This is a genomic window from Streptomyces sp. NPDC042336, from assembly GCF_055581985.1.
This window is the reverse complement of sequence record NZ_JBVJEA010000012.1, coordinates 1-113034: the sequence shown is the minus strand read 5'-3', so window position 1 is coordinate 113034 and position 113034 is coordinate 1. Positions and strand designations below refer to the sequence as shown.

The window sequence follows — 113034 nt, the reverse complement described above, 5'->3', positions numbered from 1 at the left end:
CGGGGCACGCGCTGCTCGCGCACTGGGACGGCCGCTCCTGGAAGCAGGTGGCCGCGCCCGCCGACGCCGGTCGCGTGAACGACCTGGCCCTCGCACCCGACGGAGTGGCGGTCACCGGGGAACAGCCGGACGGCACACCATACGTGATGCGGCTGCGCGATGGCCGCTGGTCGCAGCCCTCCGTGCCACCGGGCGGTACGGACGGCAGCCGGTACCTGACCGCGGTGGCCTGGACCCCACGGGGCGTCACCGCCGTCGGCTACGACCAGGGGGCGGGCCTTCCCCGCCCGTTGCTGCTGACCGGCGGGCGCTGACTCCCGGCCGCGCCGGACAGGCCGCGCCCTCCGGCACGGCACGTGCGCGTGCTGGAGGGCGCGGGGCGCCGAGGTCAGGCGAGCTTGGCCGACAGGGTGATCGTCGTGCCGGTCAGGGCCTGGCTGACCGGGCAGTTCTTCTTGGCGTCCTCGGCGGCGGCGACGAAGGCGTCGTTGTCCAGGCCGGGGACGGTGCCCTCCACGGTGAGGTGGATGCCCTTGATGCCCTCGCCGGGCTGGAAGGTGACGTCGGCGGAGGTGGTGAGCTTGGTGGGCGGGGTGCCGGCGCCGGCCAGGCCGTGCGACAGCGCCATGGAGAAGCAGCTGGAGTGGGCGGCGGCGATCAGCTCTTCCGGGCTGGTCTTGCCGTTCGCCTGCTCGGCGCGCGACGGCCACGACACCGGCTGCTCGCCGATGCCGGACGAGTCGAAGGTGACGACACCGTTGCCCTCGAGCAGGTTGCCTTCCCAGACGGTGTGTGCGGAGCGCGTGGTTGCCACGGCGGGTCCTCTCGAATTCGCTTGCTGTACCGGGGTGGTGGGAGCCCGTGTCCGGGTCCCCAACCCCATCCGATCACACTACGGCGCAGCTCACTCGGAAGACCGGCCCTCGGGCGGTGAACGGCAGCTGCGCGCCCCGCGGAATCAGGTAGGCGTGCTCGCGCGCCGCCCGCGGGCCGCCATCACCGCGTACACGAGCACGCCCGCGAAGAGGAACAGCACGCCCTGGTAGACCGCCGCGTAGCCGGCGCCGGCGACCAGCCACAGGGAGAAGGCCGCCGCGACCGCCGCGATCACACCGTCCCGCACCAGTCGCGCCCGGTCGACCTTCTCGCCCTGTCCGGAGACCAGGTGGAAGATCTGGGCGGCGGTGGCCAGCAGGTATGGCACGGTGGCGGTGAAGGTGGTGACCAGGACCAGGACCTCGAAGACCTTCGCCGAGCCGGACGTGTAGTTGTAGACGGTGAGCAGGGAGGCGAGGACGACGGTGACGCCGACGCCGGTCGTCGGGACACCGCGCCGCTTGCGCGCGAACGCGGCCGGGAAGAGGCCGTCCCGGGCGGCCGCGTACGGGGTCTGGGCGCTGAGCAGGGTCCAGCCGTTGAGGCAGCCGGTCATCGAGACCAGGGCGGCCAGGGCGACGGCCCAGCCTCCCCAGGCGGCGCCGAACATGGCGTTCACGGCGTCGGAGAAGGGAGCGTCCGAGGTGACCAGGCGGTCGTGGGCGACGGTGCCGAAGACCGAGAGGGTGCCCAGCAGATAGACGAGGGCGGCGCCCGCGGTGCCGATGACCGTGGCCCGGCCGACCGTGCGGCGGGGGTCCTCGACCTCGCCGGCGCTGACGGCGGCGGACTCCACGCCGAGGTAGGAGAAGAGCAGGATCGCGGCGGCGGCGGAGACCGCGCCGATGCCGCTGGAGCCGGTCGCGTTGAACGGGCCGAGGTTGTCCGGGTCGAAGAAGAACAGCCCGCCGACCGCGACGAGCAGCAGCGGCGCGAACTTCAGCACGGTGGACACCAGCTGGACGGCACCCACCCAGCGGGTGCCGGCGAAGTTGGCGAGCGCGGGCAGCCACTGGATGACCAGTGCGGCCAGGCACGCCGTCCAGCGGTGGTCGTTCACCGGGATCAGGACGTCGAGGTAGCCGACGGCGGCGACGGCGAGGGCCGCGTTGGACACCCAGGTGGTGATCCAGTACGCCCAGGCGGCGAGGAATCCGGCGAAGTCCCCGAAGGCCTCGCGGGCGTAGACGTAGGGGCCGCCGGTACGCGGGTGGCGGGCGGCGAGGCGGCCGAAGACCAGGGCCAGCGCGATGGCGCCGACGGTCAGGACGCCGAAGGCGAGCAGGCTGATGGTGCCGAAGGGGGCGACGGAGGCCGGGAGCAGGAAGATGCCGCCGCCGATGATGTTGCCCATGACCAGGGCGGTGGCGACGGGCAGCCCGAAGCGGCGGGCGTGCCGGCCGTTGCCGGGTGCGGGGCCGGCGGGAGCGGGGTGGTCGGGGGCCGCGGGGATCGCCTGCGGTTCCGGAGCCGGTGGGGGGACGGTCCCGGTGACGTGCATGGGGTGGTGCGCCTCTCATGGAACGGGTGCCCGGGATCGCCGGACGCGCCCATGGTCGGGCAGGGTCCCGCGTCGTTCCAAATCAGGCGCTTTTGTCCTGTACGAACCCCTCCGTGACGGGAAAAGGTGCACTGTCCGCGACGTTCGGCCGCGAATCGTCCACGGGCACCTGGGGGCCGTTGGACTCGCGCAGCCAGCGGCGCAGCACCCGGTGGACCTGCTCGGCGCCGACGATCTCCGCCCCCTCGTCGACCGGCGCGGACAGGACGACGGGCGACAGCAGGAAGGCGCGCGACTGGGCGCCGCCGAGTCCGCCGTGCGAGCCGATCTGCTCCTCGAAGGCGAGGACCTCGCCGTCGGCCGGGTCGTGGAAGGAGTTGACCATGATGTCGGCGGTGTGCGGGAAGGAGTGCGTGCGGCGTACGGCGTCGGCGGCGCCGGGACCGAAGGGCGCGAGCGGTCCGGGGTCCTCGTCGAGCCGGTCCAGGGGCACCTCGGTGCCGCGCGCGCCGAGCACGACACCGCCGTGTTCCTCGCTGCGCACCAGCAGGAAGCCGATGCCGGGGTGGTTGGCGAGGGTCGGCAGCAGGGCGGGGTGGCGGGCGTCGATCTCCTCGCGGGTCATCCGGTGCGGCACGTCCGGGAAGGAGACCAGGCCCAGGTTGCCGGAGGCCAGCACGATCGGCTCGGAGCGGCGCCCGGTGGGGGTGTCGGCGGGCCGCTGCTGCTCGGCGCCCTCCTCCACGGGCCGGTGCAGGGCGGCCCGTACGGTGTTGCGCGCCTCGGCGCCGCTGCGGGTGCGCCGGGCGCTGCGCGGCACGGGCAGCCCGCAGCCGGCCCGCACCAGGTCGGCGAGGGTCAGGCCGTAGCGGGCGCGGAAGGTCTCGCCGGGGCTCTGGCCGTGGTCGGAGAGGACCACGATCCGGTACGAGCGGGGGGCGTGCTCGGCGACCTTCTCGATCAGGGCGAGGGCCCGGTCGAGCCGCCCGAGGACCTTGGCCGCGTCCCGGCCGCCCGGACCGGAGTGGTGCGCGACCTCGTCGTAGGCCACCAGGTCGGCGTAGACGGCGGTACGGCCGGCGAGCATGTCGCCCATCACCGCGGCGACGACCACGTCGCGTTCGACGACGGTCGCGAAGGCGCGCACGAAGGGGTAGAGACCGCCGCGGGACACGCGCGGGCGGACCTTGTGGACGCGGGCGCGGGTGGACTCGGCGATCTCCCGGCACACCTCGGCGACGAAGGACATCGCGGTGCGCACGGCGTTGGCGGGGTCGGAGAAGTAGGCGAAGTAGCCGGATCTGGACCGGGTCTCGCGGCTGCGGCGGCGGGTGGCTATGGACAGCACCAGGGCCTGTTCGTCGGCGCCGCCGCCGAACAGGTTGCCGCGGCTGGCGCCGTCGAGGCTGAGCAGTCCGCCGTCGCCGGTACGCCGCACGGCTCGGTACTGGAGTTCGGCGGCGCTGGTGGGGCGGTTGCAGACCATGACCTCGCCGCTGTCCTTCTCGTACCAGCGGAAGGCGGGGACGTCGTGGTTGCTGCCGTGCAGGATGCCGAGCTGGCTGGCGCCGGTCTGGCTGGACCAGTCGGTGCGCCAGGGGGCGAGCCGGTGGGTCGCGGAGCCGCCGTCGCGGCCGAGCCAGCGGGCGACGGTGGGCATGGCACCGCGGTCGACGGCGTCCCGCAGGATGTCGTGGCCGACGCCGTCCAGTTGCAGGAAGACGGTGCCGGGACCGGCCGGGCAGGGCGGGCCGGATCTGCGGCGGCGGTCGGCCAGGCGGTAGAGACGGCGCCGGTAGGCGTCGTCGTCGCGCACGGCCAGGGCACCGCCGGTGGCGGAGGCGACGGCGGACATCACGGCGGCCACCACGACCGCCGTCTCGGGGGCGACACCGCCGCGTCCGGCCGGATTGACGTCGATCGCGAGCAGCAGCAGCCCGCCGTTGAGGAAGAAGACCAGCAGGCCGAGGACGAGGGCCGGCACCAGCAGCAGCAGACGGACCATGAGCGGCCAGACCAGGGCCGAGAGCAGGCCGAAGGCTCCGGCGCCGACCGCGGCGGTCATGGCGATGTCGGTCGCGCTGTCCCCGTCGGGCGACTGGAGCCGGAAGTCCGGCAGGATCCCGGCGAGCACGAGCATGGTGACGGTGGAGACGGCCCACACCGTGACACTCCGGCCGATCTGACTGGCGACCCGGCGCCAACGCCCTCCACCCACGCTCCGCACACCTCACGTCCCGGCCCGTCGTCCGTGCGGGCCTTCCCCACCCTGCCACAACGCTCCGGAGCACCCGTTTGTCCCCCCGGGTCCGGTTCACACCCCGCAGCGGCGTCAGCGGCCGTCGTACCCGGCGGTCGGCATCGACAGCCTGCGGTGGACGCACGCCTTCATCCGGGCGTCGTAGGACGGCTCCGCGCGGCCGACGGTCTCGACGCGGACGCCGCGCCGGGCGCACTCCGCGGTGAAGTCGTCGACGCAGGACAGCGCGCTCTCCAGCACCCGGCGGCTGGGCGCCACGAACAGGTCCTGCCCGGGGCGCACTCCGTCCCACAGGGCGTCGTGGTCGTGCCGCAGTCCGCGCACCAGCAGCTGTCTGGCGACGACGTAGCCCTGCTCCGCGGCCCACCGGGCGCACATCGCGTGCTGGCTGCGGGAGTCGACCAGGAAGGGGTCGTCGTCCAGCTGTTCCAATGGCGTCAGACTCGCGATCGCCGTCACCCGCACCGGCCCCATGGTGTCCCCCCTCACCTCCCGTCACCTCCCGTTTTCGCCGCCGACCCTACTCCTGGACGTAGGCTTCGGGGAGTCGCGCGAAGGAGGCAAAGGAGTGCCGGTGGAGCTCACGTGGTGGGGTCACGCCACCTGCACGGTCGAGGATTCGGGCATTCGCGTGCTCACCGATCCCTTGTTCGTCCGCCGGCTCGCCCATCTGCGCCGCAGGCGGGGCGCGGTGCCGCCGCCCCAGGCGTGGCGCGCGGACGTGGCGCTGGTCTCCCATCTGCACGCCGACCACCTGCACGTGCCGTCGCTCGCACGGCTCGCGCCCGGCACGCGCCTGCTCGTGCCCCGGGGCGCACGACGGGCGGTGCCGGGGCTGCGCCGGCTCGGACACCTGGAGCTGACCGAGGTGGTGCCGGGCGACGAGACGACGGTCGGTGACCTGCGTGTACGGGCGGTCTCCGCGCGGCACGACGGGCGGCGGCTGCCGGTCGGACGGCACCGCGCCCCCGCGCTCGGCTATGTCGTCGAGGGCGAGGCGCGGACGTACTTCGCCGGGGACACGGGCCTGTTCGACGGCATGGAGAAGGAGGTCGGTCCGGTCGACGTGGCGCTGCTGCCGGTGGGCGGCTGGGGCCCCTACCTGGGTGCGGAGCACCTGGACGCCGGGCGGGCGGCCGAGGCGCTGGCCCGGCTGGCGCCGCGCACGGCGGTGCCGGTGCACTACGGCACGTACTGGCCGATCGGGATGGACGCCGTGCGCCCCCACGAGTTCCACACGCCGGGCGAGGAGTTCGTGCGCCTGTCGGCGCTGCGCGCGCCGGGCGTGGCGGTGCACCGGCTGGGGCACGGCGAGAGTGTGCGGGTGGAGGTCGCGCGGTGAGCTGGCTGGCGGCCGCGACGCTGGACATACCGACGGAGCCGACGCAGCAGGCGCTCGGCTACCCGTCGCTGTTCCTGCTGGTGCTGATCGGGGCGCTGGTGCCGGTGCTGCCCACGGGCGCGCTGGTGAGTTCGGCGGCGGTGGTGGCGATGCACCAGACGCTGCCGTTCGCCATGCTGATGGTGTTCGCGACGGCGTCGCTGGCCGCGTTCTGCGGGGACATGGCGCTGTACTGGCTGGGCCGGCGCGGGGTGGGCTCGAAGAACGGCTCGCGCTGGCTGGAGGCGATCCGGTCCCGGGCGCCGGAGGACCGGCTGGAGCAGGCGCAGGAGAAACTCGCCGAGCACGATGTCGCGGTGCTGGTGCTCTCCCGGCTGGTGCCGGCCGGGCGGATACCGGTGATGCTGGCCTGCCTGCTGGCGAAGTGGCCGCTGCGCCGCTTCGCCCGGGGCAACCTGCCGGCCTGCCTGGCCTGGGCCCTGACGTACCAGCTGATCGGGGTCCTCAGCGGCGCCCTGTTCAGCAAGCCGTGGGAGGGCGTGGCCGCGGCGATCGCCCTCACCGTACTGGTCAGCACCGCCCCGGGCGTGTGGCGCCGCTTCCGGGGGCCGGCGAAGGCGTAGGCCTCGGCGGTCAGGCGGGTGAGCGCGCCCCCGGGCCACGACGCACCGGCACGAGGGCGCCTGGGCGGTCGGGAGCGTGCCCGGGCGGGGCGGTGTCACTCCAGTACGCGGGAGGCGCCGACCGGCAGGTCCCACAGCCGGTCGCGGGGCAGGCCCGCCTGTTGCCAGGCGGCGCGTACGCGGGTGAGGGGCTCCAGGACCGGTTCGGCGGACAGGACGAACGTGCCCCAGTGCATCGGCGCCATGTGGCGCGCGCCGACGTCCTGCGCGGCCCGTACCGCCTCCTCGGGGTCGCAGTGCACGTCGCTGAGCCACCAGCGGGGATCGTAGGCGCCGATGGGGAGCAGGGCGAGGTCGATGCCGGGGTAGCGGCGGCCGATACGGGCGAACCAGTGGCCGTACCCCGTGTCGCCGGCGAAGTAGACGCGCCGCCCGTCGGGGTCGGTGAGGACCCAGCCGCCCCACAGGGTGCGGCAGGTGTCGGTGAGGCTGCGCTTGGACCAGTGGTGGGCCGGGACGAAGTCGAACCGGACCCCGCCCAGCTCGGTCGCCTCCCACCAGTCCAGCTCGGTGACCCGGGTGAAGCGGCGGCGGTGGAACCAGCGGCCGAGCCCGGCGGGCACGAGGACGGGGGTGTCGCGCGGGAGCCTGCGCAGGGTGGGCGCGTCCAGGTGGTCGTAGTGGTTGTGGCTGATGACGACGGCGTCGACGCGGGGCAGGGCGCTCCAGGCGACGCCCACGGGGGTGACCCGGGGCGGGGTGCCGAGGATCCGGCGGGACCAGACCGGGTCGGTGAGCACGGTCAGGCCGCCGATCCGCACCACCCAGCTGGCGTGTCCGGCCCAGGTGACGGCGACGGTGCGCGCGTCCACGCGCGGCAGCGGGCCGGGGGCGTAGGGCAGCCGCGGGATGTCGGCGAGTCCGGCGGGGCCGGGTCTGACCGCGCCTTCGCGGGCGAATCTGGCGAAGGCCTTGAGACCGGGCAGCGGCGCGGTCAGCCGGTCGTGGAAGGTCCGCGGCCACACCCGGTGCTCGGCCGGTGGCCGGGGCTCGGCGAGCGGCGGGCGAGCGTCGGCCGCGTCGGTGTCCTCGGCGGACGCGGGGGTGCTCGTGGTCGACCGATGCTGCTGCGTCATCGAGGGGGCTCCCATCGCTGAGCGTCGCGGAGACCGTCGAAGACCGACTTCAGACCGGTCAACGCGCGTTGCACGTGTGGCAGTTCCAACGGGTCCGGGGAGGTGAGGAAGTCCGCCCGCCGTTCATCGGTGCCCGCGTCGAGCAGGGGCCCGGTGGCGAGCCGGACGCGCAGGGCGGACAACTCGTCGCCGAAGCGGTGGCCGCCGGGGGCCGGCATGCCGAGCCGGGCGCTCAGGAAGTCCTCCAGTTCCTGGGCGTCGCCGACGCCTTCGGCGCCGAGCGCGTCGCGCAGCGGGCCGAGGTCGGCGTACAGGTGGCGGCCCGCCTGCGGGGGCCGGGCGGTGGCGCCCGCGGCGACGACGGCCGCGTGCGCGGCGGCGGCCACGCGCGCGTGCAGGCGTACGGCGGCGGCCCGGCGGGCGGTGACCGGCTCGGGCTCGTCGAGGGCGTACCCGGCCGCGGCGGCGACGGGGGCCGCGACGCGAGCGCCGAGCGCGGTGAGCACGTCGAGCACGCGTGCGTGCAGGCCGTTGCCGGCGGCGGAGGCGGGGAAGCGTGCGACGGCGGCCGGCCAGGCCGGCGGGAGCAGCGCGCCCGCCAGGTCGGTGACGACGGTGACCCGTTCGGGCAGCATCTCGGCGGGGCTGAGGATCACGGTGGCGTGCGGGTCGTGCAGGGTGTCGCGCCAGGTCTCGTCGCTGACCAGGTGCAGCCCCTCGCCCGCGGCGGCCTCGACGGTCTCGTGCAGCAGCTCGGGCGGGGCGACGGTGCCGGTCGGGTCGTCGGCGACGGACAGCACGAGCAGGCGGGGATCGCCGCCCTCGGCGCGGACCCGGCGGACGGTCTCCAGCAGGGCGTACGGGTCGGGTACGCCGCCGGACTCGGCCGGTGTCGGGACGTGGAAGACGGGCCTGCCCAGCAGTCGTGCGTACGGTGCCCACCAGGCGGCGCAGGGACGGGGCACCAGCACGTCGCCGCCCAGCGCGGCGGTCAGCGCGAGCAGGAGGGCGCCCGCGCCGGGGGCCGCGGCCAGGTGAGCGGGTTCGGTGGTCAGGCCGCGCCGGTCCCAGTAACCGCTCGCCGCGTCCAGGAGGGCGGGGGCGCCGCCGGCCGGTTCCCCGCGTGAGCGGCCCGCGGCGGCGGCGAGTACGGCGGACAGTTCGGGCAGCACCGGCAGCCCGTCTTCGGGGAAGTGCGGGCCGTAGCGGACGGGACCGTGGCCCACGGCGTCCGGGCCCGCAGCGCCAGGGCCGACGGGATCGTGACCTGCGGGTCCCGTGGCCAGGCCCCCGGGGTCCGTGCGCCGCATGCGTACCTCCGCGCGGTCCGTGCCGCCTGTCCGTACCGTGCCGTGCCCTGTCCGTGCCCTGTCCGTGCCCTGTCCGTGCCCTGCCCTGTCCCCGTCGAGCCGGGGCCTGGCCGCGCGGAGGGCCCTGGCCTCCTCAGGGCCTTGGTCCCGCCGGGACCCCGATCCCGCCCGGACCCTGGTCCCGCCGAGGACCCTCGCCCGCCGGGGACTGTGATCCCCGCCCGGGACACTGGCCCCCTCAGGGCCGTCGCCCGGTGCCAGCAGGGCTCCTGTCCCGCCGGACCTGGTCCCTGTCGGGTGGTCCTGGCCCCGTCGGGGCCGGTCCCGTGCTCGCTCGCCGTTCGTTGATCGGCTCGTTCGCCGTTCGTTGGTCCCAGTACCCACCGTGCCGCCCCGCCATGGCTCCCGCTCCGGTTGCGCGCGTCACAGCCGGACCGGGGCCCGCGCGGGGTCAGCGCTCGCCGTCCTCCCCGCGCAGGCGCAGCCGGAGCCGGTGCGCGGCCGCACCGCACGCGCCCGCGATCAGCACACCACCGGCGACCAGGGCGGGCACCGAGTCGCCGAAGGTCCCGCCGGTGCCCGCCTGCACCCCGTGCTCCGCCGTCGCACCGCCGCAGGACGTGCCCTGGGGGGCGGGCTCACCGCGAGGGGCGGTGGGCGGTTCGGGGCACGCGGGCTCGGTGGGGGCGCAGGGCGTGCCGTGCGTGGAGTTCCCGGCGCGCGGGGCGGCGGTTTCCCGGCATCCCGGCTGGGCGGCACCGGCACCGGCACCGCTCTCCTCCGGCACGCTCATGGTCGCGCTCCAGGGGTCGCCTCCCTCCCCGCCCGAGGCATCCGGGCAGGCGCCGTCGACCGTCCAGTCCTCCGTGCTCCCGGCGGCACCCTCGGTCTCCGCCCAGTCCTCGGTCGCCGCCGGGCCTTCGGTGTCCGTCGTGTCCCCCGCGCTCCCCGCACTCCCCGCGCTCGGCTCGGCCGCGAAGTCCTCGGCGGTGGCTATGCGCGCGGTCCCCCGGTAGGCCGGCCCGGACGCCGTCCCCGCGTCGTCGGCCACCTTGCGCAGCTCGACGGTGCCTTCCTCGAAGGCCGCCGAGGTGGCGTCGAGGCTCGGCGGGGCGGAGCCGCCGGTCGGGCCGCACGAGACCGAGACGGTCACGGTCTCGCCGGGGGCGGCGTCCGCCGGGCTGACCTGGGCGGCTGCCTGCCCCGCGGACGGCGGGAGGGCCTCCTCGGCGGACGGCGGGGGTACGGCCGCCGGGTCGTCGGCGGACGGCGGGGCGACGGGCTCCCCCGCGCCCGCGGGGGGCGGCGGAACTCCCGGGTCGGCCGCGCCGAGCCCCGCGGAGAGACCGAGGGCGGCACTGGCCAGCACGGCGACGGACAGGGCGCGGGCGGTGCGGCGCATGGGACGGGCTCCTTCGAGCGACGGCTTGCGGGGCACTGCACTCGCGCCCCTCGGCCATCACAGCCCGCCCGGCACGCGGCCGCCCGTCACCGTGCTCCGTTCGCGCGAACGGGACGTCCGGGCGGGTGAGCCTGGGGTTTCACGCACCCGGTCCCGGTTCCCGCAGCACCTGCTCCCGCACCCGGTCGCAGCAGCGGGTGATCAGGCGGGAGACGTGCATCTGGGAGATGCCGAGCTGTTCGGCGATACGGCTCTGGGTCATGTCGTCGAAGAAGCGCATGTAGAGGATGGCGCGCTCGCGCGGTGGCAGGGCGGCCAGCCGGTCCTTGACGGCCTCGCGGTCGACGACCGTGTCGAGGGCCGGGTCGGGGGCGCCGAGCGCGTCGCCCAGCGAGTAGCCGTCCTCGCTGCCCGGGACCTCGGCGTCCAGGGACAGCGCCGTGAAGCTCTCCAGGGCCTCCAGACCGGTCCGGACGTCCTCCTCGCTCAGGTCGGCGCGCTCGGCGATCTCGGCGACGGTGGGCCTGCGGCCCGGGATGGTCTGGGACAGGTCCTGGCCGGCGAAGCGCACGCGGTTGCGCAGTTCCTGGACCCGGCGCGGCACGTGCAGGGTCCACATGTGGTCGCGGAAGTGGCGCTTGATCTCGCCGGTGATGGTGGGCACGGCGTAGCTCTCGAAGGCGTTGCCGCGCTCGGGGTCGTAGCGGTCGACGGCCTTGACGAGACCGAGGGCCGCGACCTGGCGCAGGTCCTCGAAGCTCTCGCCGCGGCTGCGGAACCGTCCCGCCAGCCGTTCGGCCATGGGCAGCCATGCCTCGACGATCCGGTCCCGGAGCGCGTCGCGCTCGGGGCCGGCGGGAAGGGTGGCGAGCCGACGGAAGGCGTCGGCGGTGTCGGGGGCGTCGTCGTGCGGGTGCTTCACACTGGCGTGGATCGGCATGGTGCGTCGCAACTCCCTCGGAGCGCGGGGGTCCCGTCGTCGCACCGGACGGCGGTCCGGTCGGCGCGGCCCGCCCTGGGCGGCCGGGGTCGGGGCGACCTCGGGCTCGTTGGGCGGACGGAGCCGGTACGACGACACGGCCCTTGGTCGGGCGGTCACCGCGGGAGGGCGTCCTGGCCTCGCGGACGCATCCGTGGCGGCGTCACGCCGCTCCCACGGACGTGCCTCCTGTCCGAAGCACTGACCTTGCGCCTGCCCCCTGTCCCCGGGGGCAAACACCCGGATTCTCAGCCCTTGCGCGGCTGCTTGAGGCGCACCATGTTGCCGGCCGGGTCGCGGAAGGCGCAGTCGCGGACTCCGTAGTGCTGGTCGACCGGTTCCTGGAGCACCTCGGCGCCCGCGGCGCGGACGTGCTCGAAGGCGGCGTCGACATCGTCGGTGGCGAGCACGATGCCGCGCAGGTGCCCCTTGGCCAGGAGTTCGGCCATCGCCTCCCGGTCGGCGGCCGACGCGTTGGGGTCGGCGAGGGGAGGTTCGAGGACGACGTCCACGTCGGGCTGCGCCGGGGAGCCGACGGTCACCCAGCGCATTCCTTCGAAACCGACGTCGTTGCGGACCTCCATGCCGAGCACGTCCCGGTAGAAGGCGAGCGCCCTGTCGTGGTCGTCGACGGCTATGAAGCACTGCGAGAGGTTGATGTCCATGCGCGTCACGCTACGGGCGGTGGCGCGGGCGCCGCTTCTCCGTTCCTGACCGGCTCTCCGTTCCCGGCCGCGTCACCCTTCCCGGCCGCGTCACCGTTCCGGACCGGCCGGGTGTGGACCTTGGCGACGCAGGCCGGGACGGCGGCGCCGTCGGTGTGGTCGCGGTCCCGGTAGGCGCTCGGGCTCTCGCCGACCAGTTCGGTGAACCGCGAGCTGAACGAACCCAGCGAGGTACAGCCGACCGCGAAGCAGACCTCGGTGACGCTCAGGTCGCCGCGCCGCAGCAGCGCCATGGCGCGCTCGATGCGGCGGGTCATCAGGTAGCTGTACGGCGTCTCCCCGTAGGCGGCGCGGAAGCTGCGGGAGAAGTGGCCCGCCGACATGAGGGCGACGCGGGCCAGCGCCGGCACGTCGAGCGGCTCGGCGTACTCGCGGTCCATCAGGTCGCGGGCCCGGCGCAGCCTGGCCAGGTCCTCCAGCGTCGTCACCCGACCACGATCCCACAGCGCCGGAGACCACCGGTAGCGGTTCCGGCGCCTTGGGCCGTCCCCACCGTCAGGAGCCGACGTAGGCGGCGAGGTGCTGGCCGGTGAGGGTGGAGCGGTCGGCGACGAGGTCGGCGGGGGTCCCTTCGAAGACGATCCGGCCGCCGTCGTGCCCGGCGCCGGGGCCGAGGTCGATGATCCAGTCGGCGTGCGCCATGACCGCCTGGTGGTGCTCGATGACGATGACCGACTTGCCGGCGTCGACGAGGCGGTCGAGCAGGCCGAGCAGCTGCTCGACGTCGGCGAGGTGCAGTCCGGTGGTGGGCTCGTCGAGGACGTACACGCCGCCCTTCTCTCCCATGTGGGTGGCCAGCTTGAGCCGCTGCCGCTCGCCGCCGGAGAGGGTGGTGAGCGGCTGGCCGAGGGTGAGGTAGCCGAGGCCGACGTCGGAGAGCCGCTGGAGGATCTTGTGCGCGGCCGGGGTGCGCGCCTCCCCGGCGCCGAAGAACTCCTCGGCCCGGTCCACCGACATGGCGAGCACCTCGCTGATGTCCCGGCCGCCGAAGCGGTACTCCAGCACCTCGCCCATGAACCGCTTGCCCTCGCAGTCCTCGCAGGGGGTGGCGACGCCGGCCATCATCGCCAGGTCGGTGTAGATGACACCGGCGCCGTTGCAGGTGGGGCAGGCGCCCTCGGAGTTGGCGCTGAACAGGGCGGGCTTCACGCCGTTGGCCTTGGCGAAGGCCTTGCGGATCGGGTCGAGCAGACCGGTGTACGTCGCCGGGTTGCTGCGCCGCGAGCCCTTGATGGGGCTCTGGTCGACCGATACGACGTCGGCGCCGGCCGGGACCGAGCCGTGGATCAGGGAACTCTTGCCGGAACCGGCCACGCCGGTGACCACGCAGAGCACGCCGAGCGGGACGTCCACGTCGACGCCCTGGAGGTTGTGCGTCCGCGCGTCGCGGATCTCCAGGGCTCCGGTGGGCTTGCGGACCGACTCCTTGAGGGAGGCCCGGTCGTCGAGATGGCGGCCGGTGACGGTGTCGGCGCCGCGCAGTTGCGCCACGGTGCCCTCGAAGCAGACGGTGCCGCCCTCCGTGCCGGCGCCGGGGCCGAGGTCGACCACGTGGTCGGCGATCGCGATCGTCTCGGGCTTGTGCTCGACGACGAGGACCGTGTTGCCCTTGTCCCGCAGCCGCAGCAGCAGGTCGTTCATGCGCTGGATGTCGTGGGGGTGCAGTCCGACGGTGGGCTCGTCGAAGACGTACGTGGTGTCGGTGAGCGAGGAGCCGAGGTGGCGGATCATCTTGACGCGCTGCGCCTCGCCGCCGGACAGGGTGCCGGCCGGCCGGTCGAGGGAGAGGTAGCCGAGGCCGATCTCGACGAAGGAGTCGAGGGTGTCCCGCAGGGCGGTGAGCAGCGGTGCCACCGACGGTTCGGCCAGCTCGCGGACCCACTCGGCCAGGTCCCGGATCTCCATCGCGCAGGCGTCGGCGATGCTGATCTTGCCGATCCGCGACGAGCGGGCGCCCTCACTGAGCCGGGTGCCCTCGCACTCGGGACAGGTGGTGAAGGTGACCGCCCGCTCCACGAAGGCCCTGATGTGCGGCTGCATCGCCTCCTTGTCCTTGGACAGGAAGGACTTCTGGATCTTCGGAATGAGGCCTTCGTAGGTGAGGTTGACGCCGTTGACCTTCACCTTGACCGGCTCGCCGTAGAGGAAGTCCCGCAGTTCCTTGTCGGTGTAGTCGCGGATCGGCTTGTCCGGGTCGACGAAGCCGGACTGGGCGTACACCTGCACCGTCCACTGGCTGTCCGACTTCCAGCCGGGGATGGTGAAGGCGTTCTCGGCGAGCGACTTGGAGTCGTCGTAGAGCTGGCTGAGGTCGATGTCGGAGACGGTGCCGCGGCCCTCGCAGTTCGTGCACATGCCGCCGGTGCGCTGGAAGGTCGCCTTCACCGCCTTCTTGTTGCCCCGCTCGACGGTGATCGCGCCGCTGGCCCGCACGGAGGCCGTGTTGAAGGAGTACGCGCTGGGCGGGCCGATGTGCGGATCGCCGAGGCGGCTGAAGAGGATGCGCAGCATCGCGTTGACGTCGGTGGCGGTGCCGACGGTGGAGCGGGGGTCGGCGCCCATCCGCTGCTGGTCCACGATGATCGCCGTCGTGAGGCCGTCCAGGACGTCCACCTCGGGCCGGGCGAGCGTCGGCATGAAGCCCTGGACGAAGGCGCTGTAGGTCTCGTTGATCAGCCGCTGCGACTCGGCGGCGATCGTGTTGAACACCAGCGAGCTCTTGCCCGAGCCGGAGACGCCGGTGAACACGGTCAGCCGGCGCTTGGGAATGTCGATGCTGACGTCCTTGAGGTTGTTCTCGCGGGCGCCGTGCACACGGATCAGGTCGTGGCTGTCGGCGACGTGCGACCCGGGCCCCTGCGTGCCCGGCCTCTTGGCGCTGCTCATCGTGTCTCCATCTGTCGGGGGCCCGGTGAAGGTGACGCCCTCACTGCCTCGGTGGTCACACGCTAGATCGGGCGCGGCTGCCCGCGCTTCTCGATTACTGATCCGCTCCCGGACCGCGGAAATCGGAACGGACCCGTCCGGAGGAATCCGTGTCGGCCCGCGGTGTCCGGGTACGCGGTCGGCACCCCTTAAGGATCTGGAGGGAGACATGCAGCGAGGCAGCGACCGGATGAGCGTCCACCGCGACGACGAGATGAAGCACGAACTGCAGGGTCTGCTCAGGTCCGGGCACCCCACCCGCAGCGAGGAGTGGAACGACCCGGAACCGGCCGCCGAGGACGATCCGGACGTCATGTACGGACCGGTGACACCGGGCCGCGGACCCACGTACCTGGAGGCCCTGCGGCTGGAGCTGGCCCGGAACCTGACCCGGGGCAGCTTCCCCGCGGGACCGCGGGAACTGACCCGCGCACTGCGCCGCGGCAACGCGCCGGACGCCCTCGTCGAGGGGCTGGACCGACTGCCGCACAAGGCGCGCTACGACAACGTCCAGGAGCTGGCGGTGGCCCTCACCGAGAGCGGCCGGTCCGGTTCGCAGGGCGCGTAGGCGCCGGAAGGGAAGACGAACTTCATGCGCATCGCATTTCTGACCGCGCCCGAGGGCGTGGAACAGGTGGAACTGACCGAGCCGTGGCGGGCGGCCAAGGACGCGGGGCACGAGCCCGTCCTCGTCTCCACGCAGTCCGGCGAGGTCCAGGGCTTCGACCACCTCGACAAGGCGGACACGTTCCCCGTCGACGAAGTGGTGGGCGACACCTCCGCCGACGCGTTCGGCGGCCTCGTGCTGCCCGGCGGGGTGGCCAACCCGGACTTCCTGCGGACCGACGAGAAGGCCGTGGCCTTCGTCAAGGACTTCTTCACGCAGGGCCGGCCGGTGGCCGCCATCTGCCACGCACCGTGGACGCTCGTCGAGGCGGACGTCGTACGCGGCCGCACCCTGACCTCGTGGCCCAGTCTGCGGACCGACCTGCGCAACGCGGGCGCCACCTGGGTCGACGAACAGGTGAAGGTCTGCGACGCGGGCGACAACGTCCTGATCACCAGCCGCAAGCCGGACGACCTGAAGGCGTTCTGCGAGACCTACCTCGCGGAGTTCGCCAAGGCGGCGGGCTGAGGCGGACAACCGGGCGACGGACGGACGGGCCACCGGCGAGGGATCGCGGGTGGCCCGTCGTCACGCTCAGCCACCGGGGGCGGCGGCCTGGCCGCAGCCGCGTTCCCGGGCGCCCTCGCGGGTGCGGCCCGGGGCCACCGGGCGCCGGGGATTGCGGCGCAGCCACTCCCCCTCCAGCCGGGCCATGCGGTCGTTGTGGGCCCGCAGCGCGTCGTTCGACCCGTACAGCAGGGTGTCGTGGCGCGTGCGGTGGATGGTCTCCAGTTCTTTCATCAGCTGCTGGTCGTCCAGGCGGCCCGGGTCCACTCCGGTCACGGTGTCGTCCCGCGTGTCGTGTTCGTTCATGCGTCCCGGGTACCCGCCCCGGAGCACTACCACCCCCGAGCGGCACCCGGGAGGGCAACCACATGGATCTCGCGTTTCTGCACCCCCTCTACGAACACCAGGGACCCTGGGCCTCCGTCTACGTCGACCTGTCCCGGAACGCGGAGGACACCGCCCACGAGCGTGAGCTGACGGCCGCCGCGGTGGCCCGGGAGCTGGCGGAGCAGGGCGCGGACGACGCCACCTGCCGCGCGGTGCGGGAGGCGGTGGACGAGTTGCGGCACGCCACCGACCCGCACGGGCGGGCGCTGTTCGCGTGCGCCGGACAGGTGGTCCTCGATCCGCCGCTGGCCCGGCCCCCGTACGGCGGGACCACCGCCGACTGGGCCCCGCTGCCGCACGTCACTCCGCTGCTCGACCTGGCCGGCGAGGACCCTGTGGGCGTGGTGGCGTACATCGACCGCAAGGGAGCCGACTTCGAGCTGCGCTCCGCGCTGGGCAGTTCCGACGCGGGCGGCGTGACCGGCAGGCAGTGGCCGGTGCACCGCACGAGCAGCGTGGACTGGTCGGAGCGCCACTTCCAGCTCCGGGTGGAGAACACCTGGGAGCACAACGCGGCGGAGATCGCGGACGCGCTCGCCGTGTGCCAGGAGGAGACGGGCGCCGACCTGCTGATCCTGGTCGGCGACGACCGGGAGCGCCGCTCGGTGCACGAGCGGCTGCCCTCGCGGCTCCAGGACCGGGTCGCCGAAGCCTCGCGCGGCGCCGGCAGCAGGCTGCTGGACGACGAGGTGGAAGGGCTGCGCGAGGACCACGTCCGTGCGCGCGCCCGGGAGGAGCTGGACCGGTTCCTGGCCGCCCGCTCGCCCGACGACGAGGGCCGGGCAGGCGCGGCGGAGGGCGTGCCCGCGCTGGTCGAGGCCGCCCGGGAGCACCGCATCGACGAGTTGCTGGTCATCCCGGACGCCCCCGACACGCACCGCGAGGTGTGGATCGGCGAGGACGCCGACCAGGTGGCGGTGCGCCGTACGGAGCTGAAGACGCTCGGCGAGCAGAACTCCTGGTCGGCCCGGGCGGACGACGCCCTGCTGCGCTCGGCGGTGATGACCGGCGCCCCCGCGATCTCGGTGACGCCGGTGCTGCCGCCGGAGACCTCCCAGAAGGCGCCGGTGGGCGGCCTGGGGGCGCTGCTGCGCTGGAAGTGATCCCCCCGTTCGTCAGCGGGCCCGCTCCACCCGCCGTTCGTCCCAGACCGGCTCCGTCGTCTCGCGCACCCGCCCGTCGCTGCCGAAGACCAGGTACCGGTCGAAGGAGCGGGCGAACCAGCGGTCGTGGGTGACCGCGAGGACCGTGCCCTCGAAGCCCTCCAGGCCCTCCTGGAGGGCTTCGGCCGATTCCAGGTCGAGGTTGTCGGTCGGCTCGTCGAGGAGCAGGGCCGTGACGCCCTGGAGTTCCAGCAGCAGGATCTGGAAGCGGGCCTGCTGGCCGCCGGAGAGCCGGTCGAAGGCCTGCTCGGCCTGCTGGGTCAGCTCGTAGCGGCGCAGCCGGGACATGGCGGCGCCCCGGTCCTGGGAGTGCTCGGTCCACAGGATGTCCAGGAGGGTGCGGCCCAGCAGCTCGGGGTGGGCGTGGGTCTGGGCGAAGTGTCCTGGCACCACGCGCGCCCCGAGCTTCCAGTTCCCGGTGTGCGTCACGTCGTCGCCGGCCATTAGCCGCAGGAAGTGCGACTTGCCGGAGCCGTTGGAGCCGAGTACGGCGACCCGTTCGCCGTAGAAGACCTCCAGGTCGAAGGGTTTCATCAGGCCGGTGAGCTCCAGCTGCTCGCAGGTGACGGCGCGGACGCCGGTGCGGCCGCCCTTCAGGCGCATCCTGATGTCCTGCTCGCGCGGCGGCTCGGGCGGCGGTCCGGCCTCCTCGAACTTGCGCAGCCGGGTCTGCGCGGCGCGGTAGCGGGACGCCATGTCGTGGCTGTTCTCCGCGGCCTGACGCAGCGACAGCACCAGCTTCTTCAGCTGCGCGTGCTTCTCGTCCCAGCGGCGGCGCAGTTCCTCGAAGCGGGCGAAGCGTTCCCGGCGGGCCTCGTGGAAGGTGGCGAAGCCGCCGCCGTGCACCCAGGCGTCGGCGCCCGCGGGTCCGGGCTCGACGGAGACGATCTTCTGGGCGGCGCGGGCGAGCAGCTCCCGGTCGTGGGAGACGAACAGCACGGTCTTGCGGGTCTCGGCGAGCCGCTCCTCCAGCCAGCGCTTGCCGGGCACGTCGAGGTAGTTGTCCGGCTCGTCGAGCAGCAGCACCTCGTCGGTGCCGCGCAGCAGCGCCTCGAGGACGAGGCGCTTCTGCTCGCCCCCGGAGAGGGTGCGCACCTGCCGCCACTGAGCCTTGTCGTACGGCATCCCGAGCGCGGCGGTGGTGCAGATGTCCCACAGGGTCTCGGCCTCGTACCCGCGCGCCTCGGCCCAGTCGGAGAGCGCCTGCGCGTAGACCAGCTGGGCGGCCTCGTCGTCCACCGTCATGAGCGCGTGCTCGGCGGCGTCGACCGCGCGGGCGGCCTCGCGGATCCTGGGCTGCGCCACGGACACCAGCAGGTCGCGCACGGTCGTCTCGTCCCGTACGGAGCCGACGAACTGGCGCATCACGCCGAGGCCGCCGGTGACGGTGACGGAGCCGCCGTGCGGCTTCAGCTCGCCGGCCAGGAGGCGCAGCAGCGTGGTCTTGCCCGCGCCGTTGGGCCCGACCAGGGCCACGACGGCCCCCTCCCCCACGCGGAAGGAGACGTCGCCGAGGAGCGGCCTCCCGTCGGGGAGGGAGTACTCCAGGTGCGCTGCTTCGAGGTGACCCATGGGGCCGGATTCTCCGGCTCCGGGCGCGCTGCGGGCAAACCGTTTTCGACCGCGCGACGGGGAACCGCGGCACGTGGGGCGCGCCACGGCAGGAAACGCCGTCCGCAGGGTAGGCGGGACCCATGAGCCCCGACGTAGACCTCACCGCCGCCACGCCCGGCCCGCACCCCTTCCGCAACGGTTTCCTGCGGCTGGACCAGCGGGCGTTCGAGGCCGTCGCCGCCCGTACCTGGCCCGGCGCCGACCCCCTGCTGCCCCGGTTGAGCCGGAGCGCCAACCACGGCGTGCTGTGGTTCGCCGCGGCGGCCGCCCTGGCCGCGTCGCGCACCCCGAGGGCGCGCCGCGCGGCCGCCCGGGGGATCGCCTCGCTCGGGCTGGCCTCGCTGGCGATCAACACCCTCGGCAAGCGCTCGGTGCGCCGGCCCCGCCCGGTACTGGACCCGGTGCCGCTGGTCCGGCAGCTGAAGCGGCAGCCGATCACGACGTCCTTCCCGTCGGGACACGCCGCCTCGGCCGCCGCGTTCGCGACCGGGGTGGCGCTGGAGTCCCCGGCGTGGGGTGCGGCGGTGGCCCCCGTGGCCGCCGCGGTCGTCCTGTCCCGGGTCTACACCGGCGTCCACTTCCCGAGCGACGTGCTGGCCGGTGCCGCGCTGGGGGCGGGGGCCGCGTTCGCCGTACGGGGCATGGTGCCGACCCGCGCCCAGCACACTCCGCCGGCCCGGCCGCGTGCCGAGGTGCCCGCGCTGTCCGGCGGCGAGGGGCTGGTCATGGTCGCCAACGTCGGCTCGGGCACCTCGGACCGGGTGCGGGCGCTGTGCGACGCGCTGCCCGACGCGGAGGTGGTGGAGTGCGAGCCGGGGGACGTCCGGGCGGAGCTGGAGAAGGCGGCCGGCCACGCCCGGGTGCTCGGTGTGTGCGGCGGCGACGGCACCGTGAACGCCGCGGCCGAGATCGCGCTCCGCCACGGGCTGCCGCTCGCGGTACTGCCGGGCGGCACGCTCAACCACTTCGCCTACGACCTGGGCGTGGAGGACGTACGGGATCTGTGCGGGGCGCTGGAGCGGGGTGAGGGGGTGCGGGTGGACGTGGGGCGGTTCGCCTCGGGCGGGCGGCGCGGCGTCTTCCTGAACACCTTCAGCCTCGGCGTGTACCCGGAGCTGGTCAACGAGCGGGAGCGCTGGTCCCCCCGGATCGGGGGCTGGCCGGCCGGGGTGCTCGCGGCCGTACGGGTACTGCGCGCCGACCGGCACCCGCTGGAGGCCGAGGTGCGCGGCCGCAGGCGCCCGCTGTGGATGCTCTTCGCGGGCAACGGCACGTACCACCGCCGGGGCATCGCCTCGGGGCGCCGGCTCGATCTGGCGGACGGGCAGCTGGACGTACGGGTGGTGCACGGGGGGCGCAGGCCGGCCCTGCGGCTGCTGTCCGCGGCCCTCGCCGGACCGCTGACCCGCTCGCCCGCGCACGCGGCGGTGCAGGTGCCCCGGCTGCGGCTGTCGGGCGTCGCGCCGGGCACGCTGATGGCGTTCGACGGTGAGCTGACCGAGACGGAGGGCGACCTGACGCTGGAGAAGCTGCCCGAGGCGCTCACGGTGTACCGGCCGCTGCCCGGCGGCGGACTCCTCTCCTGATCCGCCCCTCCCGGTCCGTCCCTCTCCCGGTACCGGTAAGTACCTCCCTCTCCCGGCTCGACTGACGTTCCGTCAGTCCATATGGCGAAACGCGTATCTCACCATGCGACTGGCGGGCGTACCGTGATCCCACTGCCGGGAGAGGGGATCCACCATGCCGAAGCCGCATGAGACCGCCGTCTACACGCACGGGCACCACGAGTCCGTGCTGCGCTCGCACACCTGGCGCACCGCCGAGAACTCCGCCGCCTATCTGCTCGACTCCCTGCGGCCCCACATGCGGGTCCTGGACATCGGCTGCGGGCCGGGCACCATCACCGCCGACCTGGCGGAACTGGTCCCGGACGGCCACGTCACCGGCGTGGACCGGTCGCCGGAGATCGTGGAGCGGGCCAGGGCCACGGCCGCCGAGCGCGGGCTGGGCAACACCGACTTCGCGGTCGCGGACGTGCACGCGCTGGACTATCCGGACGACACCTTCTGCGTGGTCCACGCCCACCAGGTGCTCCAGCACGTGGGCGACCCCGTGCGGGCCCTGCGCGAGATGAAACGGGTCGCCAAACCGAACGGGATCATCGCCGTCCGCGATTCCGACTACGGCGCCATGACCTGGTACCCCGCGTCCCCGGGCATGGACGACTGGCTGGACCTGTACCGCCGGGTGGCCCGCGCCAACGGGGGCGAGCCGGACGCCGGGCGCCGGCTGAAGGCCTGGGCGCTCGAGGCCGGGTTCACCGACATCACCTCGACCTCGGCCACGTGGACCTTCAGCACGCCCGGGGAGCGGGAGTGGTGGAGCGGCCTGTGGGCGGACCGCACCCTGGAGTCGGCGTACGCGGACCGCGCCACCGAGGGGGGCCATGCGACGCCGGAACGACTGCGCGCCGTCTCGGCGGCCTGGCGGGACTGGGGAAAGCACCCGGAAAGCTGGTTCAGCGTCCTGCACGGAGAAATTCTGTGCCGAAAAGAAGCGTGATTGATGCCTGTCCGGTGAAAATCGGGAAACCAGTACGGCAGGAGGTTCAACATCATGGTTCCGCTTTTGCTCGTACTGCTTCTCGCGATCGTCCTTTTCGGTGTCGGATTCGCGGTGAAGATTCTCTGGTGGATCGCTCTGGCGGTTCTGGTCCTGTGGCTGATCGGTTTCCTGGCCCGCGGGACGACGGCCGGCGGCGGCAGGGGCCGCTGGTACCGGTGGTGAACGACGGGTGACGAACGACAGGTGACGAGGCTGCTGCCCCGGGAGTGCTCACTCCCGTGGCAGCAGCGGTCCCAGCGGCCCGAGGTCCAGGTTCAGGTCCTCGGGCCGCAGTCCGTAGCGGTCCCGCAGTTCGGTCATGCGGTCGTCCAGGAGCATCAGGGTGAGCCCGATCCGCTCTTCCTGGTCCTCGCTCAGGTCGCCCTCGTCGACGCGGCGCAGCGCCTGGCGTTCCATGAGCTGACGCAGCAGTTCGACGACCGTCAGCACCAGCTTGACCAGGTCGCGCTCGACGGTGTCGGGTTCCAGGTCGAGGCGGCGCTTGGCGGGTTCGGGTCCGGCATGTTCGCTCACGTCAGTCCCCGAACGGTGAGGGGACGTTGCGGTTGACCGAGCTGATCAGCGCGTTGAGGTCGATGCGGACCAGGTCGACGTCCGCGATGCGCAGGGTGACGTCGCCGGTGATGACGACCCCGCCGGCCAGCAGCCGGTCGAGCAGGTCCACCAGGGCGATCTCACGGCGCTCCACGACGGTCATGATTCCTCCCCCTCTTTCCCCTCCGGCCCCTCTGCCCCCTCCGTGTCTCCGGCGAAGGAATAGGCGGCCCAGGGGCCGGTGAGTTCCACGCGAATTCCGGGGGCGTCGTCTTTCGTACGGTCCACCGTTTCGACGAATTCCTCGGATGCGTCGCGGGCCACCAGATAGGCGGCATTGAGAACGTTCCGTCCGGCGGCACCGGAAAGGCGGGGATTCTGCGGTGCGTGCAGCCGGGCGTCGTCGGCCCGGTCGGACAGCCTCGCGTGCAGCCCGGTGGCGAATTCCTCCGCCCTGCTCCACAGGTCCTCGTTCGCCCGGCTCTGCCGGCGCCGCTGCCGCAGGTAGTCCCGGCCCGAGGCGGGCCTGGGCGCGGGCTGGGCCGGCCGCTCGGCCTTCGCCCGATCCGCCGGCTCCGCCTCGACGTACACCTTCACGCCCCACTCCACCCGGCCGTCCAGCCGGTCGAGCGTGCGCCGGAAGGCGGCCTCGCGCTCCTCCAGCATCACCCGTACGCCGCTGTCGTCCCGGAAGACGGTGGCCAGCCGGAGCGGCAGCGGGGTGGTGACGACGGTGAGCGCGTCGACCACCTGCTGGTGGGCGCGGGCGGTGGCGGTCAGCCAGTCCAGGTCCTCCAGGTGCGCGCGCAGCGCCTCCTCGCTGAAGTCGGCCTCGGGCACATGGCTGACGACGGCGACCAGGCCGCCGTGCGGCAGCAGCCGGGGCGGGTCGCCCGCCACCCCTGTGAGCTGGGCCTGGAGGGCGGCGTCGAAGGGGCGGCAGACGGCGTAGACGTAGCGCAGACCGGTCACGGGGCCTCCCTCGGTACGCGGCCCGGGTCCAGCTCACGCAGGCGTTCGCGGAGCGCCGCGTTCTCCCGGGTGAGTTCGTCCTGCCGGGCTCGCGAGGACAGTGCGGGGTCGCTCTCCCACCAGTCGATGCCCATTTCCTTGGCCTTGTCGACGGAGGCGACGACGAGCCGCAGCTTGATGGTCAGCAGCTCGATGTCGAGCAGGTTGATCTTGATGTCGCCCGCGATCACGACTCCCTTGTCGAGCACCCGCTCCAGGATGTCGGCGAGGTTGGCGCTCTGTCCCTGGCCGTAGGGATCGGGCAGCCGGCTGGGGGTGGTCATCGACGGCTCCCGCCCTCGGCGTCCTCGTACTCGTCACGGGACGCGTACTCGTCCTCCCCCGCCTCCTTGTCCCCCTCGGGCTCCTCGTACTCGCCCTCCGCTTCCTCCTCGTACTCCTCTTCGGGCTCGCCCTCCGGTTCCTCCTCGTACTCGCCCTCGGGCTCTTCTTCGTACTCGCCTTCCGGCTCTTCCTCGTACTCGCCCTCGGGCTGCTGCTCCTGCTCCTGCTCCTGCTCCCCGTCCTGCTCCTCCTGCCGCTCCTCTTCCTCCTCCGCGACCGCGTCCTCGTGGCTGCGGACGACCTCGCCGTCGCGGATCTCGCCGCGCCAGCCGTCGTCCGCCTCGCCCTTGAAGGTGATGTGGCGGACGTAGTTCTTGAGGTCGAGCCGGGCCCGGCGGCCCTGGGCGCGCCAGATGTTGCCGGTCTTCTCGAACAGGCCCTTCGGGTAGTACTCGATGACGAGCACCACGCGGGTCAGGCTGGGGGCGAGCTCGTGGAAGCTGACCACACCCTTGGTGGAGCCCTTGGCGCCCTCCGACGTCCAGGAGATCCGGTCGTCGGGCACCTGCTCGGTGGTCTTGGCCTTCCAGCTGCGGTTGGACCAGAAGACCTTCAGCTGCCAGTCCGAGGAGGTGTCGTCGGCGCGGTTCGCGCTCTTGACGCCCTTGGCGAAGGTGCTGAAGTCCTGGTACTGGGTCCACTGGTCGTAGGCGGTGCGCAGCGGCACGCCGACGTCGACGTACTCGATGATGACCGTCGGCTTCTGCCCGCCGCCGCCCTTCTTGCGGCCCTTGCCGCCGGTGAGGTTCTTGAAGGCGCCGACCACGTTGTCCTTCACCTTGCCCGCGCCGACCTCGAAGGCGGCCCGCATCGGGCCCTTGCCCTCGGCGAGCTTGCGTCCGCCGTCGAGGGCGAGCTTGGCGAATCCCGGGCTGTTGCCCTCGGCGATGTCGTTGAGCTTGCCGGTGGTCTCGCCCAGCTTGGTGCCGACACCGGTCAGCAGCCGGGTGGCCTGGGCGGCGAGGTAGTCCTGCACCTCGGCCTTGAGCCGGTCGGCCGCCTCGCTCTGCGCCACGTCGGCCAGCGGGTTCTTCTTGGCGGCCTTGCCGGCCGAGGAGGCCGCGGACCCCAGGGTGTCGCTCATCGCTCACCACCGTCCTTCGACTGCCGGGCACCGGCACCGCGGGCGGTGCTCCTGGCCCCGGCCGTCTTCTTTCCGGCCGCCTTCTTGGCGGGCTGGGCACGCTTCGCCGCCGCCTTCTTCGCGGGGGCCTTCGCGGCGGCCTTCTTCGCGGGCGCCTTCCTGGCCGTCTTCCGCGCCTCGGACGGTGCCTTCTTCGCGGGCCGCTCGCCGCGCCGGGGCGCGCGCCGCTCCGCCGACTCCTCGGCCTCCCCGCGGTCCTCGGACTCCTCGGCCTCCCCGCGGTCCTCGGCTTCCTCGCGCTCCTCGGCCTCCCCGCGGTCCTCGGGCTCCTCGTACTCCGAGTCCTCCGAGCCCTCGGAGTCGCGGGTGTCGTCGCCGACGCCGGGTGCCCGGGACGCCACACCGGAGAGCTGGTCGCGGACCTCGGCGGTGCGCCCGTGCAGCCGGTCGGCGAGCGCGTCGATCTGCCGCTCGACCATGGCGCCCGAGGCCGCCTTGCCCACGCCCCTGAGGTCGGTACGCAGCTGGTCACCGATCTCCTTGAACTGCGGGTTGTTCTGCAGTTGCCCGGAGACCAGCTCGGCGATGCCCTTCGGGGTCAGGTTCATCTTCTTGCCGGCCACCATGGTGCCCACGGCGACCGCCAGTTTCAGCTTCTTGGTACGTCCCAACAGGTATCCGGCCCCTATCGCGAGGCCCAGTCCCACTCGATTCATGGCGCCGTCCCGTTGCCCAATCCCGCGCTCGTGCGCGTAGCGATCTCCAGCCGGTCCAGAAGCTCGTCCTCCTGTCGGTCGAACTCCTCCTCGGTGATCTCACCGGCCTCCAACTGCTCTTCCAGACGGGCAAGTTCGGCTCTCACCGTGGCGGGGTCGTAGTAGATCCGCTCGGCCTCGTCCAGCACCTGTCTGATGGCCCAGGCGCCGCCGCGCACCGGTGCGAACGGCAGCAGCAGGACCTCCGAGATCAGTCCCATGCCGTCACCCCGCTCCGGCGTCCGCACCGCCGGCCGCCGTGCCCGCGGGCTCGGCCGGGCCGGGCTCGACGAAGCTGTACGGCGGCAGCGGGCCGTTCACGCGGACCTCCAGGTGCGGCATCCGGCCGCGGGCCCGCTCGACGGCGGCCAGGAACTCGTCGGCCGCCTCCCGCTTCACCAGGAACGAGACGTTCGCCAGCCAGCCGGTGGACTCGGGGCCCACGCTCACGGCGTCGGCGGCGGCCTCCAGGGCACGCTCCAGCGCGGTGGCGTTCTCGGCCTCCTTGTCCTTGACCGCGGCCGCGACCATCTCGCCGAGCTGGATCTTCGTCTCGTAGGTCCCGCCGCCCGCCTGCCGGTTGGACTCGGCGAGGGCGCGGATCTCGGGGTTCGAGGCCATCACGTGGTGCAGCACGGCCTCTTCGACGTGGTTGGCCTTGATGTTGTACTCGACCCGGCCGTCCAGTGCCTTCAGGCGTTCCGCGTAGTGTTCGGCGCGCTCGGCGAGCACCCCGGTGACGGCCTCGTCGTCGGGGGCGACGCTGCCGAAGCGCATGGGCAGCACACAGCCGTCCGCGCCGATCTCGCTCAGCACGTTCTGGTGGGCGAGCAGTTCCCTGCGCTTGGGGCGCAGTCCCTCGGGGGCGTCACTGACGACCGCCGCCAGCTCGCCCTCCTTGAGGATCCGCACCTCGCGCGGCGGGTCACCGACTCCGCCCGTGCCCTCGGGGAGCGAGGGATGCGTGGCGGCGGTGATGCCGTAGACGTACGTACTCACTCCTGCTCCTCCTTCCGGCGCGAGGGCGCGGCCTTGCGGGCGCGCGGACGCGATGACGTCTCGCGCTCGGAGCCGCCCTCGTCACGGGCCTGCTTGAACGCGTCGGAGATGGTCTCGGCGGCGCCGGACAGCGCCCCCTTGGACTTGCCGCGGGCGCCGGACTCGGTCATCTCGCCGACCAGGTCGGGCAGCCCCGGATCCTTGCGGGGTCCGGCCTCCAGGTCGAGGCGGTTGCACGCCTCGGCGAAGCGCAGATAGGTGTCCACGCTGGCGACCACGACACGGACGTCGATCTTCAGGATCTCGATGCCGACCAGGGAGACGCGCACGAATGCGTCGATGACGAGCCCCCTGTCCAGAACAAGCTCAAGCACGTCGTAGAGGCCGCTGCTGCCGCCTCCGCCGCCGGTCTGTTGTGCCGGTACGACAGTCATGCCTGCTGTTCCTCCATCTTGTCGGTGGTGTGGGTGGTGTTCGCGGGTCCCGGTGGGCGCGGGTCCGGTTGGGCGCCCCGCACCGGCCTAGCGGCTGCCGCGGGAGTCGGCCCGACCGCGCTCGTAGCGCCGTACGCGCCGGTAGCCCGTGAGCTGCCCCTCGGGGTCCAGTTCCACCTGGTAGCTCGCCATCAGGCTCATGGTGTCGGGCACCCGCTCCAGCTCCAGGACCTCGACCTCCAGGGCCCATCCCTCGTCCGTCTGCTCGAAGGACGACACGGACTCGGCGGTCATACCCGTGAGCTCGGCGAGCTGGGCGCGCGCCTCGCGCAGAACCTCCATCGGTTTGGGACGGCGCGACTCTTGTGAGGATTGTGATTTCTGAGACGTATGTGGCTTTCGTGAACTTTGTTGCGAGTCTTGCGAGTCGGATGTGTTTTTCGTGTTCGACATGGCCACCTCCCCCTCCGTGTGGCCGCATGTGTGTTCGCCAAACCTCGCCGGGTTGCGCAGTTGGCTCAGCCGTGCAAGGCGTCCAGGCGTCGCCGGGCGGGGCCCAGGGCCCGGGCGCGGTCCGTGAGCCCGGCCCAGGGACGGGTGCGGGCCTGCTCCACGGCGTCGGCGACGGTCCAGCGGCGGGCGTGCAGCCCGGGGTCGTCCAGTTGGTCCCAGGAGATGGGCGTGGCGACGGGGGCGCCGGGGAGGGCGCGGACGGTGAAGGGGGCGACGGCGGTCTGCGCGTAGGCGTTGCGCTGGATGTCGAGGTAGAGCCGGTCGCCGCGGTCCTTCTTGCGGGCCGCGGTGGTGAGCCGGTCGGGGTGGGCCGCGGCCAGGGCCTCGGCGACGGCCCGCGCGAACTCCCGTACGCCGTCGAAGTCCTGGCGGCCGTCCAGGGGGACGATGATGTGCAGCCCGCGGGACCCGGTGGTCATCGGTGCCGAGGGCAGCTTCAGCTCGTCGAGCAGCTCGCCCAGCTGCCGGGCCGCCGTCCGCACCGCCTCGAAGTCGTCTCCGGCCGGGTCCAGGTCGAAGACCAGGCGGTCCGGCCGGTCCAGCCGCCCGGTCCGGGACAGCCAGCGGTGCAGGGTGAGCGCGGCCTGGTCGGCGAGGTACACGAGGGTGGCGGCGTCCTCGCAGACGGTGTGGCAGACGGTGCCGCCCTCCTTGCCGACCTCCACGCGGTCGATCCACTCCGGGTAGTGCTCCGGGGTGTTCTTCTGCATGAACCGCGGTCCGTCGATCCCGTCCGGGTGCCGTTCCAGCATCAGCGGGCGGCCGCGCAGGTGCGGCAGCATGAAGGGGGCGACGGCGCGGTGGTAGTCGACGAGATCGCCCTTGGTGTACTCCTCGGCGCCACCGTCACCGGCCGGGAACAGCACCTTGCCCGGCCGGTGGACCTCCACCGTGTGCCGTCCGGCCCGCACGGTCCGGGCGCCGTCGCCCCCGCTGCCGCTCCCGCTCCCGCTCCTGCTTCCGCTTCGGCTTCGGCTTCGGCTTCGGCTCACGGAACGATCGCCTGCTCCACGAGCATCCGTGCGGTCGCCTCGATCGACTCGGCGTCGATCCCCGCCGCGTGCAGTTCCTCCGCAGGGGACGCGGAGCCCGGCATCGTCGTGACCGCGAGCCGCACCAGCCGGGGCACGGGCCGTCCGTCCGTGAACGCGTCCAGCACGGCGTCGCCGATCCCGCCCTCCCGGCGGTGGTCCTCCACGGTCACCAGGCAGCCGGTCTCCTCGGCGGCCGCGCGCAGGGTGGCCCGGTCGACGGGCTTGACCGAATACAGGTCGATCACCCGGACCGGGATGCCGTCCGCCGCGAGGGCGTCGGCCGCGGCCAGGGCCTCGTGCAGGGTGACGCCGGCCGCGACGACGGTGAGCCGGTCGGCGTCGGAGGAGCGCAGCACCTTGCTGCCGCCGACGGGGAACTCCTCGTCGGGGCCGTAGATCACCTTGCTCTCGCCGCGCGAGGTGCGCAGGTAGCGGATGCCCTCCAGGCCGGCCATCTCGGCGACCAGGCGCGCGGCCTGGTTGGCGTCGCACGGGTACAGCACGGTCGAGCCGTGGATGGCCCGCATCATCGCGAGGTCCTCCAGGCCCATCTGGCTGGGCCCGTCCTGGCCGATGGCGACGCCCGCGTGGGAGCCGACGAGGTTGATGCCGGAGCCGCTGATCGAGGCCATGCGCACGAAGTCGTAGGCGCGGGTCAGGAAGGCGGCGAACGTGGTGGCGAACGGCACCCAGCCGCGGGCCGCCATCCCCACCGCGGCGGCGACCATCTGCTGCTCGGCGATGTAGCACTCGAAGTAGCGCTCGGGGTGTTCCTTGGCGAAGAACTCGGCCCGGGTGGAGTCGCCGACCTCGCCGTCGAGGGCGACGACGTCGCCGCGCGCGGTGCCGACCGCGGCGAGGGCCTCCCCGAAGGCGTTGCGGGTGGCGATCTCGTCGCCCTGGTCGTAGCGGGGCAGCTCGGTCTGTCCGGTGCCCGTCGAGTGCAGTGCCCGGGCGGCCTCGGGGGCGTGCACCCGCACCCCGATGTCACGGGGACCGCCGAGTTCGGCGACGGCCTCCTCGGCCTCCGGCAGCGGCTTGCCGTGCTGTCCCTCGCGGTCCTCGACCGCCCGCACGCCCTTGCCCTTGAGGGTGCGGGCGATGATCGCGGTGGGCTGGCCCTTGGTGGACAGGGCCTCGCCGTAGGCGCGGTCGATGGCGTCGACGTCATGGCCGTCGATCTCGATGGTGTGCCACTCGAAGGCCCGGAAACGGCGCGCGTACGCGTCGAGGTCGTGGCCGTGCCGGGTGGGTCCGCGCTGGCCGAGCCGGTTGACGTCGACGATCACGGTGAGGTTGTCGAGGTGCTCGTGCCCGGCGTGCTCGGCGGCCTCCCACACCGACCCCTCGGCCATCTCGCTGTCGCCGCACAGCACCCACACCCGGTAGTCGGTGCGGTCGAGCCGCTTGCCCGACAGCGCGATGCCGACGCCCACGGGCAGCCCCTGCCCGAGCGAGCCGGTGGCCGTCTCGACCCACGGCAGCCGCTGCGGAGTGGGGTGCCCCTCAAGGCGGCTGCCCAGCTTGCGGAAGGTGAGCAGTTCCTCGTCGTCGATGGCGCCGGCCGCCTTGTAGGCGGAGTAGAGCAGCGGCGAGGCGTGCCCCTTGGAGAGCACGAAGCTGTCGTTGCCGGGGTGGGCGGGGCGCTCGAAGTCGTAGCGGAGGTGGTTGGCCAGGAGTACGGCCATCAGGTCCGCGGCGGACATCGACGAGGTCGGGTGCCCGGAGCCCGCGGCGGCGGACGCCCGTACGCTGTCGACGCGCAACTGCTGTCCGAGGTCGACGAGTTCACCGGTGTTCATGAGTCTCCTTCCGCGGCGCGGCCGTCGGTGCGCTTGACGGGGCCGGGGGCGATGTCGGGTCCGGGGTGCGGCTGGTTCGCCGGGGGTTCGGGGCCGGGGTCGGTGGGCGGGTCCGCGGACCGGCTCGGTCCGGACGGGGCGGTGGGCCGCTTCCCTGCGGAGCCCGTTCCGGGGGCGCGGGATGCCTTGCCCGGGGCTCCCCGGGCGGTGCGCGGTCCGGCGGCCTCGACGGCGCGGCGCGGCTTGCCGGACGCACGGGGCGAGCCGGACTGGCTCCGCTTCGCCCGCGCACCGCGCGGCGGGTTCCCGGCGGCCTCGGTACCGGGCCTGTGCTCGGCCGGTTCACCGCCCGGCTGATTCCTGGCGGGCTCGCCACCCGGTTGCCCTTTCGCGGGCTCACCGCCCGGCTGGTTCCTCGCGGGCTCACCGCCCGGTTGCCCTTTCGCGGGCTCACCGCCCGACTGGTTCCTCGCGGGCTCACCGCCCGGCTGCCGCTTGGCGGGCTCGCCCTCCGGGTGTTTCTTCGCGGGCTCGCCACCCGGTTGCCCTTTCGCGGGCTCACCGCCCGGCTGGTTCCTCGCCTCGTCGCCGTCGGCATGGTTCCCGGCGGGGCCGGTGTCCCTGCCGGTCCGGTCGGGGCCGCCCGGTACCCGCGCGATCTCGGGCGAGGCCGACTCCAGCGGCACGGACCAGGACCGTACGAGACCGAGCTGTACGGCCTGACGGGGCAGCACCGCGTCGAGCAGCCAGTCAGCGGCGACCCGCACGCGATTGCCCGGCATCGCCGCGAGGTGGTAGCCGCGGGTGACCGCGCCCGCCGCCGGGCCGGACATCGGCAGGCCGAGCGGGTTGGCGGCGGCCTTGACCCCACCGAGGTCCACGACGAACCCCAGGTCACGGTGGCGGTAGGCCCGCCGCTGCCCGATGCCGAGCGACGCGGCGACGTTCTGGGCGCAGACCTTGCCGTGCCGCCAGGCGTGCTGTGCGGTCATCGGCGTGTACTGGCCCGGCTGGTTCAGGTCGGGCACCGCGGCCACGTCGCCGCAGGCGAACAGCTCGGGCCGTCCCGGCACCTGGAGGTGGGGGTCGACGAGCAGCCGGCCGCGTTCCATGGGCAGCCCCAGGGACTCCACCAGCGGGTCGGGCCTCACGCCCACGCACCACACCAGCGTGCGGGTGTCGACGCTCGTGCCGTCGGTCAGCAGGACCCCGTCGTGCGTGGCCTCCTGCACGGAGGTCCCCATCCGTACGTCGACGCCCCGCTGCCGCAGCACCCGCTCGGCGGTGCGGGAGAGCCGTTCGTCCATCTCGGGCATCACCCGGGGCGCCACGTCGAGCAGCATCCAGCGGGGCCGCATGCCGGTGCGCATCGGGTGCCTGCGGACCTGCGCGTCGGTGTACATCGCGCCGTGCGCGGCGACCTCGGTACCGGTGTATCCCGCGCCAACCACAACGAAAGTGCACCGCGCGGCACACTCCGCCCGGTCGTCGGCCGCCGCGGCCAGCTCCACCTGCCGGGTCACGTGGTCGCGCAGGTAGAGCGCCTCCGGCAGCCCGCGGAAGCCGTGGGCGTGCTCGGCGACACCGGGGACGGGCAGCAGTTTGTTGACGCTGCCCGCGGCGAGCACCAGCCGGTCGAAGGGCAGGGTGCCCTCCTCCCCCTCCGGGCCGGTGTAGTGCACCGTGTGCCCGTCGAGGTCGATGCCGTCGGCCTCCCCGAGCACCAGCCGTACGTGCGGCAGCGTGCCCGACAGGGACACACTGACCCGGCGCGGTTCCAGGATCCCGGCGGCGACCTGGGGCAGCAGGGGCAGGTAGAGGAAGTAGTCGGTCGGGTTCAGCAGGGTGATGTCGGCCTGGTGCCGGGTGAGCCGGGACAGGGTGCGGGCCGTCCGGTACCCGGCGAAGCCGGCACCGACGATCACGATGCGGGGTCGGCTCACGGTTCGCCTCCGGGCTGTCGCGTACCTCGTGAGCCTTCCGCGTCCCCTGGGCCGGGGCGCCCAAACGTCCGCACGGAGGCAGCCGCACGTCCGCGCCGGAAGCCGCCGCGCCGCCGGTTTCCGGCCCCGCGTCCGGGTACCCGGCCCCGGAACCACCCGCTCCCTGTCCGGAGGCAACCCCCCATGCCCGAATACGGCTATTTCCTCTCGTGCGAGCAGTACGGTCCCGCGGAGCTGATCGAGCAGGCGCGGATGGCCGAGCAGGCCGGCTTCCAGGCGCTGTGGATCTCGGACCACTACCACCCCTGGAACGGCGAACAGGGCCAGAGCCCCTTCGTGTGGTCGGTGATCGGCGCGCTGTCCGAGGCGGTGTCCCTGCCCATCGAGACGGCGGTGACCTGCCCGACGGTGCGCATCCACCCCGCGGTGGTGGCGCAGGCCGCGGCGACCAGCGCGGTGATGACGGACGGCCGTTTCCGGCTGGGCGTCGGCACCGGCGAGGCGCTGAACGAGCACATCTTCGGCGACGCCTGGCCGGCCGCGCACGTACGCCTGGAGATGCTGGAGGAGGCCATCCTGATCATCCGGCGGCTGCTCGGCGGCGAGGAGGTCAACCACCACGGCACCCACTACACCGTGGAGAACGCCCGCCTGTACACGGTGCCCGACGAGCCGGTCCCGATCGACATCTCGGGCTTCGGCCCGGCGGCGACGAAGCTGGCGGCCCGGGTCGGCGACGGCTACATCACGATGATGCCGGACGCCTCGATGGTGGAGCAGTACCGCAAGGGCGGGGGCGGCGGGAAGCTGGTCAGCGGCGGCACCAAGGTCTGCTACGACACCGACAAGGACGCGGCCGTACGCACCGTGCACCGGCTGTGGGCCAATGAGCAGCTGCCCGGCGAGCTGAGCCAGGTGCTGCCCTCGCCGAAACACTTCGAGCAGGCGCAGACCCTGGTCACCGAGGACATGGTCCGCGACAACCGGGTGTGCGGCGACGACGTGGACGAGCACGTGGCGGAGCTGAAGCAGTTCGCCGACGCCGGTTTCGACCGGGTCTACGTCAACCAGATCGGCCCGGACCTGCGCGGCTTCTTCGACCTCTACCGCACCAAGGTGCTGCCGCAGCTCCAGCAGAGCGCGTGACGCACGGCGCGCACAGGGGTACGCCCGCACGGATGCCGTCCGTGCGGGCGTACCCCTGTCTGTGCGCGGCCGGTCAGCCGCGCCCGTGCTTGTTCTCGGGGTCGACGTCGCCCTGGCGCGGTGCGGCGGGCCTGGTGCCGCCCGGTGCGGGTGTGCCCGCGCCCGGGGCGCCGGTCGCGTCGCCCGCACCGCCGGGCGCCACGGGTGGCATCGGCGGGTAGGGCACGCCGAGTCCGCCCGGAGGCGCCGCGGGCGCGCCGCCAGCCGGGACGTGGTCGTGCCCGGTGCCGGATGCCCCACCCGGCCGCGACGGGTGCGGCCGGGCCGCGCCCCGCAGCAGATAGGCCGCGACGCCCAGGAGGGCGGCCGTGATCAGCGCGGCGGCCCAGCCCGGGAGCGCGAGGGCGAGCGCCAGTCCCACGGCGAGCGCGACGGCGGCGCCCGCGTACAGGGCGGCGGTGCCGGACGCGGCGTACAGCGCGGCCTTGCGGCGCTGCCTGCGGGTCTGTTCACGCAGTTCGTCGCGCACGGTCTCGCGTGCCACCTGCGCCAGTTCGTCAACCAGTTGCCTGTCCAGGTGTTCCAAGTGATCCATGCGGTCCATGTGTTGCGGGTACCCGCCGGCCCGGCTTCCATGGCCGGACGGGAAGTGGACGGCCGGTCGTTCCAACTAGGCTCGTCCGTATGGACATTCTGGGAGCCACACTGCGCATCTACGTCGACGACCTGGACAAGGCGATTCCCTTCTACGAGGGCCTGGCCGGCGGCGAGGCCCTCCGTTTCGAACGCGGCGGCGTCCAGGTCGCCGCCATCGGCTGCTTCCTGCTGATGAGCGGGCCGGAGTCCCAGCTCGAGGTGTTGCGCAAGGTGGCCGCGACCATCGCCGTGTCGGACGTCGAGGAGACCCACCGCCTCCTCGGTTCACTGGGCGCGGACATCATCGCGGGCCCGGTCGCGACGCCCGGGGGCCGCAATCTGATCGCCCGGCATCCGGACGGCGCGATCTACGAGTACGTGGACCGGCAGCAGTAGGGCACCGCCAAGTCATCCGAGGGGCCGGGCGGGGCTCAGTCCGCGTCCGGCCACATCCGGAAGTCGTAGCGGGCCGGGAGCGGTGCGTCGTCCAGCCTCGCCCACAGCAGACCGATGGTGTCGGCGCCCTCCCTCAGGTCGGCGACCTCGAAGCCCTCCTCGAACACGGCCCGCGCGTCCTCGTACCGCCCCTCCGCGGCCAGCAACTCGCCCTCGGTCAGCCGGAACCGGCCGCGGGCCCGCGTCGCGGGGTCCAGTCGGTCCCACACGGTCCGGGCGTCCGCGGTGCGCCCGACCGCGAGCAGCGCCCCGATCGCCTCCCGGCCCAGCGCCGCGGTGACAGCCACCCACCTCCCGTCCCCCTTCTCCGCCGCGTCGGTCCGGCGTGCGCACAGGTCGTCGAAGGCCTCCGCGTACCGCTCGGCGGCGCGCTCGCGGTGGCCGTCCTGCTGGTCGGCGACGGCGAGGCAGCGCAGCAACGGCCAGCGGTCCACGGCCGACCCGAGTCCCCGCTCCCAACTGCGCACCGCCTGCGCCCGGTCGTCGCCGTGCCACTGGGCGACCCCGAGGTGGTACTCGGCCGACGGGGTGGCGGCCGTGGTCTCCAGCATGTCCCGCCAGGGCGGGGCGACCAACGTCCCGCCGGGCGGCTCGTGGTGTTCCGGTTCGGGCAGTGAACCGGTGCGCAGCAGGTGCAGCCAGGGCCGCTGTTCCTCGCCGAGGGTGTCCTCGTCGAAGGGGGTGCCGGGCAGCTTCCAGCCGGCCCGCAGCACTTCCAGCGCGCCCCAGCCCGACCCGGTGGCGAGGCGCTCGCCGGGTTCGGTGTCGGCGTGCGCCCGCCAGGCGTCGTACGCGGAGTCGACGTCGGCCCGGGGCAGGGCGGCCTCCAGCCGGTCCTCGGCCCGGTGGAGCACGGTGTGCCAGTCGCCCTCCGGCGAGGCGTCGAGCGGCCCGTAGGCCTCCAGCCAGGACACCTCGCTCTCCGCTTCCAGCCTGACGTGTTCGAGCTGGGTGCGGACGAGTCCCGCCTGGATCTCGCAGTAGCCGCCGGTGCCGGGCTCGGTGAGCCATTCCTGCCAGCGGCGTCCGCCGGGGCCGGTGCCCCACACGAACAGCTTGCGGCCGCGCAGCAGGTCGGTGGAGGTCTGCACCAGACCCTGGCCCTGCTGGTCCAGCGCGGCGATCCAGCGGCGCCGGCCGTCCGGCACCTCGTAGAAGTAGTCGGCGGCGTAGGTGCTGTTCAGCGGGTACGTCCGGTCGACGCCGTCGTACTCCGGGACGGGCACCCTGCGCAGCCGTCGTTCATAACCGAAGTGCCAGGCCTCGTCGGCGGGGGCGAGGACGCGGCGGTCCTCGGGGACGGCGATGTTGGACCACCAGTAGGTGGGCACCGGGCGCTCGTGCGGGTTGCGGATGCGGGCGCCGACGTAGAGGAAGTCCGAGCCGTCCGGCAGCCACAGGTCGACCTGGAAGGGCAGGTCGCGCAGCCGTTCCCACTCCCACAGCCGCAGCATCTGGCCGCCGTCGGGGGCGGGGACGCGGGCGGCGTGCACCGGCGAGCAGGACAGGGTGGTGTGGCCGGTGGCGCCGATGTTCCACTCGATGCCGCCGGAGAACCAGGCGCCGTTGAGGGCGAAGTTGGCGGGCTGGAGCACGGGGTTGACGTAGAGGAGCTCGCGGTCGGTGGGCTTGTGGTGGAGGGAGGCGACGCGTCCGCCAAGGCCCGGCAGGACGGTGGCCCGCAGCCGGTCGTTCTCCATGACGAGCGCGTCCAGCGCGCGCGGTGCGCGCTCCCGGTCGTAGCCGTCCCGGACCTGGACGGGCAGCAGGCTGCGCAGCGGCTCGTAGTCGACCTGGCGGGCCATGTCGGGCGGCAGGCCCGCCCGGTCGCGGTCGTCGATGCGGTGGGCCTCGTCCAGGGGGCGCAGCGGCGGCAGGGGGTTGTCCGGCCCCAGCGGCGCGGCGGGCAGGGTCAGTACCTCGCGTCGGATCGTCGTCACGGTTCCCCATGGAAGCCGCTCCCCGGCTCGGTGAACAGGGGCTCCGTCGGCGGGGCCGGGGCGACGTGAGTCACGTTTAATCCGCTGGGGCGCGGTACGGGCGCGGGCATAGGGTCGGGCCGTCGGCGCGGGGAGAAGACGAAGGAGAGCGGCACGTGAGTGAGCAGCACACCTACCGGGTGATCGTCCGGGGCACCTGGGAGGGGCTGTCCGAACAGGCGCGGGCCCGGTTGCTCGCCGAGGCGGACGAGCACGGGATGGCGAGCATGCGGTTCACCGAGGAGGGCTCGCTGTCGTACGAGCCCGCTCCGCTGAAGCACTTCTCGATGCGCTACGTGGTGGTGTCGGACGCGGCGGACGGCGAGGAGATGGCGGGCGCGATCGCGCAGGACCGGGCCGAGGGCGCACTGCGCGGGCTCGGCTACGGGTTCCGCGACCTCAGGTGCACGGTGACGGACCTGGACACGGTGAAGGTCAACCGGAAGTCACGGTCTCGGCGGTGATCGCCCAGCGCTGGTGGTCGCGCCAGGCGCCGTCGATGTAGAGCATCCTCGGCGAGAAGCCCTCCAGGTGGAAGCCGCAGGCGCGGGCCAGGGCGATCGAGGCGGCGTTGCCCGGCTGGACGTTGATCTCCAGCCGGTGCAGGCCCATCGGTCCGAACGCGTGGCGCACCACGAGGTCGAGCCCTTCGCGCATCAGTCCGCGGCCCGCCGCGTGCGCGAAGGCGCCGTAGCCGAGCGCGCCGCTGCGGAAGCCGCCCTCGACGATGTTGTTGATGTTCACGAACCCCGCGATGGAGCCGCCCTCCGACGCCGGGCCCCGCGCCCCGTCCGCTCCCTCCGGGCTCTTCTCGCACACCAGGAACCCGGCCTTGGTGCGGTCCTCGATCAGCCGGCCCGCGTAGGCCGCGTACGCCTGGGCGCTGTCCGGCGGGAACAGCCAGGGGTGGTGCAGGTCCTTGCTCTGACGGGCCCGGGCGGTGAACTCGGCGCCGTCCGCGTAGGTGAAGTGCCGGATGCCCACGCGCGGGCCCTCGGCGAGGTGGCGGGACGGGGGGTGCGGCATGGGGCCAGCCTACGACGGCCGGCTCAGCGCGGGCGCCTCCAGGGTCAAGGTGCCCGCGTCAGCGTCGAGTTCCGCCGGTATGCCGAACGGGATGGTGAGCGCCCCCTCGCAGTGCCCGAACCCGAAGTCCTCGACGACCGGCACGCCGAGCCCGCCGAGCCGGTCGGCCAGCAGGGGGCGCAGCCGTTCGTAGGGCTCGCACTCCACCCATGAGCCGAGCAGCACGCCGCCGACCCCGTCGAGCCAGCCGGCGCGGAGCAGCTGCGTGAGGTAGCGGTCGACGCGGTGCGTCTCCTCCCCCACGTCCTCCAGGCACAGCAGCCCCCCGCGCGCGGAGGGCCGGGCGTGCGGGGTGCCCAGGTCGGCGGCGAGCAGGGCGAGACAGCCGCCCAGGGTGACGCCCCGGGCCCGGCCGGGCACCAGCGGTGTGCCGCCGGATGCGATCACACGGACCGTCTCCGGGTCGAACAGGGTGGCCCGCAGGTGCTCCTGGGCCCGGGTGTTCTTGATGAAGTCGATCCCGGCCGCCATCGGCCCGTGCAGGGTGACCAGGCCGAGGCGGGTGGCGAACGCCTCGTGCAGTGCGGTGATGTCGCTGAAGCCGACGAACACCTTGGGACCGGCCGCGCGCATCGCCTCCCAGTCGAGCAGGTCGGCCATGCGCTGGACGCCGTACCCGCCGCGGGCGCACAGCACCGCGTCCACGGCCGGGTCGCACCAGGCGGCCTGGAGGTCGGCCGCCCGGTCGGCGTCGGTGCCCGCGAGGTAGTCGAAGGTGCCGTGCCGGTCCAGGACGTGCGGCGCCACGACCGGGTCGAGGTCCCAGCCTCGCAGCACGTCCAGGCCCGCCTGGAGCCGCTCCTCGGGCACCGGCCCGCTGGGCGCGACGACGGCCACCCGGGCGCCGGGGGTGAGCCGGGCCGGGCGGACCAGCTCCCGCACCCGGCTCACCGGGTCAGCTCCAGGACCGGGACGCCGGGCGGGGTCAGCCCGAAGACCTGGGCGTAGAGGGAGAGCTCGGCCTCCAGGGCACGCACCATGGTCTCCGCGCGGCGGAATCCGTGTCCCTCGCCCTCGAAGGCCAGGTAGGCGTGCGGTACGCCGCGGCCCGCCATGCGGTCGAGGAACCGCTCGCACTGCACGGGCGGGCAGATCACGTCGTCCAGTCCCTGGAGCAGCAGGAACGGGGCGGTGACGCGCTCGGCGTGCTCCGCGGGCGACCGCTCGGCGTAGCGGTCCGGGACCTCGGCGTACGGGCCGATGAGGGTCTCCAGGTACTGCGACTCGAAGTCGTGGGTCTCCCCGGTCCCCCAGCCGGTCAGGTCGAGGATCGGGTAGATGATCGTGCCGCAGGCGTAGACGTCGGTGGTGGCCAGGGAGGCCGCGGACGTCCAGCCGCCCGCGCTGCCGCCGCGCACGGCGAGCCGCTCCGGGTCGGCGGTGCCCTCCTCGGCGAGGGCGAGGGCGACGGCCGCGCAGTCCTCGACGTCGACGACGCCCCACTGTTCGCGCAGCCGGTTGCGGTACTCCCGGCCGTGCCCGCTGGAACCGCCGTAGTTGACCTCGGCGACGCCGATGCCGCGGGAGGTGAAGTAGGCGATCTCCAGGTCGAGGACGAGCGGGGAACGGCTGGTGGGGCCGCCGTGCGCCCAGATGACGTACGGCGGCAGCTCGCCGTCCGGGGCACGGCAGCCGGGGTGGTGCGGCGGGTAGAGGTGGGCGTGGATCTCGCGTCCGCCCGGGCCCGTGAAGGTGCGGATCAGCGGCCGCGGGTAGTACGCCGGGTCCGTGGCGTCCTCGTGCGGATTGCCGATCACCCGGGCGCGGCCGGTGCGGGCGTCCAGCTCGACGACCTCGTAGCCGCTGTGCGGGCTCGCGCCGATGCCGACGACCCTCTCCCCGTGTGCGGCGAGGGCGGGCGCGAACTCGGTCCAGGGGCCCGCCGCGTCGACGACCTCGCCGGTCTCGGGGTCGAGTATGCCGAGGACGGCGGCGCCCCGGCCGTGCAGGACCGCGATCAGGCCGCTGTCCAGGGGCGCGAACCAGCGCTGTCCGAGCTTCCACAGCGGCCCGCCGAACTCCTCCTCGCGGGCGCACAGCGGCTGCCCGTCGCGGTAGAGGTTCCACCAGCCGGTGCGGTCGGAGGCGTACAGGAGGGTGCCGTCCGGGGCCCAGTCCGCCTGGGCGATCGACTCCTCGGGGCCTCCGGCGACGGTCCGGGTGTCCTGGAGGGTGCCCTCGGGGCCGACGTCGGCGACGATCAGCTCGGTGCCGTCCCAGGGCATGCGCGGGTGGTCCCAGGCGAGCCAGGCCGCGCGGCGCCCGTCGGGCGAGAGCCGGGGCCCGGTGACGAAGCGGTGCCGCTCCGGGGCGAGTTCGCGGACCGCGCCGCGGTCGTCGGCCGCGGAGCCGTCCAGCGGCACCGCCACCGGCACACGGCGCAGGTCGGTGGGCCCCTCGCCGGTGAACTCCTCCAGGACGCACCACACCTCGCCGCGCTCGGGACGCGGGTCCGGCTCGATCCAGCGCAGCCCGCCGCCCACCCCGGACAGCGGTGTCAGCGGGCGCGGCTCGCCGCCGCCGGGGGTGAAGGCGTACAGCCGCTGGTCGGCGAAGTTCACGAAGACCACCAGCGGGCCGGCGTCGGTCGTGGCCGCGCCCCACGGACGGCCGCCGTACTCGATGACGCGGCTGCGCGCGTTCCACGGCGCCGGCAGCACCGGCTCCTCGGTGCCGTCGGCGTGCCGCCGCACCAGGGTGCGCCGCCCGCCCTCGGTGGGCCGGGGCGCGGTCCACCACACCTCGTCACCGACGAAGCCGACGTCGTCGGGCCGTCCGTCGTGCGCGGCGGCGAGGGCCGCGTCGACGGGCGAGGGCCACGATCCGTACGACAGAGTCCGCACTGACTCCCCCACTTCTCCTCCAGCTGACTTGCTCGTCCGGGCGGTGCCCGGGTCTTTACGCCGTGCGCAGGAAGCGGTCCAGGACACGGACGCCGAAGTGCAGCGCCTCGACCGGGACCCGTTCGTCCACGCCGTGGAAGAGGGCCTGGTAGTCGAAGCCCTCGGGCAGCTTCAGCGGCGCGAAGCCGTATCCGGTGATGCCGAGCCGCGAGAACTGCTTGGCGTCGGTGCCCCCGGACATGCAGTACGGCACGACGTGCCCCTCGGGTGCGAACTCCTCCACCGCCGCGCGCATCCGGGCGTACGTCGGCGAGTCCACCGGCGCCTGGAGCGCCACCTCCCGGTGGGCGAACTCCCAGTCCACGTCCGGCCCGGTGAGCCGGTCGAGGGTGCTGCGGAACTCGTCCTCGGCGCCGTGCAGGAACCGCCCGTCGACGTGGGCGACGGCCTCTCCCGGGATGACGTTGACCTTGTACCCGGCGTTCAGCATGGTCGGGTTGCTGCTGTTGCGGACGGTGGCCTCGACCAGCTTGCCGGCCTCGCCGAGCTTGTCGAGCAGGACGTCGACGTCGCTCAGGTCGGTCTCGATGCCGTAGACGGCGGCGATCTCGGTCAGGGCCGCGCGCACGGTCGGGGTCAGGCGCAGCGGCCACTCGTGGTTGCCGATGCGGGTGATCGCGGCGGCGAGGTGGGTGACCGCGTTCTCCCGGTTCACCTTGGAGCCGTGTCCGGCCCGTCCGCGCGCGGTGAGCTTGAGCCAGCCCGTGCCGCGCTCACCGGCGGCGATGGGGTAGAACTGCCGCCCGGCCCCGTCATGGAAGGTGAACGCCCCGGACTCGCTGACGCCCTCGGTGCAGCCCTCGAACAGGGCGGCGTGCCGGTCGGCGAGGAAGCCGGAGCCGTCCTCGGCGCTGGCCTCCTCGTCCGCGGTGAACGCGATCACCACGTCCCGCCGGGGTCTCACGCCCCGCCGGGCCCAGTCGCGGGCGACCGCGAGGATCATCGCGTCCATGTTCTTCATGTCGACGGCGCCGCGTCCCCAGACGACGCCGTCGCGGATCTCCCCGGAGAACGGGTGCACGCTCCAGTCGGCGGCCTCGGCGGGCACGACGTCCAGGTGACCGTGGACCAGCAGCGCGTCGGCCGACGGGTCGGTGCCCTCGATGCGGGCCACGACGTTGGTACGGCCCGCGGTCCGCTCCAGGAGCGTGGGCTCGATCCCGGCCTCGGCGAGCCGCGCGGCCGCGTACTCGGCGGCGGGCCGCTCCCGGCAGTCGCCGCCGCCGCGGTTGGTGGTGTCGATCCGGATCAGCTCGGAGGTGAACCGGACGACCTCGTCCAGCGCCTGCGCGCCCGTGTCGGTGTCCGTGTGCTCAGCCATACTGCTCCTCCACCGCCGCCGAGACGATCGTCGTGACCGCCTTGAACGTCCGGATCGCCTCGAACATCGTGTCGTGGGTGTACGCCACCTTCCGCTCCCCGACCTGTGCCACCCCGGGCACCACGGTCGCCGCCGCCGCCAGGTGCTCGGCGTCGAACTCCAGGGCGAGGGTGAAAGGACCGCCGCTCACGGGCTCGTGCCGCACCGCGAGCGCGGTGGCCTCCTTGGCGGCGGCCCGGATGTCGCCGGCGGTCCTGGCCGGCGTACGGCACACGGCCGCGTACCGCGACACATGGTCCTTGACCGCGACCTTGCGCGCCTCGGGCGCGTACCCGAGCGCGTCCTCGCAGGCCACGTCGTCCCCGGTGACCAGCACCACGGGCACGCCGTACTCCGCGACCACGTGCGCGTTGAGCAGACCCTCACTGGCCCGTACGTCGTTGAGCCAGACGCCGGTGAGCTGGTTGGCGAGGTAGGTGTGCGCGAGGACGCCCTCCATACCGGCACCCGCGTGGTATCCGATGAACGCGATGCCGTCCACGTCCCCGTGCTGGACGCCCTCCACCATGGACAGCGCCTTGTGCCGCCCGGTGAGCATCTCCGTGCGCTCGTCGAGCCGCTCCAGGAGGAGGTTGCGCATGCTCCAGTGCGCCTCGTTGACCAGCACCTCGTCGGCTCCGCCGTCGAAGAAGCCGAGCACCGCCGCGTTCACGTCCGAGGTGAACATCGACCGGCACCGCTCCCACTGCGGCGTCCCCGGCAGCACGTCGGCCGGCCAGGTGACACCGGTGGCGCCTTCCATGTCGGCACTGATGAGGATCTTCATGGCCCGAACCGTACGCGCTGCCCGGCCACCTCTGCCAGGGCTGTGGATAACCACCGGTGGTCTGGACCACTAAAGGACCCCCGTACGGCCTACCATCAGCGCTTTCCCGGGACGGTCAGCCCCAGGGACCGTGCGGCACCAAGGCGTCGAGGACGGCCGCCGGCCGCGGCGGCTCGACCGGGTCCGCCAGGGGGCCCAGGTCCCGCCAGGCCGTCCACGCGTACGTGTCCAGGGCGGCCCGCTCGTCGGGGAGCAGGCCGGTCCGCACCAGCGGCGGCCGCTCCTCGGCGAACTCGGCGACGGCCCGGTCTCCTCGGCCCGTTCCCGTCGTGCCGCCGCCAGAGGCGGCCCGCCCGGCTCGATGCCGCCACCGGGTGGCTCCCAGAGGTGGGTCCCGTCGACCGGGTCCCGCCAGCGCAGGAGCGGCAGGCGACGGGCGGCGTCCAGACGGATGAACCGGGACGCGGGCCGGTGCGTCGATGCCACAGCCCCGGTGCTAGGCAGGGCCCGCCACCACCCACGTCGACGGCAGCTCGATACGGGTGCCGTCCGCCGTGTACTCCGTGGTGACGAGGGGAAGTTCGCCGCTCGCCAGGACGGTGAGGCCTGCCGCGCGGAGGTACTCGGGCACCGCCTCGTCGGGGACGGCGCCGGGGGTCAGGCCGTGGCGCAGGACGGGGGCGAGTTTGGCGGGCGGCCCGTCGGGGCCCTGGGCCAGGCCCATCAGGACGGTCTTGGCCGCCTGGGAGGGCTCGACCAGGAAGGCGCGGCCCCGGTTGCCGAGGAGCGCGGCGAGGGCGTCGGCCAGGGGCTGCCGGTCGTCGGGTTCGCACTGGTGCAGGACGCCCCGGACGTAGACGTTGGCGTCGCCCAGTTCCGCGTGCAGCGTCTCCGCCTCGGCCTTGTCGGCGGCGTCCAGCTGCCGGTACGCGGCGAGTCCGGCCGGGTCGGCGCGGCGGGCGTGGGCCAGGGCGGCGGAGGACAGGTCGGCGCCGACCACGTGCGGGAAGCGTTCGGCGAAGTAGCGGGTCTGCGTGCCGTTGCCGCAGCCCAGGTCGATCAGCGGCAGGGCGGCGTCGGCCAGGTGCGGCTCGAAGTGGGCCAGGTGGCGACCGGCGGTCAGCGTCGGCTCCGCGTCCCAGAACACCGCCCCCCGGTCCCCGGAGGCCTCGTTCCAGAAGCCCTCCCAGGCGTCCCGGTACCGACTCGTCACGCTCATGCCCGTCTCCCCAGGTGCGACGACGTACGACCCGCCGACGACGACGGGTCCGTACGGTGTATCGCGCCCGGCGCACACCCACAAGCGCCCGGCGCATTCCTTCACGGGTAGTTCGCGCCGGGCCGATTCGGACACCGGGCCGACCCGGCAAGCTTGCGGCAGGTCGGCCCGGTGAGGCGGCCCGCGGCCGCGACAGCGCCCAGTACGCGAACCGAGCGCGCACGGTGACCGCGCCCCGGCGCCCTCGCTAGCGGTACCGGGCGGGCAGCGTCAGTTCGAACCACACCGTCTTGCCCGCGGTGGTGCGGCTGGCGCCCCACGCGCGCGCGAGGGTGCTGACCACGCGCAGTCCGCGCCCGGTCTCGTCGTCGGGACCCGCGCCCTTCAGAGCCGGCAGGTCGTGGTCGTCGTCGTCCACCTCGCACAGCAGCGTGTCGGCCCGCACCAGGCGCAGCTCGACGGGGCGGGCGTGGGAGTGCCGTACGGCGTTGGTGACGAGCTCGCTGACCATCAGCTCCGCGGGGTCCGCCAGCTTCGGCAGCCCCCAGTCGTGGAGTTGCTCGCGGATGGCCGCGCGGGCGCGGCCCACCTCGGCCGGGTCGCGGGCGAGGCTCCATTCGGCGACGGCGTCGGACTCGATGCCGGTGAGCCGGGCCATCAGCAGGGCGACGTCGTCCTTGCGGCCGCCGCGGGTGCCCAGGGCGCGGATGATGGTGTCGCAGGCGTCGTCCATGGACGCGGCCGGATGGGCGGCGGACTCGCAGAGGGTGGCGAGACCGACGCCGATGTCCTCGCCGCGCACCTCCACCAGGCCGTCGGTGCACATCACCAGCCGGTCGCCGGGCGCCACCGGCACGCGCACCGACTCGAAGGGCACCCCGCCGACGCCGATCGGCGCTCCCGTGGGCAGATCGATCAGCTCGCTGGCGCCGTCCGCGGCACGGACCAGGACGGGCGGGATGTGCCCGGCGTTGGCGAGGTGCAGTTCACCGGCGACCGGGTCGTACACGGCGTACAGGCAGGTCGCGAGGTGGGTGTCACCGAGCCGCTGGGCGAGGTCGTCGAGGTTGCGCAGGAGCCGCGCGGGCGGCAGGTCGAGGCCGGCCATGGTCTGGACGGCGGTGCGCAACTGGCCCATCATCGCAGCCGATCCCAGGCCGTGGCCCATGACGTCGCCGACGACGAGGGCGGTGCGGGCGCCCGGCAGCTTGACCGAGTCGAACCAGTCGCCGCCGACCCGGCCGAGCAGCGTGCCCGGCAGATAGCGGGTGGCGATGTCGCAGCCGGCCATGCGCGCGGGGATGCGCGGGAGCATGCTGTCCTGGAGCGTCTCGGCGACGTTCTCCTGGTGGGTGTACATGCGCGCGTTGTCGAGGACGAGCCCCGCGCGGGCGGCGAGTTCGGCGCCGGTGACGCGGTCCATGTCGTTGAAGACGGGGCGCTCCGGGTGCCGGAGCAGGATCATGAAGCCGAGGACGACGTTGCGTGCCTTCAGTGGCACCAGCAGCATCGAGCGGCCCGTGATGAGCGGGCGGATGTCCCGCTTCTCGAACTGGGAGGCGATGGCATGGCCCATCTCCTCGGTGATGCGGGGCACCAGCACCGGCTCACCGCTGGTCATGCACTGGAAGAAGGGGGTGTGCGCCGGGAAGGGCATGGCCTCGCCGACGGGTACGACGTCGTCCCAGCGGCCGGGTTCGTCGGTGTGCTCCAGGGCGACCCGGTGCCACATGGTGGTGGTGTCCGGCACGCCGTCGGGGAAGCCCTCGCCCGCGACGACCTGTTCGCGCAGATAGGTGCCGGCGACGTCGGTGAAGCGGGGGACGACCGCCCGGCTGACCTCGACGATGGTCTGTGCCAGGTCGAGCGAGGTGCCGATCGCGCCGCTGACCTCGTTGAGGAACTCCAGGCGTTCGCGGACCGCCGCGTACTCCAGGTCCTCGGCCTCGTCGCGCAGTTCCTCGGGCACCGGCTCACCGGCCGCCAGTGCCCGCGCGGCCCGCTCGCGACGCGCCCGGCGCTCGGCCCGCCGGGGCACGCCCCAGTCCGGGGTGACGGGCACCCGGTCGCTGTGGCTGAACTCCAGGATCGGATAGCCCAGTTCGAGGACCTGGGCGACGATGCGGGCGCTCTCGCCGACGCTCATGCTGGGCAGGATCTCGGGGAGGCGGCGGGCGAGTTCGTCGGCGCCGGGGAAGTCGGTGTGCAAGGCGAAGCCGGGCGCGATCCGCTCGACGACCTGCGCCCCGGTGTTCCCGTCGGCGTAGTCCCGCCGCAGCCCTTCCGCGTCGGCGGCCAGCACGAGCAGCCGCTCCGGCCCGGGTCCCACCAGGGGGTAGGCCCACCAGAGCACGTCGACGCGGGCGCCGGCCGGCACGGTCAGCCGGGCGCGGCCCGCCGCCGGGTAGGACAGCCGCCCGTCGAGGGGGGACTCCAGGCCCGTTCCGCGACCGTCGTGGTCCGGGTACGGGCCGTAGCCGGGGTCGTCCCCCGTCCCGTCCCCGGGGAGCACGCCCGATACGGGCAGCAGGTCGGGGGCGGGCCGGCCGATCGCCTCTTCCTTGGGCAGACCGAACAGCCGTCGTGCGCCTCGGCTCCAGTGGGAGACCAGCCCGTCGCGGTCCACCACGACGACGGCCAGCGGGACACGGCCCGTGACGGGGTCGGCCGGCACGGTGTCGGGCCCGGCGCGGTGGCCGGGAGGTGCGTCCCGCTCGGTGCCATGGTCCATGGCGTCAGGCCCTCTCTGCCCACGGCTCCGCAAGATCTGTGTCGCCGTCACCACCGTACGGTGGTGGCCGGTGACCATGTGCGGCAACGGGGGAATTGGTGGCGCGCGAACACACCGGCGCGCGCCCGCGCGCCGGTGAGCCGGTCTCAGTCCTCGTGCCCGAGCTGCAGGTCGCGCTCGGTGCGGCCGCCGCCGGCCACCTGGAGCACGGTCGCGACCGGCGGGTATCCGGCCGCGATCACGGTGTACTCGCCGGACGACAGGTCCACGAACCGGAACGTGCCGTCGGGACCGGTGGTCAGCGTGTCCACCACGTTGCCCGCCGCGTCGAGGAGCGTCACGCGCGCGTCCTCCACGACCCGTCCGCCACTGGCCCGCACGGTGCCGCGCAGCACGGCGCCGCCGGCCAGCTCGACGTCCTGCCGGGTCTCCCGGGCGGCCTGGACGCTGACCGGCAGCGCGGCCGGGCGGAAGGCGGGGGCACTGGCGGCGAGGGTGTACTCGCCCGCCACCAGCTCCGTGATGACGTAGCCGCCCTCGCGGCCGCTGCGGGTGCTGGCGACGACCTCGCCGTGGACGTTGGTGAGGGTGACGGTCGCGTCGCGTACGGGGCTGCCGTCGGCGGTCACGACGCTGCCGGCCAGGCGCCCGGCGCCGCCGAGGACCACGTCCAGTTCCACCGGGCGTTCGCCGACCGTCACCGAGACGGCCTGCGGCTGGTGGCCGCCGGCCGCGGCGATCAGGACGTAGGCCCCGGAGCCGGGCGTGGCCAGCGCGTACCGTCCGTCGTCGCCGCTGGCGCCCCGGCCGATCTGCTGTCCGCCGACGTCGATGAGGGTGAGGGCCGCGCGGGGCACGACGGTGCCGTCGGGGTGCTGCACCGTGCCGCAGACCGGGATGCCGCCGGCGTAGGGCGACCGGGCGGGCGGGACCTGGGCGGCCGGCTGTGCGTGCTGGGCCTGCTGCGCGGTCTCCGGGTCGGTGACGGGGGCGTTGTGGGACACCAGGGGTTTCTCCTTGAGGAAGAGGGCGATGAGGAGCCCGAGGACGAGCACCGGCACCAGGTAGAGGAAGATCCGCGGCATGGCGTCGGCGTACGCCCCGATGTAGGCGTCGCGCAGCGCCGGGGGCAGGGAGTGGACGAGCTGGGGCGTGATGGCCTCGGCGTCGGGGAGTCCGGCCCCCGCCTCGGCGGGGATCCGGTCGGCCAGGGCGTCGGTGAGCCGGCCCGCGAAGAGGGTGCCGAAGACGGCCGCTCCGACGCTGCCGCCGATCTGCCGGAAGTAGTTGTTGGCGCTGGTGGCGGTGCCCAGGTCGGTGGGGCGCACCGAGTTCTGGACGGCGAGGACCAGGACCGGCATCACCATGCCGATGCCGGCGCCGAGGACGGCCATCCAGATGCTGTAGTGCAGCCGGGGCGTGTCGGTGTCGAGGCGGGAGAGCAGCCACATGCCGGCGACGGACAGCGCGCTGCCGAGGATCGGGTGGGTCCGGTAGTGACCGGTGCGGCTGATGAGCTGGCCGGAGATGATCGAGGCACCGACGATGCCGCCCATCATCGGCAGCATCAGCAGGCCGGACTCGGTGGCGCTGGCGCCGTCGACCATCTGGAGGAAGGTCGGCAGGTAGCTGGCGGCGCCGAACAGGGCGACGCCGACGACGAGGCCGACCAGGGCGGTGACGTTGAAGATGGAGTCCCGGAACAGGCGCAGCGGGATCAGCGGTTCGGGCGCGAAGTGCTCGGCGACCAGGAAGAGCAGGGTGGCCGCGGCCGCTCCGGCGCCGAGGCCGACGATGACCTTCGAGCCCCACGCGTACTCGGTGCCGCCCCAGCTGGTGAGCAGCACCAGGCAGGTGGAGGCGGCGGCGAGCAGCAGGGCGCCGAGGATGTCCAGGCGGGGCTTGACCCGCGGCCTGGGCAGCTTGAGGACGACGGCGACGACGGCCATGGTGACCAGGCCGAAGGGCACGTTGATGTAGAAGCACCAGCGCCAGGAGAGGTGGTCGGTGAAGTAGCCGCCGAGCAGCGGGCCGGCGACCGAGGCGAGTCCGAAGGCGGCGCCGATCAGGCCCATGTACCGGCCGCGTTCGCGGGGCGGCACGATGTCCGCGATGATCGCCTGCACGCCGATCATCAGGCCGCCCGCGCCGACGCCCTGCACCGCGCGGAAGGCGATCAGCTGGTCCATGGTCTGCGCGCGTCCGGCGAGCGCGGAGCCGACGACGAAGACCAGGATGGCGAACTGGAAGACGCCCTTGCGGCCGAAGAGGTCGCCGAGCTTGCCGTAGATCGGCAGGCCGACGGTGGAGGTGAGCAAGTAGGCGGTGATCGCCCAGGACATCTTGTCCAGACCGTGCAGCTCACCGACGATCTTCGGCAGCGCCGTGGCGACGATCATCTGCTCCAGCGCGGCGAGCAGCAGCGCGAGCATCAGCCCGACGAAGACCAGCCGCACCCGGCGCGGGCTCAGCCCGGCGTCGCGCTCCCCGTCCGGCTCCGCAACGGGAGACCCAGGGGGTGGCTGGACCGCGACGACCGGTTCGTCCTGTGCGGGACCCCTTACCGGGTCCTGCACCAGAGTGATCCCGCCCACGTACCGCTCCCCTCGTCACACCTGCTCACATTTGCCGCCTGAGGCGACAACTGCGAACAAGTGCGACGAGTTACGGACGTACGGCGGGTTCGTGCGGAGATCACTCGAACCGGTGAGGCGGCCAACAGCCGCTCCGTGTCTGCTCTTTGGCTACTTCTCGACCTCGGTGGCGAGCTTGGCGAGCAGCGCGTCGTAGATCCGGGCGAGGCCCTTGGGGGCGAAGGTCTTCTCGAAGAAGCCGCCGACGCCGCCCGCGCCCTGCCAGGTGGTGAGCACGACGACCCGGGACTTGCCCTCGCCCGCCGGGGTGACCCGCCAGGTGGTGACCATGGAGGAGTTGCGGTCCTTCTCGACCAGCTCGCCGTCGCTCGGCTCGGTGACCTCCAGCAGGCAGTCACGGATGCGCTTGCTGGTGGCCTGGAGCTTCCAGTGCACGAGGGTGCCCTCGCCGTCGCCGCCCTCCCGGACCTCGTACTCGCTGAAGTGCTCGGGCAGCAGCTTCTCGCGGGTGCCGCTGTAGTCGGCGAGGGTGTCGAACACCGTCTCCGCGTCCGCTGCGACGATCCGCTCCGTCGTCGCCTCGACCTGCGCCATCGGGTTCCTCCAGGGCCTGGTTCTCGGGTTCGGGGCAAGCCAACCACCCCGCCGCCCGGCCACCAAATCGGGGGGCGCGAAGCGGCCCCGCACGACTGGCCCGCACGATCAAGGGAACAAGTGTTCTATTGTGTCGGCAGTGCTACCGAGGAGGCCTCAATGCGCTGGGAGAACCTCACGGACTCCGACCACGCCCGGGCGGCGGACACCGCGCTGTTCGGTGCGGACGCCGTCGTCACCCGCACCTTCGACACGCCCGAGTTCCGCGGCATCACCTTCCACGAGGTGCGCGCCCGCTCGATCCTGAACCGGGTGCCGGGGGCCTCGCGCATGCCGTTCGAGTGGACGGTGAACCCCTACCGGGGCTGCACGCACGCGTGCGTGTACTGCTTCGCGCGCAAGACGCACAGCTATCTGGACCTCGACACGGGGCTCGGCTTCGACTCCCAGATCGTCGTCAAGGTGAACGCGCCCGAGCTGCTGCGCCGCCAGCTGGCCTCGCGCCGCTGGCAGGGCGAGCACGTCGCGATGGGCACCAACGTCGACTGCTACCAGCGCGCGGAGGGACGCTACCGGCTGATGCCGGGCATCATCGAGGCCCTCACCGAGCGGGCGAACCCCTTCTCGATCCTCACCAAGGGCACGCTGATCCTGCGCGATATGGACCTGCTGACCCGGGCCGCCCGGGTGACGGACGTGGGGATATCGGTCTCGGTCGGCTTCACCGACGCGGACCTGTGGCGCACCGTGGAGCCGGGCACCCCGGCACCGGAGCGCCGGCTGGAGGTCGTCCGGGCCCTCGGCGAGCACGGCATCGGCTGCGGGGTGCTGATGGCCCCGGTCATCCCCTTCCTCGGCGACGAGCCGGCCCAGCTGCGGGCCACCGTGCGCGCCATCGCCGCCGCGGGCGCCACCTCGGTGACGCCCCTGGTGCTGCACCTGCGCCCGGGCGCCCGCGAGTGGTTCATGGACTGGCTGGGCCGGCACCACCCGCACCTGGTCCGCCGCTACGAACGGCTCTACGCGGACGGCGCCTACGCCCCGACGTGGTACCAGCGCCGGATCACCCGCCAGGTGCACGATCTCGCGCGCGAGTACGGCATCGGTCCCGCGCGCGCGGAGATGCCGCGAAGGACCGCCGAGCCGGAGCACTCGCGGTCGGCCGAGCCCCCGGCCACCGAGCCGGTACAGCTCTCCCTCATCTGACGGCCTTCGAGCACACGCTCCCGCCCGGCGCCGCCAGCCCACCGGAGTGTCCGAGCAAGAGCATTGGAGGGCATCTTCCGACCCAATCGGGTCAAGTATCGACAGGCCTCGTTCTTCCCAAGCCGCTCCCCGGGACCATCCGGCGAGGACCGCGACCCGCGCGGACCGCAGCCTCTCCGTCCTGGGAGTCCTGGGAGAACGTCATGAGACAACGCGCAGCCGTGCTGTGCGGCGCCGCCGTCATCGCCGCCGGGACCGTCACCGCCGTACCCGCCGCGCCCGCCGACGCGAGCGCACCGCGGCCCACGCGCCCCGCGCCCGCCACGACCGCCGCCGGCCCGCACTGGAAGAAGTGCGCCACGGAGGACTATCCGACGCTCCAGTGCGCGTCCCTGAAGGTGCCGCTGGACCACGCGCGTCCGCGCGGGAGGCAGATCACGCTGGCGCTGTCGCGCGTCCCGCACACCGCCAAGACCTACCAGGGCCCCCTGCTGGTGAATCCCGGCGGCCCCGGCGGCAGCGGGCTGACGCTCGCCGGGTTCGTGGCGTCGTCGCTGCCCGCGGAGGTGGCCGCCCAGTACGACGTCATCGGCTTCGACCCGCGCGGCGTGGGAAAGAGCGCCCCCGCGCTGGACTGCCTGCCGGGCCACTTCGACCCGGTGCGGCCCGACTCGGTGCCGGCCACGCCGGACGTCGAGCGGGCCAACCTGACGCGGGCCGAGTCCTTCGCCGACGCCTGCGGCGACAAGTACGCGGACGTCCTGCCCCACATCGGCACGGTCGACGCCGCGCGGGACGTGGACGCGATCCGCGCGGCGCTCGGTGCCGAGAAACTCAACTACTTCGGCTACTCCTACGGCACCTACCTGGGCGCCGTCTACGCCAAGCTCTACCCGCAACGGGTGCGGCGGCTGGTCCTGGACTCCGTCGTCGGGCCGGACGACGTCTGGTACGAGGCCAACCTCAACCAGGACCTCGCCTTCAACGACCGCCACCGCGCGTTCCTGGCCTGGATCGCCGAGCACGACCGGGCCTACGGCCTGGGCACCGACCCCGAACGCGTCGAGGCCGCCTGGTACGCGATGCGGGCGGCGCTGGCGAAGCGGCCCGCCGGCGGGAAGGTCGGTGCCTCCGAGTTGGAGGACACCTACATGCCGGGCGGGTACTACAACGGCTACTGGCCCTACCTGGCCGAGGCGTTCGCCGCGTACGTGAACGACGGGGACACCGGCCCGCTGGTCGAGGCCTACGAGAACTTCGGGGCCCCGGACGCCTCCGGGGACAACGGCTACAGCGTCTACACCGCGGTGCAGTGCCGCGACGCCGGCTGGCCGCGGGACTGGGAGGAGTGGCGCGACGACAGCTGGGGCCTGTACGAGAAGGCGCCCTTCCTGGTGTGGAACAACGCCTGGTACAACGCGCCGTGCGCGTTCTGGCCCACACCGTCCCGGGAGCCGGTGGACGTCGCCAACGGCGAACTGCCCCCGGTCCTGCTGTTCCAGGCGACCGGCGACGCGGCCACCCCGTACGAGGGCGGCGTCACCGCGCACCGGCTGCTGCGCGACTCCGCCCTCGTCGTCGAGGAGGGCGGCGGGAACCACGGCATCACGCTGAGCGGGAACGACTGCCTGGACGGGCACCTGGCCGCCTATCTCACCGACGGCACCGTGCCGCACGGCGACGGTGGCGAGGCCGACGCGGTGTGCCCGGCGCTGCCGGACCCGAAGCCGCTGGAGTCCAAGGCTGCTTCCACCTCCTCGCGGGGTTCCACCCTGCACGGGCTGCTCGGCTTCCGCGGCTAGCCGTCCCGTCCGCCACACCCCGTCGGGGACGTTGTCAGTGCCGTGGTCCACGATGGACGCATGAGTGAGCTGACCAGGATCCCGGCCCCCGAGGGCGTCGCGCCCGCCGCGCAGTACACCCATGTCGTCCTCGGCACCGGGCGGTTCGTGGCCGTCTCGGGGCAGCTCGCGCTGGACGAGGACGGCAGGGTGGTCGGCGAGGGCGACCCCGCGGCCCAGGCCCGCCAGGTCTTCGAGAACCTGCGCCGGTGCCTCGCCGCGGCCGGTGCGACCTTCGACGACGTGGTGAAGCTGACCTTCTTCGTCACGGACATGGCCCACATGGGCGCGGTCCGCGCGGCCCGCGCCGAGCACATACCCGACGACCGGCTGCCGGCCGCCTCGGCCGTGCAGGTGGCCGCGCTGGTCCGGCCGGAGTTCCTCATGGAGATCGAGGCGTTCGCGGTCGTGGCGCGGTGAGCGGTCCGCAGGCGCGCGTGCGGGTGCGGGAGATGGTCCTCGCGGACTGCGACCGCGTGTCCCTGATCCGGGTCCGGGGCTGGCAGCACGCCTACCGGGGCCTGATGCCGCAGCCGCACCTCGACGCGATGAACCCCGCCGCCGACGCCGAGCGGCGTCGCGACCTGTTCGCCCGGGCCCCGGAGGACCTGGTGAACCTGGTCGCCGAGGACGAGGGCGGCGAGGTCGTCGGCTGGGCCTGCCACGGTCCCTACCGGGACGGCGAGGCGCGCACCGCGGACGCCGAGTTGTACGCCCTCTACGTCGACACCGCACGGCTCGGCGCGGGCGCCGGGCGGGCCCTGCTCGGGGAGTCGGTGCGCCGGTGCGAGAGTGCCGGGCACGGGCGCATGCTCCTGTGGGTGCTCAAGGGCAACACCCGCGCCCGGCGCTTCTACGAGCGGGCGGGCTTCCGCCCCGACGGTGCCGAGGAGTCCTCCGAGGTGGACGGCGTCCCGGTGCCCGAGGTGCGCTACGCGCGGGCGCTGGGCGGCTGACGGCTCGTCACCGCTCCCTCACCGGCCGCCACTCACCGCTGCCCCGGGATGCGCGCCAGCGCCCGCACCGCCGCCTCGGCCAGCGCCGGGTGGGCGAGGGCGTCGTTCAGGACGGGGGCCGCGCGCTCGTCGCCGAGGGCGCCGAGGCCCTCGACGCAGGCGAGCGCGACGCGCCGGTAGGGGTCGTGCGGGCGCAGCCGCCGCTCCAGCGTGGTGATCAGCGCGGGCACCGACTCCGGAGCCCGCAGCTCGGCCAGCAGCCGTACCGGGTGCAGGGCGTAGGCGACCCGCAGCTCGTTGGTGGCGAGGGCCGCGGCCGCGCGGGCGGTGCGCGGGTCGCCGAGGCGGGCCAGGGCGTGGGCGGCCGAGGCGCAGCGCGGCGGGTCGCGGTGGTTGAGCAGGAGCACGAGCGATTCGAAGGCCCGCCGGTCCCCCGCCGCACCCAGCCGGAAGGCGGCCAGCTCCCGGGCCCACAGCGGGTGTCCGGGCTCGGTGAGCACGGCGGCCAGCTCGTCGTGGTCCTTCGTCGCCACGAGCCGGTCGTACACCGTCGTGGCCTCCGGAACACCCGAGGCCACCGCCTCGGCCCGTAAGCGCTCCGTGAGCGCCCGCAACTCTTCGTCCATGACACCGAGGTTAGGGGCGTCACACGGGGTGTGGGACGTACATCACGAACACCGGGGGCTGGCGCGCTCGTTACCCGCGGGTTAACCTCAGACGAGCGGGTCACCCACCCGCAGCAACTCCTCACGGTGGTTTGGTGACGCAGCCACCGGGAGGGCAGTCGGTCCGGTACCTCGGGTACCGCATCAGGACCCGGCCCCGGGACAGGGCCGGTCAAGGCCGCCGGCCGGGCGTGTGCACGCCCTCCGCGACGGCACCGGGCGTGTGCGCCAGTCGCCCGGCGACACCCGCACTCCCTTCCTTCCTCTTCCACGCACCCGGTGCGCCCCCTCGGCGCATCCGCGGGCGTGTTCCCGTCGTCACCCTCATTCCTGGAGTCCCGCGATGGCCACTCCCCTGTCCGACACCCCTCTGTCCCCGCTCCGGACGATCGCCGTCGTCGGCCTCGGCACGATGGGCACCGGCATCGCCGAGGTCCTGGCCGGGGCCGGCCGCGAGGTCGTCGGCATCGACGTCAGCGAGGCGCAGGCCGTCAAGGCGGTCGCCGCGCTGGAGTCCTCCACCGCCCGTGCCGTCGAGCGCGGGCGGCTGACCGAGGAGGAGCGCGCCGCAGCCCTGGGCCGCGTCCGCACCTCCACCGATCTGCGGGCCGCCGCCGACGCCGACCTGGTGATCGAGGTGGTCCCGGAGTCGTACGAGATCAAGCAGCGGGTCTTCCGGGAGCTGGACGGGATCGTGCGCCCGCAGACCATCCTGGCCACCGGCACCAACGCGCTGTCCGTCACGCGGCTGGCCGCGGACTCGGCCCGCCCGGAGCGCGTGCTCGGCCTGCACTTCTTCAACCCGGCCCCGGCGATGAGGCTGGTCGAGGTCGTCTCCTCGGTGCTGACCGCGCCCGCCGCCGTCACGGCCGTCACGGACCTGGCCCTGGACCTCGGCAAGGAGCCGGTCGCGGTCGGGGACCGGCCCGGTTTCGTCGCGGACGGGCTGCTGTTCGGCTACCTCAACCAGGCCGCGGCGATGTACGAGGCGAACTACGCCTCCCGCGAGGACATCGACGCCGCGATGCGCCTCGGCTGCGGCCTGCCCATGGGACCGCTGGCGCTGCTCGACCTGGTGGGCGTGGACACCGCGCGCACGGTCCTGGAGGCCATGTACGCCGCCTCCCGGGACCGTCTGCACGCCCCCGCGCCGATCCTCAGGCAGCTCAGCGAGGCGGGCCTGACGGGGCGCAAGGCGGGGCGCGGCTTCTACACCTATGAGGCGCCCGGCAGCGCGGTCGTGGTGCCGGACGCGCTGACCCCGGGCGAGGGCGGCACCGCGGTCGCCGGGCGTCCGGTCCGCGCGGTGGGCGTGGCCGGTTCGGGCACCATGGCGTCCGGCATCGCGGAGGTGTTCGCCAAGGCCGGCTACGAGGTGGTGCTGGCCGCCCGCAGCGCGGAGAAGGCGCAGACGGCCAAGGCCCGGATCGGCAAGTCCCTGTCCCGGTCGGTCGACAAGGGACGTATGACCGCCGAGGCGGCCGCGCGGACGCTGGAGCTGATCACACCGACGGGCACGTACGACGACTTCGCCGACGTCGACCTGGCCGTGGAGGCCGTCGCCGAGGACCTGGAGGTGAAGCGGCAGCTGTTCGGCACGCTGGACAAGGTCTGCAAGCCCGGCGCGGTGCTGGCCACCACCACGTCCTCGCTGCCGGTCGTGGCCTGCGCCCGTGCCACCTCGCGCCCGCAGGACGTGATCGGCATGCACTTCTTCAACCCGGCCCCGGCGATGAAGCTGGTCGAGGTGGTCCGCACCGTGCTGACCGCCGACGACGTGCACGCCACCGTCCACGAGGTCTGCGCCAAGGTGCGCAAGCACGCCGTGGACTGCGGCGACCGGGCCGGGTTCATCGTGAACGCGCTGCTGTTCCCGTACCTGAACAACGCCGTCAAGATGGTGCAGGAGCACTACGCGACGCTCGACGACATCGACGCGGCGATGAAGCTGGGCGGCGGCTACCCGATGGGCCCGTTCGAGCTGCTCGACGTGGTCGGACTCGACGTGTCGCTGGCCATCGAGAAGGTGCTGCACCAGGAGTTCCGCGACCCGGGGCTGGCCCCCGCACCGCTTCTCGAGCACCTGGTGGCCGCGGGCTGCCTCGGCCGCAAGACGGGACGCGGTTTCCGCGAGCATGCCCGCCGCTGAGCGGCCGGACGACTGGTTCCGGCCCGAGGAGGACTGGGGCGGGCTGCTGGGTCCGGCCGGGTCTCCCCCGCCCCGCGCGGGCGGGGGAAGCCCCGGTCACGCGCATGATTGCGCCCGCATGCAGTACGTTCGGGTCATGTCCCAGCCCGCCAAGTCCTCACGTACCTCAGCCACGTCCGACGCGCCGGAGAGCGCGGCCGGCAGCCGAGCCGCCGCCCAGCGGCTCAAAATGCGCCGGGAGCTGGCGGCCGCGGCGATGGAGCTGTTCGCGACCAAGGGGTACGAGGCGACCACCGTCGACGAGATCGCGGCGCAGGCCGGGGTCGCCCGCCGCACCTTCTTCCGCCACTTCCGCTCCAAGGAAGAGGCGATCTTCCCGGACCACGACGACACCCTGGTGCGCGCCGAGGCGGTGCTCAACGCGGCGCCCGCGCACGAGCATCCGCTCGACACGGTGTGCCGCGGCATCAAGGAAGTCATGAAGATGTACGCGGCCCGGCCGGAGATCTCGGTCGCCCGCTACAAGCTGACGCGTGAGGTGCCCACCCTGCGCGAGGCGGAGATCGCGTCGGTGGCCCGTTACGAGCGTCTGTTCACCCGCTACCTGCTGGGCCACTTCGACGAGCACGCGCACGACGACGACGCCAACGACGACCCGCTGCTCGCGGAGGTCGCGGCGTCCGCCGTGGTCACCGCGCACAACCACGTGCTGCGGCGCTGGCTGCGGGCCGACGGGCAGGGTGACGTGGAGGCGGAGCTGGACCACGCCTTCGCGATCGTGCGGAAGACCTTCGGCACGGGCATCGGGGCGGGACGCACCACGGCCTCCACCGGCCGGCCGGCCGCCTCCTCCGCCTCCGTGCGGGGCGAGGTGCTCGTGACGGTGGCGCGCACCGACGCGCCGCTGCACGAGGTCATGCGCACCATCGAGCAGGCCCTCAAGGAGCGCTGACCGCCCTTTCCGCACTGTGACGACGGCCACCCACCGGGTGGCCGTTTTTGCATGTCGACGCCCCTTTTTCACCTCCGGCGCGAGATGATTCGATCGATCATCGCTCATCTGTCGCGTAAAGAATTCATCTGAGAACAGTTTCTGGCACTCAGTGCCTTGCGGGGTGACACGCGGTGTCATACGTTGAAGGTGTTCGGGCTGTCCCCGCACCTCATCCCCTGCGCGTCCGAACGCCTGCGTCACAGGCACACACCCTCACCTCAGCACCACCGACGCAACCCTCAGCGCCCCTCCCTCAGGGCGCTCACCGCCGGAGGCAACACCGTGACCGTGAAGGACATCCTGGACGCGATCCAGTCGCCCGACTCCACGCCGGCCGACATCGCCGCACTGCCGCTCCCCGAGTCGTACCGCGCGATCACCGTGCACAAGGACGAGACGGAGATGTTCGCGGGACTGGAGACCCGCGACAAGGACCCCCGCAAGTCGATCCACCTGGACGACGTGCCGGTGCCCGAGCTGGGCCCCGGCGAGGCCCTGGTGGCCGTCATGGCCTCCTCGGTCAACTACAACTCGGTGTGGACCTCGATCTTCGAGCCGCTGTCCACCTTCGGGTTCCTGGAGCGCTACGGCAGGGTCAGCGAGCTGGCCAGGCGCCACGACCTGCCGTACCACGTCATCGGCTCCGACCTGGCCGGCGTCGTCCTGCGCACCGGCCCGGGCGTCAACGCCTGGCAGCCGGGCGACGAGGTCGTCGCGCACTGCCTCTCCGTCGAGCTGGAGTCGTCCGACGGCCACAACGACACGATGCTCGACCCCGAGCAGCGCATCTGGGGCTTCGAGACCAACTTCGGCGGCCTCGCCGAGATCGCGCTGGTCAAGTCCAACCAGCTGATGCCGAAGCCCGGTCACCTCAGCTGGGAGGAGGCAGCCGCTCCCGGCCTGGTCAACTCCACCGCCTACCGGCAGCTCGTCTCCCGCAACGGCGCCGGCATGAAGCAGGGCGACAACGTGCTCATCTGGGGCGCCAGCGGCGGACTCGGCTCCTACGCCACCCAGTTCGCCCTCGCCGGCGGCGCCAACCCGATCTGTGTCGTCTCCAGCGAGCAGAAGGCCGACATCTGCAGGGCGATGGGCGCCGACGCGATCATCGACCGCAGCGCCGAGGGCTACAGGTTCTGGAAGGACGAGAACACCCAGGACCCGAAGGAGTGGAAGCGCTTCGGCAAGCGCATCCGCGAACTCACCGGCGGCGAGGACATCGACATCGTCTTCGAGCACCCCGGCCGGGAGACCTTCGGCGCCTCCGTCTTCGTCACCCGCAAGGGCGGCACCATCACCACCTGCGCCTCGACCTCGGGCTACATGCACGAGTACGACAACCGCTACCTGTGGATGTCCCTGAAGCGCATCATCGGCTCCCACTTCGCCAACTACCGCGAGGCCTGGGAGGCCAACCGCCTCATCGCCAAGGGCAAGATCCACCCGACGCTCTCCAAGGTGTACTCCCTCCAGGACACCGGCCAGGCCGCCTACGACGTCCACCGCAACCTCCACCAGGGCAAGGTCGGCGTGCTGTGCCTGGCGCCCGAGGAGGGCCTGGGCGTGCGCGACCAGGACAAGCGCGCGCAGCACCTCGACGCCATCAACCGCTTCCGGAACGTCTGAGGAGCGCCGGATGAGTGAGCGTCAGAAGGACCGGCCGTGGCTCATGCGCACCTACGCCGGTCACTCCACGGCCGAGGCGTCCAACGAGCTGTACCGGCGCAACCTCGCCAAGGGCCAGACGGGTCTGTCGGTCGCCTTCGACCTGCCGACCCAGACCGGGTACGACTCCGACCACGTCCTCGCCCGCGGCGAGGTCGGCCGGGTCGGCGTGCCGGTCGCGCACCTCGGTGACATGCGCCGGCTGTTCCAGGACATCCCCCTGGAGCAGATGAACACCTCGATGACCATCAACGCCACGGCCATGTGGCTGCTGGCGCTCTACCAGGTCGTCGCGGAGGAGCAGGGCGCGGACATCACCAGGCTCCAGGGCACGACCCAGAACGACATCGTCAAGGAGTACCTGTCCCGGGGCACGCACGTCTTCCCGCCGGGACCGTCGCTCCGCCTGACGACGGACATGATCGCGTACACGGTCTCCCACCTGCCCAAGTGGAACCCGATCAACATCTGCAGCTACCACCTGCAGGAGGCGGGCGCCACGCCGGTGCAGGAGATCGCGTACGCGATGTCCACCGCGATCGCCGTCCTCGACGCGGTGCGGGACAGCGGTCAGGTGCCGCAGGAGCGCATGGGCGACGTGGTCGGCCGCATCTCCTTCTTCGTCAACGCGGGCGTCCGCTTCGTCGAGGAGATGTGCAAGATGCGCGCCTTCGGCCGCATCTGGGACCGCGTCACCCGCGAGCGCTACGGCATCGAGAACCCCAAGCACCGCCGCTTCCGCTATGGCGTCCAGGTCAACTCCCTGGGCCTGACCGAGGCGCAGCCGGAGAACAACGTCCAGCGGATCGTGCTGGAGATGCTCGCCGTGACCCTCTCCAAGGACGCCCGCGCGCGTGCCGTGCAGTTGCCGGCCTGGAACGAGGCGCTCGGCCTGCCGCGCCCCTGGGACCAGCAGTGGTCGCTGCGCATCCAGCAGGTGCTGGCGCACGAGAGCGACCTGCTGGAGTACGAGGACATCTTCGAGGGTTCGAAGGTGATCGAGGCCAAGGTCGAGGAGCTGGTCGAGGCGGCCTTCGCGGAGATCGGGCGCATCGAGGAGATGGGCGGTGCGTTGGCCGCCGTCGAGTCCGGCTACCTCAAGTCGCAACTGGTCGCCTCGCACGCCGAACGCCGGGCCCGGATCGAGTCCGGCGAAGAGAAGATCATCGGTGTCAACGCCTTCGAGGGCACCGAGCCCAACCCGCTGACCGCCGACCTGGACACCGCGATCCAGACGGTCGACCCGGCGGTGGAGGCCCGTGTCATCGCCTCGCTGCAGCACTGGCGCGACACCCGCTACCAGCCGCCCTTCAACCACCCGCGCCCTTGCAAGGCCCTGGAGAAGCTGAAGGAGGCCGCGCGCGGCACCGCCAACCTCATGGAAGCCACCCTGGAGTGCGCCCGGGCCGGCGCCACGACCGGCGAGTGGGCGGGGGCGCTGCGCGAGGTCTTCGGCGAGTTCCGGGCGCCCACCGGCGTGTCCTCGGCGCCGGTCGCGGTCACCGCGGAGGAGGGCTCGGCCCTGTCCCAGGTGCGCCGCAAGGTGGAGCTGACGGCCAAGGAGATGGGCGTCGGCAAGCTCCGCTTCCTGGTCGGCAAGCCCGGCCTGGACGGCCACTCCAACGGCGCCGAGCAGATCGCCGTGCGCGCCCGCGACGCCGGGTTCGAGGTGGTCTACCAGGGCATCAGGCTCACCCCGGAGCAGATCGTGGACGCCGCCCTGGCGGAGGACGTGCACGCGGTGGGCCTGTCCATCCTGTCCGGCTCGCACGCCCAGCTGGTGCCGGACGTGCTCGAACGGCTCCGTGTGGCCGGTGCCACAGACATCCCGGTGATCGCCGGTGGCATCATCCCGAACGGTGACGCCGAGGAACTGCGGGCCGCGGGAGTGGCCGCGGTCTTCACCCCGAAGGACTTCGACATCACCGGCATCATCGGCCGGATCGTCGACGAGATCCGGAACGCGAACAAGCTCGACCCCCTGGAGGTCCCCGCATGACCACGGTCAACCGCCTTCGCCCCCGGCGTTCCTGCCTGGCGGTGCCCGGCTCGAACCCGCGCTTCCTGGAGAAGGCCCAGGGCCTCCCCGCCGACCAGGTCTTCCTGGACCTGGAGGACGCCTGCGCGCCGCTCGCCAAGCCCGAGGCACGGCACACGATCGTCAAGTTCCTCAACGAGGGCGACTGGACCGGCAAGACCCGCGTCGTGCGCGTCAACGACTGGACGACCGAGTGGACGTACCGGGACGTCGTGACGGTGGTGGAGGGCGCGGGCCCGAACCTGGACTGCATCATGCTCCCGAAGGTCCAGGACGCCCAGCAGGTCGTCGCCCTCGACCTCCTCCTCACCCAGATCGAGAAGACGATGGGCTTCGAGGTCGGCCGGATCGGCATCGAGGCGCAGATCGAGAACGCGCAGGGTCTGAACAACGTCAACGAGATCGCCCAGGCGAGCCCGCGCGTGGAGACCATCATCTTCGGCCCGGCCGACTTCATGGCGTCCATCAACATGAAGTCCCTGGTCGTGGGCGAGCAGCCGCCCGGCTACCCGGCGGACGCCTACCACTACATCCTGATGAAGATCCTTATGGCCGCCCGCGCCAACAACCTCCAGGCGATCGACGGCCCCTACCTGCAGATCCGCAACGTGGACGGCTACCGCGAGGTCGCACGGCGCGCCGCCGCCCTCGGCTTCGACGGCAAGTGGGTCCTGCACCCGGGCCAGGTCGAGGCGTCCAACGAGATCTTCTCGCCCTCCCAGGAGGACTACGACCACGCCGAGCTGATCCTGGACGCGTACGACTACTACACGTCCGAGGCGGGCGGCAAGAAGGGCTCGGCGATGCTCGGCGACGAGATGATCGACGAGGCCAGCCGCAAGATGGCCCTGGTCGTCTCCGGCAAGGGGCGTGCCGCCGGCATGCGGCGCACCAGCAAGTTCGAGATCCCGGAGGGCTGAGGGCCATGCAGTTCGGACGCACCTACGAGGAGTTCGAGGTCGGGGCGACGTACAAGCACTGGCCCGGGAAGACGGTCACGGAGTACGACGACCACCTGTTCTGTCTGCTCACCATGAACCACCACCCGCTCCACATGGACACCAACTACGCCGAACAGACGACGGACTTCGGCAAGAACGTGGTGGTGGGCAACTACATCTACTCGCTCCTGCTCGGCATGTCCGTCCCGGACGTCTCCGGCAAGGCGATCGCCAACCTGGAGATCGAGTCGCTCAAGCACGTGGCGCCCACCTTCCACGGCGACACGGTCTACGGCCAGACCACCGTGCTCGACAAGTGGCCCTCGAAGTCGAAGAACGACCGGGGCATCGTCCACGTCGAGACCAAGGGCTACAAGCAGGACGGCACGCTGGTCTGCGTCTTCCGCCGCAAGGTGATGGTGCCGACCGAGACGTACATCAAGGAGCGCGGCGGCGAGCAGCCGGGCCGCCCCGAGCTGAAGGAACAGGGGAAGTAGAGATGAGCCGCCTCGCCCAGACCCACGGCCTCACGGACGTCCAGCGGGAGATCCTCTCCACCGTCCGGGGCTTCGTGGACAAGGAGATCCTCCCGGTCGCCACCGAGCTGGAGCACCGGGACGAGTACCCGCAGGACATCGTCGACGGGCTGAAGGAAATCGGCCTGTTCGGGCTGATGATTCCCGAGGAGTACGGAGGCCTGGGCGAGTCGCTCCTGACCTACGCCCTGTGCGTGGAGGAGATCGCCCGCGGCTGGATGTCGGTGTCGGGCATCATCAACACGCACTTCATCGTGGCGTACATGCTCAAGCAGCACGGCACCCAGGAGCAGAAGGACCACTTCCTGCCGCGCATGGCAGCGGGCGACATCCGGGGCGCCTTCTCGATGTCCGAGCCGGCGCTGGGCTCCGACGTCTCGGCGATCTCCTCGAAGGCGGTGCGGGACGGCGAGGAGTACGTCCTGAACGGCCAGAAGATGTGGCTGACGAACGGCGGGACGTCGTCGCTGGTGGCCGTCCTGGTCCGGAGTGACGAGGGTCACCCCGAGGGAACCGCCCCCCACAAGTCGATGACGACCTTCCTGGTGGAGAAGGAGCCCGGTTTCGGCGAGGTCCGCCCGGGCCTGACCATCCCCGGCAAGATCGACAAGATGGGCTACAAAGGCGTCGACACCACCGAGCTCATCATGGACGGCCTGCGCATTCCGGCCAATCGGGTGCTCGGCGGCGTCACCGGCCGAGGTTTTTACCAAATGATGGACGGCGTCGAGGTCGGCCGCGTCAACGTGGCGGCCCGTGGCTGCGGCGTCGCTCAGCGTGCCTTCGAGCTGGGTGTCCGGTACGCCCAGCAGCGTCACACTTTCGGCAAGCAGATCGCCCAGCATCAGGCCATCCAGTTCAAGCTCGCGGAGATGGCTACCAAGGTGGAGGCGGCGCATGCGATGATGGTGAACGCTGCACGCAAAAAGGATTCGGGCGAACGAAACGACCTGGAAGCGGGGATGGCCAAGTACCTCGCCTCCGAGTACTGCAAGGAGGTCGTGGAGGACGCCTTCCGGATCCACGGCGGGTACGGCTTCTCCAAGGAGTACGAGATCGAGCGCCTCTACCGCGAGGCGCCGATGCTGCTCATCGGTGAAGGCACCGCCGAGATCCAGAAAATGATCATCGGCCGCCGACTGCTCGAAGAGTATCGATTCCAGGGTTAGATGTCCGGATACGGGGTGTTTTCTTGGAGAAGAAGGTCACACCCCGTAGGCAGTGTTCGGCCGCCGACTCGGCTTCCTGGCTTACCCAGTTGCGGCGCGGAGCCGCTACGATCGCCGGAAAGCCGCCGTCCCCCGTCATAGCGCGGCATCATCCGCTACGAAGGTCATCCATGCCCCACAGCCAAACCTCTGCACCTCGCGACAGCCTCGCCGGCGTACGCCTCGCGCGCGGAGCCTCGCCGTGGCTTCTGCCGACCGTCGCCACCGCAGCCGTCAGCCTCCTGCGCGCTCGCCGTTCCGGCGCCGCCAAGGCCGTCGCCGTCCCCGCCACCGCGCTCGCGGCGGGGATGCTGTGGTTCTTCCGCGACCCCGAGCGCGAGATCACCCAGGGCCGGGTCATCTCGCCCGCCGACGGTGTGGTGCAGAGCATCATGCCGTGGAAGGACGGCCGTACCCGCGTCGCGATCTTCATGAGCCCGCTCAACGTCCACGTCAACCGCGCCCCGCTGTCGGGCACGGTGACGTCGGTCGAGCACGTGCCGGGCGGCTTCGTTCCCGCTTTCAACAAGGAGAGCGAGAACAACGAGCGCGTCGTGTGGCACTTCGACACCGAGCTCGGCGACATCGAGATGATCCAGATCGCCGGCGCGGTGGCCCGCCGTATCGTCCCGTACGTGCCGCAGGGCACCAAGGTCGAGCAGGGCGAGCGGGTCGGTCTGATCCGCTTCGGCTCCCGCGTGGACCTGTACCTGCCGGAGGGCGTCGAGGTCGCGGTCGAGGTGGGTCAGAAGACGGTGGCTGGGGTGACTCGAATTGACCGTGATTGATCCACAGACCCAGGCCGGATGGGTGCCGGAGGCCGACGAGGTGGACGACGAGGAGGAGATGCCGCTCTCGCTCCGCCTGTCGATAGCCGACACGCTCACGCTCGGCAACGCCACATGCGGCTTCATGGCGGTGTACTTCACCACCACCGGCATCCTCATCCCCCACCTCATGGGCAGCGACGAGTCGGGCATGGCCCGGCACAGCGCGGCCACCGCGGTCATCCTGATGCTGTGCGCGGCGATCTTCGACCTGTTCGACGGCCTGGTCGCCCGCAAGCTCCGGTCGTCGCCCATGGGCGCGGAGCTGGACAACCTCTCCGACCTGATCAGCTTCGGCCTCGCGCCGGCGTACTTCGTCCTCGTCTACGGCATGGTCGCGGACGACGCCTACCAGCGGGTGGCGGCGGTGGGGGCGATCGTGGTGCTGCTGGCGGTGGTGCTGCGGCTTGCGCGGTTCTCCTGCGTCACGGTCAAGGACGGCACGTTCCAGGGCATGCCGTCGCCGTTCGGCGCACTGACGGTGGTGTCGATCGTGCTGCTCGAGCTGCCCTTCGTGGCGACGCTGCTGGCGATCCTCGGCACGGCGTGGCTGATGGTGAGCCGGGTCGAGTACCCGAAGCCGCGGGGGCGCCTCGCGGTGGCGATGCTGTCGTGGATCGTCCTGTCCATGGGGCTGCTGGCCGGCTGGGCCTTCGACGCGCCGAGCGGGCAGCTGCTGCTGCAGACGGGGTGTGCGTTGCAGTTGGTGATGGGGGCGGTGATCCCCCTGTTCGCCACCGCTCGCCGGGTGAACAACTTCCGTGACAACCGGCGGGAGGCGCGGGCCGCGCAGCTTCCGTGACGTGTGAATGTCGGTGGGCCCCGGACCCGGGTCGGGTTCGGGGCCCTTCCGTTGTGTGCGTGCCCAGCGTCGGTGTCGGCGTCCCTGAGGGGCTCCGCCCCCCAGGGACCCGGGCCTATGCCCACCCGGCTCGGTGGGGACAGAGGTGAGGTTTCACCCCCGGGGGGGACTCCCCTACGCCAGGAAGTCCCGCGCGATGCTCTCCGCCACCCGCTCCAGGATGGGCCCCGCGTCCGCGATGCACTTCGCGACGTCCGGCTCGACGTCCGTCAGCGGGTACGCCCGCCGGATCCCGGCCCGCCCCAGCTCCTCCGCCGGCAGCGCGAGGCGCCCGCACACCGCGACGACCTCCTTGCCCGCGGCCCGTGCCGCCGCCGCGACGCCCGCCGGTGCCTTCCCGTGCAGGGTCTGCTCGTCCAGCGAGCCCTCCCCGGTGATCACCAGGTCCGCCCGGTCCAGCGCCGGCGCGAAGCCCAGCACGTCCAGCATCACCTCGATGCCGGGCCGGAACCGCGCCCCCAGCAGCATCGCCCCGAACCCGATGCCGCCCGCCGCCCCCGCGCCCGGCGACGCGGCGTACTCGGCGGCCCGCGCGCCCACGCCCTCCGTCTGCTCCAGCACCTTCGCGAAGTGCGCGAGGGCCGCGTCCAGGGCGGTCACGTCGTCCGGCGAGGCACCCTTCTGCGGGCCGTAGACCGCCGGGGCGCCCTTCGGACCGGTCAGCGGGTTGTCGACGTCGCTGGCGAGCACCAGCTCCACGTCGGACAGCCGCGGGTCGAGACCGGACAGGTCGGCCGAGGCCAGTCCCGCGAGCCCGCCCCCGCCCGGCGCGACGGGCTCGCCGTCCTCGTCCAGGAACCGCGCGCCCAGCGCGGCCAGCATCCCGGCGCCGCCGTCCGTGGTGGCGCTGCCGCCGACCCCGAACACGACGGTCCGCGCCCCCGCGTCCAGCGCGGCCCGCAGCAGCTCGCCCGAGCCGTACGTGGACGACGTCAGCGGTGCGAGGACACCGTCCGGGAGCCGCTGGAGGCCGCTGGCCTCCGCCATCTCCACCACAGCGGTGTCCTCGCGCAGCGCGTACGCCGCCGTCACCTCGTCGCCGAGGGGACCGGCGACCCGTACCTCCCGGCGCTCGAACCCGGCCGCGACCGCGGCGGCCACCGTGCCGTCGCCGCCGTCGGCGACGGGCAGCGCCTCGACCAGGACGTCCGGCACGACGCGGCGCAGTCCTGCCGTGACGCGCTCGGCGACCTCGACGGCCGTCAGCGAGCCCTTGAACTTGTCCGCGGCGACGAGTACCCGACGGGTCCCGTCCACAGCAGCGTCAGCCACCTTGCTCTCCCCTTGCTCTCCGAGCCTTGCGCACGTCAAGGCAGTCGCGCCGCTGCGACCCTAACCGGAGGACGCCCGTGCCGTCATGCCCTGCCCACACCGTGGAACCGGCCGCGCGCCCGCCCCGCGAGTCCCCCGGGCCCGGGCGCGGGCTCGCTACGCTTTCGGGATGACCACTGCTGACTACGCCACCTACATCGCCGGTCTGCCCCGTGTCCTCGCCGGTGCCGCCGCGGTCTTCCGGGACGCCGGGGGGCGGGTGCTGCTCGTCGAGCCCAACTACCGCGAGGGATGGACGCTGCCGGGCGGGACCATCGAGTCCGACGCCGGGGAGACACCGCGGCAGGGCGCGCGGCGGGAGAGCCTGGAGGAGATCGGACTCGACGTGCCCATCGGCCGGCTGCTCGCGGTGGACTGGTCGAACGGGGCGGGCAGGCCGCCGATCGTGGCGTACCTGTACGACGGCGGTGTCCTGTCGGAGGACGACCTCAAGGCGATCCGGCTCCAGGAGGAGGAACTACTGTCCTGGCGGCTGGTGCCGCGCGGGGAACTCGGCGACCACCTGCTCGGTTCCCTGTACGGCCGGGTGCTGGCCGCGCTGGACGTACTGGCGGACGGCTCCGGCCCGGCCGAGCTGGTCGACGGCGTGCGGGTCGACCGATGACCGCCCCCACCGGCAGCCGTCGGCACCGATAGCCGTCCGTACTGATAACCGTCCCGTACCGATAACCGTTCGCCGACCGCACCCCGCCGTCCTACCCTCGACCGCATGACCGGCAAGCCTCTCGTCGCCGTCCTCAGCGGTGCCGGCGTCTCCACCGACTCCGGCATCCCCGACTACCGCGGTCCGAACGGGCTGTGGCGGCGCGATCCGGAGGCCGAGAAGCTCGTCACGTACGAGTACTACATGGGTGATCCGGAGATCAGGCGGCGCTCGTGGCTGATGCGGCGCGACAGCGCGGCGCTGCACGCCCAGCCGAACGTGGCGCACCGCGCGGTGGCCGAGCTGGAGCGGCGCGGGGTGCCGGTCCGCGTGATCACGCAGAACGTGGACGGTCTGCACCAGCTCGCCGGGGTCTCCGCCCGCAAGGTCCTCGAACTGCACGGCACCGCGCGCGCCTACGTGTGCACCGGCTGCGGGGCCCGGGGGCCGATGGCGGACGCCCTCGCCCGGATCGAGGCCGGGGAGGACGACCCGCCGTGCCTGGAGTGCGGCGGCATTCTGAAGTCGGCGACCGTGATGTTCGGCGAGCGCCTCGACCCGGTGGTGCTGGGCGAGGCGGTCGCCATCAGCAAGGCGTGCCAGGTGTTCGTCGCCGTCGGCACCAGTCTCCAGGTGGAGCCCGCCGCCGGACTGGCCGGCGTCGCCGTCGAGCACGGGGCCCGGCTGGTCGTGGTCAACGCCGAGCCGACGCCCTACGACGACCTGGCCGACGAGGTGGTGCGGGAGCCGATCGGCACCGCCCTGCCCGCGCTGCTGCGCGGGCTGGGCTGAGCCGCGACGGCCGCGAGGACGGTCAGAACACGGCGTCGGCGAGGCGGTCGACCTGGTCGAGGTCGGAGGACCAGCAGTAGAGCACCACCTCGTCGGCGCCGATGTCCCCGAAGGCGTCGACCGCGGCTCGGATCTCCCCTGCGCCGGTGAGCAGGCCCCGGGTCATGTATTCGGCGCGTCCGGTGAAGGCGTAGTAGTCGCCGAGTGCCCGCCGGGCCCCCTCCACGGTGGGGTCGGGGCCGAGGGCGACGCTCGCCTGGGCGACCAGGTGCGGTCGGCCCGGGCGGTCGTACTTCTGCCAGACCGCCTCGACCTGGCGGAACAGACCGGACATGTGCGCGGCGGGCAGGGCCGCGCCGAGGAAGCCGTCGCCGAAGCGGCCGACCCGTTCCAGGGCTGCCGGGGCGAAGCCGCCGAACAGCACCCGCGGTCCGCCGGGCGTGGCGGGGCGGGGCCCGATGGGGGCGACGTCCTGCGCGTAGGGCTCGCCGGCCCAGGTGCGGCGCAGGCGGGTCAACTGCTCGTCGAGGCGGCGGCCCCGGCGGTGGAGGTCGATGCCGGCGGCGAGGCAGTCGTCGGCCCGCCCGCCGACCCCGATGCCGAGCGTGAAGCGACCGCCCGACAGACGGTCGAGGGTCGCGGTCTGCTTGGCGAGCAGGGCGGTGTTGTGGACGGGGGCGATCAACACCTCGGTCTGCAGGCGGATGCGGGAGGTGGCGCCCGCCAGGGTGGCGAGGGTGATCAGGGGTTCGGGGTTGTCGTAGACGAGCCGGTCGAGCAGGCCGAGCGTGCTGAAGGGGAGCGCGTCGGCGCGCCGTGCCCAGCTCGGCAGCAGGGCGGGGTCGTCGACGGGAAGGCCGAGGCCGATGTGCGGGGGCTGCGTGGAATGCATGGGTGCGGTCCTTTGGAGGGCATGCCGGAACAGTGGCGCCGCCCCTCCGTGGCCCCGGGCTGCTTGCGCGGGCCTGCTCCCCGTCTGCGGCATCGTTCGGGAGAGCGTGGTCTTCGAAGTCCGGTGAGCGTAACGGGCCCCCGGCGCGCGGGCAACGCTTTTCCGCCGGGGGCAGGTGCCTAGAACAACGGCTCCGGTCCCGCCGCTCCCCGTTCGAAGTCCAGCAGCCGCCGCTTGCGCTCCAGGCCGCCGCCGTAGCCGGTGAGGTCGCCGCTCGCGCCGACGACGCGGTGGCAGGGGACGATGATGCCGACCGGGTTGCGGCCGTTGGCGAGGCCCACCGCGCGGGAGGCGGCCGGATTGCCGAGAGCCGCGGCGAGTTCGCCGTAGGTGCGGGTCTCGCCGTACGGGATCTTCTGGAGCTGGGCCCAGACGGTGCGCTGGAACGGGGTGCCGTTCAGCCGCAGGCCGAGGGTGAAGTCCTTCAGTTCGCCGGTGAAGTAGGCCTCCAGTTGCTCCTCGGTCTCGGCGAAGGGGCGTCCGTCGCGCTCGCCGAAGGTCTCCTCCGGCGGGCGGTGGCGCTGGTCGGTCATGTAGAGGCCGCACAGGCCGCCGTCCTCGGCGACGAGGGTGAGTGCGCCGTAGGGGCTGTCGATCACGGTGTGCTGTTTCACGGGTTTCGCTCCGGCTCCTCGGACGGGCTCATACGGGCAGGAAGTTGATGGGGTGGTCGTCGGTCGCCCACAGGTACTGGACGGCGTACGCCCGCCAGGGCCGCCAGGCCGCCGCGCGGGCGGTGAGCGCGGCCGGGGTGGAGGGCAGGCCCAGTTCGCCGGCGGCGCGGCGGATGCCGAGGTCGGTGGGGAGGAACGCGTCGGGGTCGCCGAGGGCGCGCATGGCGATGACGTCGGCGGTCCAGGGCCCGAAGCCGGGCAGGTCGAGGAGCCGGGCGCGGGTCTCGGCCCAGTCGCTCTCGACGCCCAGGTTGACCGAGCCGTCGGCCAGGCGGCCGACCAGGGTGGTGAAGGTGGTGCGGCGGGTCCTGGGCATCGCCAGCGTCTCAGGGTCCACCGCCGCGAGCGCCTCGGTGGACGGGAAGAGGTGGGTCAGGCCGCCCTCGGGGTCGTCCACCGGATCGCCGTGCGCGGTGACCAGGCGGGCGGCGTGGGTGCGGGCGGCGGCGGTGGAGACCTGCTGGCCGAGCACGGCCCGTACGGCGAACTCCGCCTCGTCCACCGTGCGGGGCACCCGCCGGCCGGGAGCCTTGTCGACGAGCGGCGCGAGCAGCGGGTCGGCGCGCAGCTGGTCGTCGATCGCCGTCGGGTCGGCGTCCAGGTCGAGCAGGCGCCGGCAGCGGCTGATGGCGACGGTCAGGTCGCGCAGGTCGCTGAGGGTGAGGCGGCAGGCGATGTGGTCGGGGTTCGGTGTGAGGGCCACGATGCCGTGGCCGTACGGGAGGCGCAGGGTGCGCCGGTACGCGCCCTCCCGCCACTCCTCCACGCCGGGTACGGCGGTGGCGGCGAGGTGGCCGAAGAGGTTGTCGGGGTTGAGCGGTGTGCGGAAGGGGAGGCGCAGGGACAGGGCGCCGGGGGCGGTGCGGGCGGGGCGGCTCTTGGGGGCGCGGGTGCGCAGTTCGCTCGGGGAGAGGGCGTAGACCTCGCGGACCGTGTCGTTGAAGGCGCGGATGGAGGAGAAGCCGGCCGCGAAGGCGATGTCCGCCATGGGCAGAGCGGTGGTCTCGATCAGCAGCCGTGCGGTCTGGGCGCGCTGGGCCCGGGCGAGCGCGAGGGGGCCCGCGCCCAGTTCGGCGAGGAGCTGGCGTTCGACCTGGCGGGTGCTGTAGCCGAGGCGGGCGGCGAGGCCGGGCACGCCCTCGCGGTCCACGACGCCGTCGGCGATCAGGCGCATGGCGCGGGCCGTGAGGTCGGCGCGCTGGTTCCACTCGGGCGAGCCGGGGCTGGTGTCCGGGCGGCAGCGCTTGCACGCCCGGAACCCGGCCTGCTGGCAGGCCGCCGCGCTCGGGTAGAAGGTCATGTTCCCGGGCTTGGGCGGCACCACCGGACAGCTGGGCCGGCAGTAGATGCGGGTCGTCAGGACGGCCGTGAAGAACCAGCCGTCGAACCGCGCGTCCTTCGACCGGACGGCGCGCACGCAGCGCTCGGTGTCGGTGTGCATTCCCGTCTGCATGCGTCCAGGATGGTCCACCGGACGGGCCGGGGCTGGCGGGAATCCGACATGGACGTGCCCCGTGCTGGGGTCCCGCGGATCACTCCGGGCGCCATGCCGACTCGCGCAGCAGCCGCAGGCCGTTCAGGCCGACCAGCACGGTCGAGCCCTCGTGGCCCGCGACACCGAGCGGCAGCGGGAGGTGGCCGATCAGGTCCCACAGGACGAGGACGGTGATGCAGACCCCGGCGACGGCCAGGTTCTGGACGACCAGCCGACGGGCGCGCCGGGAGAGCCGTACGACGGCGGGTACGGCCGTCAGCTCGTCGCGCACGACGACCGCGTCGGCGGTCTCCAGGGCGAGGTCGGAGCCGGCCCGGCCCATGGCGATCCCGGCGTGCGCGGCGGCCAGCGCGGGGGCGTCGTTGACGCCGTCGCCGACGAAGAGCACCTTGCGGCCGGCCCGCTCCCTCTCCCTTACGGCCTCGACCTTGTCCTCGGGCAGGAGTCCGGCGCGGACGTCGGTGATGCCGGTCGCGTCGGCCACCCGGGCGGCGGCGGCCGCGTGGTCGCCGGTGAGCAGGGTGGGGGCGGTACCGGTGAGGGCGGTGAGCCGGGTGGTGGCCCGGGCGGCGTCGGCGCGGAGGCGGTCGGTGAGGGCGAGGGTGCCCAGGAGGGTGCCGTCGCGGGTGACGCGGACGGTGGTCTCGGCGCCCGCAGCGCCCTCGGTGGGATCGGCGCGGCCGACGTGCACCGTGCGGCCGTCGACCACGGCCGTCACGCCGCGACCGGGAGCCGCCGTGAAGTCGTGCGCGGGCGCGATGGGCAGTCCCCGGGCGCGGGCGGCGGCCACGATCGCGCGGGCCAGCGGGTGCTCGCTGGGGTGCTCGGCCGCGGCGGCGAGGGCGAGCAGGGCGTCCTCGTCGGCATCGCCGCCGGCCGAGGGGGTCACCGCGGTCACCTCGGGGGTGCCCTCGGTGAGGGTGCCGGTCTTGTCGAGGGCCGCGGAGTCGATCTCGCCGAGGCGTTCCATGGCGACCGCGGACTTGACCAGGACGCCGTGCCGGCCGGCGTTGGCGATGGCCGAGAGCAGCGGCGGCATCGTCGCGAGGACGACCGCGCACGGCGATGCGACGATCATGAAGGTCATGGCGCGCAGCAGGGCGTCCGTGAGGTCGGCGCCGAAGGCGAAGGGGATGCCGAAGACCGCGAGGGTGGCGACGACCACGCCGACCGAGTAGCGCTGCTCGATCTTCTCGATGAACAGCTGGGTCGGCGCCTTGGTGCGGGACGCCTCCTCGACGAGGGTGACGATCCGGGCGATGACCGAGTCGGCCGGGTCGCGCCCGACGCGGACGCGCAGGGCGCCGGTGCCGTTGAGGGTGCCGGCGAAGACGTCGTCGCCGGCGCGCTTGAGGACGGGCAGGGACTCGCCGGTGATGGTGGCCTGGTCGACCTCACCGGCGCCCTCGACGACCGTGCCGTCGGCGCCGATCCGCTCCCCCGGCCGGACCAGGACCAGGTCGCCGACGGCGAGGTCGGCGGTCGCGACGGTCTCCTCGCCGCCGTGCCGGACCCGGGTCGCGGTGGTCGGCGCGAGGTCGAGCAGGCCGCGCACGGAGTCGGCGGTGCGGGCGGTGGCCAGGGCCTCCAGAGCGCCGGAGGTGGCGAAGATGACGATGAGCAGGGCGCCGTCGAGCACCTGCCCGATGGAGGCCGCGCCGAGCGCCGCGACGATCATCAGCAGGTCGACGTCCAGGGTCTTCTCCCGCAGCGCCCGCAGCCCTTCGAGCGCGGGCTCCCAGCCGCCGGCGGCGTAGGCGATCGCGTAGAGCGGGCCGTGCGTCCAGGCGGGGGCGCCGCCGAGGTCGAGGGGCAGGGCGGCGAGGAACGCGACGAGGGAGACGAGCGCCCAGCGGGCCTCGGGCAGGGCGAGGACGCGGGTGCGGCGGCGGGGCGGCGCCGAGGCGGTGGGCGCGGCCTGCGGAGCGGGGGCGAGGGTGGTGGACACGCGGCACACCATACAGGAACACATGAAGACTCATTCATTCGTTCATCCGTTCATGTGTCTCCGGGGAGTCCGTCAGGGGGATGCGTAAGATGACCGCATGGGTCACGGAGCCGCCACCACCGCGCAGGACGCCGCCGAGCGGGTGCGCCTGGACGCGGACAACGTGGCGAAGGTCGCCACCACCCTCCAGGCCCTGTCCACCCCGTCCCGGCTGCTGATCCTCGCCCGGCTGCGCGAGGGCCCGCTGCCCGCCACCGAGCTGGCGGCGGAGGTCGGCATGGAGCAGTCGGCCTGCTCGCACCAGTTGCGGCTGCTGCGCAACCTCGGTCTGGTGGTCGGCGAGCGCCGGGGCCGTTCGGTGGTGTACGCCCTGCACGACGACCATGTCGCCGGGCTGCTCGACCAGGCCGTGTTCCACGTGGAGCACCTGCGGCTGGGGATCAGCGACACGGCTCGGTGAGCAGCCGCCGCATGGTCTCGGCCGCGCGTACGGCGGCGTCCGCGCAGCAGTTGTTGAACAGCACATGCAGCTCCTGCGACTGGCGTGCCGCGCGCCGGAGGCGGGGCACCCGGGCGGCGAGTTCGCGCACGTCGTAGTCGTACCGGAAGCGGTCCTCCTTGGTCCCCCTCCCCCAGGTCCGGCTGCGCCCGTGGAACCGGACGACGGCGAGGCCGGGCCGGGTGACCGGCGCGACGGGCGGCAGGGAGCCGGGCAGGCCCTGCGCCATGTCGGTGCCGACGGCCGAGGCGCCCAGGGTGCGGAGCAGGGCGTGGGTGGTCTCCGCCCGCTGCGCCTCCCACCAGCCCGGATGCCGGAACTCCACCGCGACGGGCCAGCCCTCGGTCCGCCGGGCGCAGGCTTCGAGGGCCGCCTCCGACCGGGAACCGGGGGCGAACCACGGCGGGAACTGGAAGAGCACGGCGCCCAGCCGCCCGGCCTCGCGCAGCGGTCCGACCGCCTCGGCGAACCTGCCCCACACCTCGTCCAGCACCCCCTGGCTCGTCTCTCCCCGTCCGAGCCGCGCCTGTGCGGCACCCCGCAGGTCGGCGGGGAGGGCCTCCGGGCGGGTGGGGTGGCCGGTCAGCAGCGAGAACGCCTTGACGTCGAAGCGGAAGCCGTCCGGTGTGCGCTCCACCCACAGCTCGCTGTTGCGCCGGCTCGGCAACGCGTAGTACGCGGCGTCCACTTCGACGACGGGCAGCCGCGAGGCGTAGTGCCGCAGCCGCCCCTCCGCGTCCCGGCGCCCGCGCGGGTACCAGCCGCTCGCCAGGAGCTGACGGTCCGTCCACGAGCAGGCGCCGACCAGAATGTCACCCATGGGAGCCCGGTTACCCCGGGCCCCCGTCGTGATCCGGGCCTATTGCGTCGCCGTCGGCCGCCGCGAGGCCCGCGTCGCCTCCCGGACGTCGGTGAGCGGGCGCAGCCGGTAGGTGTACGCGTAGTCCCGGTCGGCGAAGAGCTTGAACTCGTCGTGGGTGTGCGCGCCCCAGCTGTTGTCGCCGCCGACGCCCATCTGACGGTGGTTCAGGCGCAGGACGACCTCGTCCCTCGGGGTGAGCTGGTAGTCGTGCCGTACGCCGGCCGAGAGGTCCTCCGGCGTGAAGTACGAGGCGTTGGCCTCAAGGAGGGGTTCGCCGGACGCGAGCAGGCCCACGCCTTGGCGGTCGGTGAGGGCGATCCAGCGGACGTCGGTCTTGTTGCCGTTCTCCTGCGGGCGGATGTACGGGGTCCACTGCTCGGCGACGGTCCCGGAGTACCGGCCGACGTCCGTGCCGTCGTTGCGGTCCCAGTGGTTCTCCTCGGGGCCGCGGCCGTACCAGTGGACCCGGTCCAGGCGGCCCGGCAGGAACAGCATCGTGCCGACCTCGGGGATGTAGGGCAGGTTCGCGGCGCCCGGGTGCAGGGTGTTGTCGACCTTGATCTCGCCGTTGCCGAACACCGTGTAGGTGGTGCCGTACGCGGACTCCACCGAGGTGGGCAGCGTGCCGGTGACCTTGATCTCGACGGCCCGGTCGCCGAGCGCGCGCACGGCGACGCCGGTGACCTTCCGGCGGGCGCCCGCGTCGCGCCAGGTCTGGTTGCGGGTGTGCTGGCCGTTTCCCTTGTCGTTGTCGGTGGGCGCGCGCCAGAAGTTGGGCACGGGCCCGGAGGTGATCAGCCGGGTGCCCTTGGCCTCGTAGGAGGTGATGGTGCCGGTGCGCTTGTCGACGGTGACCGAGAAGCCCTTGCCGGTGATCCGCACGTCCTGGTCGCGGTCCTCGTGGCGCAGCGCCGGGACGCTCGCCAGGCGTGCCGGGGTCACGGCGGGGGCGCCGGTCTCGACGGGGAGCTGCTGCCGGGCCACCTCGAAGCCCGCCTTCGCCCACGGGGTGGGCTCCTTGGTGGTGAAGGAGAGCTGCAGGAAGTACTCGGTGCCCGGGGCGGGGTCGCCGGGAAGGCGTACGGGGACGGTGATGTCCTTGCTCGACCGCGGTGCCACGTCCAGCTGCTCCCGGGTCAGCTTCCCGCGCCGTACCACCTCGCCGTCGGCGACGAGTTCCCAGTGGCCGTCGAACTCCCGGAGGCGGGTGAAGAGGTACTCGTTGGTGAGGGTGACGGCGCCGGGGCCCCCGCCGGGGGTGCGGGCGGCGTTGATCGCCTGGTAGACGCGCTTGACCTCGGCGGCCTTGCCGGTGTGGCCGCGGTCGGCGGTGATGATGCCGTCCGCGACGAAGGCGCCGTCGTTGGGGTTGTCGCCCCAGTCTCCGCCGTAGGCGAGGAAGGTCTTGTCCCCGGGCCGCTTCCGCTCGGTCTTCACGGTGGCGGCGTCGAACCAGAACCGCACGCCGTCGTCGCCGGGGCCGCGGCCCTCGGATGCCAGTTCGGCGGCGGCGAGGGCGCGGGCGTACACGCGGGCGCGCCGGATGGTGCCGCTGAACTCCCGTACCTGGTTGTCGGCGTCAGTGGCGAGCGCGAGGGGCGCGGTGTTGCTGCTGGGGCGCCGGTCGGTGGTCCGGGTGGCCCGTTCGACGCCGTCGACGTAGAGGGTCAGGGTCCCGGCGTCCGCGTCGAAGACGCCCGCGAGGTGGTGCTCGCGGCCGGTCCAGTCGTCCGGCACGGTCCAGTTCGCGGTGATCCACTGGCCTGCGGAGTGGATGAAGAACTCCAGGGTACGGTCGTTCTGCTTCAGCGCGTACTGGGTGTCGCCCTTGGCGAGGATCGGCTGGTGGTAGCCCGTCACGTGCGGGGTGACCCAGGCCTCCAGGGTCAGGGAACCCGTGAGGTCCAGGCTGTCGTCGCGCTCGAAGACGGTGATGCCGGACAGGCCCTTGTCGCGGTCGAGGGTGCCGCGGGTGGCGAGGATCTCGCCGCGCAGCCCGGCGGGCCCGGTCTCGGTGAGCAGGGTGCGGGCGGGGACGGGCGTGTAGAGGGACTGGTCCACGAAGTCCCAGATCCAGCCGCCCTGGAGCACGTCGTACCGGCGGACGATGTCCCAGTACTTCTTGAAGTTGCCGGTGGAGTTCCCCATCGAGTGGGCGTACTCGATCATGACGTACGGCCGGGTGTCGGCGGTGTCCTTCGCGCGCTGCTCGACGCGCTGCGGGCTGTCGTACATCTCCGAGCGGATGTCGCTGATCCCGGGGCGGTCGTCGCCCTCGTACTGGATGACGCGGGTGTCGTCGTAGGAGCGGATCCAGTCGTGCATGGCGGTGAAGGTGGAGCCGCCGCCGGCCTCGTTGCCCAGCGACCAGATGACGACGGAGGCGTGGTTCTTGTCACGGTGCACCATGTTCTGGGCGCGGGCCACGCAGGCCGCCGTCCAGTCGGGGTGGTCGCCGGGGTACTCGTCGCGGATGCCGTGGGTCTCCAGGTTGGTCTCGTCGACGAGGTAGAGGCCGTACTCGTCGGCCAGTTCCAGCCAGTACGGGTTGTTCGGGTAGTGCGAGGTGCGGACGCTGTTGATGTTCATCCGCTTGATGATCCTGATGTCCTCGACCATGTCCTCGCGGGTGAGCGCGGTGCCGCGGGAGGGGTGCATCTCGTGGCGGTTGGTGCCGCGGAAGGACACCGGCTCGCCGTTGATCCGCATCAGCCCGTCCTTGAGCGCGAACTCGCGGAAGCCGACCCGGTGGGACACGGTCTCGGTCACCTTGCCCGCGGGGTCCCGCAGGCGCAGGACGGCCGTGTAGAGGTTCGGGTGCTCGGCCGACCAGAGCGCGGGCTTCGGCACCGCCTTGGCGGCCCGTACGGTCACGTCCTCGCCGGCGCGGGCCGTGCCGACGTCGACGGGCTGCTCCAGCGGCCGGGACCAGACGGCGTGGCCGCGCGCGTCGTACAGCTGGGTCTCGACGGTGTAGCGCCCGGTGCCGGCCGCGCCGTACGCCCGCACGCTCGCGGTGACGGCCAGTTCGCCGCCGGTGTAGGTGTCGTCGAGCGGGGTGTCCAGCTTGAAGTCGCGCAGGTGCACGGCCGGGGTGGAGTAGAGGTGGACCGAGCGGAAGATGCCGCTCACCCGGATCATGTCCTGGTCCTCCATCCAGTCGCCGTCGGAGTAGCGGTAGACCTCGACGGCGATCTGGTTGGTGCCCGGCTTGAGGTGGTCGGTGACGTCGTACTCGGACGGCGTACAGGAGTCCTCGTCGTAGCCGACCAGTTCACCGTTGATCCACACGTAGTGCGCGGACTTGACGCCCTCGAAGTGGAGGAAGGTGCGCCGTCCCTTCCAGTCGCGGGGGACGGTGAAGGTGCGCCGGTACTGGCCGACCGGGTTGTAGCGGGTCGGCGCGGCGGGCGGCTGCGGGTCCTCGCCGAGGCCGTTGGGGCCCCAGTACGGGTAGGTGATGTTCAGGTAGATGGGGAAGTCGTGGCCGTGCAGCTGCCACACGGAGGGGACCGGGATGGTCTCCCAGTCGCCGTCGTCCACGTCGGTGCGGTGGAAGTCGGCGTCCCGGTCCTCGGGGCGGTCGGCGTAGGCGAACTTCCAGGTGCCGTCCAGGCTCAGCCGGTAGGGCGAGCGGGCCCGGTCGCCGGCGAGCGCCTGCTCGACGTCCGCGTAGGGCGTGAGCGTGGCGTGCGGTGGCTCGGTGCCGAGCCGGAAGACACCGAAGTCGTTCCACTCCGGGGGCTCGTCGGCGGCCGCCCGGCGTCCGGCTGCCCGCGCGGTGACGGGCGAGGCGGAGAGGGCGAGGGCGCCGAGGACGGCGGCGCCGCCCTCCAGGAGACGGCGGCGGCTGACGACCGGGCGGGGACGGCCGGCCGGACCGGACGGGGACTGGGTGGGTGACACGGGCGAGTGCGGCATGACCGTGGCCTTCCGTGGGCTTCGGGGGCGGCTCAACGCACGGTGCTGTGACAGCAGTTGCCGTGGGGGTGGATCACAACTGCCGGTGACGCGGCGACTACTGAGTCACGGGTCACCCTAGGACCCGAACACAACCGAATCAATTACCCCGTCGGACTTTGTTCGTTCCTGGTGGAGGGGTGTGCGTCAGGGTCGCCCAGTCGACGGTGCGCTCGCACCAGCGGTCCAGCAGGACGCGGTCGTGGCCGACGGCAAGCAGTCCCGCTCCGGTCGCGGCCCGGTAGTCCTCCACCACCCGGACCAGCGCGGCCGTGGTCGAGGCGTCGAGCATCGCCGTCATCTCGTCGCACACCAGCCAGCGCGGGCTCAGCACCAGGGCACGGGCGAGGCAGGCGCGCTGCAACTGGCCGTCGCTCACCTCGTGCGGGCGTCTGGTCAGCAGGTCGGCGGTCAGCCCCACGGTGGCGGCCAGTTCGGCGACGCGGCCGGCGGCCCCGTCCCGGCGTCCGGTGGCGCGCAGGGGCTCGGCGATCAGGTCGGCCAGCGCGAGCCGGGGGTCCGCGGAGAGGCGGGCCTGCTGGAAGACGACGCCGAAGGCGGTGCGCTGTTCGCGCGGGGCGCGGTGCCGCCAGTGCCGTACGGGGGTGCCGTCCAGGAGGAGCGCCCCGGCGTCGGGCCGGTGCAGCAGGGCGGCGACGCGGGCGAGGGTGGACTTGCCGCAGCCGCTGGGGCCGAGCAGCCCGACCGCCTCCCCCGGCGCGACGGACAGGGAGACGTCCCGGAACACGGGCGCCTTCCCGTCGTATCCGGCGGTGACGGTGCGCAGTTCAAGCACGGTCGGCGGCCTCCGTGAGGACGGCGTGCGGATGGTGGCAGGCCACCTGGCCGCGCAGCGGGGGCGGGGTGGCGCAGGCGTCGGTCGTCCGGTCGCAGCGGGCGGCGAAGGCGCAGCCGTCGGGGAGCGCGCCGAGTTCCGGCGGCAGGCCGGGGATGGGGGCGAAGGCGCGGTCGGGTAGCGCGTCGAGCAGACCGCGGCTGTAGGGGTGGCGTGGGCCGGTTGAGCCGAAGAACGCGTTCGCGTCGGCGAGTTCGACGATGCGGCCGGCGTACATCACGGCGACGCGGTCGGCGATCCGCTCGGCGGCGGCCAGGTCGTGGGTGATCATCAGCAGGGCACGGCCGTCACCGGGACGGACGCCCCCGCCTTCGGCAGTGTCGACATGTCGCCGCAGTTCGTCGACCGTGCGGTCCACCAGGTCCCGGTCGAGCCCGGTGGTCGGCTCGTCGGCGAGCAGCAGGGGGGCGTCGCCGACCAGGGCGAGGGCGGTGGCGGCGCGTTGGGCGAGGCCGCCGGAGAGTTCGTGCGGATGGTGGTCGAGGTGGTCCGCCGGGAACGCGGCGCGCTCGGCGGCGGCCACCGCGGCCGAGCGCAGGGCCTTGCTCCCGCGGGCCCCGGTGAGTTCCGCGACCGTCTCCTCCAGTTGCGCCCGGACGGAGCGGACCGGGGTGAGATGGGCGGCCGGGCTCTGCGGGACGAGGCCGATCAGCCGGCCCCGCACCGTGCGGGCCAGGGTCCGCTCGTCGGCGGCGAGCAGGTCCAGGTCGCCGAGGAGCGCGCGGCCCGCGGTCTGCGCGTTGCCGGGCAGCAGACCGAGCAGGGCGGAGGCGAGGACGGACTTGCCGCAGCCGCTCTCGCCGATCAGGGCCAGGCACTCGCCGGCCGCCACGTCGAAGTGGGCGTCGGTGACGGCGGCGATCCGGCGTCCGCCCGGCATCAGGAAGCGCACCGACAGACCGCGCAGCGACAGCACGGGGGCTCGCTCGCTCACAGCATCAGCTCCGATCGGCGCCGGGGGTTGATCCGTTCCCGCCAGGCACCCGCGAGCCCGGCGACGGCGAGGGTGGGCACGATGATGAACAGGCCGGGGAAGAGCGTCGGCCACCACTGCCCGGCCAGCAGCGAACCGCGGGCCTCCTGGATCAGGTTGCCCAGGCTCGCGGTGTGGGTGGGCAGCCCGAGGCCGAGGAACGACAGCGCCGACTCGTGCCACATGGCGTGCGGCACCATGAGTACGGCGGCCAGCGCGGCCTGCGGCAGCACCGCCGGCAGCAGGTGCCGCACCGTCACCCGCCACCGGGACGCGCCGCCGGAGACGGCCGCGTCGATGTACGGACGGGCGCGCAGGGACAGCACCTCGGCGCGGACGATGCGCGCGGTCGACAGCCAGTGGGTGAGCGCGACGGAGGCGACCACCGGCCAGACGCCCGGCCGGAACATCGCGACGATGAAGATGCCCAGCAGCAGGTGGGGCACGGAGGAGAAGGCGTCGACCACCCGCATGACGCCCCGGTCGACCCGGCCGCCCAGCGCCCCGGCGGTGGCGCCCACGGCGGTGCCGACGACCGTCGCGGTCAGCGCGGCCGCCACTCCGACGAGCAGGGAGACACGCAGGCCGTACACGCAGCGCAGCAGCAGGTCGCGGCCGACGTCGTCGGTGCCGAAGGGATGCCGCCAGGTGGGGGCCTCCAGCTTGGCGGCCAGGTCGACGGCCTGCTGGTCGAGTTGCACCAGCGGCGGCACGAGCAGCACGGCGAGCACGGTCGCGGTCAGCAGCACGGCGGAGGTGCGCAGGCGCAGGGTGCGGGTGGAGCGGCGGTCACCGCCGCGGGAGCGCCACGCGGTGCCTGTCTTCTCGGCGGCGACGTCAGTCATCGACTTCACATCTCACTGAGCTTCACCCTCGGGTCGAAGAGTCCGTAGAGCAGGTCGGCCAGCAGGTTGCCGGCGAGTACGGCGGCGGTGGCGAGGGTGGTCAGGGCGGCGAGCAGCGGGAAGTCGACGGCGGTGGCCGCCTCGACGGTGGCGGCGGCGATGCCCGGCCAGCTGAAGACGCTCTCCACCAGCAGGGCGCCGGTGATGAGTTCGGGGACGCGGGAGCCGATCAGGGTGAGTACGGGCAGCAGCCCCGAACGCAGGGCGTGTCCGAACAGGACGGTGCCCTCCCGCAGTCCGCGGGCCCGCGCGCCGCGCACCGGGTCCTCCGCGAGGGCGTCGGCGACGCCTTGGCGCACGTAGAGGGTGAACCAGGGCAGTTGGGAGACGGCGAGCACCCCGGCCGGCAGCACGAGGTGGCCCGCGACCTGCCCCGGGGTGACCTGTTCGCTGGCGGTGTCGGTCAGTCCGCCGGCGGGCAGCACGTCCCACTGGAGGGCGAACAGCCACACCGCGAGCAGCGCGATCCAGAAGACCGGCGCCGCCTCCAGGGTGTACGCGAGGGAGGTGACCGCCCGGTCGAGCACCGAGCCGGGCCGGCGGGCGGCCAGTACGCCGAGGAGCGTGCCGAGGGTCACCGCCAGGGCGAAGGCGACGGCGCACAACAGCGCGGACCAGACGAGCCGTTCACCGATCACCTGGGTCACCGGCTGCCGCAGCACGCTGGAGTGGCCGAGGTCGCCGGTGAGCGCGGAGGTCAGCCAGTGCCACCAGCGGACGACGAAGGACTCGTCCACACCGAGGTTCTCGCGCAGCCGGTCCAGGGTCTCCTGGTCGGCGCCGAGCGCGGCGGTGCCGGCGTAGGCCTTGACCGGGTCGAAGGGCGAGGCGGCGGCGATCGCGAACACGCCGAAGGTGACGACGAGGACGACGGGGACGGCGGACAGCGCGCGCCGCCCCGCCAGCCGTGCCATCGCGGCCCAGGGCAGCCGTCGGGCCGGTCGGATCACTTCTTCGGCCGCCAGTCCTGGATGTTCCACCACGGCCCGCTGGCGAAGCCGTGCTCGTGCGGCTCCAGTTGGGTGGTCAGCCCGTCCCAGCGGTCGGCGAGGACGTAGAGGTGGTCGATGTGGGTGAGGAAGGTGTAGCCGGGGTCCTCGACGAGGGCCTGCTGGATCTCGTCGTAGGCGGCCGCGCGCTTGTCCGGCTCCTCGCTGCGGCGTCCGGCGTCGAGCGCCTCGTCCACGGCCGGGTTGACGTAGTGGGCCATGTTGTTGAAGCCGTCACCGGCGAGGGTGGAGTGCAGCAGCGTGTAGAGGCCGAAGTCGGGGTCGCCGACGCTGCCGAGGCCCGCGAGGACCGCGTCGGACTTCATCCGCGGCTCGATGACCTCCCAGGTGGCACCCTCGACCTTGACCTCGATGCCGGCCTTCTTGGCGTCGGAGGCGTAGGCGAGCGCGTGGTCCTGGCGGACCTTGTCGCCCGAGGGGTAGTAGAGGGTGAAGGAGGCGCGCCGTCCGTCCTTGGCGCGGATGCCGCCGGAGCCGGGCTTCCAGCCCGCCTCGTCCAGGATGCGCTCGGCCGCGGCGAGGTCGTGCGGGCGCTCGATGCCGCGCTCGTACCAGGGGTCGTCGACAGGCAGCGGCCCGTACGCCGGACGGCCCGCGCCGTCGAGGATCCTGTCGACCATGGCCTGCCGGTCCACGGCGGCGTCCAGCGCCCTGCGGATCGCACGGTCACCGGTGACCTTGCCGGAGGTGGGCAGGGTGACGGCCCGGAAGTCGTAGGACCTGGCCCGGTAGGTGCGCCTGCCGTCGTCCTTCTCGAAGGTGGCGGCGAGGTTGGGCGGCAGGACGGCGCCGTCGAGGTCGCCGGAGCGCAGCCGGGTGGCGCGCACGTTGTCGTCGGCGATGACGGCCATGGTGAACGACTCCACGGCGGGCTTGTCGCCCCAGTAGTGCGGGTTGGCCTTGAAGCCGAGCTTCTCGCCCTTGCTCCAGTGGGTGAGCACGTACGGTCCGGTGCCGACCGGCCGGGTGTTGAAGTCACCGGTGTTGGGGTCCTGTCCGCCCGCGATGTGCTCGGGGACGATGGGCAGGACGGTGCGGGCGGCGAAGGGCGCGTAGGGGTACTCGAGCGTGAAGACGACGGTGTCGTCCCCGCTCGCGCGGACGCCCTTGATCGCGTCGAGTTCGCTGCGGGCGGTGTTGTTGGTCTTCCCGTCGAGGACGGTGCGGTACGTGTAGACCACGTCCTCGGCGGTCAGCGGTTCGCCGTCGCTGAACTTCACGCCGTCGCGCAGGGTGTACGTGTACGTCCGGCCGCCGTCGGTAACCTTCGGCAGCGCGGTGGCGAGCGCGGGCTTCAGTTTCAGGTCGGTGTCACGGGCGAGCAGCCCGTCGAAGATCTTGGAGTTGCCGTCCTTGCCGTAGCCGAGCAGCGGGCTGAGGGTGTCCGGCTCCGAGGCGACCCCGATGACGACGGACTCGGCCGCCCCCGCGTCGCCGTCCGCTCCCCCGCCCGAGGGCGCGGAGCAGGCGGTCGCACCGGCGGCGAACGCCACCGCGGCGGCGGCACTCCGTATCGGCAGGCTCCGATCGGTCCGACGGGTCCAACGGGTCCGACGGGCTGTCATGTCTCCCCCACGCTTGTTGTCGATGCGCAGCTATTGCACATCACTCGCAATAAAGCGTCAAGCCAGGTGGCGGAGGTGCCGGGCGCGGCACCGCGTGTGCGCGGGACGCTCCCCGACGGGCGGGACATGGGTGAGGCGGCCCGGGCCGATCAGTGCCGAGGCGTGGTCGCCGACTCCCGTCTCTCCTGGCGTCGCCGGTGAGGTGTCGGTGTCCATGGCGGTCGGAGCGCCGACCGCGCGTTCAGCCCACCCGGGCGGCGAACGCCTCGTACGCGCGGGCGTCGAAGAGGACGAAGCGGACCTCGGTGACCGAGGTCCGTGTGGTCCGCACCGTCTCGACGGCGATGCGCGCCGCGTCGTCCAGCGGCCAGCGGTAGACGCCGGTGGAGATGGCGGGGAAGGCGACCGTGCGGGCGTCCAACTCGTCGGCGGTGCGCAGGGATTCGCGGTAGCAGGAGGCGAGGAGGCCGGAGCGGTCCTCGGTGGCGCTGTACACCGGGCCGACCGTGTGGATCACCCAGCGCGCGTCCAGGTCGCCCGCGGTGGTGGCGACCGCGCGGCCGGTGGGCAGGCCCTTGCCGAGGTGGCCCGCGCGCAGCCTGCGGCACTCCGCCAGGATCGCGGGGCCGCCGCGGCGGTGGATGGCGCCGTCGACGCCGCCTCCGCCGAGGAGGGAGGAGTTGGCGGCGTTGACGATCGCGTCGGCGCTCTCGCGGGTGATGTCGCCCTGGACGAGGGTGATGCCGGTCATGTCTGCCTCAGTCGCCGCCAGACGGCCTTCGCGGCGTTGTGCCCCGACATGCCGTGGACGCCGGGGCCGGGCGGGGTGGCCGACGAGCAGATGAAGACGGCCGGGTGCGGGGTGGAGTACGGGAACAGGGAGAGCTTGGGGCGCAGGAGGAGTTGCAGGCCGGAGACCGCGCCGGAGGCGATGTCGCCGCCGACGTAGTTGGCGTTGCGGACGGCGAGTTCGGGCGGGCCGGCGGTGGCACGGGCGAGGACGCGGTCGCGGAAACCGGGGGCGAAGCGCTCCAGTTGGCGTTCTATGGCGTCGGTGAGGTCGCCGGTCCAGCCGTTGGGCACGTGGCCGTACGCCCAGAAGACGTGCTTGCCGGCCGGGGCGCGGGTGGGGTCGGCGACGCTGGGCTGCACGGTGATGAGGAACGGCCGCTCGGGAGCGCCGTCCGTGCCGGAGGCGGCGTCCAGGGCGGCGCCGATCTCCGCGCTGTCGGCGCCGATCTGCACGGTGCCCGCGCCGCGCGGTGCCTCGGCAGTCCACGGGACGGGTCCGTCCAGCGCGTAGTCGATCTTGAAGACGCCGGGCCCGTACCGGTAGTTCGCGTAGTGGTTGCCGAGCCCGGCGATGCGGGCCAGAGCCGTGGGCGAGGTGTCGAAGACGTACGCTCGCGCGGGCGGCAGGTCGTCCAGGCGCTTGACCTCGTAGTCGGTGTGGACCGTACCGCCGAGGTCCTTCAGGTACGCGGCCAGGGCGTCGGAGATGGACTGGGAGCCGCCGCGCGCCACGGGCCAGCCGCGGGCGTGTGCGGCCAGCGCGAAGACCAGGCCTATGGCGCCCGTCGCGAAGCCGCCGAGCGGGGCCATGACGTGCGCGACGAGCCCGGCGAAGAGGGTCTTGGCGCGGTCGTCGCGGAAGCGGCGCATCAGCCATGTCGACGGGGGCAGGCCGACCAGTCCGAAGCGGGCGAGGGTGACCGGGTCGCGGGGCAGCGCGGTGAGCGGCAGGGACATGAAATCCCGGGCCAGGGTGTCCCACTTGGGCAGGAAGCGCTCGACCAGCCTGCGGTACGGGCCGGCGTCGCGCGCCCCGAAGGACGCGGCCGTCTCGCCCACCGAGCGGGACAGCACGGCGGCCGAGCCGTCGAGGAAGGGGTGCGCCATGGGCAGATCCGGGTGCAGCCACTCCAGGCCGTACCGCTCCAGGGGGAGGTGGCGGAAGGCGGGGGAATTGATGCCGAGCGGGTGCGCGGCCGAGCACGGGTCGTGCCGGAAGCCGGGCAGGGTCAGCTCCTCGGTGCGCGCGCCGCCGCCCACGGTGCCCTGCGCCTCGAACACCGCGACCGAGAAGCCGCGGCGGGCCAGCTCCACCGCCGCGGTCAGCCCGTTCGGCCCCGCACCCACTACGACCGCATCGAGCATCGACGGCACCTTCGGACCCCTTCGTCTGCCGATGGCCACTGGGGATCAGGATATGCCCGGGGTCCGACAGCGCGCGGTCGCGGGTGGTCCGGGCCGTGCGCGGGGTGCCGTGTCCGGCCCCCGGCGACGGGGCGGAGGGGGTTCAGGCGGCCGCCGCGGCGCGGAAGGTGCTCGGGCTGAGGCCCTTGTGGCGTTTGAAGGCGGCGCTGAAGCCGAAGGCGTCCGCGTAGCCGACGGACCTGGCGACCTGGGCGATGCTGAGATCGGTGTCGGTCAGCAGCACCTCGGCGTCGGCCATCCGGCATTCGGTGAGGTAGGCGAGCGGCGGCCGGCCCATCAGCTCGGTGAAGCGCTTGGCGAACAGCGCCCGCGAGACGCCCGCTCGGCCGGCGAGCGACGCCACCGTCCAGGGCTGGGCGGGCCTGCCGTGGAAGGCCCGCAGCGCGGGGCCGAGCACCGGGTCGGCCAGCCCGCGGTACCAGCTGGGCGCGTCGGCGCCCGCCTGGTCGAACCAGGTGCGCAGCGTGCACACCAGGGCCCAGTCGAGGAGCCGGTCCATCAGCGCCTGGGAACCCGCCGAGAGCCGGGCGGCGTCGGCGGCGGCCGTCTCCAGCCAGGCACAGACCTCGGCGTCCTCGCTGACGACCAGGACGGGTGGCAGGGTGCGCAGGAACCGTTCGTGGCGGTGGCCCGAGGCGCGGTAGGCGCCCACGATCAGCGCGGTCGCCCCGTCCGGGTCGGTGCCCCATCGGATACCGCCGATTTCCTCCGCGGTGCACTCGGCGTCCGTGAAGCACGCGATCTCGTACTCGGCGTGCGGGTGGTCGACCGTGGTGGGCCGGTCGGCGAGGAGGAACGGTGCCGGGCCGCGCACGACGGCCGTGTCGCCCGCGCCGACCGCCCGTCGGGTGCCGTCGGGCAGCAGCAGCGTGCCGCCGCCGCGCAGCACGCTGACCATGGTGAGCGGCGCGCCGTCGGTGAAGCGGACGGTCCAGGGCGCCGTCAGGACCGCGTGGCTGACGACTGAGCCCTCGGCCCGGATGCCGTTCAGCAGCGAACTCAGAGGATCCACGCCGGCCATCGTAGACGATGACACATGTTTCTCAGACTTTCTCCCATGGATCATCCAATCTGCCGGAGCTGTACTGGACTCGTCGCAACGGACGAGACCAGCCGGGAGACCCCGTGACGCAGCACAGCAGCAAGCCCAGGACCGCCCTCGTGGTCGTCGCGCACCACCGCGCCGACTCCCTCACCGCGCACACCGCCCGCCGTACCGCCGACCGGCTGGAGGCCGCCGGATACCGCGTCGACCTGCTCGACCTGCACGCCGAGGGCTTCGACCCGCGGATGAACGCGGCGGATCAGCCGGACTGGGGCGACCGGGAGAAGGCGTACTCGGACGAGGCGCGGGCCCATATGCGGCGCGTCCTCGACGCCGATGTGATCGTCGCCGTCTTCCCGGTGTACTGGCAGAGCGTGCCCGCCGTCCTCAAGGGGTGGATCGACCGTGTGTGGAACTACGGCTTCGCCTACGGCCGCAGCAGGCCGCGCCTCGCGGGCAAGCGCATGCTGTGGCTGGGCCTGGCCGGTGCCACCGCGGACGACCCCGTCACCGAGGGGATGCGCTCCCTCCTGGAGGCCAACCTCAGCGAGGGCATCGCCTACTACTGCGGCTTCTCCCACTCGGCCGTCGGCCTGCTCACCGACGCCGAGGACCGCCCGCAGCGTGTCGACGCCGAGGGCAATCTGCGGGTCGGCGACGCGGTCGCGGGCGCCGAGCGCGAGGCGCGGTACGCCGACTTCGACCGCCGTGCGGGGCAGTTCGTGGAGGAGTTCCTCGCCGCGGAGGTGCCGGCGGCCTGACGGCGGGCGCCCGCAGAGCGGTGACCTCCCCCGGGGATCAGGCTTCCCCCGCCAGCAGGGCCACCACCCGGCGGGCCGTGGCCGCGTCGCGGGCGGCGGTGAACGGCAGTTCGTTGCCCCCGGTGATGCGGAAGGGCTCGCCGGTGCGGGTCAGGTGGGTGCCGCCCGCCTCCTCGACCAGGAGGAGACCGGCCGCGTGGTCCCACGCCGCCTCCCAGGAGAAGGCGGTGGCGTCGGACTCGCCGCGGGCGACGGCCAGGTACTCCAGGCCGGCCGAACCGCAGGGCCGGGGGGCCACGCCCGGGGTGCGCAGGGCGAGCAGGTCGCGCTTCTGCTCGTCCGTGGTGTAGTCCGGGTGGGACATGGCCACCCGCAGCTCGCGGCCGGGCTCGGGCGGCCCCGCGTACAGCCGCTCGCCGTCCAGGAAGGCGCCCCGGCCCCGCACGGCCGTGGCGAGCCGGTCACCGGCGGGGGCGTAGGTCCAGGAGGCGTGCACGACGCCGCGGTGGGCGAGCGCGACCAGCGTGCAGAAGCCCTCCTCGCCGCGCACGAACTGCCGGGTCCCGTCGACCGGGTCGACGATCCACACCGGCGCCTCGCCGCGTATCGCCCCGTACGACGCCGGGTTCGCGTGCACCGCCTCCTCGCCGACCACCACCGAGCCCGGCAGCAGGGCGGCCAGGACCTCGGTGAGGTACAGCTCGGCCTTGCGGTCGGCGTCCGTCACCAGGTCGTGCGGGCCGGCCTTCTGGTCGACTTCGTGTGCCGCGAGCCGGCGCCAGCGCGGCATGATCTCCTGCGCGGCCGCCTTGCGGACGGCCTCCTCCACGTCGTCGGTGTGCCGGGCGAGAAACTCGTCGATGGTTTCGTTGTTCTCGATCACGACTCCATGAGAGCACGCGCCACTGACAATCCCCACCCGGGCGGTGTACTCCGGTGGGAATCGGCACGAACATCGGGGGCACGGGCGTGCGTGCCGGTCAGCGGCCCACCGCGTACCCCTGCATGCCGCGCGGGTTCGCCGCCGCCGACAGCACGCCCGTCTCCGGGTCCCGCGCGACGGCGCACAGGCGGCCCTCCGACCACGCCTCGCCGACCGTCACGTCGTGCCCGCGCCGCCGCAGCTCCTCGACGACCTCCGCCGGCATGCGGGACTCCACGGTGACGGAGCCCGCCCGCATGCCGCGCGGGAAGAAGGACCCGGGGAAACTGTCGTTGTGCCAGTTCGGGGCGTCGACGGCGCCCTGGAGGTCGAGGCCGCCGCGCACCCGTGCGCGCAGCGCCACGGCCAGGAAGAAGTGCGTCTGCCACTGGTCCTGCTGGTCGCCGCCGGGGGTGCCGAAGGCCATGACCGGCACCCCGTCGCGCAGGGCGATGGACGGCGTGAGCGTGGTGCGCGGACGGCGGCCCGGCGTGAGCGAGTTGGGCAGGCCCTCCTCCAGCCAGGTCATCTGGAGCCGGGTGCCGAGCGGGAAGCCCAGTTCGGGCACCACGGGGTTGGACTGGAGCCAGCCGCCGCTGGGCGTGGCCGAGACCATGTTGCCCCAGCGGTCCACGATGTCGAGGTGGCAGGTGTCCCCGCGGGTCCCCCCGTCCGCGGCGACGTCCGGCTCCCCCGGCACCGGGGACGCCGGGCTCTTGGCGACCGTCGGCTCGCCGACCCCTAGGGCGTCGAGGCCCTCCCCCTCCACGTCCGCGACGAGCGCGTGCGAGCTGAGCCGCGGGGTGCGCCCGCCCGGATCGCCGGGCCGCAGTTCGAAGGAGGCCTTGTCGCCGACGAGTTGCCGCCGGGCCGCGTTGTACTCGGGCGACAGCAGGTCGTCGAGCGGCACCCGGTCCGCGCCGTCCGCGTCGCCGTACCAAGCCTCCCGGTCGGCCATGGCCAGCTTGCAGCCCTCGACCAGCAGGTGGACGTAGTCGGCGGAGGCGTAGGCGGGCAGTTCGGGCGGGAGCAGCGCCAACTGCTGGAGCAGGACGGGGCCCTGGCTCCAGGGGCCGGCCTTGCACAGGGTCCAGCCGTTCCAGTCGTACGTCGCCGGCGCCTCGTAGTGGGCCGACCAGCCGGCGAGGTCGGCGGCCGTCAGGGTGCCGGTGTGGCGTTCGCCGCTGGTGTCCAGGGTGGGCCGCCCGGCCTGCCGTACGAGGGCCTCGGCTATGAATCCGGAGCGCCAGATCTCCCGCGCCGCGTCGATCTCCGCCTCGCGGCCTCCCGTCCGGTCCGCCGTCCGGCCCGCCGTGCCGGATGCCTCGGCCAGCAGCCGCTTCCAGGTGGCGGCGAGGGCCGGGTTGCGCAGCAGCTCGCCGGGGCGGGGCGGGCGCCCGTCCGGCAGGTAGACCTCGGCGGAGGACGTCCACTCCGTCTCGAACAGCTCCCGGACGGTCTCGACGGTCTCCGCGACGCGCTCCACGGGGGCGTGCCCGTGCTCGGCGTAGCCGATGGCGTACTTCAGCACGTCGGCCAGTGACCTGGTGCCGTGGTCGCGCAGCAGGAGCAGCCAGGCGTCGAAGGCTCCGGGCACGGCCGCGGCGAGCGGTCCGGTGCCGGGCACCAGGCCGAGTCCGAGCCCCCTGTAGTGCGCGACCGTGGCCCCGGCCGGTGCCACGCCCTGCCCGCACAGCACCCGCACCTCGCCGCCTGCCGGCGCGAGCAGGATCGGCACCTCTCCGGCGGGTCCGTTGAGGTGCGGCTCGACGACGTGCAGCACGAAGGCCCCGGCCACGGCGGCGTCGTAGGCGTTGCCCCCGTCCTCCAGGACCGCCATGGCCGACTGCGAGGCCAGCCAGTGGGTGGAGGACACCATGCCGAAGGTGCCCTGGAGGGTGGGACGGGTGGTGAACATAGGACCTCTCACCTCGCTGCTTACGTGTCGCGGCTCAGGGGTGGGCGCTCGAGACGGGTCCTTCCACGTGTCGGCTGCGACCGCGTTACCGTACTTCGCCGTCTGCATCAGACTGCACTCTCCGTCAGCCTCCGGGCCACCCCACCGCTCCCGCGGCCACGCCCTGCGGTCCCGTCGCACCGGCGTTCCCCGTGGCAGCAACCTGCCACCGATTCGGCCTGCTTGGCGCGATGTCGCAGGTGCCGGTGAGCACGGGAGCCGTCGTGCGGAACTCCTCTTCCGGTTGCGGTCACGCCCACGTCAAACCGGTCGAATCGGCCTTTAGGTTCACCTTGGCGGGGGCCGGACGGCCACCGCGCAGCGAACACCAGGGAGGACGAATGGCCAGGATTGCGTTCCGGGGACGCGCGGCGGCGACGGTCGCGGCCGCGCTCGTTCTGGGAGCCACGGGGGCGACCCAGGCGGTGGCCGCTCCGGCGGACGAGAGCCGGTCGACGACGGCCGTACAGGCCCGCGCCGCGGCCGCGGAGGTGGACTACGACACCTGGCAGAGCGATGTGCGCAAGGTGTTGGACGAGGCCCGCCCCTACGTCGAGCAGCGGCTGGACGACAGCGCCGGCGAGAAGCCGGCGATCGTCCTCGACATCGACAACACCTCGCTGGAGACGCACTTCCAGACGCTTCCGCCGACGCCGGCCGTCAAGCCCACGCTCGAACTCGCCCAGTACGCGCACAGCAAGGGCGCGGCCATATTCTTCGTCACCGCTCGACCCGACCTGATCTCGTGGGTCACGAAGGCGAACCTGGAGGCGGTCGGGTATCCGATCACCGGTCTGTACCAGCGGAACATCGGTGACCTCTTCCGTGACACGGCCGAGTTCAAGACGTCGAAGCGGGCGCAGATCGAGGCCGACGGGTACACGATCGTCGCCAACATCGGGAACAACACGTCGGACCTGACGGGGGGCCACGCGGAGCGGACCTTCAAGCTGCCCGACTACAACGGGGCCCTGGACTGACCGGGACTCTCCGACCCCAGGCGCCTCCGGCCCCTGCCGTACCCGGTGGGCCGGAGGCGTTCACGCGAAGTGAGGCGTTCAAACGATGCCCCGCCGCACAATGCGGTTTTCCGTAATCGTTTCAGACAGGGGTATTTGACGTTACGAAGCTGTCCTGGGTACCGTCGAACTAACGGGAGCGACACAGGCAACTGTTGACCATCCTTCGGATGGATGTCCAGTTTGCCGCCTGTGTCTGCCTAGCGGGGGAATGGAGCTCGAAATGCGGGATGTCTGCCGTGTTGCATCTGCAGGCCGTACGCCCCTTCATGGGCCCAGTACGGTGTCTCGCTAGGTTATCTCTCTGGCTGTTTGCACGGGTATCACCCCGCGCCCGGATCTTCGCGCCCCACGAAGGCGCCGGAGCAGGGCAGGCGGGAACTCCTATTGGTCAAGCTTCAGGGGGAGCTGTGCCAAGTAACTCAGTCAATTTCGAGATAGCCAACGATTCTGGATTCACTGCAGAATTCGCGGAATCACGGCCGTCGAGTGACGAGATAGAGGGCGTGCTGCTACAAGCGCGGAAACTCGTCGAAATCGCCGTCGACCGCCACCGCAACGTCGAGCGCCTGGTCGCCTCGCTCGAACCGAACGAGAATTCGGTCGGGGTCGCCACGGAGCAGATGATCGCCACCGCCCGTCACCACCTGGCCGTCGTCCTCACCGGAGAGGGCAAGGACGAGACCTACCAGCTGATCGACCAGCTGGGCCGGGCGAGTGCACGCGGCGTCGGCGTCAAGCTGCTCGGCCGGGTCGGCCTGCTGCGCGACCGCCGCTTCCTCGAGCACCTCGACAAGTACGCCCCTGGGGTCGAAACCCGCCTGGCCAGGGCTCCGTTACAGGAGGTGGTACTTGCTGACAGCGTTGTCGGCGCCGTGTGGCTGCGCAATGGCGTCGCCGTCCGTGAGGCGGTGGTCGTCCGGGCCCCGGCCGTCCTGCGCAATCTGCGCACCCTGTTCGCCGTCTCCTGGTCCGGCAGCGCCGCCCTCGCGGACCACCGGCGCCTGAGCGACCGCTCACGCAGCGCGCTCGGCCGGCGCATCCTCCAGGCGCTCAGCTCGGGGCGGACCGACGAGGCCGCCGCGCGTGAACTGGGCGTTTCGGTGCGCACGTACCGGCGCAACGTCGCGGAAATTACCCGTGAACTGGGGGCGAGCTCAAGATTTCAGGCGGGCGCACGCGCCGTGGAGCTCGGCCTCCTTTCGCCCTCCGACGATCTCCTGCCCGCGGCTACCGGCCAGTTGGCGGGGTAAGAACTTGTCAGGCCGGCCTTTGACAATGCGGAAAACCTCAGGTCGCTGGCAGCTTGCTGTAGATCTCCTTGTGGTGCGGACGGTCGGGATTGCAGGATCTTCCTGCCTCCCCAAAGGCGTCTCGGCCGCTATCTGCGAGGAACGGCATCGATGAGTGACGTGATGATCGAAGCAATGGAGCTGGGCAGGACATTCGGTGCCACCCGGGCACTCGAGGACCTCAGCTTCCAGATGGAAAAGGGGCGTGTGCTCTGCCTGCTCGGTCATAACGGAGCCGGGAAAAGCACGCTGGTGAGTATTCTCGCCACTCTGCTGCCGCCCACGAAAGGCACAGCTCGGGTCTCCGGTTTCGACGTGGTGCGAGAGGCCCGGGACGTACGCCGCCGCATCGGTCTGACCGGCCAGTTCGCGGCGGTGGACGAGAGCCTCACCGGACGCGCCAACCTGCTGCTGGTGGCCAGACTCCTCGGAGCCGGCAAGCGGGAGGCCGCGGCACGGGCCGAGCAGTTGCTGGACATGTTCGCGCTGACCGAGGCGGCCGACCGGGCCGCGGGCACGTACTCGGGAGGCATGCGCCGGCGCCTCGACCTGGCCAGCAGCTTCGTCGGCCACCCCCAGGTGCTCTTCCTGGACGAACCGACCACCGGGCTCGACCCCGTCAGCCGCAACGCCCTGTGGGCCCTGGTCCGCGAGGTGGTGGACACCGGCACCACCGTGCTGCTGACCACCCAGTACCTGGAGGAGGCCGAACAGCTGGCGGACCGCGTCATGGTGCTCGCTCGCGGGCGGTGCGTCGCGGACGGCTCGGTCGCCCAGCTCAAGGAGCGCCTGGGCGGCAGCACCGTCCGGGCCACCCTCGCCGACCCCGGCCGCGTGCCGGCCGCGTTGAGCGCCCTGCGCGCCGCGGGCCTGGACCCCTGTCCGGGCGAGCCCGCGGGCACGGTCACCGCTCCCGTGGAGGGATCCATCGGACTGGCCGCCGCAGTCCGGGCCTTCGACGCCGCGGGAGTGGAGATCACCGGCATCTCGCTGTCCGAACCGACGCTGGACGAGGTCTATCTGGCCCTCGCCGAGGAGCGCGCCGGCGTTCCGGTTTCTTCCTGAGGCCCCGCGCCTCCCCCACCTCGAATCCGAGCCGCGCCCTTGAATCTGTGGACCATCAGCAGGCTGACCGATGTCCGTCCGCACCCCGCCACCCCGCCGGGAGCACCCCGGGCCGCCGCACCGTGGAGCTTGCGGGTACGGCGGTGGATCCGCGGACGGCGCGGCGCCCGAAGCGACTACACCCCGCACGATCATCGACGGCCTCGACCCCCCAGGAGCCCTTCATGACGGCGACCACGCCGACGTACCACTCGATCACCGAGGCGACGATGATGCCGCGTCTCGTCCGGCTCGGCCCCAACCTGTACGGCGCGGTCTTCTCCCTCATGAAGCTGCTTCCCGCGCGCTACATCCTCAAGCGCGCGCATTCCCGGGGCGAGCTGGGCGCCGGCACGGTGATCGTGGAGACCACGTCGGGGACGTTCGGCCTCGCGCTGGCGATGCAGTCCGCCCTCATGGAGCGGGAGCTGATCCTCGTCAGTGACCCGGCGATCGACGCCAACCTGTACCGGAGACTGACCGATCTCGGTGCCACCATCGAGATCTGCCAGGAGCCCGCGCCGGTCGGCGGCTACCAGGAGGCGCGGCTGCGCAGACTCGCCGAGATCCGCGCGGAACTCCCCTCCACCTTCTGCCCCGAGCAGTACAGCAATCCCGACAACCCCCGCTCCTACGGGGTGGTCGCCGAGCAGATCGCGCGGTCGCTCGGCACCGTCGACTGCCTGGTCGGGCCGGTCGGTTCGGGAGGATCGATGTGCGGCACCGCCGGCGGGCTGCGCGAACTGACCCCGCACACACAGGCCATCGGCGTGGACAGCCACCGCAGCGTGCTCTTCGGCCAGCCCGACGGCCCCCGTGCCCTGCGCGGCCTCGGCAACAGCCTGTGGCCCGCCAACCTCGACCACTCCACCTTCGACGAGGTGCACTGGTGCTCGGCGCCGGAGGCGTACGCCTTCACCAGGCGACTGCACGCCACCCACGCGCTGTTCCAGGGGCCGACCAGCGGTGCCGCCTACCTGGCCGCCAAGTGGTGGGCCGACCGCAACCCCGACGGACTGTGCGTCGTGATGCTCCCCGACGAGGGCTACCGGTACCAGGCGACGGTGTACAACGACGCCTGGCTCGCCGAGAACGGCCACGTGCTGCCCCATCCTCCCGCGGAGCCGGCCCTGGTCGACTCGCCGGCCGACGCCGGCGACGGCTGGACCCGGATGCTCTGGGGCCGCCGCACGTACGAGGACGTGAACGGCACCGTGCCACGCCCCGGCGGGCCGCTGGCCGACCCGGTGCTTTCATGAGCGGCACGGGCCGGCTCACCCGCACGCTCGGGGCCCGCACCGCCCGCGTCGTCTACGGCGAACCGGGCCCGGACGACATCCGCCGGGAACTCGGCCACACCTCGGTCATCGACCTCGCGCACGTGGTGATGCTCACCGAGTGCGGGCTGCTGCCCCGGGACGCGGCCGCCGCCCTGCTGAGAGCCGTGACCGCACTCCGCGCCGACGGCTTCCGGGAGCTGTACGACCGCCCGGCGCCGCGCGGCCTGTACCTGATGTACGAGAGCCACCTCATCGAGCGGCTCGGCGCGGACATCGGGGGCAAGCTGCACACGGGCCGTTCCCGCAACGACATCAAGGCCACCATCACCGCGATGCGGCTGCGCGACGACCTGGCGGACCTGCTCGGCGAACTGCTGCGCCTGCAGGCCGTGCTGCTGGCCCGCGCCCGTGCCCACCGCGACGTCGTCATGCCGGTCTACACACACTTCCAGCCGGCGATGCCCGTCACCTACGGCTACTACCTCGCGGGGATCGCCACCGCGCTGGACCGGGACATCGCCGCCCTGCGGCACGTCCTCGCGGAGCGGAGCGACTGCCCGCTCGGCGCCGGTGCCGTGTCCGGCACGGACCTGCCCATCGACCCTGCCCGCACGGCGGAACTGCTCGGATTCGACGGGCCGCCCCTGCACGCCATGGACGCGGTGGCCTCCCGGGACACGCTGCTGCGCGCCCTCGCGGCGGCTGCCGGGGCGGGGCTCACGCTGAGCCGCCTCGCCACCGATCTCCAGCTGTGGAGCACCCAGGAATTCGGCTTCGTGGAGTTCCCCGAGCGACTCGTGGGCGGCAGTTCCGCCATGCCCCAGAAGCGCAACGCCTTCCTGCTCGAGCATGTGAAGGCCAAGGCGGCGGCCGCCGTCGGAGCGTGGACCGCATCGGCCGCCGCCATGAAGTCCACGCCGTTCACCAACTCCATCGAGGTGGGCACCGAGGCGGTCGGCGGGGCCTGGTCGGCGCTGGCCACCGTGCACGACGGCGTGCTCCTTGCCCAGGTACTGGTGAGCGGCGCCCGGCCGGACGGACGGCGGATGGAGCAGCGGGCCCGGGAGGGCTTCGTGACCGCCACGGTGATCGCCAACCGCCTCGTGCGCCAGGGCGTTCCCTTCCGTACCGCACACCACGTGGTGGGAGCCGCGGTGCGGGAGGCGGTTGACGCCGGTGAGTCGGAGCTGACGAAGATCACGCTGCCGGAGGGCCTGCGGGCTGACGTGAGCGCGGACGTCCCGGCGCTTGCCGAGCTCGTCGCCGAGCACGACCGGGGCGGCGGTCCGGGCGCGTGCGAGAGCGTCGTTCACGAGCTCCGGGAGCGCTGCGCGGAGCACACCGCGGCCCTCGCCCGGTACCGTGCGCGGCTGTCTCGGGCGGAACGCGCCCTCGACACGGCGGTCGCGGCCGTGACCGGCGCAAGGGACGAAGGAGCAGAGCGATGAACGGTACGGCGGTCCGATGGTTCGCCTTCCTGGAGAGCAACACCACCGGTACGGGGCGGGAGTTCTGCGCGCGCGCACGTGCTCGGGGCCTGCGGCCCGTGCTGCTGACCCGGGACCCGGACCGGTACCCGTACGTCACCGAGGACGCCGTCGACACGCTGAGGCTGGACACCACGGACCTCGACGCCGTGGTGTCGGCCTGCCGGGGTCTGGCCGAGGACACCGGACTGGCCGGGATCACCTCCAGCTCCGAGTACTTCGTGGCGGACGCCGCCCGCGCGGCGGCCCGCCTCGGGCTGCCGGCGGCCGACGGCGACGCGATCGCCCGCTGCCGGGCCAAGGATCTCCAGCGGGCGGCGCTCGCCGCCCACGGGGTCCCGGTGCCCGCCTGGACGGGGGTCGCCGACGTGACCGCGGCGGTGCGGGCGGCCGACGCCATCGGGTATCCGGTGGTGCTCAAGCCGGTGAGCGGCTCGGGGTCCAGCGGCGTACGGCTGTGCCGCGACCGGGCCGAGGCCGGGGAATGGGCCCGCGTGCTGTTCGACCGGGCGACGGACGAACGGGGCAACACGGTGCCGGCCCGCGTCCTGGTGGAAGCGGCCGTCGACGGGCCGGAGTTCTCCGTCGAGACCTTCGACGGCGAGGTCGTCACCGTCGTCGCCAAGCACACCGCTCCCGCACCGCACTTCGTGGAGACGGGCCACGACATCCCGGCCCCCCTGGACCCCGGGGCGACCGCCGAACTCGGCGACACCGCGCTGGCGGCCCTCAAGGCCCTGGGGCTCGGCTGGGGCGCCGCCCACACCGAGATCCGCCGGTCCGCCGACGGCCCCGTCGTCATCGAGGTCAACCCCAGGCTCGCCGGCGGCATGATCCCCGTCGCCGTGCGGGCCGCGACCGGCACGGACCTGGTGGACGCCGTGATCGCCCGGGCAGCGGGCCTGGACACGCCGCCCGCGGCGGCGGTCCCGGAAGCCGGGGCCGGCCACGCCGCCGTGCGGTTCGTGATCGCGGCCGGCCAGGGACGGGTCAAGGCCGTGACCGGGGTCCGGGAGGCGGGCGCGGCGCCGGGTGTGGTGGTGGCCGTGCCCACCACGGCCGTCGGCCGGCAGGTGCGGATCACGCACTCGTTCCAGGACCGCCTGGGCTGTGTGGTCGCCACCGGCTCCGGCACCGCGCAGGCGGCGACCCACGCGGAGCAGGCCGCGGAACTGATCAGGATCGAGCTGGAGGAACCGGCGACGCCGGAGGAAGGGAACGGGGGCCGATGAGCGGGCACCGCACTCAGCAGACGTACACCAGAATCCCCAGATGGACCATGCCGGGCAGCGACGAGCAGGGGTCGGCGGAACACCGGGAGGTACTGCCCGCGCCGCTCACCCGGGCGCTGGAGGAGCGCGCCGCCGACACCGGTGCGGGACTGTCCGCGGTGCTGCTCGCCGCGCACGCCCGGGTCCTGGCGACGGTGGTGGCCGAACCCGATCTGCTCATCGGTCTGGTTCCGGCGGCCGGCCGGGCGGAGTCGCCGCTGAGCCTGACCGTCGCGGACTCCTCCTGGGCGGACCTGGTCACGCTCGCGAGCACGGCGCCGGTCGCGGCGCCCCGCGCGGAGGGCCGTCCCGAGGTGGTGTTCGACCTGTCGGGCCTCACACCGACGGCCACCGCGCCCGCCGACCGCCCGGACCCGGGCGACGCGGCCGTCGGTCTCGACGAGGGTGTCGTGCTGAGGGTGGCCGTCACCGCCGGCCCCGCCGGGCTGTCGCTGCGCCTGGTGTACGACCGGGCACACCTCGACGAGAGTTACGCGCGCCGGCTGGCGGGCTACCACCTGCGCGCGCTGGAACTCCTCGCGGCGGACACCTCCGCGCCCCATCACGGCCGGAGCCTGTTGTCGGACGAGGAGGTCGAGACCCATCTGTACGGCCTCGCGGGCCCATGCGTCGACCTGACCGACCGCACCTTCGTGGACCACTTCGAGGACCGGGTGCGCGAGATTCCGGACGCGGTGGCCGCCGTGCACGGCCCGGTGCGCTGGACGTACCGCGAGCTCGACGGGCGGGCCAACCGGGTCGCCCACGCGCTGCTGGACGCCGGCGTGCGCAGCGAGGACGTCGTCGCCGTGGTCATGGACCGCACCCTCGACTGGATCGCCGCGGCGCTCGGTGTGTTCAAGGCCGGCGGCGTCTATCTCCCGGTGCGCCCCGACTTCCCCGCCGACCGTGTGGGTGCCCAGTTCAGCCGCAGCGAGTGCGCGTTCGTGCTCACCGAGCCCGGCAGCGCGACGCTGGCTCAGCGGGCGGGTGAACTCACCGGCCGTGCGCCGGTCGTGCTGTCCGTACCGGAGATCCAGGCCTCCGGTGTCTCCGACGCGGCCCCCCGGGTGCCGGTCGCTCCCGGCCAGGCCGCCTACATCTACTTCACCTCCGGCTCCACCGGCGCCCCCAAGGGCGCCCTGTGCGAGCACGCCGGGATGCTCAACCACCTCCACATGAAGCTCGACGACATGGAGATGACGAACGGGACCGCCGAGGTCGTCACCCAGACCGCCTCGCAGTGCTTCGACATCTCCCTGTGGCAGTTCGCGGCTCCGCTGATGGTGGGCGGCAGCGTACGCGTCGTCGACACGGACGCCCTGCTCGACGTCGCCGGCTTCCTCGACGAGATCGTCACGGGCGGGGTCACCGTCGTCCAGATCGTCCCGTCCTACCTGGAGGTGCTCCTCACCCACCTGGAGCAGCACCCCCGGCCGCTCGGGGCGCTGCGCACGGTGTCCGTCACCGGGGAGGCCCTCAAGTACGAACTGGTCCAGCGGTGGTTCGCCCTGTACCCGGAGATCAAGCTGGTCAACGCCTACGGCGCCACCGAGGTGTCCGACGACACCATGCACGAGGTGCTCGACCGGGTGCCGGACCGCGACTTCGTGACCGTCGGCCGGTCGCTGCGCAACGTCAACACCTATGTGCTCGACCAGGATCTGGCGCTGGTGCCGCTCGGCTCGCCCGGGGAGATCGCGTTCTCCGGGGTCTGTGTCGGCCGCGGTTACATCAACGACGAGGAGCGCACCCGCGAGGCGTTCGTGCCCGACCCGTTCCGCGACGGCACCCGGATGTACCGCACGGGCGACTTCGGGCGCTGGCTGCCCGAGGGGCGGATCGAGTACCTGGGCAGGCGGGACGAGCAGGTGAAGATCCGGGGCTTCCGGATCGAGATCGGCGAGATCGAGAACAAGCTGCTGGGACTGGCGGGGGTCCGGGAAGCCGCGGTCGTCATCGACGGCACGGGCGACGGGCAGCGGAACCTGGTGGCGTTCTTCAGCGGCGCTGACGGCGGTGCCGGTCCGGACGCCGGGCCCACCACCGAACGCGCCCGGGACTTCCTCGCGGGACTGCTGCCCGAGTACATGGTCCCGACGTACTTCCACCGGCTGGACCGGCTGCCGCTCACCGAGAACGGCAAGATCGACAAGAAGGCCCTGGTCCGGCTGGCCGGCACCCTGGGCCACGGCGGCGCGGCCTACGCCGCCCCCAGCACGCCCGCCGAACAGCGGCTGGCCATGCTGTGGGCGCAGGTGCTGGGCGTGCCGTTGGAGCGCATCGGACGGGACGACAACTTCTTCGACCTGGGCGGGACCTCGCTGGCCGCCGTACGCCTCCTGGTGCAGCTGGACCGGGCGCTGTCCCTGAAGGACCTGGTCGCCCACCCCGTCCTGGCCGACCTCGGGCGGGTGCTCGACGAGCGAGCGCGGGGCGGTGAACGGGTCGCGGCGGAGAACCTGCTGCAGCCGCTGGCCAATGCCAGGGACGCCCATCACACCCTGGTGTGCTTCCCGTACGCCGGGGGCAACGCCGTCAACTTCCGTTCCCTGGCGGCCGAGTTGGAGCGGGACGGCATCGCCGTGCTCGGGGTCGAGCTGCCGGGCCACGACTTCGCGGGCGGCGACGACCCGATGGCCGACGTCCCGGAGATCGCCCGCCGGGTCCGGGACGAGATCGCCGCGCGGGTCACCACGCCCGTGCTGCTGTGGGGCCACTGCGCGGGCGCGGCTCCGGCGCTGGAGACGGCGCGGCTGCTCCAGGAGGCGGGCCGTCCCGCCGAGCGCGTCTTCGTGGGCGCGCTGCTGCTGGAGGACATCGGAGCGCTGCGCGCGGAGATGGCGGAGGCGTCGGAGGCGGACAACAGGACCCTGCTGTCCCGGCTGCGCGCGGACAACGCGTACGTCGAGCTCGACGAGCTCAAGCCGGAACGCGCCGACGTCGTGGGCCGGGCCTACCGGCACGACGTCCTGACGGCCAACAGCCACCTGATCCGGATCCGTGAGGACTCCGGCAGTCACCGCATCGACGCCCCGGTCGACGTCGTAGTCGCCCGCGACGACGCCTCGACGGCGCGGTTCGCGGCGGACCACGGCGACTGGAAGGCCGTCTCCGACCGGGTGACCCTGCACGAACTGGGCCAGGGCGGTCACTACTTCATCGGCACACGACCGGCGGACACCGCCGCACTGGTGCGGGCCTGCTGCCCCGAGCCGGCGCACCGGGACTAGGAGGACCAGGGTGACGACGATCGACACGAGGACGCTGCCCGCCGACTACCGCCGGGTGGCCGCCACCGGGGTGAGTTCGGCCTTCGGCACGTTCGGTGAGCTGCTGCAGGGCGTTCTGCCGGAGGCGGACGGTGACTTCCTGGTCACCCTGCCCGTCGCCCGGTGGGCGGTGGCCCGCTTCGAGGCGGCACCGCACACGGACGTGCTCGAGGTATGGCCGCCGCACAAGAAGAAGGCCCTGCGGCTCGCTTCGATGATCATGGAGGACTCGGGGCGGCCCGCGGGCGGTGTGCTGACGATCGACAGCACGCTGCCCGAGGGCAAGGGCCTGGCCAGTTCCTCGGCGGACCTGGTGGCGACCGCCCGCGCGGTCGCCAACGCCCTGGACGAACCCATGCCGCCGCGCCGCATCGAGTCCTACCTCGCCAGGATCGAGCCGACCGACGGGGTGCTCTACCCGTCGGTGGTCGCCTTCCACCACCGCAGTGTGCGGCTGCGCGCCCGGCTCGGTTCCCTGCCGTCCATGGCGGTGGTCAGCGTCGACGAGGGCGGCGCGGTGGACACCGTCGACTTCAACAGCATCCCCAAGCCGTTCACGGCGGCGGACGAACGGGAGTACGTCCGGCTCCTGGACCGGATCACCGGTGCCGTCGCCCGGCAGGACCTGGCCGAGGTCGGCGCGGTGGCGACCGCCAGTGCCCGGATGAACCAGGTGCTGCGGCACAAGTGGTCGCTGGAGCCGATGATCGCGATCTGCCGCGAGGTGGGCGGTCTGGGCGTGGTCGTCGGGCACAGCGGCACCACGCTGGGAATCCTGCTGGACACCTCCGCACCGCACTGCCACGGCCGGCTCACCGCCGCCGCCCAGGCCTGCCAGGAGCTGGCCGGCAACGTGACGGTGTACCGCACCCTGAGCTTCCACTGACCCGCGCACCCGGAAGGGGCCGCACCCGTGACGCCGGGTGCGGCCCCTTCCGTGTTGTTCGGCTACGGCTGGAACGGTTCGCCGATGCCGACCACGATCTCCCGTTCGCCCCGGTGCGGTTCACGGCTGTGCGCGGTGCGGACGTTGTCGATCACGAGGAGGTCGCCGTGGCGCCACGGCTCGCGAACGGTGTGCTTCTCGTACACGTCGTTGATCAGGTCGACGCTCGCCCGGTCCAGCGGAGTGCCGTCGCCGCAGAACGTGTTGAAGGGCAGCCCCTCGGGGCCGAACTCCGCCGTGAGGAACTCGCGGATCTCCGGAGCCATCGTCCACTCGTTGAGGAAGGCGATCTGGTTGAACCAGCACCGCTCTCCCGTTTCCGGGTGCCTCACCACGGCCGGGCGGGTCTGCACGGTGTGCAGCGCGCCCTCGGCGTCCCAGCGCGCCTCGATGCCGTGCTCGGCGCAGTAGCGGTCCACCTCCGAGGGGTCGTCGGTGCCGAAGGCCTCCTGCCAGCCGATCCCGACGAAGGGGTTGTAGTGGCGGGTGAGCCGCCAGCCGTGCCGCTCGAAGCGGGCGACGAGATCCTCCGGCAGGTCGCGCAGTACGGCGCGGCTGTCGGCGGTCGCGGTGACGCCACCGTCGGCCGGCGGGGTGAGGCAGGCGAACGCCATCAGCCGGGGGGCAAAGGAGGCGTAACTGAGCTCATGATGCATGCACATGGGCTGGTCGGCGGGCCAGTGCGAGGAGGAGTAGACGCCCTGTCCGTAGGTGTCGCGGGGTGCGAACCCCTCGCGTTCGATCAGCGGGTCGCCGATGACGCGGCCGACGGCCGCGGCGGCGGTCGCCCGGCTGTCCAGGCGCAGTCCGCGTACCAGTACGGCGCCGTTGCGGGCGACCGCTTCTCTGATCTCGGGGCGGCGGTCGGTGAGCCAGTCGACGGCGGCGCCGGGCGGCGCCTCGGTCGCGTCGAGGCGGAGGAGCGGACCTGTGCCGGTTCCGGGCATGGGGCGATGCCTCTTTCGTCTCTCGGAGGGGTGCGCCGTGCCTGTCTGCGGGCGCGGGGACACTTTCAGGCGGGCGGACGCAGGAACGCCCGTACCGCGGCGATCGATCCGACGGTCGCGACCAGGACACCGGCGCCCAGCGCGGACCACACCTGGCCGCCGAGCGGCTGGTCGAGGGCGAGTGCGCGGTTGGCCTCCATGGCGTACGACAGCGGGTTGACGGTCGCCAGTAGCTGGAGCCAGTCCGGCAGCCGCTCCTTGGGGACGAAGGCGCTGGAGGCGAACATCAGCGGGAACGTGACGAGGTAGCCGGCGCTCTGCATGGCCTCGGGGTTGCGCAGCCACGCCCCCAGCGCGAGGAAGATCCAGGTCATCGCCCAGACGACCACGCAGGTCAAGAGGACCGCGGCCAGCAGCCCGAGCGGTCCGCCGGCCGGGTCGGCGTCCAGGAAGACGACCGCCACCACCACGAGGATCACCAACTGGGCGGTGGTGCGCAGTAGATCGGCGAAGCTGCGGGCGAACAGCAGCAGCGGGGCGTGGATCGGCAGGGTACGCAGGCGGGCCACCGCTCCGTTGTCCATGTCGCGCACCAGGCCGATGCCCGAGGCGACGGCGGGACCGATTCCGGTGGTCACCAGCAGGGCCGGCAGCAGGAAGTCCAGGTAGGCCACACCGTCCGGCAGGTGCCCCCGGTCGACGATGGCGCCGAACACCTGGCTGAGCAGCAGCAGCATGAACACCGGCTGGAGCATGCTGAGGACGACGACCTTGACGTGGGTGAAGTTGGCCCTGACCGAGCGCCCGGTGAGGATGAGCAACTGCGCCGTCAGGCCGCTGCCCTGCCAGGTCGGCACCGGGGCGGCCGCGAGCCGTGCGGTGGGCGGCGAGGTGCTGGTCATGGGGTTCCTCCGGAGTCGTAGGCCCGTTGCACACGGGACAGTGCCGCGAGCAGATCGGCGGACGTGACCTTGCGGGCCGCGGACACGGCCGCCCCGCCGAGGGGCAGCGCGCCGGTGTCCCCCCAGCGGAGCCGTCCGTCGTGGTCGATGAAGCTTCTGGCCCGCCCGGCGTTGTCGGGATGCAGGCAGTAGGGGATGTCGAGCAGACCGCGCCGGAAGGCGGTCAGCAGGGCGGTACCCACGTCGTCGTGCAGGTCCAGCACGGCGTGGACCAGGGTGCGGGCCTCGGCGTACACCTCGGAGTCCGCGGCGGGCGGGCCGGGGGGCGGTGCGGTGGCGGTGGCCGCGGCACGCGCGGCGGTCTCCAGTGCCTCCACGTTGTCGGCGACGGTCGGGATGCGGTGCGCCTCGGCGGCCGTCTTCACGATCAGCCGGGACGCCCCGGAGGTCACCGCGAGCCGGGCGGCCGCCTCCAGGAGGCTCAGCGCGCCGCCGCGCGAGAGGGGGTACACGCCCATGTAGGCGTAGAGCACCACATGCCAGTCGGTGGGCCCGAGCAGTTCCCCGGCGAGCCGTTGCAGCGCGGCGACCGCTTCCAGGTCCTGTTGCGGGCTGGTCTGCTGGGCGTAGCTCAGGGACACGCTGCGCAGCCCGTGGCGGGCGAAGAAGAGGCCCTCCAGGACGCTCACCGCGACCAGAACGGCCGGCGGGCACAGCTGCCCGAGCATGCAGCCGCCGAAGCTCTCCAGGTGCGGCACCCTGCCGTCTCCGGTGTGCTCGGCGAGCATCTCGCAGGCCGTGCGCCAGCAGACGACCGCCTCGGCCAGTGGGGTGCGGCTGTAGGGCAGGCAGTACGAGACCGGCCCGCCCTCCGTGGCGTCCAGGCCGAGGCCGAGCAGCGCCGAGACGATGTGCTCGGGCCGCGAGGAACCGTGTCTGACCTGGACGGGGAAGGAGGCGTCGTGGATGCCGTCGAGCACGGCCCGGGTGGTTTCGGGCGGGTGGGTGCAGATCGGGTAGCCGTTGAGCGTGATCCCCTCGGCCAGGGCCCGGCGGGCGGCTTCGAGGTCACGTACCCGGGTGTAGCTGTCCAGGGTCAGCGTCCCCACCGTGACGGCGTCGGCCGCCCTGGTGCGGGCCAGCCCCTGGCGCATCCGTTCGGGGTCGCTGAAGCCCATGCGGGGCTGGACGACGAGCGTGCCGCGGGCCCGGGCTCCGGCCACGAACTCGCCGAAGGGGACCTGCGTCACGACACCGCTCGGGCGGGGGGCCGGGCCAGCATGTCGCGGAACGCGTTCAGGTCTCCGTCGTCGAAGACCCTGTCGTAGCCCGCCGCGAGCAGCCGGCGCACCTGGCCGACGTTGCGCAGTCCGTCGGTCCCGAGCTTGCCGCCGATCACGATGGTGGTGCCGGCGAGTTCCGGGCGGGCGCGCAGGACCCGGACCAGCCGGAGGCCGTCCTGGTGGCCGTGGCCGTTGACGCTGCTGACGACGACCAGGTCCGGGCGGAGTTCGAGGGCCGATCCCATGACCAGGTCGTCGGGTGCGCAGGGGCCGAGGTTGGTGACCTCGTAGCCCCATTCCTCCAACAGGAGTTGGAGGTAAACGAGATTCCAGGTGTGGGCGTCGGAAGAGGTGCCGGTGACCAGCACGGTAGACATAGGGGTGCCAGGCATGGAATTCATCGGAATCCCGGAGTCGGGGAGTGCCGTAAGCCCCGGGCAGGAACACCCTGAAACGCGGCGCACTCAGCGGCTGAAAGGTTCTTTGGAATTGCGGTCGGCCTCGACTCTACTGGGACGGGCGGGGTCGGAGCCGAGGATCGGCTGGCCGGTACTGGCCTCGCCACCCTCGAACTGCTGGCCCGTACGAGGCTTTTGTCCCTGTTGCTGAAGGGACCGCCGACTGCGGGTGCAGTTTGCTGTCACTCGCCTTCCCCGCCCCTGGGGCAGCCGGTAGAAAGTCACGGCAGTGCCGATTCGGTGCGCGGAAAACCCCCGTTCGCAACCACGAAGGGCAGGCCACGGATATGGCGGGAATCGTCACCGCCCCCAGTGTTACCGCGATGCTGAGGAAGCATGCGGAAAACCAGCCGGAAAAAGAGGCGGCGGCTTTTGTGACGGATCCCCTCCGCGAGGACGGGACGCAGTGGCTGACCTATGCCGAACTGGACGGGCGGGCCCGGAGCCTGGCCGTGCGCCTGCACCGTTCCTCGGTCGGGCCCGGTGAGCGTGCCCTGCTGCTGTACCCCGCCGGACTCGACTTCCTGGTCGCGTTCTTCGGCTGCCTCTACGCCGGTGTCGTCGCGGTCCCGTCCTCGTTGCCCGGCCGCTACCGGCACGAGCGGCACCGGGTCCGGCGCATCGCGGACGACTCGGGCGCGGCGGCGATCCTGACGGACACCGGGACCCGCGGCGACGTCGAGGCCTGGTGCGCCGAGGAGGGGCTCGGCGGTCTCCCCCTGCTGGCCACCGACGAGGCCGGTCCCGGTCCCGGTGACTGGACGATGCCGGCCACCGGCCATTCCACCCTCGCCGTGCTCCAGTACACCTCGGGCTCCACCGGGGATCCCAAGGGCGTGATGATCAGCCACGGCAATCTGCTGCACAACGCCGAGAACATCGCGGACGCCCTGGGACTGGACGACACCACACGCGGCGGCGGCTGGATCCCCCACTTCCACGACATGGGCCTGATGGGCCTGATGACGACGCCGCTGATGACCGGCTCCGCCACCGTGCTGATGAGCCCCAGCACCTTCCTCAAGCGGCCCCACCTGTGGCTGCACATGATCGACCGGCTCGACATCAACTTCTCGGCCGCGCCCGACTTCGCGTACGACGTGTGCAGCCGGCGCGTCACCGACGCACAGGCCGAGGGCCTCGACCTCTCGCGGTGGCGGCACGCCGTCGACGGATCGGAGCCCGTCAGGTCCGCCGTCCTCGACCGCTTCCACCGGCGGTTCGCCGAGTACGGGCTGCGCCCCGAGACGCTCGCCCCCAGCTACGGCATGGCCGAGGCGACCCTCTTCGTCTCCGGTGCGATCGGCATCGCGCCGAGCAGCGTCCGCGTGGACGCCGGTTCCCTCGAACGCGACGAGTTCCGTCCCACCGCCGAGGAGTCCGGCCGGGACGTGGTCAGCTGCGGGCCGCCGCTCGGCGCCGAGGTCCTGGTCGTCGACCCGGACACACTGCGCACCCTGCCCGAGGGATCCGTCGGGGAGCTGTGGCTGCGCGGCCCCGTCGTGGGGCACGGGTACTGGGGGCGTGAGGCCACCAACGAGGCCGAGTTCCGCGCCACCACCGCCGAAGGCGACAGCGGCTACCTGCGCACCGGAGACCTCGGAGCCCTGTACGGAGGCGACCTCTACGTCACGGGCCGCATCAAGGACGTCCTCAACCTGCGCGGCCGCAACCTCTACCCGCAGGACATCGAGCACGAGCTGCGGGTCCAGCGGCCGGAGCTGGGCAACCTGGTCGGAGCATGTTTCGCCGTGCCCCAGACCGCCGGACCCGGTCAGGACGACGTCCTCGTGGTCACGCACGAGGTCCGCGGCATCAAGGACGAAGAGCGGCTGAGGGAGCTCGCGGCGGACATGCGGCTCACCGTCGCCCGCGAGTTCGGTGCCCCCGTCGGCGCCGTGCTGCTGCTGCGGCCCGGCGGTGTGCGCCGCACCACCAGCGGCAAGGTCCAGCGTTCGGCCATGCGCGAGCTGTTCCGGGCCGGCGCACTGGAGCCGACATACGCGGACTACCAGCCCACGCTGCTGCCCACGGCCGCGAGCCGCGAGCAGGCCCCGGCATGACGACCACGCCCGCCGCGCCCGCGGCCGCCCCCGTCGCGGAGCTGACCCGCCTCCTCGGTGAACTGACCGCACCCGGCGAGCCCTTCTCCGGAGAGCGGCTCGCCGCCCTGGACGAACGGGAGGCCTTCCCCGCCGACGCCTGCCGCACGCTCGACTCCTTCGGCCTGTCGCGCTACTACGTGCCGACCGAACACGGCGGCGCCCTCGACGACTTCAGCGTGGTGACCCGGCTGCTTCGGGCGGTGTCCCGCGTGGACCTGACCGTGGCTGCGGCGCACGGCAAGACGTACCTCGGGGCCGTCTCCACCTGGATCGCCGGCGATCCGCAGCGGGCGGCGCGCCTCGGCCGCCGGATCCGCGAGGGCGCGGTCGTCTCCTGCGCGCTGACCGAACGGCACCACGGCAGCGACCTGCTGGCCGGCGAGGTCACCGCCGAGCGGGTGGACGGGGACGGCGGCTGGCGGCTCACCGGTGAGAAGTGGCTGATCAACAACATCACCCGGGCCGATCTGGTCACCGTGCTGGCCCGCACCGGCCCCGAAGGAGGCCCGCGCGGCTTCAGCCTCTTCCTCGTCGACAAGGAGCGGCTCGCTCCCGGTGCCCTGTCCCCGCTGCCGAAGGTTCCCACGTACGGAATCCGCGGGGCGGACATCAGCGGTCTCGCCTTCCACGACGCGATGCTGCCGGACGACGCTCTCATCGGGGCGCCCGGCCAGGGGCTCGAGATCATCCTCAAGGCCCTGCATGTGACCCGCACGGGTTGCATGGGCATGTCCCTGGGCGCGGGAGACCACGCCCTGGACCTGGCCGCCCGGTTCGCCGCCGAGGCCACCGACCGCGGCACACCGCTCGCGAAGGTTCCCCACGTGCGCCGGGAGCTGGGCGAGGCCGTGGCCGGCCTGCTGCTCGCGGAGGCCGCCGGGGTGGTCGCCGCACGGTCCGTCCATGCGCTCACCGGCGAGATGAGCGTCGTGTCCGCCGTCGCCAAGGCGTTCGTGCCGGCCCAGGTCGACGACCTCGTCGCCCGCCTGCTCCACACCCTCGGCCCCTACGGGCTCACGGACGCCGACCCGCACGGACGCTTCGCCAAACTGGAGCGCGACCACCGCATCATCGGCATCTTCGACGGCAGCAGCCTGGTCAACCGCAACGCCCTGATCGACCAGTTCCCCCGACTCGCCCGCGCCTACCGCAAGGGTCGCCGGGACGAAACCGGTCTGGCCGAAGTGACCGATGTCCACGCCCCGCTGCGTCCCTTCCGCCCCGAGGCCCTCAGCCTGCTCTCCGGGACCGGCGCTTCCGTCGTCGCCGCCCTGCCGTCGGCCGTGGACCGCGTCCGCGACCTGGCGGCGTCCGGGGGCGCGACCGGCGGGCTCGCCACCCTGGCGGAGAGAATCCGGCAAGCCACGGACGGGCTGCACGAGCGGATGGCGACCGTCCGCTACTCCCCGCGTGCTGTGCCCGGCCACGCCTTCGGGCTCGCCGAGCAGTACGAGCTGTGCTTCGCCGCGGCGGCCGCGGTCCACCTGTGGCTGCGCCGGCCCGACCGCGTCGACGAGACCTGGCTGCGGGCCTGCCTGGTGAAGGCCCTGACCGACCTCGGCGAACCCGTCGAGGCGTCCGACCGCGACGCCTTCGACGTCCTCACGGACGTGCTGCTGTCCGCGCCCGGCACGGTCCCCTCGCTCCTCGACTCCATGGAGGGTGCGGCCCGATGACCGCGGTCACCGTCACCACCGATCTCGCCGACACCGTCGAACGGCATCTCGGCGACCCGTACGACACCGCCAACCCCCGTGGCTTCGAGGCGGTCCTGACGGCGCACGAGACGGGCCGGCCACGGATCGGGGACCTGCTCCCCGACGCCCTCACGGCGAGTGCGCACGTCACCCCCGAGGCGTGGCTGCACGCGCTGCGTGCCCTGTACCGCCGCTCGCCCGGCCTCGGCGGCACCGTCCGCACGGGCCTCCACGAGAACGGACCGCGGGCCGCGGCCCTGGCCGTCGGCGCCTGCGTCGGAGCCCTCGACTCGGCACTCCGCGTCACGATCCGCCATCTGCGGGGCCGCCTGCTCTACGGGGCGCCCGCCATCGACATCCCTCATCTGCGCCAGGTGCTCGCGGGAGTCCACGCCGACCTGCTGCTGTGCGACGTCCTGACCACGCTGGCGGTACGCGGCGAGGACGCGCTGCCCGCTCGGGAGGGCGTCCACGAGCAGGCGGTGCTCGGACTGGTCCCGCGCGTCCTCCAGGGCGCCCTCGACCGGCTGTCCGTCCTGATGGGGTCGCGCTTCTACATCCGAGAGGGGGAGACCGGCATCTTCCAGCTGCTGCTGAACGGGGCCCAGCGGGAGCTGTTCGCCCCGGCACACGGTCCCCGCCCCGCCCCCGGTCCCCTGCCGTTGACCGAGCTGGTCACCGCGCCGTGCGCCGCCGCCCTCCTCGACCCCGACCTCGCGCAGGCAGCCCCCGGCCGGGTGCTCACCACGCCGGCGCGGCGCTCACCCCAGCCCTCGGGCGACGTCCAGCAGCGCCTGTACGAGGACCTGATCCACCGCTACGAGGGTGCCCGCACCTTCGACCTGACCGAACGCCGGATTCCCGACCGCCCCTGATCCGCCCCCGCTTCCAGGAAAGAGGACAGTTTCATGCCCGAGTCCGACGTCGAGACCCCCACCGCCGACAGCCTCGCCGGCTGGCTCACCGACTGCGTGGCCTCCCACCTGGAACGCCCGGTCGACACCATCGACCCGAGGGTCCCGCTCTCCGACTACGGGCTCGACTCGGTGTACGCCCTGTCGGTCATCGCCGAGCTGGAAGACCACTTCGACATCTCCGTGGACCCGGCTCTCATGTGGGACAACCCCACCGTCGACGCGCTGAGCAAGGCCCTGGCCGACGAACTGGCCGTCAGCGGCTGACGGTCACGGCCCTCCCTCCCCCGCAGTCCAGCACTTCCGCAGAATCGAGAGGACCGCACCGCCATGTCCGAAGCCCGTCTGCTCCGTCGACCCGTCTCCGCCGCGCAGTCCGGCATCTGGGTCGCCCAGCACCTGCACGCGGACAGCCCCCTCTACAACTGCGGTGGCTACTACGAGATCGCCGGGCCGTTGGACACGGAGATCCTCGCCGAAGCGGTACGGCTGGGCGTCCAGGAGACCGAGGCGCTGCGCTCGCGCTTCGCCCAGGAGGAACGGGAGACGGACAGCGGCCCGGAAGTGACCCTCCACCAGCTCGTCGAGCCGGCCGAGCCGCACCCCCTGCGCTTCGTCGACCTGCGCGCCGCCTCCGACCCGGAGGCAGCCGCCCACCGGTGGATGAACGCGCGCATGGCCAGGCCCTTCGACCTGGCCCGCGGCCCTGTCAACGAGCAGGCCCTCCTCACCCTCGCCGACGATCTGCACTGGTACTTCCACGGCTACCACCATGCCGTCCTCGACGGTTTCGGCCAGTCCGTGTACACCGCCCGCGTCGCCGCGCTCTACTCCGCCCTCCTCGCCGGTGAGGAGCCCTCGCCCACCGGCTTCGCGACCCTGGACCTGGTCGTCGCCGACGAGGCGGGCTACGCGGGCTCACGACGGCACACCAAGGACCGGGCCCACTGGCGTGAGGTCTTCACCGACCTGCCCGAGCCGGTCTCCCTCGCCGGCCGCTCGTCCGGCAGCACCCACAGCCTGCGCCGCCACCTCCGCACCCTGCCCTCCCCGCTGGCCGAACGCCTGACCCGGACAGCAGCCCGCACCGGGGTGCAGTGGCCCGCCCTCGCGCTGGCCGCCACCACTGCCTTCTTCCACCGGATGACGGGCGGCACCGACTTCACGTTCTCGATCCCGCTGGCGGGACGCGCGGGGCGCACGTCCCTGACCACACCCAGCGCCATGGTCAACGTGCTGCCCCTGCGCGTGCGGCTCACCGCGGACATCCGCTTCGCCGAACTGGCCTCGCAGGTGTCCCGGTCTCTGGCCGACGTCGTCCGCCACCAGCGCTTCCGCGGCGAGGATCTCATCCACGAGCTGGGCCTCTCCGGCGCCGGCCAGGCCCGTCTCGGCCCGACCGTCAACATCATGGCTTTCGCCGGCGAGCCTCTGTTCGGCACCACACCCGCTGTGACCCATCCGCTCTCGACCGGCCCCGTGAACGATCTGAAGATCAACTTTTACGGCACGGCCGACTCGCGCTCCGGCATCCGTGTCGAACTGGACGGCCATCACGAGCTGTACGGAGAGGACGAACTCGTCTCTCACTGCGACCGGTTGGTACGGGTCCTGGAGTGGGTGGCCGACAGCGACGAGGACTCCCGGGTTTCCGAGGTGGAGGTGTTGGAGGAGGCCGAGCGGGAGCGGATCCTGTCGGGCTGGCAGGGGGCAACACGCACTCTGCGCGGGGCGTCGCTGCCCCAGCTCATCACCGAGCAGGCCCAACGGACACCGGACGCGGTGGCCGTGGAATGCGGCGGCCGGACGCTGAC

The 113034-nt window shown here is 72.9% G+C and carries 102 protein-coding genes and 1 pseudogene (1 of these 103 only partly in view); 42 read left to right on the top strand and 61 right to left on the bottom strand.

Features of this window, described 5'->3' with window-relative positions; genetic code table 11:
* On the top strand, positions 1 to 314 hold the 3' end of the coding sequence (locus ACZ6IM_RS25405; protein ID WP_469559299.1) for a hypothetical protein. It extends 862 nt beyond the left edge of the window; the window shows 314 of its 1176 coding nt (coding positions 863–1176); its start codon lies beyond the left edge, outside the window; its stop codon occupies positions 312 to 314.
* A gap of 74 nt (positions 315 to 388) precedes the next feature.
* Here ACZ6IM_RS25405 and ACZ6IM_RS25400 read toward each other — a convergent pair whose 3' ends face one another.
* The 4 genes from ACZ6IM_RS25400 to ACZ6IM_RS25385 all read right to left on the bottom strand — a co-directional run bounded on the left by ACZ6IM_RS25400 (position 389) and on the right by ACZ6IM_RS25385 (position 5111).
* Positions 389 to 814 (bottom strand): OsmC family protein, encoded by a 426-nt coding sequence (locus ACZ6IM_RS25400; protein ID WP_003972448.1) that lies wholly within the window; start codon positions 812 to 814, stop codon positions 389 to 391.
* Positions 815 to 958: 144 nt separating this feature from the next.
* Complete coding sequence (locus ACZ6IM_RS25395) at positions 959 to 2377, bottom strand: amino acid permease (protein ID WP_052840512.1); 1419 nt, start codon at positions 2375 to 2377, stop codon at positions 959 to 961.
* 82 nt (positions 2378 to 2459) lie between these two features.
* The gene (locus tag ACZ6IM_RS25390; protein WP_052840513.1) at positions 2460 to 4604 is read right to left on the bottom strand and encodes a phage holin family protein; all 2145 of its coding nucleotides are present in this window, start codon (positions 4602 to 4604) and stop codon (positions 2460 to 2462) included.
* A 105-nt stretch (positions 4605 to 4709) separates the two neighbouring features.
* Positions 4710 to 5111, bottom strand: coding sequence for a hypothetical protein (locus ACZ6IM_RS25385; RefSeq protein WP_052840514.1), 402 nt, complete (start codon positions 5109 to 5111; stop codon positions 4710 to 4712).
* Positions 5112 to 5205: 94 nt separating this feature from the next.
* Between ACZ6IM_RS25385 and ACZ6IM_RS25380 the strand changes: the two genes are divergently transcribed.
* On the top strand, positions 5206 to 5979 hold the full coding sequence (locus ACZ6IM_RS25380) for an MBL fold metallo-hydrolase (RefSeq protein WP_052840515.1): 774 nt from the start codon (positions 5206 to 5208) through the stop codon (positions 5977 to 5979).
* Positions 5976 to 6602: a DedA family protein gene (locus ACZ6IM_RS25375; protein ID WP_052840516.1), complete on the top strand. Its 627-nt coding sequence runs from the start codon at positions 5976 to 5978 to the stop codon at positions 6600 to 6602. The genes ACZ6IM_RS25380 and ACZ6IM_RS25375 overlap by 4 nt, the downstream gene beginning before the upstream one ends.
* Positions 6603 to 6697: 95 nt before the next feature.
* On the opposite strand, the gene ACZ6IM_RS25370 is transcribed toward ACZ6IM_RS25375, so the two are convergent.
* The 7 genes from ACZ6IM_RS25370 to ACZ6IM_RS25340 form a co-directional block, all read right to left on the bottom strand.
* The gene (locus tag ACZ6IM_RS25370) at positions 6698 to 7738 is read right to left on the bottom strand and encodes an MBL fold metallo-hydrolase (RefSeq protein ID WP_052840517.1); all 1041 of its coding nucleotides are present in this window, start codon (positions 7736 to 7738) and stop codon (positions 6698 to 6700) included.
* Complete coding sequence (locus tag ACZ6IM_RS25365; protein ID WP_469559292.1) at positions 7735 to 9048, bottom strand: aminotransferase class I/II-fold pyridoxal phosphate-dependent enzyme; 1314 nt, start codon at positions 9046 to 9048, stop codon at positions 7735 to 7737. Before ACZ6IM_RS25365 ends, ACZ6IM_RS25370 begins: the two co-directional genes overlap by 4 nt.
* 451 nt (positions 9049 to 9499) lie before the next feature.
* Positions 9500 to 10450: a hypothetical protein gene (locus ACZ6IM_RS25360; RefSeq protein WP_052840519.1), complete on the bottom strand. Its 951-nt coding sequence runs from the start codon at positions 10448 to 10450 to the stop codon at positions 9500 to 9502.
* 139 nt (positions 10451 to 10589) lie between these two features.
* Complete coding sequence (locus ACZ6IM_RS25355; protein ID WP_052840520.1) at positions 10590 to 11390, bottom strand: RNA polymerase sigma factor SigF; 801 nt, start codon at positions 11388 to 11390, stop codon at positions 10590 to 10592.
* Between the two features lie 287 nt (positions 11391 to 11677).
* Positions 11678 to 12094 (bottom strand): VOC family protein, encoded by a 417-nt coding sequence (locus tag ACZ6IM_RS25350; protein WP_469559287.1) that lies wholly within the window; start codon positions 12092 to 12094, stop codon positions 11678 to 11680.
* A 5-nt stretch (positions 12095 to 12099) separates the two neighbouring features.
* Positions 12100 to 12582, bottom strand: coding sequence for a helix-turn-helix transcriptional regulator (locus ACZ6IM_RS25345; protein ID WP_052840521.1), 483 nt, complete (start codon positions 12580 to 12582; stop codon positions 12100 to 12102).
* A 67-nt stretch (positions 12583 to 12649) separates the two neighbouring features.
* Complete coding sequence (locus ACZ6IM_RS25340) at positions 12650 to 15040, bottom strand: ATP-binding cassette domain-containing protein (protein WP_469559284.1); 2391 nt, start codon at positions 15038 to 15040, stop codon at positions 12650 to 12652.
* Between the two features lie 208 nt (positions 15041 to 15248).
* Here ACZ6IM_RS25340 and ACZ6IM_RS25335 point away from each other — a divergent pair, with 208 nt between their 5' ends.
* Entirely contained in the window at positions 15249 to 15647 is a 399-nt protein-coding gene (locus tag ACZ6IM_RS25335; protein ID WP_052840523.1) for a DUF2795 domain-containing protein, read from the top strand.
* 24 nt (positions 15648 to 15671) lie between these two features.
* Entirely contained in the window at positions 15672 to 16214 is a 543-nt protein-coding gene (locus ACZ6IM_RS25330) for a type 1 glutamine amidotransferase domain-containing protein (protein ID WP_052840524.1), read from the top strand.
* A 66-nt stretch (positions 16215 to 16280) separates the two neighbouring features.
* Here ACZ6IM_RS25330 and ACZ6IM_RS25325 read toward each other — a convergent pair whose 3' ends face one another.
* Positions 16281 to 16559, bottom strand: coding sequence for a DUF6158 family protein (locus tag ACZ6IM_RS25325; RefSeq protein ID WP_052840525.1), 279 nt, complete (start codon positions 16557 to 16559; stop codon positions 16281 to 16283).
* Between the two features lie 62 nt (positions 16560 to 16621).
* Between ACZ6IM_RS25325 and ACZ6IM_RS25320 the strand changes: the two genes are divergently transcribed.
* Positions 16622 to 17743, top strand: coding sequence for a baeRF2 domain-containing protein (locus ACZ6IM_RS25320; RefSeq protein WP_469559280.1), 1122 nt, complete (start codon positions 16622 to 16624; stop codon positions 17741 to 17743).
* Between the two features lie 12 nt (positions 17744 to 17755).
* On the opposite strand, the gene ACZ6IM_RS25315 is transcribed toward ACZ6IM_RS25320, so the two are convergent.
* Entirely contained in the window at positions 17756 to 19375 is a 1620-nt protein-coding gene (locus ACZ6IM_RS25315; RefSeq protein WP_052840527.1) for an ABC-F family ATP-binding cassette domain-containing protein, read from the bottom strand.
* 122 nt (positions 19376 to 19497) lie between these two features.
* On the opposite strand from ACZ6IM_RS25315, the gene ACZ6IM_RS25310 reads away from it, so the two are divergent.
* The 3 genes from ACZ6IM_RS25310 (at position 19498) to ACZ6IM_RS25300 (ending at position 22204) form a co-directional block, all read left to right on the top strand.
* Positions 19498 to 21003 carry a phosphatase PAP2 family protein gene (locus tag ACZ6IM_RS25310; protein WP_469559276.1) on the top strand — a complete coding sequence of 502 codons (1506 nt, stop codon included), beginning with the start codon at positions 19498 to 19500 and terminating at the stop codon, positions 21001 to 21003.
* Positions 21004 to 21157: 154 nt separating this feature from the next.
* Positions 21158 to 21979 (top strand): class I SAM-dependent methyltransferase, encoded by an 822-nt coding sequence (locus ACZ6IM_RS25305; protein WP_469559273.1) that lies wholly within the window; start codon positions 21158 to 21160, stop codon positions 21977 to 21979.
* 54 nt (positions 21980 to 22033) lie between these two features.
* A complete protein-coding gene (locus ACZ6IM_RS25300) occupies positions 22034 to 22204 on the top strand; it encodes a hydrophobic protein (protein ID WP_052840530.1) in 171 nt (56 codons plus the stop codon).
* 48 nt (positions 22205 to 22252) lie between these two features.
* Here the strand turns inward: ACZ6IM_RS25300 and ACZ6IM_RS25295 are convergent, their stop codons facing one another.
* The 13 genes from ACZ6IM_RS25295 to ACZ6IM_RS25235 all read right to left on the bottom strand — a co-directional run bounded on the left by ACZ6IM_RS25295 (position 22253) and on the right by ACZ6IM_RS25235 (position 32496).
* Positions 22253 to 22555 carry a gas vesicle protein K gene (locus ACZ6IM_RS25295; RefSeq protein WP_052840531.1) on the bottom strand — a complete coding sequence of 101 codons (303 nt, stop codon included), beginning with the start codon at positions 22553 to 22555 and terminating at the stop codon, positions 22253 to 22255.
* A 1-nt stretch (position 22556) separates the two neighbouring features.
* Complete coding sequence (locus tag ACZ6IM_RS25290; protein WP_003972471.1) at positions 22557 to 22739, bottom strand: gas vesicle protein; 183 nt, start codon at positions 22737 to 22739, stop codon at positions 22557 to 22559.
* Positions 22736 to 23548, bottom strand: coding sequence for a GvpL/GvpF family gas vesicle protein (locus ACZ6IM_RS25285; RefSeq protein ID WP_469559270.1), 813 nt, complete (start codon positions 23546 to 23548; stop codon positions 22736 to 22738). The genes ACZ6IM_RS25290 and ACZ6IM_RS25285 overlap by 4 nt, the downstream gene beginning before the upstream one ends.
* Positions 23545 to 23871 (bottom strand): gas vesicle protein, encoded by a 327-nt coding sequence (locus tag ACZ6IM_RS25280; protein WP_007445598.1) that lies wholly within the window; start codon positions 23869 to 23871, stop codon positions 23545 to 23547. The genes ACZ6IM_RS25285 and ACZ6IM_RS25280 overlap by 4 nt, the downstream gene beginning before the upstream one ends.
* The gene (locus tag ACZ6IM_RS25275; RefSeq protein WP_469559267.1) at positions 23868 to 25016 is read right to left on the bottom strand and encodes an SRPBCC family protein; all 1149 of its coding nucleotides are present in this window, start codon (positions 25014 to 25016) and stop codon (positions 23868 to 23870) included. The genes ACZ6IM_RS25280 and ACZ6IM_RS25275 overlap by 4 nt, the downstream gene beginning before the upstream one ends.
* On the bottom strand, positions 25013 to 25732 hold the full coding sequence (locus ACZ6IM_RS25270; RefSeq protein WP_469559264.1) for a DNA primase: 720 nt from the start codon (positions 25730 to 25732) through the stop codon (positions 25013 to 25015). Before ACZ6IM_RS25270 ends, ACZ6IM_RS25275 begins: the two co-directional genes overlap by 4 nt.
* The gene (locus ACZ6IM_RS25265) at positions 25729 to 25992 is read right to left on the bottom strand and encodes a gas vesicle protein GvpG (RefSeq protein WP_052840535.1); all 264 of its coding nucleotides are present in this window, start codon (positions 25990 to 25992) and stop codon (positions 25729 to 25731) included. The genes ACZ6IM_RS25270 and ACZ6IM_RS25265 overlap by 4 nt, the downstream gene beginning before the upstream one ends.
* Before the next feature lie 4 nt (positions 25993 to 25996).
* Positions 25997 to 26770 (bottom strand): GvpL/GvpF family gas vesicle protein, encoded by a 774-nt coding sequence (locus tag ACZ6IM_RS25260; protein ID WP_469559261.1) that lies wholly within the window; start codon positions 26768 to 26770, stop codon positions 25997 to 25999.
* Positions 26767 to 27204, bottom strand: coding sequence for a gas vesicle structural protein GvpA (locus ACZ6IM_RS25255; protein WP_030178468.1), 438 nt, complete (start codon positions 27202 to 27204; stop codon positions 26767 to 26769). The genes ACZ6IM_RS25260 and ACZ6IM_RS25255 overlap by 4 nt, the downstream gene beginning before the upstream one ends.
* A gap of 87 nt (positions 27205 to 27291) precedes the next feature.
* Positions 27292 to 27657, bottom strand: coding sequence for a gas vesicle protein GvpO (locus tag ACZ6IM_RS25250; RefSeq protein WP_469559258.1), 366 nt, complete (start codon positions 27655 to 27657; stop codon positions 27292 to 27294).
* Positions 27658 to 27722: 65 nt separating this feature from the next.
* Complete coding sequence (gene ligD / locus ACZ6IM_RS25245) at positions 27723 to 28628, bottom strand: non-homologous end-joining DNA ligase (RefSeq protein WP_469559255.1); 906 nt, start codon at positions 28626 to 28628, stop codon at positions 27723 to 27725.
* Positions 28629 to 28705: 77 nt separating this feature from the next.
* Positions 28706 to 30553: a transketolase gene (locus ACZ6IM_RS25240; RefSeq protein WP_469559253.1), complete on the bottom strand. Its 1848-nt coding sequence runs from the start codon at positions 30551 to 30553 to the stop codon at positions 28706 to 28708.
* The gene (locus ACZ6IM_RS25235) at positions 30550 to 32496 is read right to left on the bottom strand and encodes an NAD(P)/FAD-dependent oxidoreductase (protein ID WP_469559250.1); all 1947 of its coding nucleotides are present in this window, start codon (positions 32494 to 32496) and stop codon (positions 30550 to 30552) included. Before ACZ6IM_RS25235 ends, ACZ6IM_RS25240 begins: the two co-directional genes overlap by 4 nt.
* A 183-nt stretch (positions 32497 to 32679) precedes the next feature.
* Between ACZ6IM_RS25235 and ACZ6IM_RS25230 the strand changes: the two genes are divergently transcribed.
* Positions 32680 to 33642, top strand: a complete 963-nt coding sequence (locus ACZ6IM_RS25230) for an LLM class F420-dependent oxidoreductase (RefSeq protein WP_052840541.1) — start codon at positions 32680 to 32682, stop codon at positions 33640 to 33642.
* Between the two features lie 73 nt (positions 33643 to 33715).
* Here the strand turns inward: ACZ6IM_RS25230 and ACZ6IM_RS25225 are convergent, their stop codons facing one another.
* On the bottom strand, positions 33716 to 34246 hold the full coding sequence (locus ACZ6IM_RS25225; protein ID WP_469559246.1) for a phage holin family protein: 531 nt from the start codon (positions 34244 to 34246) through the stop codon (positions 33716 to 33718).
* Positions 34247 to 34326: 80 nt separating this feature from the next.
* Between ACZ6IM_RS25225 and ACZ6IM_RS25220 the strand changes: the two genes are divergently transcribed.
* Positions 34327 to 34674, top strand: coding sequence for a VOC family protein (locus ACZ6IM_RS25220; RefSeq protein WP_052840543.1), 348 nt, complete (start codon positions 34327 to 34329; stop codon positions 34672 to 34674).
* 35 nt (positions 34675 to 34709) lie between these two features.
* Here ACZ6IM_RS25220 and ACZ6IM_RS25215 read toward each other — a convergent pair whose 3' ends face one another.
* Positions 34710 to 36674 carry a DUF5107 domain-containing protein gene (locus ACZ6IM_RS25215; RefSeq protein ID WP_469559242.1) on the bottom strand — a complete coding sequence of 655 codons (1965 nt, stop codon included), beginning with the start codon at positions 36672 to 36674 and terminating at the stop codon, positions 34710 to 34712.
* Between the two features lie 155 nt (positions 36675 to 36829).
* On the opposite strand from ACZ6IM_RS25215, the gene ACZ6IM_RS25210 reads away from it, so the two are divergent.
* Positions 36830 to 37177, top strand: a complete 348-nt coding sequence (locus ACZ6IM_RS25210) for a DUF6204 family protein (RefSeq protein WP_052840545.1) — start codon at positions 36830 to 36832, stop codon at positions 37175 to 37177.
* Here ACZ6IM_RS25210 and ACZ6IM_RS25205 read toward each other — a convergent pair.
* The 11 genes and pseudogenes from ACZ6IM_RS25205 to ACZ6IM_RS25155 all read right to left on the bottom strand — a co-directional run bounded on the left by ACZ6IM_RS25205 (position 37149) and on the right by ACZ6IM_RS25155 (position 49987).
* Positions 37149 to 37739 carry a GNAT family N-acetyltransferase gene (locus tag ACZ6IM_RS25205; RefSeq protein WP_469559238.1) on the bottom strand — a complete coding sequence of 197 codons (591 nt, stop codon included), beginning with the start codon at positions 37737 to 37739 and terminating at the stop codon, positions 37149 to 37151. The genes ACZ6IM_RS25210 and ACZ6IM_RS25205 overlap by 29 nt on opposite strands.
* A gap of 9 nt (positions 37740 to 37748) precedes the next feature.
* Positions 37749 to 38681: a S66 peptidase family protein gene (locus ACZ6IM_RS25200; protein WP_469559493.1), complete on the bottom strand. Its 933-nt coding sequence runs from the start codon at positions 38679 to 38681 to the stop codon at positions 37749 to 37751.
* A gap of 5 nt (positions 38682 to 38686) precedes the next feature.
* Entirely contained in the window at positions 38687 to 40642 is a 1956-nt protein-coding gene (locus ACZ6IM_RS25195) for a S9 family peptidase (protein WP_469559235.1), read from the bottom strand.
* Positions 40643 to 40697: 55 nt separating this feature from the next.
* Positions 40698 to 42023: a M20/M25/M40 family metallo-hydrolase gene (locus ACZ6IM_RS25190; protein ID WP_469559232.1), complete on the bottom strand. Its 1326-nt coding sequence runs from the start codon at positions 42021 to 42023 to the stop codon at positions 40698 to 40700.
* A complete protein-coding gene (locus ACZ6IM_RS25185; RefSeq protein WP_469559230.1) occupies positions 42016 to 42849 on the bottom strand; it encodes a M55 family metallopeptidase in 834 nt (277 codons plus the stop codon). Before ACZ6IM_RS25185 ends, ACZ6IM_RS25190 begins: the two co-directional genes overlap by 8 nt.
* 115 nt (positions 42850 to 42964) lie before the next feature.
* On the bottom strand, positions 42965 to 43117 hold the full coding sequence (locus ACZ6IM_RS25180) for a hypothetical protein (protein ID WP_469559508.1): 153 nt from the start codon (positions 43115 to 43117) through the stop codon (positions 42965 to 42967).
* Positions 43118 to 43209: 92 nt separating this feature from the next.
* Positions 43210 to 43335, bottom strand: a pseudogene (locus tag ACZ6IM_RS25175) (NUDIX hydrolase); the annotation flags it as partial.
* Between the two features lie 10 nt (positions 43336 to 43345).
* Positions 43346 to 44068, bottom strand: coding sequence for a class I SAM-dependent methyltransferase (locus tag ACZ6IM_RS25170; RefSeq protein WP_052840550.1), 723 nt, complete (start codon positions 44066 to 44068; stop codon positions 43346 to 43348).
* Between the two features lie 247 nt (positions 44069 to 44315).
* Positions 44316 to 46799 carry an ATP-binding SpoIIE family protein phosphatase gene (locus tag ACZ6IM_RS25165; RefSeq protein WP_469559226.1) on the bottom strand — a complete coding sequence of 828 codons (2484 nt, stop codon included), beginning with the start codon at positions 46797 to 46799 and terminating at the stop codon, positions 44316 to 44318.
* A 146-nt stretch (positions 46800 to 46945) separates the two neighbouring features.
* Positions 46946 to 49393, bottom strand: a complete 2448-nt coding sequence (locus ACZ6IM_RS25160) for an MFS transporter (protein ID WP_052840552.1) — start codon at positions 49391 to 49393, stop codon at positions 46946 to 46948.
* Between the two features lie 150 nt (positions 49394 to 49543).
* Complete coding sequence (locus tag ACZ6IM_RS25155; RefSeq protein WP_052840553.1) at positions 49544 to 49987, bottom strand: SRPBCC family protein; 444 nt, start codon at positions 49985 to 49987, stop codon at positions 49544 to 49546.
* Between the two features lie 159 nt (positions 49988 to 50146).
* Here ACZ6IM_RS25155 and ACZ6IM_RS25150 point away from each other — a divergent pair, with 159 nt between their 5' ends.
* The 4 genes from ACZ6IM_RS25150 to ACZ6IM_RS25135 all read left to right on the top strand — a co-directional run bounded on the left by ACZ6IM_RS25150 (position 50147) and on the right by ACZ6IM_RS25135 (position 53990).
* A complete protein-coding gene (locus ACZ6IM_RS25150; protein WP_469559222.1) occupies positions 50147 to 51193 on the top strand; it encodes an Rv2578c family radical SAM protein in 1047 nt (348 codons plus the stop codon).
* Positions 51194 to 51396: 203 nt separating this feature from the next.
* Positions 51397 to 52995, top strand: a complete 1599-nt coding sequence (locus ACZ6IM_RS25145) for an alpha/beta hydrolase (protein ID WP_052840555.1) — start codon at positions 51397 to 51399, stop codon at positions 52993 to 52995.
* 60 nt (positions 52996 to 53055) lie between these two features.
* Positions 53056 to 53454, top strand: coding sequence for a RidA family protein (locus ACZ6IM_RS25140; RefSeq protein WP_052840556.1), 399 nt, complete (start codon positions 53056 to 53058; stop codon positions 53452 to 53454).
* On the top strand, positions 53451 to 53990 hold the full coding sequence (locus ACZ6IM_RS25135) for a GNAT family N-acetyltransferase (protein ID WP_469559217.1): 540 nt from the start codon (positions 53451 to 53453) through the stop codon (positions 53988 to 53990). The genes ACZ6IM_RS25140 and ACZ6IM_RS25135 overlap by 4 nt, the downstream gene beginning before the upstream one ends.
* A gap of 32 nt (positions 53991 to 54022) precedes the next feature.
* Here the strand turns inward: ACZ6IM_RS25135 and ACZ6IM_RS25130 are convergent, their stop codons facing one another.
* Positions 54023 to 54616 (bottom strand): adenylosuccinate lyase, encoded by a 594-nt coding sequence (locus ACZ6IM_RS25130; protein WP_052840558.1) that lies wholly within the window; start codon positions 54614 to 54616, stop codon positions 54023 to 54025.
* A 382-nt stretch (positions 54617 to 54998) separates the two neighbouring features.
* Between ACZ6IM_RS25130 and ACZ6IM_RS25125 the strand changes: the two genes are divergently transcribed.
* The 9 genes from ACZ6IM_RS25125 to pssA all read left to right on the top strand — a co-directional run bounded on the left by ACZ6IM_RS25125 (position 54999) and on the right by pssA (position 65815).
* On the top strand, positions 54999 to 56804 hold the full coding sequence (locus ACZ6IM_RS25125; protein ID WP_469559215.1) for a 3-hydroxyacyl-CoA dehydrogenase family protein: 1806 nt from the start codon (positions 54999 to 55001) through the stop codon (positions 56802 to 56804).
* A 136-nt stretch (positions 56805 to 56940) separates the two neighbouring features.
* A complete protein-coding gene (locus ACZ6IM_RS25120; protein WP_052840602.1) occupies positions 56941 to 57756 on the top strand; it encodes a TetR family transcriptional regulator in 816 nt (271 codons plus the stop codon).
* A 324-nt stretch (positions 57757 to 58080) separates the two neighbouring features.
* Positions 58081 to 59424, top strand: coding sequence for a crotonyl-CoA carboxylase/reductase (gene ccrA, locus ACZ6IM_RS25115; protein WP_052840560.1), 1344 nt, complete (start codon positions 58081 to 58083; stop codon positions 59422 to 59424).
* Positions 59425 to 59434: 10 nt separating this feature from the next.
* Positions 59435 to 61462, top strand: coding sequence for a protein meaA (locus ACZ6IM_RS25110; RefSeq protein WP_469559211.1), 2028 nt, complete (start codon positions 59435 to 59437; stop codon positions 61460 to 61462).
* The gene (locus tag ACZ6IM_RS25105; RefSeq protein WP_052840562.1) at positions 61459 to 62421 is read left to right on the top strand and encodes an HpcH/HpaI aldolase/citrate lyase family protein; all 963 of its coding nucleotides are present in this window, start codon (positions 61459 to 61461) and stop codon (positions 62419 to 62421) included. The genes ACZ6IM_RS25110 and ACZ6IM_RS25105 overlap by 4 nt, the downstream gene beginning before the upstream one ends.
* 5 nt (positions 62422 to 62426) lie before the next feature.
* Positions 62427 to 62939, top strand: a complete 513-nt coding sequence (locus ACZ6IM_RS25100; protein WP_052840563.1) for a MaoC family dehydratase — start codon at positions 62427 to 62429, stop codon at positions 62937 to 62939.
* A 2-nt stretch (positions 62940 to 62941) separates the two neighbouring features.
* Positions 62942 to 64147 (top strand): acyl-CoA dehydrogenase family protein, encoded by a 1206-nt coding sequence (locus ACZ6IM_RS25095; RefSeq protein ID WP_052840564.1) that lies wholly within the window; start codon positions 62942 to 62944, stop codon positions 64145 to 64147.
* A 170-nt stretch (positions 64148 to 64317) separates the two neighbouring features.
* A complete protein-coding gene (locus ACZ6IM_RS25090) occupies positions 64318 to 64974 on the top strand; it encodes a phosphatidylserine decarboxylase (RefSeq protein WP_052840565.1) in 657 nt (218 codons plus the stop codon).
* Positions 64975 to 64996: 22 nt separating this feature from the next.
* Complete coding sequence (gene pssA, locus ACZ6IM_RS25085; RefSeq protein WP_030178550.1) at positions 64997 to 65815, top strand: CDP-diacylglycerol--serine O-phosphatidyltransferase; 819 nt, start codon at positions 64997 to 64999, stop codon at positions 65813 to 65815.
* A gap of 174 nt (positions 65816 to 65989) precedes the next feature.
* Here pssA and ACZ6IM_RS25080 read toward each other — a convergent pair whose 3' ends face one another.
* Positions 65990 to 67132 carry a glycerate kinase family protein gene (locus ACZ6IM_RS25080; protein ID WP_052840566.1) on the bottom strand — a complete coding sequence of 381 codons (1143 nt, stop codon included), beginning with the start codon at positions 67130 to 67132 and terminating at the stop codon, positions 65990 to 65992.
* A 184-nt stretch (positions 67133 to 67316) separates the two neighbouring features.
* On the opposite strand from ACZ6IM_RS25080, the gene ACZ6IM_RS25075 reads away from it, so the two are divergent.
* Positions 67317 to 67811 (top strand): NUDIX domain-containing protein, encoded by a 495-nt coding sequence (locus ACZ6IM_RS25075; RefSeq protein ID WP_052840567.1) that lies wholly within the window; start codon positions 67317 to 67319, stop codon positions 67809 to 67811.
* Positions 67812 to 67916: 105 nt separating this feature from the next.
* Positions 67917 to 68642, top strand: coding sequence for a Sir2 family NAD-dependent protein deacetylase (locus ACZ6IM_RS25070; protein WP_052840568.1), 726 nt, complete (start codon positions 67917 to 67919; stop codon positions 68640 to 68642).
* Between the two features lie 22 nt (positions 68643 to 68664).
* Here the strand turns inward: ACZ6IM_RS25070 and ACZ6IM_RS25065 are convergent, their stop codons facing one another.
* The 4 genes from ACZ6IM_RS25065 to ACZ6IM_RS25050 all read right to left on the bottom strand — a co-directional run bounded on the left by ACZ6IM_RS25065 (position 68665) and on the right by ACZ6IM_RS25050 (position 73723).
* Positions 68665 to 69534: an LLM class flavin-dependent oxidoreductase gene (locus ACZ6IM_RS25065; protein WP_052840569.1), complete on the bottom strand. Its 870-nt coding sequence runs from the start codon at positions 69532 to 69534 to the stop codon at positions 68665 to 68667.
* A gap of 179 nt (positions 69535 to 69713) precedes the next feature.
* Entirely contained in the window at positions 69714 to 70208 is a 495-nt protein-coding gene (locus tag ACZ6IM_RS25060; RefSeq protein ID WP_052840570.1) for a methylated-DNA--[protein]-cysteine S-methyltransferase, read from the bottom strand.
* Positions 70209 to 70236: 28 nt separating this feature from the next.
* Positions 70237 to 71721, bottom strand: coding sequence for an AlkA N-terminal domain-containing protein (locus tag ACZ6IM_RS25055; protein ID WP_469559203.1), 1485 nt, complete (start codon positions 71719 to 71721; stop codon positions 70237 to 70239).
* 79 nt (positions 71722 to 71800) lie between these two features.
* Complete coding sequence (locus tag ACZ6IM_RS25050) at positions 71801 to 73723, bottom strand: heavy metal translocating P-type ATPase (protein ID WP_469559489.1); 1923 nt, start codon at positions 73721 to 73723, stop codon at positions 71801 to 71803.
* Positions 73724 to 73808: 85 nt separating this feature from the next.
* Here ACZ6IM_RS25050 and ACZ6IM_RS25045 point away from each other — a divergent pair, with 85 nt between their 5' ends.
* On the top strand, positions 73809 to 74171 hold the full coding sequence (locus tag ACZ6IM_RS25045) for an ArsR/SmtB family transcription factor (protein ID WP_052840572.1): 363 nt from the start codon (positions 73809 to 73811) through the stop codon (positions 74169 to 74171).
* Here ACZ6IM_RS25045 and ACZ6IM_RS25040 read toward each other — a convergent pair.
* The 10 genes from ACZ6IM_RS25040 to ACZ6IM_RS24995 form a co-directional block, all read right to left on the bottom strand.
* Positions 74152 to 75030 carry a DUF72 domain-containing protein gene (locus ACZ6IM_RS25040; protein ID WP_052840573.1) on the bottom strand — a complete coding sequence of 293 codons (879 nt, stop codon included), beginning with the start codon at positions 75028 to 75030 and terminating at the stop codon, positions 74152 to 74154. The two genes, ACZ6IM_RS25045 and ACZ6IM_RS25040, sit on opposite strands and share 20 nt — an antisense overlap.
* A gap of 39 nt (positions 75031 to 75069) precedes the next feature.
* Positions 75070 to 78993 carry a glycoside hydrolase family 2 TIM barrel-domain containing protein gene (locus tag ACZ6IM_RS25035; protein WP_052840574.1) on the bottom strand — a complete coding sequence of 1308 codons (3924 nt, stop codon included), beginning with the start codon at positions 78991 to 78993 and terminating at the stop codon, positions 75070 to 75072.
* A gap of 139 nt (positions 78994 to 79132) precedes the next feature.
* Positions 79133 to 79828: an ABC transporter ATP-binding protein gene (locus ACZ6IM_RS25030; protein ID WP_052840575.1), complete on the bottom strand. Its 696-nt coding sequence runs from the start codon at positions 79826 to 79828 to the stop codon at positions 79133 to 79135.
* Positions 79821 to 80822: an ABC transporter ATP-binding protein gene (locus ACZ6IM_RS25025; RefSeq protein WP_469559196.1), complete on the bottom strand. Its 1002-nt coding sequence runs from the start codon at positions 80820 to 80822 to the stop codon at positions 79821 to 79823. The genes ACZ6IM_RS25030 and ACZ6IM_RS25025 overlap by 8 nt, the downstream gene beginning before the upstream one ends.
* On the bottom strand, positions 80819 to 81706 hold the full coding sequence (locus ACZ6IM_RS25020; protein ID WP_052840605.1) for an ABC transporter permease: 888 nt from the start codon (positions 81704 to 81706) through the stop codon (positions 80819 to 80821). Before ACZ6IM_RS25020 ends, ACZ6IM_RS25025 begins: the two co-directional genes overlap by 4 nt.
* A 5-nt stretch (positions 81707 to 81711) precedes the next feature.
* Complete coding sequence (locus ACZ6IM_RS25015; RefSeq protein ID WP_052840606.1) at positions 81712 to 82680, bottom strand: ABC transporter permease; 969 nt, start codon at positions 82678 to 82680, stop codon at positions 81712 to 81714.
* 32 nt (positions 82681 to 82712) lie between these two features.
* Positions 82713 to 84341 (bottom strand): ABC transporter substrate-binding protein, encoded by a 1629-nt coding sequence (locus ACZ6IM_RS25010; RefSeq protein ID WP_469559191.1) that lies wholly within the window; start codon positions 84339 to 84341, stop codon positions 82713 to 82715.
* Between the two features lie 241 nt (positions 84342 to 84582).
* On the bottom strand, positions 84583 to 85092 hold the full coding sequence (locus ACZ6IM_RS25005) for an O-acetyl-ADP-ribose deacetylase (RefSeq protein ID WP_052840577.1): 510 nt from the start codon (positions 85090 to 85092) through the stop codon (positions 84583 to 84585).
* Complete coding sequence (locus ACZ6IM_RS25000) at positions 85089 to 86498, bottom strand: phytoene desaturase family protein (protein ID WP_469559187.1); 1410 nt, start codon at positions 86496 to 86498, stop codon at positions 85089 to 85091. Before ACZ6IM_RS25000 ends, ACZ6IM_RS25005 begins: the two co-directional genes overlap by 4 nt.
* A 142-nt stretch (positions 86499 to 86640) precedes the next feature.
* A complete protein-coding gene (locus tag ACZ6IM_RS24995; RefSeq protein ID WP_469559185.1) occupies positions 86641 to 87570 on the bottom strand; it encodes an AraC family transcriptional regulator in 930 nt (309 codons plus the stop codon).
* A gap of 113 nt (positions 87571 to 87683) precedes the next feature.
* Between ACZ6IM_RS24995 and ACZ6IM_RS24990 the strand changes: the two genes are divergently transcribed.
* On the top strand, positions 87684 to 88364 hold the full coding sequence (locus tag ACZ6IM_RS24990) for an NAD(P)H oxidoreductase (RefSeq protein WP_052840580.1): 681 nt from the start codon (positions 87684 to 87686) through the stop codon (positions 88362 to 88364).
* 37 nt (positions 88365 to 88401) lie between these two features.
* Here ACZ6IM_RS24990 and ACZ6IM_RS24985 read toward each other — a convergent pair whose 3' ends face one another.
* The gene (locus tag ACZ6IM_RS24985) at positions 88402 to 89247 is read right to left on the bottom strand and encodes an inositol monophosphatase family protein (protein ID WP_469559181.1); all 846 of its coding nucleotides are present in this window, start codon (positions 89245 to 89247) and stop codon (positions 88402 to 88404) included.
* 97 nt (positions 89248 to 89344) lie between these two features.
* The gene (locus ACZ6IM_RS24980) at positions 89345 to 91204 is read right to left on the bottom strand and encodes a gamma-glutamyltransferase family protein (protein ID WP_052840582.1); all 1860 of its coding nucleotides are present in this window, start codon (positions 91202 to 91204) and stop codon (positions 89345 to 89347) included.
* Positions 91205 to 91584: 380 nt separating this feature from the next.
* Between ACZ6IM_RS24980 and ACZ6IM_RS24975 the strand changes: the two genes are divergently transcribed.
* The 8 genes from ACZ6IM_RS24975 to ACZ6IM_RS24940 all read left to right on the top strand — a co-directional run bounded on the left by ACZ6IM_RS24975 (position 91585) and on the right by ACZ6IM_RS24940 (position 102854).
* The gene (locus ACZ6IM_RS24975) at positions 91585 to 92223 is read left to right on the top strand and encodes an HAD family acid phosphatase (RefSeq protein ID WP_052840583.1); all 639 of its coding nucleotides are present in this window, start codon (positions 91585 to 91587) and stop codon (positions 92221 to 92223) included.
* A gap of 545 nt (positions 92224 to 92768) precedes the next feature.
* Positions 92769 to 93515 carry a response regulator transcription factor gene (locus ACZ6IM_RS24970; protein ID WP_052840584.1) on the top strand — a complete coding sequence of 249 codons (747 nt, stop codon included), beginning with the start codon at positions 92769 to 92771 and terminating at the stop codon, positions 93513 to 93515.
* Positions 93516 to 93665: 150 nt separating this feature from the next.
* Positions 93666 to 94619: an ATP-binding cassette domain-containing protein gene (locus ACZ6IM_RS24965; RefSeq protein WP_052840585.1), complete on the top strand. Its 954-nt coding sequence runs from the start codon at positions 93666 to 93668 to the stop codon at positions 94617 to 94619.
* Between the two features lie 224 nt (positions 94620 to 94843).
* Positions 94844 to 95917 carry a cysteine synthase family protein gene (locus tag ACZ6IM_RS24960; RefSeq protein ID WP_469559175.1) on the top strand — a complete coding sequence of 358 codons (1074 nt, stop codon included), beginning with the start codon at positions 94844 to 94846 and terminating at the stop codon, positions 95915 to 95917.
* Complete coding sequence (gene argH / locus ACZ6IM_RS24955; protein ID WP_052840586.1) at positions 95914 to 97386, top strand: argininosuccinate lyase; 1473 nt, start codon at positions 95914 to 95916, stop codon at positions 97384 to 97386. The genes ACZ6IM_RS24960 and argH overlap by 4 nt, the downstream gene beginning before the upstream one ends.
* Positions 97383 to 98657, top strand: coding sequence for an ATP-grasp domain-containing protein (locus ACZ6IM_RS24950; RefSeq protein ID WP_052840587.1), 1275 nt, complete (start codon positions 97383 to 97385; stop codon positions 98655 to 98657). Before argH ends, ACZ6IM_RS24950 begins: the two co-directional genes overlap by 4 nt.
* A 47-nt stretch (positions 98658 to 98704) precedes the next feature.
* Positions 98705 to 101929: a non-ribosomal peptide synthetase gene (locus ACZ6IM_RS24945; RefSeq protein WP_469559171.1), complete on the top strand. Its 3225-nt coding sequence runs from the start codon at positions 98705 to 98707 to the stop codon at positions 101927 to 101929.
* Positions 101930 to 101939: 10 nt separating this feature from the next.
* The gene (locus ACZ6IM_RS24940; RefSeq protein ID WP_469559168.1) at positions 101940 to 102854 is read left to right on the top strand and encodes a GHMP family kinase ATP-binding protein; all 915 of its coding nucleotides are present in this window, start codon (positions 101940 to 101942) and stop codon (positions 102852 to 102854) included.
* Between the two features lie 62 nt (positions 102855 to 102916).
* Here the strand turns inward: ACZ6IM_RS24940 and ACZ6IM_RS24935 are convergent, their stop codons facing one another.
* From ACZ6IM_RS24935 to ACZ6IM_RS24920, 4 genes are all read right to left on the bottom strand, one after another.
* Positions 102917 to 103861, bottom strand: coding sequence for a TauD/TfdA family dioxygenase (locus ACZ6IM_RS24935; protein ID WP_052840589.1), 945 nt, complete (start codon positions 103859 to 103861; stop codon positions 102917 to 102919).
* 65 nt (positions 103862 to 103926) lie between these two features.
* Positions 103927 to 104763, bottom strand: a complete 837-nt coding sequence (locus ACZ6IM_RS24930) for an ABC transporter permease (protein ID WP_052840590.1) — start codon at positions 104761 to 104763, stop codon at positions 103927 to 103929.
* On the bottom strand, positions 104760 to 106013 hold the full coding sequence (locus ACZ6IM_RS24925) for a methylaspartate mutase (RefSeq protein ID WP_052840591.1): 1254 nt from the start codon (positions 106011 to 106013) through the stop codon (positions 104760 to 104762). The genes ACZ6IM_RS24930 and ACZ6IM_RS24925 overlap by 4 nt, the downstream gene beginning before the upstream one ends.
* Positions 106010 to 106438, bottom strand: coding sequence for a cobalamin B12-binding domain-containing protein (locus ACZ6IM_RS24920; RefSeq protein WP_469559163.1), 429 nt, complete (start codon positions 106436 to 106438; stop codon positions 106010 to 106012). The genes ACZ6IM_RS24925 and ACZ6IM_RS24920 overlap by 4 nt, the downstream gene beginning before the upstream one ends.
* A gap of 353 nt (positions 106439 to 106791) precedes the next feature.
* Between ACZ6IM_RS24920 and ACZ6IM_RS24915 the strand changes: the two genes are divergently transcribed.
* The 5 genes from ACZ6IM_RS24915 to ACZ6IM_RS24895 form a co-directional block, all read left to right on the top strand.
* Entirely contained in the window at positions 106792 to 108567 is a 1776-nt protein-coding gene (locus tag ACZ6IM_RS24915) for a fatty acyl-AMP ligase (RefSeq protein ID WP_469559160.1), read from the top strand.
* Entirely contained in the window at positions 108564 to 110285 is a 1722-nt protein-coding gene (locus tag ACZ6IM_RS24910; RefSeq protein WP_052840594.1) for an acyl-CoA dehydrogenase family protein, read from the top strand. The genes ACZ6IM_RS24915 and ACZ6IM_RS24910 overlap by 4 nt, the downstream gene beginning before the upstream one ends.
* Positions 110282 to 111181 carry a hypothetical protein gene (locus tag ACZ6IM_RS24905; protein WP_469559157.1) on the top strand — a complete coding sequence of 300 codons (900 nt, stop codon included), beginning with the start codon at positions 110282 to 110284 and terminating at the stop codon, positions 111179 to 111181. Before ACZ6IM_RS24910 ends, ACZ6IM_RS24905 begins: the two co-directional genes overlap by 4 nt.
* Positions 111182 to 111214: 33 nt before the next feature.
* Positions 111215 to 111487 (top strand): acyl carrier protein, encoded by a 273-nt coding sequence (locus ACZ6IM_RS24900; protein WP_052840596.1) that lies wholly within the window; start codon positions 111215 to 111217, stop codon positions 111485 to 111487.
* Between the two features lie 63 nt (positions 111488 to 111550).
* Positions 111551 to 113034 (top strand): condensation domain-containing protein (locus ACZ6IM_RS24895; protein ID WP_469559154.1); only part of this gene is annotated, 1484 nt, incomplete at its 3' end.

Bases quoted from the DNA above. Each gene is read 5' to 3' on its own strand.
- ACZ6IM_RS25395 (WP_052840512.1), bottom strand. From the start codon at position 2,377: ATGCACGTCACCGGGACCGTCCCCCCACCGGCTCCGGAACCGCAGGCG.
- ACZ6IM_RS25385 (WP_052840514.1), bottom strand. From the start codon at position 5,111: ATGGGGCCGGTGCGGGTGACGGCGATCGCGAGTCTGACGCCATTGGAA.
- ACZ6IM_RS25370 (WP_052840517.1), bottom strand. From the start codon at position 7,738: ATGACGCAGCAGCATCGGTCGACCACGAGCACCCCCGCGTCCGCCGAG.
- ACZ6IM_RS25365 (WP_469559292.1), bottom strand. From the start codon at position 9,048: ATGCGGCGCACGGACCCCGGGGGCCTGGCCACGGGACCCGCAGGTCAC.
- ACZ6IM_RS25360 (WP_052840519.1), bottom strand. From the start codon at position 10,450: ATGCGCCGCACCGCCCGCGCCCTGTCCGTCGCCGTGCTGGCCAGTGCC.
- ACZ6IM_RS25355 (WP_052840520.1), bottom strand. From the start codon at position 11,390: ATGCCGATCCACGCCAGTGTGAAGCACCCGCACGACGACGCCCCCGAC.
- ACZ6IM_RS25350 (WP_469559287.1), bottom strand. From the start codon at position 12,094: ATGGACATCAACCTCTCGCAGTGCTTCATAGCCGTCGACGACCACGAC.
- ACZ6IM_RS25340 (WP_469559284.1), bottom strand. From the start codon at position 15,040: ATGAGCAGCGCCAAGAGGCCGGGCACGCAGGGGCCCGGGTCGCACGTC.
- ACZ6IM_RS25335 (WP_052840523.1), top strand. From the start codon at position 15,249: ATGCAGCGAGGCAGCGACCGGATGAGCGTCCACCGCGACGACGAGATG.
- ACZ6IM_RS25330 (WP_052840524.1), top strand. From the start codon at position 15,672: ATGCGCATCGCATTTCTGACCGCGCCCGAGGGCGTGGAACAGGTGGAA.
- ACZ6IM_RS25325 (WP_052840525.1), bottom strand. From the start codon at position 16,559: ATGAACGAACACGACACGCGGGACGACACCGTGACCGGAGTGGACCCG.
- ACZ6IM_RS25320 (WP_469559280.1), top strand. From the start codon at position 16,622: ATGGATCTCGCGTTTCTGCACCCCCTCTACGAACACCAGGGACCCTGG.
- ACZ6IM_RS25315 (WP_052840527.1), bottom strand. From the start codon at position 19,375: ATGGGTCACCTCGAAGCAGCGCACCTGGAGTACTCCCTCCCCGACGGG.
- ACZ6IM_RS25310 (WP_469559276.1), top strand. From the start codon at position 19,498: ATGAGCCCCGACGTAGACCTCACCGCCGCCACGCCCGGCCCGCACCCC.
- ACZ6IM_RS25305 (WP_469559273.1), top strand. From the start codon at position 21,158: ATGCCGAAGCCGCATGAGACCGCCGTCTACACGCACGGGCACCACGAG.
- ACZ6IM_RS25300 (WP_052840530.1), top strand. From the start codon at position 22,034: ATGGTTCCGCTTTTGCTCGTACTGCTTCTCGCGATCGTCCTTTTCGGT.
- ACZ6IM_RS25290 (WP_003972471.1), bottom strand. From the start codon at position 22,739: ATGACCGTCGTGGAGCGCCGTGAGATCGCCCTGGTGGACCTGCTCGAC.
- ACZ6IM_RS25280 (WP_007445598.1), bottom strand. From the start codon at position 23,871: ATGACCACCCCCAGCCGGCTGCCCGATCCCTACGGCCAGGGACAGAGC.
- ACZ6IM_RS25275 (WP_469559267.1), bottom strand. From the start codon at position 25,016: ATGAGCGACACCCTGGGGTCCGCGGCCTCCTCGGCCGGCAAGGCCGCC.
- ACZ6IM_RS25270 (WP_469559264.1), bottom strand. From the start codon at position 25,732: ATGAATCGAGTGGGACTGGGCCTCGCGATAGGGGCCGGATACCTGTTG.
- ACZ6IM_RS25265 (WP_052840535.1), bottom strand. From the start codon at position 25,992: ATGGGACTGATCTCGGAGGTCCTGCTGCTGCCGTTCGCACCGGTGCGC.
- ACZ6IM_RS25255 (WP_030178468.1), bottom strand. From the start codon at position 27,204: ATGACTGTCGTACCGGCACAACAGACCGGCGGCGGAGGCGGCAGCAGC.
- ACZ6IM_RS25250 (WP_469559258.1), bottom strand. From the start codon at position 27,657: ATGTCGAACACGAAAAACACATCCGACTCGCAAGACTCGCAACAAAGT.
- ACZ6IM_RS25240 (WP_469559253.1), bottom strand. From the start codon at position 30,553: ATGAACACCGGTGAACTCGTCGACCTCGGACAGCAGTTGCGCGTCGAC.
- ACZ6IM_RS25230 (WP_052840541.1), top strand. From the start codon at position 32,680: ATGCCCGAATACGGCTATTTCCTCTCGTGCGAGCAGTACGGTCCCGCG.
- ACZ6IM_RS25225 (WP_469559246.1), bottom strand. From the start codon at position 34,246: ATGGACCGCATGGATCACTTGGAACACCTGGACAGGCAACTGGTTGAC.
- ACZ6IM_RS25220 (WP_052840543.1), top strand. From the start codon at position 34,327: ATGGACATTCTGGGAGCCACACTGCGCATCTACGTCGACGACCTGGAC.
- ACZ6IM_RS25205 (WP_469559238.1), bottom strand. From the start codon at position 37,739: ATGCCGCACCCCCCGTCCCGCCACCTCGCCGAGGGCCCGCGCGTGGGC.
- ACZ6IM_RS25190 (WP_469559232.1), bottom strand. From the start codon at position 42,023: ATGGCTGAGCACACGGACACCGACACGGGCGCGCAGGCGCTGGACGAG.
- ACZ6IM_RS25185 (WP_469559230.1), bottom strand. From the start codon at position 42,849: ATGAAGATCCTCATCAGTGCCGACATGGAAGGCGCCACCGGTGTCACC.
- ACZ6IM_RS25170 (WP_052840550.1), bottom strand. From the start codon at position 44,068: ATGAGCGTGACGAGTCGGTACCGGGACGCCTGGGAGGGCTTCTGGAAC.
- ACZ6IM_RS25165 (WP_469559226.1), bottom strand. From the start codon at position 46,799: ATGGACCATGGCACCGAGCGGGACGCACCTCCCGGCCACCGCGCCGGG.
- ACZ6IM_RS25155 (WP_052840553.1), bottom strand. From the start codon at position 49,987: ATGGCGCAGGTCGAGGCGACGACGGAGCGGATCGTCGCAGCGGACGCG.
- ACZ6IM_RS25150 (WP_469559222.1), top strand. From the start codon at position 50,147: ATGCGCTGGGAGAACCTCACGGACTCCGACCACGCCCGGGCGGCGGAC.
- ACZ6IM_RS25145 (WP_052840555.1), top strand. From the start codon at position 51,397: ATGAGACAACGCGCAGCCGTGCTGTGCGGCGCCGCCGTCATCGCCGCC.
- ACZ6IM_RS25140 (WP_052840556.1), top strand. From the start codon at position 53,056: ATGAGTGAGCTGACCAGGATCCCGGCCCCCGAGGGCGTCGCGCCCGCC.
- ACZ6IM_RS25130 (WP_052840558.1), bottom strand. From the start codon at position 54,616: ATGGACGAAGAGTTGCGGGCGCTCACGGAGCGCTTACGGGCCGAGGCG.
- ACZ6IM_RS25125 (WP_469559215.1), top strand. From the start codon at position 54,999: ATGGCCACTCCCCTGTCCGACACCCCTCTGTCCCCGCTCCGGACGATC.
- ACZ6IM_RS25120 (WP_052840602.1), top strand. From the start codon at position 56,941: ATGTCCCAGCCCGCCAAGTCCTCACGTACCTCAGCCACGTCCGACGCG.
- ACZ6IM_RS25110 (WP_469559211.1), top strand. From the start codon at position 59,435: ATGAGTGAGCGTCAGAAGGACCGGCCGTGGCTCATGCGCACCTACGCC.
- ACZ6IM_RS25105 (WP_052840562.1), top strand. From the start codon at position 61,459: ATGACCACGGTCAACCGCCTTCGCCCCCGGCGTTCCTGCCTGGCGGTG.
- ACZ6IM_RS25100 (WP_052840563.1), top strand. From the start codon at position 62,427: ATGCAGTTCGGACGCACCTACGAGGAGTTCGAGGTCGGGGCGACGTAC.
- ACZ6IM_RS25095 (WP_052840564.1), top strand. From the start codon at position 62,942: ATGAGCCGCCTCGCCCAGACCCACGGCCTCACGGACGTCCAGCGGGAG.
- ACZ6IM_RS25090 (WP_052840565.1), top strand. From the start codon at position 64,318: ATGCCCCACAGCCAAACCTCTGCACCTCGCGACAGCCTCGCCGGCGTA.
- ACZ6IM_RS25075 (WP_052840567.1), top strand. From the start codon at position 67,317: ATGACCACTGCTGACTACGCCACCTACATCGCCGGTCTGCCCCGTGTC.
- ACZ6IM_RS25070 (WP_052840568.1), top strand. From the start codon at position 67,917: ATGACCGGCAAGCCTCTCGTCGCCGTCCTCAGCGGTGCCGGCGTCTCC.
- ACZ6IM_RS25065 (WP_052840569.1), bottom strand. From the start codon at position 69,534: ATGCATTCCACGCAGCCCCCGCACATCGGCCTCGGCCTTCCCGTCGAC.
- ACZ6IM_RS25055 (WP_469559203.1), bottom strand. From the start codon at position 71,721: ATGCAGACGGGAATGCACACCGACACCGAGCGCTGCGTGCGCGCCGTC.
- ACZ6IM_RS25050 (WP_469559489.1), bottom strand. From the start codon at position 73,723: ATGGTGTGCCGCGTGTCCACCACCCTCGCCCCCGCTCCGCAGGCCGCG.
- ACZ6IM_RS25045 (WP_052840572.1), top strand. From the start codon at position 73,809: ATGGGTCACGGAGCCGCCACCACCGCGCAGGACGCCGCCGAGCGGGTG.
- ACZ6IM_RS25040 (WP_052840573.1), bottom strand. From the start codon at position 75,030: ATGGGTGACATTCTGGTCGGCGCCTGCTCGTGGACGGACCGTCAGCTC.
- ACZ6IM_RS25035 (WP_052840574.1), bottom strand. From the start codon at position 78,993: ATGCCGCACTCGCCCGTGTCACCCACCCAGTCCCCGTCCGGTCCGGCC.
- ACZ6IM_RS25020 (WP_052840605.1), bottom strand. From the start codon at position 81,706: ATGACTGACGTCGCCGCCGAGAAGACAGGCACCGCGTGGCGCTCCCGC.
- ACZ6IM_RS25015 (WP_052840606.1), bottom strand. From the start codon at position 82,680: ATGGCACGGCTGGCGGGGCGGCGCGCGCTGTCCGCCGTCCCCGTCGTC.
- ACZ6IM_RS25010 (WP_469559191.1), bottom strand. From the start codon at position 84,341: ATGACAGCCCGTCGGACCCGTTGGACCCGTCGGACCGATCGGAGCCTG.
- ACZ6IM_RS25005 (WP_052840577.1), bottom strand. From the start codon at position 85,092: ATGACCGGCATCACCCTCGTCCAGGGCGACATCACCCGCGAGAGCGCC.
- ACZ6IM_RS25000 (WP_469559187.1), bottom strand. From the start codon at position 86,498: ATGCTCGATGCGGTCGTAGTGGGTGCGGGGCCGAACGGGCTGACCGCG.
- ACZ6IM_RS24980 (WP_052840582.1), bottom strand. From the start codon at position 91,204: ATGTTCACCACCCGTCCCACCCTCCAGGGCACCTTCGGCATGGTGTCC.
- ACZ6IM_RS24975 (WP_052840583.1), top strand. From the start codon at position 91,585: ATGGCCAGGATTGCGTTCCGGGGACGCGCGGCGGCGACGGTCGCGGCC.
- ACZ6IM_RS24965 (WP_052840585.1), top strand. From the start codon at position 93,666: ATGAGTGACGTGATGATCGAAGCAATGGAGCTGGGCAGGACATTCGGT.
- ACZ6IM_RS24960 (WP_469559175.1), top strand. From the start codon at position 94,844: ATGACGGCGACCACGCCGACGTACCACTCGATCACCGAGGCGACGATG.
- argH (WP_052840586.1), top strand. From the start codon at position 95,914: ATGAGCGGCACGGGCCGGCTCACCCGCACGCTCGGGGCCCGCACCGCC.
- ACZ6IM_RS24950 (WP_052840587.1), top strand. From the start codon at position 97,383: ATGAACGGTACGGCGGTCCGATGGTTCGCCTTCCTGGAGAGCAACACC.
- ACZ6IM_RS24945 (WP_469559171.1), top strand. From the start codon at position 98,705: ATGCCGGGCAGCGACGAGCAGGGGTCGGCGGAACACCGGGAGGTACTG.
- ACZ6IM_RS24935 (WP_052840589.1), bottom strand. From the start codon at position 103,861: ATGCCCGGAACCGGCACAGGTCCGCTCCTCCGCCTCGACGCGACCGAG.
- ACZ6IM_RS24930 (WP_052840590.1), bottom strand. From the start codon at position 104,763: ATGACCAGCACCTCGCCGCCCACCGCACGGCTCGCGGCCGCCCCGGTG.
- ACZ6IM_RS24920 (WP_469559163.1), bottom strand. From the start codon at position 106,438: ATGCCTGGCACCCCTATGTCTACCGTGCTGGTCACCGGCACCTCTTCC.
- ACZ6IM_RS24915 (WP_469559160.1), top strand. From the start codon at position 106,792: ATGGCGGGAATCGTCACCGCCCCCAGTGTTACCGCGATGCTGAGGAAG.
- ACZ6IM_RS24910 (WP_052840594.1), top strand. From the start codon at position 108,564: ATGACGACCACGCCCGCCGCGCCCGCGGCCGCCCCCGTCGCGGAGCTG.
- ACZ6IM_RS24905 (WP_469559157.1), top strand. From the start codon at position 110,282: ATGACCGCGGTCACCGTCACCACCGATCTCGCCGACACCGTCGAACGG.
- ACZ6IM_RS24900 (WP_052840596.1), top strand. From the start codon at position 111,215: ATGCCCGAGTCCGACGTCGAGACCCCCACCGCCGACAGCCTCGCCGGC.